This is a genomic window from Streptomyces orinoci, assembly GCF_003121295.1.
Taxonomy (GTDB): domain Bacteria; phylum Actinomycetota; class Actinomycetes; order Streptomycetales; family Streptomycetaceae; genus Streptomyces; species Streptomyces orinoci.
In genome coordinates this window covers 1-115,343 of record NZ_PHNC01000035.1, presented here as the reverse complement: position 1 = coordinate 115,343, position 115,343 = coordinate 1, and the positions used below count along the sequence as shown (strand labels likewise).

At 70.8% G+C, this 115,343-nt stretch carries 95 protein-coding genes (1 of these 95 running past the window's edge); 66 read left to right on the top strand and 29 right to left on the bottom strand.

Going from position 1 to position 115,343, the window contains the following annotated elements:
- The 6 genes from CV755_RS31800 to CV755_RS31775 form a co-directional block, all read left to right on the top strand.
- Window positions 1-240, top strand: partial view of a bifunctional acetate--CoA ligase family protein/GNAT family N-acetyltransferase gene (locus CV755_RS31800; protein WP_109284128.1) — the end only. The gene continues 2,472 nt to the left of window position 1, outside the view; only the last 240 of its 2,712 coding nucleotides appear in the window; the start codon falls outside the window, past its left edge; it ends in the stop codon at window positions 238-240.
- A 167-nt stretch (window positions 241-407) separates the two neighbouring features.
- Window positions 408-986 carry a DUF5998 family protein gene (locus CV755_RS31795; protein WP_109284126.1) on the top strand — a complete coding sequence of 193 codons (579 nt, stop codon included), beginning with the start codon at window positions 408-410 and terminating at the stop codon, window positions 984-986.
- Window positions 986-2,194, top strand: a complete 1,209-nt coding sequence (locus tag CV755_RS31790) for an alkaline phosphatase family protein (protein WP_109284124.1) — start codon at window positions 986-988, stop codon at window positions 2,192-2,194. The genes CV755_RS31795 and CV755_RS31790 overlap by 1 nt, the downstream gene beginning before the upstream one ends.
- Window positions 2,195-2,450: 256 nt before the next feature.
- A complete protein-coding gene (locus CV755_RS31785; RefSeq protein ID WP_109284321.1) occupies window positions 2,451-3,101 on the top strand; it encodes a thymidine kinase in 651 nt (216 codons plus the stop codon).
- A 259-nt stretch (window positions 3,102-3,360) separates the two neighbouring features.
- Entirely contained in the window at window positions 3,361-4,281 is a 921-nt protein-coding gene (locus CV755_RS31780) for an ABC transporter ATP-binding protein (protein ID WP_241561524.1), read from the top strand.
- Entirely contained in the window at window positions 4,278-5,273 is a 996-nt protein-coding gene (locus CV755_RS31775) for a hypothetical protein (protein WP_153068781.1), read from the top strand. The genes CV755_RS31780 and CV755_RS31775 overlap by 4 nt, the downstream gene beginning before the upstream one ends.
- Before the next feature lie 8 nt (window positions 5,274-5,281).
- Here CV755_RS31775 and CV755_RS31770 read toward each other — a convergent pair whose 3' ends face one another.
- Window positions 5,282-5,704: a GntR family transcriptional regulator gene (locus CV755_RS31770; protein ID WP_109284119.1), complete on the bottom strand. Its 423-nt coding sequence runs from the start codon at window positions 5,702-5,704 to the stop codon at window positions 5,282-5,284.
- 233 nt (window positions 5,705-5,937) lie between these two features.
- Here CV755_RS31770 and CV755_RS31765 point away from each other — a divergent pair, with 233 nt between their 5' ends.
- Window positions 5,938-9,408 carry an NACHT domain-containing protein gene (locus CV755_RS31765; RefSeq protein WP_109284117.1) on the top strand — a complete coding sequence of 1,157 codons (3,471 nt, stop codon included), beginning with the start codon at window positions 5,938-5,940 and terminating at the stop codon, window positions 9,406-9,408.
- On the opposite strand, the gene CV755_RS31760 is transcribed toward CV755_RS31765, so the two are convergent.
- Window positions 9,405-10,202: a VOC family protein gene (locus tag CV755_RS31760; protein ID WP_109284115.1), complete on the bottom strand. Its 798-nt coding sequence runs from the start codon at window positions 10,200-10,202 to the stop codon at window positions 9,405-9,407. The genes CV755_RS31765 and CV755_RS31760 overlap by 4 nt on opposite strands.
- Before the next feature lie 283 nt (window positions 10,203-10,485).
- Between CV755_RS31760 and CV755_RS31755 the strand changes: the two genes are divergently transcribed.
- Window positions 10,486-11,349, top strand: coding sequence for a sulfurtransferase (locus tag CV755_RS31755; RefSeq protein WP_164503334.1), 864 nt, complete (start codon window positions 10,486-10,488; stop codon window positions 11,347-11,349).
- 339 nt (window positions 11,350-11,688) lie between these two features.
- Here the strand turns inward: CV755_RS31755 and sepH are convergent, their stop codons facing one another.
- Window positions 11,689-12,753, bottom strand: a complete 1,065-nt coding sequence (gene sepH / locus CV755_RS31745) for a septation protein SepH (protein WP_109284109.1) — start codon at window positions 12,751-12,753, stop codon at window positions 11,689-11,691.
- 349 nt (window positions 12,754-13,102) lie between these two features.
- Between sepH and CV755_RS31740 the strand changes: the two genes are divergently transcribed.
- Window positions 13,103-14,026: a hypothetical protein gene (locus CV755_RS31740; RefSeq protein WP_109284107.1), complete on the top strand. Its 924-nt coding sequence runs from the start codon at window positions 13,103-13,105 to the stop codon at window positions 14,024-14,026.
- Here the strand turns inward: CV755_RS31740 and CV755_RS31735 are convergent.
- Entirely contained in the window at window positions 14,015-15,328 is a 1,314-nt protein-coding gene (locus CV755_RS31735) for a D-arabinono-1,4-lactone oxidase (RefSeq protein WP_109284105.1), read from the bottom strand. The two genes, CV755_RS31740 and CV755_RS31735, sit on opposite strands and share 12 nt — an antisense overlap.
- Complete coding sequence (locus CV755_RS31730) at window positions 15,294-16,559, bottom strand: MFS transporter (RefSeq protein ID WP_109284104.1); 1,266 nt, start codon at window positions 16,557-16,559, stop codon at window positions 15,294-15,296. The genes CV755_RS31735 and CV755_RS31730 overlap by 35 nt, the downstream gene beginning before the upstream one ends.
- 192 nt (window positions 16,560-16,751) lie before the next feature.
- On the opposite strand from CV755_RS31730, the gene CV755_RS31725 reads away from it, so the two are divergent.
- Both CV755_RS31725 and CV755_RS31720 read left to right on the top strand, forming a co-directional pair.
- Window positions 16,752-17,879 carry a ferrochelatase gene (locus tag CV755_RS31725; RefSeq protein WP_109284102.1) on the top strand — a complete coding sequence of 376 codons (1,128 nt, stop codon included), beginning with the start codon at window positions 16,752-16,754 and terminating at the stop codon, window positions 17,877-17,879.
- Between the two features lie 20 nt (window positions 17,880-17,899).
- Complete coding sequence (locus CV755_RS31720) at window positions 17,900-18,700, top strand: inositol monophosphatase family protein (RefSeq protein WP_109284319.1); 801 nt, start codon at window positions 17,900-17,902, stop codon at window positions 18,698-18,700.
- 343 nt (window positions 18,701-19,043) lie between these two features.
- On the opposite strand, the gene CV755_RS35005 is transcribed toward CV755_RS31720, so the two are convergent.
- Entirely contained in the window at window positions 19,044-19,244 is a 201-nt protein-coding gene (locus tag CV755_RS35005) for a hypothetical protein (RefSeq protein WP_109284100.1), read from the bottom strand.
- A 309-nt stretch (window positions 19,245-19,553) separates the two neighbouring features.
- Between CV755_RS35005 and CV755_RS31710 the strand changes: the two genes are divergently transcribed.
- The 4 genes from CV755_RS31710 (at window position 19,554) to CV755_RS31695 (ending at window position 22,907) form a co-directional block, all read left to right on the top strand.
- The gene (locus tag CV755_RS31710) at window positions 19,554-20,207 is read left to right on the top strand and encodes a response regulator transcription factor (RefSeq protein ID WP_109284098.1); all 654 of its coding nucleotides are present in this window, start codon (window positions 19,554-19,556) and stop codon (window positions 20,205-20,207) included.
- A gap of 6 nt (window positions 20,208-20,213) precedes the next feature.
- Entirely contained in the window at window positions 20,214-21,461 is a 1,248-nt protein-coding gene (locus CV755_RS31705; RefSeq protein ID WP_109284095.1) for a sensor histidine kinase, read from the top strand.
- A gap of 406 nt (window positions 21,462-21,867) precedes the next feature.
- Window positions 21,868-22,164, top strand: coding sequence for a DUF4193 domain-containing protein (locus CV755_RS31700; protein WP_109284094.1), 297 nt, complete (start codon window positions 21,868-21,870; stop codon window positions 22,162-22,164).
- A gap of 14 nt (window positions 22,165-22,178) precedes the next feature.
- The gene (locus CV755_RS31695; RefSeq protein ID WP_241561523.1) at window positions 22,179-22,907 is read left to right on the top strand and encodes a hypothetical protein; all 729 of its coding nucleotides are present in this window, start codon (window positions 22,179-22,181) and stop codon (window positions 22,905-22,907) included.
- Window positions 22,908-23,031: 124 nt separating this feature from the next.
- Here CV755_RS31695 and CV755_RS31690 read toward each other — a convergent pair whose 3' ends face one another.
- Window positions 23,032-23,481, bottom strand: a complete 450-nt coding sequence (locus tag CV755_RS31690; RefSeq protein WP_109284092.1) for a DUF3093 domain-containing protein — start codon at window positions 23,479-23,481, stop codon at window positions 23,032-23,034.
- A gap of 59 nt (window positions 23,482-23,540) precedes the next feature.
- Between CV755_RS31690 and CV755_RS31685 the strand changes: the two genes are divergently transcribed.
- From CV755_RS31685 to CV755_RS31635, 11 genes are all read left to right on the top strand, one after another.
- Window positions 23,541-24,125, top strand: coding sequence for a PaaI family thioesterase (locus CV755_RS31685; RefSeq protein ID WP_109284090.1), 585 nt, complete (start codon window positions 23,541-23,543; stop codon window positions 24,123-24,125).
- A complete protein-coding gene (gene dut, locus CV755_RS31680; protein WP_109284088.1) occupies window positions 24,125-24,616 on the top strand; it encodes a dUTP diphosphatase in 492 nt (163 codons plus the stop codon). Before CV755_RS31685 ends, dut begins: the two co-directional genes overlap by 1 nt.
- Before the next feature lies 1 nt (window position 24,617).
- Window positions 24,618-25,379 (top strand): DUF3710 domain-containing protein, encoded by a 762-nt coding sequence (locus CV755_RS31675; RefSeq protein WP_109284086.1) that lies wholly within the window; start codon window positions 24,618-24,620, stop codon window positions 25,377-25,379.
- A gap of 301 nt (window positions 25,380-25,680) precedes the next feature.
- Window positions 25,681-25,770 carry a K(+)-transporting ATPase subunit F gene (gene kdpF / locus CV755_RS31670; RefSeq protein WP_109284084.1) on the top strand — a complete coding sequence of 30 codons (90 nt, stop codon included), beginning with the start codon at window positions 25,681-25,683 and terminating at the stop codon, window positions 25,768-25,770.
- 8 nt (window positions 25,771-25,778) lie between these two features.
- Window positions 25,779-27,470, top strand: coding sequence for a potassium-transporting ATPase subunit KdpA (kdpA, locus tag CV755_RS31665; protein ID WP_109284082.1), 1,692 nt, complete (start codon window positions 25,779-25,781; stop codon window positions 27,468-27,470).
- Window positions 27,467-29,572 (top strand): potassium-transporting ATPase subunit KdpB, encoded by a 2,106-nt coding sequence (gene kdpB / locus CV755_RS31660; protein ID WP_109284080.1) that lies wholly within the window; start codon window positions 27,467-27,469, stop codon window positions 29,570-29,572. The genes kdpA and kdpB overlap by 4 nt, the downstream gene beginning before the upstream one ends.
- Before the next feature lie 5 nt (window positions 29,573-29,577).
- Entirely contained in the window at window positions 29,578-30,225 is a 648-nt protein-coding gene (kdpC, locus tag CV755_RS31655; RefSeq protein WP_109284078.1) for a potassium-transporting ATPase subunit KdpC, read from the top strand.
- A 238-nt stretch (window positions 30,226-30,463) separates the two neighbouring features.
- Window positions 30,464-33,016, top strand: coding sequence for a sensor histidine kinase (locus CV755_RS31650; RefSeq protein WP_109284076.1), 2,553 nt, complete (start codon window positions 30,464-30,466; stop codon window positions 33,014-33,016).
- A 76-nt stretch (window positions 33,017-33,092) separates the two neighbouring features.
- Window positions 33,093-33,782: a response regulator gene (locus CV755_RS31645; RefSeq protein ID WP_109284074.1), complete on the top strand. Its 690-nt coding sequence runs from the start codon at window positions 33,093-33,095 to the stop codon at window positions 33,780-33,782.
- Window positions 33,783-33,934: 152 nt separating this feature from the next.
- Window positions 33,935-34,333, top strand: coding sequence for an OB-fold nucleic acid binding domain-containing protein (locus CV755_RS31640; protein WP_109284072.1), 399 nt, complete (start codon window positions 33,935-33,937; stop codon window positions 34,331-34,333).
- A 3-nt stretch (window positions 34,334-34,336) separates the two neighbouring features.
- Window positions 34,337-35,050 (top strand): DUF3159 domain-containing protein, encoded by a 714-nt coding sequence (locus CV755_RS31635; RefSeq protein ID WP_109284070.1) that lies wholly within the window; start codon window positions 34,337-34,339, stop codon window positions 35,048-35,050.
- 82 nt (window positions 35,051-35,132) lie between these two features.
- Here CV755_RS31635 and CV755_RS31630 read toward each other — a convergent pair whose 3' ends face one another.
- Window positions 35,133-35,810 carry a potassium channel family protein gene (locus CV755_RS31630; RefSeq protein WP_109284068.1) on the bottom strand — a complete coding sequence of 226 codons (678 nt, stop codon included), beginning with the start codon at window positions 35,808-35,810 and terminating at the stop codon, window positions 35,133-35,135.
- A complete protein-coding gene (locus tag CV755_RS31625; protein WP_109284065.1) occupies window positions 35,807-36,475 on the bottom strand; it encodes a potassium channel family protein in 669 nt (222 codons plus the stop codon). The genes CV755_RS31630 and CV755_RS31625 overlap by 4 nt, the downstream gene beginning before the upstream one ends.
- Window positions 36,476-36,810: 335 nt before the next feature.
- On the opposite strand from CV755_RS31625, the gene CV755_RS31620 reads away from it, so the two are divergent.
- On the top strand, window positions 36,811-37,998 hold the full coding sequence (locus CV755_RS31620; protein WP_109284063.1) for an IS701 family transposase: 1,188 nt from the start codon (window positions 36,811-36,813) through the stop codon (window positions 37,996-37,998).
- On the opposite strand, the gene CV755_RS31615 is transcribed toward CV755_RS31620, so the two are convergent.
- Together CV755_RS31615 and CV755_RS31605 are read right to left on the bottom strand one after the other, a co-directional pair.
- Complete coding sequence (locus CV755_RS31615; RefSeq protein ID WP_109284061.1) at window positions 37,959-39,989, bottom strand: helix-turn-helix domain-containing protein; 2,031 nt, start codon at window positions 39,987-39,989, stop codon at window positions 37,959-37,961. The two genes, CV755_RS31620 and CV755_RS31615, sit on opposite strands and share 40 nt — an antisense overlap.
- Window positions 39,990-40,741: 752 nt before the next feature.
- On the bottom strand, window positions 40,742-41,854 hold the full coding sequence (locus CV755_RS31605; RefSeq protein WP_161968776.1) for a transaldolase family protein: 1,113 nt from the start codon (window positions 41,852-41,854) through the stop codon (window positions 40,742-40,744).
- 952 nt (window positions 41,855-42,806) lie between these two features.
- Here CV755_RS31605 and CV755_RS37285 point away from each other — a divergent pair.
- The 8 genes from CV755_RS37285 (at window position 42,807) to CV755_RS31560 (ending at window position 52,530) form a co-directional block, all read left to right on the top strand.
- Complete coding sequence (locus CV755_RS37285; protein ID WP_422070620.1) at window positions 42,807-44,771, top strand: ATP-binding protein; 1,965 nt, start codon at window positions 42,807-42,809, stop codon at window positions 44,769-44,771.
- Between the two features lie 29 nt (window positions 44,772-44,800).
- Complete coding sequence (locus CV755_RS31590) at window positions 44,801-45,205, top strand: roadblock/LC7 domain-containing protein (RefSeq protein WP_422070622.1); 405 nt, start codon at window positions 44,801-44,803, stop codon at window positions 45,203-45,205.
- Window positions 45,202-45,564, top strand: a complete 363-nt coding sequence (locus CV755_RS31585; protein ID WP_109284315.1) for a DUF742 domain-containing protein — start codon at window positions 45,202-45,204, stop codon at window positions 45,562-45,564. The genes CV755_RS31590 and CV755_RS31585 overlap by 4 nt, the downstream gene beginning before the upstream one ends.
- Window positions 45,542-46,210: a GTP-binding protein gene (locus CV755_RS31580; RefSeq protein WP_109284055.1), complete on the top strand. Its 669-nt coding sequence runs from the start codon at window positions 45,542-45,544 to the stop codon at window positions 46,208-46,210. Before CV755_RS31585 ends, CV755_RS31580 begins: the two co-directional genes overlap by 23 nt.
- Window positions 46,207-47,877, top strand: coding sequence for a cytochrome P450 (locus CV755_RS36450; RefSeq protein ID WP_241561522.1), 1,671 nt, complete (start codon window positions 46,207-46,209; stop codon window positions 47,875-47,877). The genes CV755_RS31580 and CV755_RS36450 overlap by 4 nt, the downstream gene beginning before the upstream one ends.
- A complete protein-coding gene (locus CV755_RS31570) occupies window positions 47,859-48,980 on the top strand; it encodes a cytochrome P450 family protein (protein WP_241561521.1) in 1,122 nt (373 codons plus the stop codon). Before CV755_RS36450 ends, CV755_RS31570 begins: the two co-directional genes overlap by 19 nt.
- Window positions 48,981-49,061: 81 nt before the next feature.
- Window positions 49,062-51,116: an APC family permease gene (locus CV755_RS31565; RefSeq protein WP_109284051.1), complete on the top strand. Its 2,055-nt coding sequence runs from the start codon at window positions 49,062-49,064 to the stop codon at window positions 51,114-51,116.
- Window positions 51,117-51,201: 85 nt separating this feature from the next.
- Entirely contained in the window at window positions 51,202-52,530 is a 1,329-nt protein-coding gene (locus CV755_RS31560) for a class I SAM-dependent RNA methyltransferase (RefSeq protein WP_109284049.1), read from the top strand.
- A gap of 28 nt (window positions 52,531-52,558) precedes the next feature.
- On the opposite strand, the gene CV755_RS31555 is transcribed toward CV755_RS31560, so the two are convergent.
- On the bottom strand, window positions 52,559-54,697 hold the full coding sequence (locus tag CV755_RS31555; protein ID WP_109284047.1) for a DEAD/DEAH box helicase: 2,139 nt from the start codon (window positions 54,695-54,697) through the stop codon (window positions 52,559-52,561).
- Entirely contained in the window at window positions 54,697-56,028 is a 1,332-nt protein-coding gene (gene brxD, locus CV755_RS31550; protein WP_109284046.1) for a BREX system ATP-binding protein BrxD, read from the bottom strand. Before brxD ends, CV755_RS31555 begins: the two co-directional genes overlap by 1 nt.
- Before the next feature lie 148 nt (window positions 56,029-56,176).
- Here brxD and CV755_RS31545 point away from each other — a divergent pair, with 148 nt between their 5' ends.
- A complete protein-coding gene (locus CV755_RS31545) occupies window positions 56,177-58,000 on the top strand; it encodes a DUF262 domain-containing protein (RefSeq protein ID WP_109284044.1) in 1,824 nt (607 codons plus the stop codon).
- Complete coding sequence (locus CV755_RS31540; RefSeq protein WP_109284042.1) at window positions 57,997-59,040, top strand: CBS domain-containing protein; 1,044 nt, start codon at window positions 57,997-57,999, stop codon at window positions 59,038-59,040. The genes CV755_RS31545 and CV755_RS31540 overlap by 4 nt, the downstream gene beginning before the upstream one ends.
- Before the next feature lie 9 nt (window positions 59,041-59,049).
- Here CV755_RS31540 and pglZ read toward each other — a convergent pair whose 3' ends face one another.
- From pglZ to CV755_RS31520, 4 genes are all read right to left on the bottom strand, one after another.
- Window positions 59,050-61,923, bottom strand: coding sequence for a BREX-2 system phosphatase PglZ (gene pglZ / locus CV755_RS31535; protein WP_109284037.1), 2,874 nt, complete (start codon window positions 61,921-61,923; stop codon window positions 59,050-59,052).
- Window positions 61,920-65,834, bottom strand: a complete 3,915-nt coding sequence (gene pglY, locus CV755_RS31530) for a BREX-2 system ATPase PglY (protein ID WP_109284035.1) — start codon at window positions 65,832-65,834, stop codon at window positions 61,920-61,922. The genes pglZ and pglY overlap by 4 nt, the downstream gene beginning before the upstream one ends.
- 313 nt (window positions 65,835-66,147) lie before the next feature.
- A complete protein-coding gene (locus tag CV755_RS31525; protein WP_109284033.1) occupies window positions 66,148-66,384 on the bottom strand; it encodes a DUF7848 domain-containing protein in 237 nt (78 codons plus the stop codon).
- Window positions 66,381-66,617, bottom strand: coding sequence for a hypothetical protein (locus CV755_RS31520; protein WP_422070619.1), 237 nt, complete (start codon window positions 66,615-66,617; stop codon window positions 66,381-66,383). The genes CV755_RS31525 and CV755_RS31520 overlap by 4 nt, the downstream gene beginning before the upstream one ends.
- A 474-nt stretch (window positions 66,618-67,091) precedes the next feature.
- Here CV755_RS31520 and CV755_RS31515 point away from each other — a divergent pair, with 474 nt between their 5' ends.
- Window positions 67,092-67,913, top strand: a complete 822-nt coding sequence (locus tag CV755_RS31515; RefSeq protein ID WP_109284030.1) for a helix-turn-helix domain-containing protein — start codon at window positions 67,092-67,094, stop codon at window positions 67,911-67,913.
- Window positions 67,865-68,125, top strand: a complete 261-nt coding sequence (locus CV755_RS36830; protein ID WP_338323726.1) for a DUF397 domain-containing protein — start codon at window positions 67,865-67,867, stop codon at window positions 68,123-68,125. Before CV755_RS31515 ends, CV755_RS36830 begins: the two co-directional genes overlap by 49 nt.
- A 99-nt stretch (window positions 68,126-68,224) precedes the next feature.
- Here the strand turns inward: CV755_RS36830 and pglX are convergent, their stop codons facing one another.
- On the bottom strand, window positions 68,225-71,854 hold the full coding sequence (gene pglX / locus CV755_RS31505; protein ID WP_109284023.1) for a BREX-2 system adenine-specific DNA-methyltransferase PglX: 3,630 nt from the start codon (window positions 71,852-71,854) through the stop codon (window positions 68,225-68,227).
- The gene (pglW, locus tag CV755_RS31500) at window positions 71,826-76,550 is read right to left on the bottom strand and encodes a BREX system serine/threonine kinase PglW (RefSeq protein WP_109284020.1); all 4,725 of its coding nucleotides are present in this window, start codon (window positions 76,548-76,550) and stop codon (window positions 71,826-71,828) included. Before pglW ends, pglX begins: the two co-directional genes overlap by 29 nt.
- 301 nt (window positions 76,551-76,851) lie before the next feature.
- Here pglW and CV755_RS31495 point away from each other — a divergent pair, with 301 nt between their 5' ends.
- The gene (locus CV755_RS31495; RefSeq protein ID WP_109284018.1) at window positions 76,852-77,898 is read left to right on the top strand and encodes a beta family protein; all 1,047 of its coding nucleotides are present in this window, start codon (window positions 76,852-76,854) and stop codon (window positions 77,896-77,898) included.
- A 61-nt stretch (window positions 77,899-77,959) separates the two neighbouring features.
- On the opposite strand, the gene CV755_RS31490 is transcribed toward CV755_RS31495, so the two are convergent.
- The gene (locus CV755_RS31490) at window positions 77,960-78,619 is read right to left on the bottom strand and encodes a hypothetical protein (protein WP_241561520.1); all 660 of its coding nucleotides are present in this window, start codon (window positions 78,617-78,619) and stop codon (window positions 77,960-77,962) included.
- Between the two features lie 251 nt (window positions 78,620-78,870).
- Here CV755_RS31490 and CV755_RS31485 point away from each other — a divergent pair, with 251 nt between their 5' ends.
- Window positions 78,871-80,760 (top strand): DUF2075 domain-containing protein, encoded by a 1,890-nt coding sequence (locus CV755_RS31485; RefSeq protein ID WP_109284012.1) that lies wholly within the window; start codon window positions 78,871-78,873, stop codon window positions 80,758-80,760.
- Between the two features lie 461 nt (window positions 80,761-81,221).
- Here CV755_RS31485 and CV755_RS31475 read toward each other — a convergent pair whose 3' ends face one another.
- Together CV755_RS31475 and CV755_RS31470 are read right to left on the bottom strand one after the other, a co-directional pair.
- On the bottom strand, window positions 81,222-82,052 hold the full coding sequence (locus CV755_RS31475) for a pentapeptide repeat-containing protein (protein WP_109284009.1): 831 nt from the start codon (window positions 82,050-82,052) through the stop codon (window positions 81,222-81,224).
- Between the two features lie 492 nt (window positions 82,053-82,544).
- Window positions 82,545-83,126: a helix-turn-helix domain-containing protein gene (locus tag CV755_RS31470; protein WP_241561519.1), complete on the bottom strand. Its 582-nt coding sequence runs from the start codon at window positions 83,124-83,126 to the stop codon at window positions 82,545-82,547.
- A gap of 45 nt (window positions 83,127-83,171) precedes the next feature.
- On the opposite strand from CV755_RS31470, the gene CV755_RS31465 reads away from it, so the two are divergent.
- The 6 genes from CV755_RS31465 to CV755_RS31440 all read left to right on the top strand — a co-directional run bounded on the left by CV755_RS31465 (window position 83,172) and on the right by CV755_RS31440 (window position 86,995).
- The gene (locus CV755_RS31465) at window positions 83,172-83,951 is read left to right on the top strand and encodes an AzlC family ABC transporter permease (protein ID WP_109284007.1); all 780 of its coding nucleotides are present in this window, start codon (window positions 83,172-83,174) and stop codon (window positions 83,949-83,951) included.
- Window positions 83,948-84,256, top strand: a complete 309-nt coding sequence (locus CV755_RS31460) for an AzlD domain-containing protein (RefSeq protein ID WP_109284005.1) — start codon at window positions 83,948-83,950, stop codon at window positions 84,254-84,256. Before CV755_RS31465 ends, CV755_RS31460 begins: the two co-directional genes overlap by 4 nt.
- A gap of 158 nt (window positions 84,257-84,414) precedes the next feature.
- Window positions 84,415-84,828, top strand: a complete 414-nt coding sequence (locus CV755_RS31455) for a cell division protein SepF (RefSeq protein WP_241561518.1) — start codon at window positions 84,415-84,417, stop codon at window positions 84,826-84,828.
- A 24-nt stretch (window positions 84,829-84,852) separates the two neighbouring features.
- On the top strand, window positions 84,853-86,016 hold the full coding sequence (locus CV755_RS31450; protein WP_241561517.1) for an AAA family ATPase: 1,164 nt from the start codon (window positions 84,853-84,855) through the stop codon (window positions 86,014-86,016).
- Between the two features lie 2 nt (window positions 86,017-86,018).
- Window positions 86,019-86,417 carry a nucleotide pyrophosphohydrolase gene (locus CV755_RS31445; RefSeq protein WP_109283998.1) on the top strand — a complete coding sequence of 133 codons (399 nt, stop codon included), beginning with the start codon at window positions 86,019-86,021 and terminating at the stop codon, window positions 86,415-86,417.
- Window positions 86,418-86,536: 119 nt separating this feature from the next.
- Complete coding sequence (locus CV755_RS31440) at window positions 86,537-86,995, top strand: DUF6099 family protein (protein WP_109284309.1); 459 nt, start codon at window positions 86,537-86,539, stop codon at window positions 86,993-86,995.
- An 11-nt stretch (window positions 86,996-87,006) separates the two neighbouring features.
- Here CV755_RS31440 and CV755_RS35000 read toward each other — a convergent pair whose 3' ends face one another.
- Window positions 87,007-87,348: a hypothetical protein gene (locus CV755_RS35000; protein WP_153068780.1), complete on the bottom strand. Its 342-nt coding sequence runs from the start codon at window positions 87,346-87,348 to the stop codon at window positions 87,007-87,009.
- 368 nt (window positions 87,349-87,716) lie between these two features.
- On the opposite strand from CV755_RS35000, the gene mmuM reads away from it, so the two are divergent.
- The 3 genes from mmuM to CV755_RS31420 are packed head-to-tail and all read left to right on the top strand — an operon-like array spanning window position 87,717 to window position 92,765.
- Complete coding sequence (gene mmuM / locus CV755_RS31430; RefSeq protein WP_109283993.1) at window positions 87,717-88,625, top strand: homocysteine S-methyltransferase; 909 nt, start codon at window positions 87,717-87,719, stop codon at window positions 88,623-88,625.
- Window positions 88,626-88,659: 34 nt separating this feature from the next.
- Window positions 88,660-90,129, top strand: coding sequence for a 3' terminal RNA ribose 2'-O-methyltransferase Hen1 (locus tag CV755_RS31425; RefSeq protein ID WP_109283990.1), 1,470 nt, complete (start codon window positions 88,660-88,662; stop codon window positions 90,127-90,129).
- The gene (locus CV755_RS31420) at window positions 90,126-92,765 is read left to right on the top strand and encodes a polynucleotide kinase-phosphatase (protein ID WP_109283988.1); all 2,640 of its coding nucleotides are present in this window, start codon (window positions 90,126-90,128) and stop codon (window positions 92,763-92,765) included. The genes CV755_RS31425 and CV755_RS31420 overlap by 4 nt, the downstream gene beginning before the upstream one ends.
- A gap of 85 nt (window positions 92,766-92,850) precedes the next feature.
- Here the strand turns inward: CV755_RS31420 and CV755_RS31415 are convergent, their stop codons facing one another.
- Window positions 92,851-93,813, bottom strand: coding sequence for a helix-turn-helix domain-containing protein (locus CV755_RS31415; RefSeq protein WP_109283986.1), 963 nt, complete (start codon window positions 93,811-93,813; stop codon window positions 92,851-92,853).
- 71 nt (window positions 93,814-93,884) lie between these two features.
- On the opposite strand from CV755_RS31415, the gene CV755_RS31410 reads away from it, so the two are divergent.
- From CV755_RS31410 to CV755_RS31390, 5 genes are all read left to right on the top strand, one after another.
- Window positions 93,885-95,327 carry an MFS transporter gene (locus CV755_RS31410; protein WP_109283983.1) on the top strand — a complete coding sequence of 481 codons (1,443 nt, stop codon included), beginning with the start codon at window positions 93,885-93,887 and terminating at the stop codon, window positions 95,325-95,327.
- A 19-nt stretch (window positions 95,328-95,346) separates the two neighbouring features.
- Window positions 95,347-96,582, top strand: a complete 1,236-nt coding sequence (locus tag CV755_RS31405; RefSeq protein WP_109283980.1) for an arginine deiminase — start codon at window positions 95,347-95,349, stop codon at window positions 96,580-96,582.
- Between the two features lie 45 nt (window positions 96,583-96,627).
- Window positions 96,628-97,632: an ornithine carbamoyltransferase gene (gene argF, locus CV755_RS31400; RefSeq protein ID WP_109283977.1), complete on the top strand. Its 1,005-nt coding sequence runs from the start codon at window positions 96,628-96,630 to the stop codon at window positions 97,630-97,632.
- Between the two features lie 139 nt (window positions 97,633-97,771).
- Window positions 97,772-98,599: an enoyl-CoA hydratase family protein gene (locus CV755_RS31395; protein ID WP_109284307.1), complete on the top strand. Its 828-nt coding sequence runs from the start codon at window positions 97,772-97,774 to the stop codon at window positions 98,597-98,599.
- Window positions 98,600-98,601: 2 nt separating this feature from the next.
- Complete coding sequence (locus CV755_RS31390; RefSeq protein WP_109283974.1) at window positions 98,602-100,854, top strand: bifunctional salicylyl-CoA 5-hydroxylase/oxidoreductase; 2,253 nt, start codon at window positions 98,602-98,604, stop codon at window positions 100,852-100,854.
- A gap of 226 nt (window positions 100,855-101,080) precedes the next feature.
- On the opposite strand, the gene CV755_RS31385 is transcribed toward CV755_RS31390, so the two are convergent.
- Both CV755_RS31385 and CV755_RS31380 read right to left on the bottom strand, forming a co-directional pair.
- On the bottom strand, window positions 101,081-101,914 hold the full coding sequence (locus tag CV755_RS31385; RefSeq protein ID WP_241561516.1) for a PaaX family transcriptional regulator: 834 nt from the start codon (window positions 101,912-101,914) through the stop codon (window positions 101,081-101,083).
- Window positions 101,907-103,517, bottom strand: coding sequence for an AMP-binding protein (locus CV755_RS31380; RefSeq protein ID WP_109283969.1), 1,611 nt, complete (start codon window positions 103,515-103,517; stop codon window positions 101,907-101,909). The genes CV755_RS31385 and CV755_RS31380 overlap by 8 nt, the downstream gene beginning before the upstream one ends.
- A 138-nt stretch (window positions 103,518-103,655) precedes the next feature.
- Between CV755_RS31380 and CV755_RS31375 the strand changes: the two genes are divergently transcribed.
- Both CV755_RS31375 and CV755_RS31370 read left to right on the top strand, forming a co-directional pair.
- On the top strand, window positions 103,656-104,795 hold the full coding sequence (locus CV755_RS31375; RefSeq protein WP_109283966.1) for an acyl-CoA dehydrogenase family protein: 1,140 nt from the start codon (window positions 103,656-103,658) through the stop codon (window positions 104,793-104,795).
- A complete protein-coding gene (locus CV755_RS31370; protein WP_109283963.1) occupies window positions 104,792-105,193 on the top strand; it encodes a RidA family protein in 402 nt (133 codons plus the stop codon). The genes CV755_RS31375 and CV755_RS31370 overlap by 4 nt, the downstream gene beginning before the upstream one ends.
- Before the next feature lie 74 nt (window positions 105,194-105,267).
- On the opposite strand, the gene CV755_RS31365 is transcribed toward CV755_RS31370, so the two are convergent.
- A complete protein-coding gene (locus tag CV755_RS31365; protein ID WP_241561515.1) occupies window positions 105,268-106,629 on the bottom strand; it encodes an aminotransferase-like domain-containing protein in 1,362 nt (453 codons plus the stop codon).
- 68 nt (window positions 106,630-106,697) lie between these two features.
- Here CV755_RS31365 and CV755_RS31360 point away from each other — a divergent pair, with 68 nt between their 5' ends.
- The 4 genes from CV755_RS31360 (at window position 106,698) to CV755_RS36435 (ending at window position 109,392) form a co-directional block, all read left to right on the top strand.
- Window positions 106,698-108,080 (top strand): pyridoxal phosphate-dependent decarboxylase family protein, encoded by a 1,383-nt coding sequence (locus tag CV755_RS31360; RefSeq protein WP_109283958.1) that lies wholly within the window; start codon window positions 106,698-106,700, stop codon window positions 108,078-108,080.
- Window positions 108,081-108,327: 247 nt separating this feature from the next.
- Window positions 108,328-108,906, top strand: coding sequence for a hemerythrin domain-containing protein (locus CV755_RS31355; RefSeq protein WP_109283955.1), 579 nt, complete (start codon window positions 108,328-108,330; stop codon window positions 108,904-108,906).
- 31 nt (window positions 108,907-108,937) lie between these two features.
- The gene (locus tag CV755_RS36440; RefSeq protein WP_338323724.1) at window positions 108,938-109,267 is read left to right on the top strand and encodes a DUF2071 domain-containing protein; all 330 of its coding nucleotides are present in this window, start codon (window positions 108,938-108,940) and stop codon (window positions 109,265-109,267) included.
- Window positions 109,207-109,392: a DUF2071 domain-containing protein gene (locus CV755_RS36435; protein ID WP_241561514.1), complete on the top strand. Its 186-nt coding sequence runs from the start codon at window positions 109,207-109,209 to the stop codon at window positions 109,390-109,392. The genes CV755_RS36440 and CV755_RS36435 overlap by 61 nt, the downstream gene beginning before the upstream one ends.
- 22 nt (window positions 109,393-109,414) lie before the next feature.
- On the opposite strand, the gene CV755_RS31345 is transcribed toward CV755_RS36435, so the two are convergent.
- On the bottom strand, window positions 109,415-109,825 hold the full coding sequence (locus CV755_RS31345) for a hypothetical protein (RefSeq protein WP_241561513.1): 411 nt from the start codon (window positions 109,823-109,825) through the stop codon (window positions 109,415-109,417).
- A 95-nt stretch (window positions 109,826-109,920) separates the two neighbouring features.
- Window positions 109,921-110,304, bottom strand: coding sequence for an STAS domain-containing protein (locus tag CV755_RS31340; RefSeq protein WP_109283952.1), 384 nt, complete (start codon window positions 110,302-110,304; stop codon window positions 109,921-109,923).
- Between the two features lie 165 nt (window positions 110,305-110,469).
- Between CV755_RS31340 and CV755_RS31335 the strand changes: the two genes are divergently transcribed.
- From CV755_RS31335 to CV755_RS31315, 5 genes are all read left to right on the top strand, one after another.
- On the top strand, window positions 110,470-110,931 hold the full coding sequence (locus CV755_RS31335; RefSeq protein ID WP_241561512.1) for a J domain-containing protein: 462 nt from the start codon (window positions 110,470-110,472) through the stop codon (window positions 110,929-110,931).
- Between the two features lie 48 nt (window positions 110,932-110,979).
- A complete protein-coding gene (dnaK, locus tag CV755_RS31330; RefSeq protein WP_109283947.1) occupies window positions 110,980-112,845 on the top strand; it encodes a molecular chaperone DnaK in 1,866 nt (621 codons plus the stop codon).
- A 20-nt stretch (window positions 112,846-112,865) separates the two neighbouring features.
- Entirely contained in the window at window positions 112,866-113,261 is a 396-nt protein-coding gene (locus tag CV755_RS31325; RefSeq protein ID WP_109283944.1) for a DUF2267 domain-containing protein, read from the top strand.
- 108 nt (window positions 113,262-113,369) lie between these two features.
- Window positions 113,370-114,029, top strand: a complete 660-nt coding sequence (locus CV755_RS31320; RefSeq protein WP_109283942.1) for a winged helix-turn-helix domain-containing protein — start codon at window positions 113,370-113,372, stop codon at window positions 114,027-114,029.
- On the top strand, window positions 114,029-115,343 hold a 1,315-nt coding region (locus CV755_RS31315), incomplete at its 3' end, for a sensor histidine kinase (RefSeq protein WP_109283939.1). The genes CV755_RS31320 and CV755_RS31315, both read left to right, overlap by 1 nt.

Genomic DNA, 115,343 nt, shown 5'->3' with positions numbered 1-115,343 from the left:
GTGCGCACCGCACCACTGCTGTTCGGCTGGCGGGGCTCCGCCCCGGTGGACACCCCCGCCCTGGAGGAACTGCTGCTGCGGCTGTCCCGGCTGGTGGACGACCACCCCGAGGTGGTGGGCGCCGACCTGGAGCCGGTGATCGTCGCCCAGCACGGCGTCCATGTACTGGGCGCCACCATCCGGCTGGCACCACCCCCACCACGCAGCGATCTTGGTCCGCGGAGTCTGCCGTCGTACTGAAGCGGTGAGCGGCCCTGTAACGAGGTCACTTGTTGTGTGCGGGCCGTCTGTGGCTGGTCGCGCCCCCGCGGCGGAGCCGCATATGAACCCGCCCCCCGCCCCTACGGGGGCGCCCCCGCCATGGCACGGGCGGCGGCCGGACTCCGTACGCCCCGTAGGATGGGCGTATGGCGAAGACCGGTACGACGACCCAGGGGCTGCGCGCGGCGATCGAGCGCAGCGGCTACTACCCGGCCCTTGTAGCCGAGGCCGTGGAGGCGGCCGTGGGCGGCGAGCCGGTCGTGTCGTACCTGGTCCACCAGGAGACCACCTTCGACTCCAACGAGGTCCGCCGCCATGTGACGGTCCTGGTGCTCACCGGCACCCGGTTTATCGTCAGCCACACCGATGAGCAGGCGGCCGACAACACCTCTCCCTCCCCGTACGCCACCACCTCCACCGAGTCGGTGAAGCTGGACCAGATCTCCTCGGTGGTGCTCAGCCGGGTGGTGGCCAACCCCGAGTCGTACACCCCGGGCACCCTGCCCCGTGAGGTGGTGCTCACCATCGGCTGGGGCGCGGTCTCCCGGATTGACCTGGAGCCGGCCGCCTGCGGCGACCCCAACTGCGACGCCGACCACGGCTACACCGGCTCCTCCACCGCCGACGACCTCAGCCTGCGGGTGAGCGAGGCGGGCGACGGGCCGGACAGCGTCCGGCAGACCCTGGCCTTCGCCCAGGCGCTCTCCGAGGCGACCGCCCGCTGATGTCCCATCCCCTCACCGCGGGTTCGGCCTGGCCGGAGCCCGCGCCGCTGGACCCGCGCTCCGCGCCGCTGCCGCGCTATGGCACCGGCTCGCTGGCCGATCTGCTGCCCTCGGTGGCGGCCGGCCTGGGCGTACCGGGCCTGGCCTCCGGCCTGGAGCTGGCGCCCGCCGACCGGGTCTGTGTCTTCCTGATCGACGGCCTGGGCTGGGAGCTGTTGCGCGCCCACCCGGCCGAGGCACCCTTTCTGCACTCCCTGCTGGGCAGCTCGCTGAACGGCACCGGCACACCGCTGACCGCCGGTTTCCCTTCCACCACCGCGACCTCACTGGCCTCGGTGGGCACCGGGCTGCCGCCCGGGGTGCACGGTCTGCCGGGCTATACGGTCGCCGACCCGGCCACCGGGGCGCTGATGAACCAGCTGCGCTGGCGGCCATGGACCGACCCGCATGCCTGGCAGCCCTATCCGACCGTCTTCCAGCTCGCGGACGCCGCCGGGGTGAGCACCTGCCAGGTCTCGGCGCCCGACTTCCAGCACACCCCGCTGACGAAGATCGCGCTCAGCGGCGGCACCTTCCTCGGCCGGCTCTCCGGCGAGGAGCGGATGGACCTGGCCGCCGAGCGGCTGGGTGCCGCCGACCGCACGCTGGTCTACACCTACTACAGCGAGGTGGACGGCAAGGGCCACCGCTTCGGCGTGAACTCCGAGGAATGGCGCGGGCAGTTGATGTATGTCGATCTGCTCGCCCAGCGCCTGGCCGAGCAACTGCCGCCCCGTTCGGCGCTGTACATCACCGCCGACCACGGCATGATCGACATTCCCTTCACCCCCGAGGCCCGGATCGACTTCGACGAGGACTGGGAGTTGCGCGCCGGGGTCGCCCTGCTGGGCGGGGAGGCGCGGGCCCGCCATGTGTACGCCGTGCCGGGCGCCGCCGAGGATGTACTGACCGTGTGGCGTGAGGTACTCGGCGAGCAGATGTGGGTCGCGGGGCGCGACGAGGCCATCGAGGCGGGCTGGTTCGGGCCGCCCGGCCAGGGGGTGGACGACCGGGTCCATGCCAGGATCGGCGATGTGGTCGCCGCGGCGCGGGATGACATCGCCATCGTGGCCACCGAGACCGAACCCAATGAGTCGGCCATGGTGGGCCTGCACGGTTCGATGACCCCCGTCGAGCAACTGGTGCCCCTGCTGGAAGTACGCTCCTGAAAGCGGCCCCTTCGGGTGACCGCCGCTCCTGCCGCTTCCGCCGCTTGCGAACTCCTCTACGAACGAAAGGCGTTGGCCTTCCCATGCCCGAGCCGGTGTTCTTCTCCGGAACCATGGACTGGGGAAAGAGCACCCATTTTCTTGGGTATCTACCCTCTGCCGGCCGTGCCGGGGCCGGAGTTGCGCAGGGACCTTCCGTCGTTGCGTGTGCCGGGTGCCCCTGCCGTTGTTCTTCGCGAAAGGCGATGTCGTCCTGATGTCCGAATTGGTGTTTTTCTCTGGGACGATGGACTGTGGGAAGTCAACTCTCGCGCTCCAGATTGTCCATAACCGCTCGGCTCGTGGTCTGCAGAGTCTGATCTTCACCCGGGACGACCGGGCGGGCGAGGGCAAGCTGTCGTCGCGGCTGGGCCTGGTCACCGAGGCGGTGGAGGCGACGCCGGAGCTGGATCTCTACGTCTTTGTGGTGGAGAGCATGTCGCGGGGTGGCAAGGTCGACTATGTCGTGGTGGATGAGGCCCAGTTCCTGCTGCCGGGGCAGATAGACCAGTTGGCCCGGATCGTGGACGATCTGGACCTTGATGTGTTCGCCTTCGGTATCACCACTGACTTCCGTACCAAGCTTTTCCCCGGATCCCAGCGGCTGATCGAACTGGCCGACCGTGTGGAGACATTGCAGGTCGAGGCGATGTGCTGGTGCGGTGCCCGGGCCACCCACAACGCCCGCACGGTGGGCGGCGAGATGGTGGTCGAGGGCGAGCAGGTTGTGGTGGGGGACGTGGGCGTGGCCGCGGAGGTCGTCGGGTACGAGGTCCTGTGCCGCCGGCACCATCGCAAGCGGATGACGAGCGCGACAGCGCGAGCGGCAGCACTGTCGCCTGATGTGCTGCCGATTACATCGGGCTGACCTGTGTAGCCGCCACCCCGGCACCGGTGTGGCTCAGAACCGCAAGACTCGGAGCGCCTGGGTCCCTGTTCGGTGCAGGGGGCCGGGCGCTCCGCTGATTTCCGGAGCGATGGGTTCCGCCGTCGAGAGTCAGCGATACGTCAAGTCCAGCCAGGCGAGCGGTACTTGGCGTCGGCAAACCTTGTGTACGGCAAGGCGCCGCCTTACAGTCCATATCTATGGAATTAGATAAATGGGCAAGTCCTGCGGGGGCGGTCGCGTGAACGTCATCGAGACTTTGAAGCTCGCCAAGCGTTACGGGCGCCGCTGGGCCTTGGAGGACTGCACGCTCGCCCTGCCCGCAGGCCGGGTTGTCGCTCTGGTCGGACCGAACGGTTCCGGCAAGACCACTCTGCTGCACCTTGCCGTGGGTCTGATGTCGCAGACCAGTGGCACGGTGACGGTGCTGGGCGGCAGTCGCCCCGGGTCGCAGGATGCGCTGGACCGGGTTGGCTTTATGGCCCAGAGCACCGCGCTCTACCGGAACCTGTCCGTCGAGGACGCCTTGAGGGTGGGGAGGAACCTCAACCGCCGCTGGGACAACGCCCTTGCGCTTGAGCGCCTGCGGGAACGCGACATCCCGCTCGACCGCAAGGTCGGCAAGCTGTCGGGCGGACAGCAGTCGCAGGTGGCCCTGGCGCTGGTGCTGGCCAAGCGCCCGGATCTGCTGATCCTGGATGAGCCACTGGCTGCCCTGGATCCGCTGGCCCGCCATGAGTTCATGTCGGCACTGATGGCGGCGGTGGCCGCCGACGGCCTGTCGGTCGTCTTCTCCTCGCATGTCGTCGCGGAACTGGAAAACGTCTGCGATCACTTGATCGTGCTGTCCGGTGGCCGCGTCCAAGTCGCAGGTGATGTGGATGACTTGACCGCAAGCCACCAGGTGCTGGCCGGTCCCGCCGAGGAGGCGGGCGCGCTGGCCGCGTCCCTGCCGGTCGTACGCCAGCAGTGGGCCGCGGCCCAGACGCAGCTCCTGGTCCGGGCCGGCAGCGGCGAACCGCTGCCGCCCGGCTGGCAGTCGCACGGCGTCGGCCTGGAAGAACTCGTTCTGGCATATCTGCGTGAACCGTCGGCGAGCGTCCTGCCGGGTCCGCGGCCGGCCGCCACCGCCGCCGCTGAGTCCAAAGGGGCGTGGGCGTGAGCACGATGGCTGTGGCCTTCGACGAGAAACAGTTCCGGCTGCCCAGGGGCGCCATGACCTGGGTCACCTGGCGTCAGCACCGGGCCGCTCTGCTGGCGGTCACCGGTGCGCTCGCGGCGTTCGCGATCGCCTTGCTGATCAGCGGTCTTCGGCTGCACTCCGATTTCGACCGGATGCATCTGGCGGCCTGCACGCAGTACGACGACGGGATATGCAGCCGCAACGCCGACGAGCTCATCGCTTCGGTGAGCACATGGACGTACCCCATCTTCTTGCTGACGTTCATGCCGGGAGTGATCGGCGCCTTCGTCGGAGCCCCCTTGCTGGCCCGCGAGTTCGAGACCGGGTCCTACCGCTATACCTGGACCCAGGGCATGGGCAAAACCAGGTGGCTCGCCTCCAAGATGCTTCTGCTGGCCCTGGCCATCGTGGTGATGACGGGAGCGTTCAGCGCCCTGATCCACTGGTGGGACGCCCCCCTCGCCACGCTGGAATCACGTATGCGGCCCAGGAGTTACTACGAGGTCGACGGCCTGGTATTCGCCGCCCGCTCGCTGGCCGCCTTCGCGGCCGGAGCGTTCTTCGGTGCCGTGCTCCGTCGTACGGTGCCGGCCATGGCGGCCACGCTCGCCACCTACATCGGGCTCTGGTACACCTCAGCGGACTGGATCCGGGGACACCTGATGACGCCGGTGGGACGCCCGTACCAGGACCTCGGCCCCAGGACCGGCTGGCTGATGGACAAATGGCTGGTGGACTCGCACGGGCACAGCATGACCATCGAGCACTGGAGGGATCAGTACGACGCCGCGCTCCGCAGTGGGGCCAATATGGCGGAGTACGTGAAGACCCACACCTATACGCTCTGGGGCCATTACCAGCCTGCGAACCGCTTCTGGGCGTTCCAGGCCATGGAAGCGGGCGGCACCCTGGTGGTGGCGATGGCCTTCGCTGCCGCCACGCTGTGGTGGGTGCGCCGCCGGGTGGCCTGACGGTGTGATCAGGCGGCGTTCCGGGAGCGGTGCTGCTGAAGCGTGCTGTTGACCAGGGCGGCGATGGCCTCGTCGTCCAGCCCGGCCTCGGTCGCGTCACGCAGCCACCGCTCCAGCCTCCTGCGCAATGCAGTCTGTTCTCGCAGGCCGATGCTGCCGAGAGTTCCCTCGACGAAGGTGCCCTGGCCCGGCCGGCCGGCGGCCAGCCCCTTGTGCTCGAGCTCGCGATAGGCCTTCAGCACGGTATTGGGGTTGATCGCGAGCGCGGCCACCACTTCCTTGACCTTAGGCAGCCGGTCGCCGATCCGCAGGTGCCCCAGCCGTAGCGCCTGCTCCACCTGCTGCACCAGTTGCAGGTACGGCGGGACACCGGACCTGGCATCCAGCCGGAAGACTATGGGAGATTCGTCGGCGCTCTTATCCAGCTGCATAGCTAAATAGTCTGGCCGTCCCTTGAGGTTTGAAGCAAGTCACCGACAAGCCAGGCAGGTTGGGCCCAACGAAGCGAGCCGGTGGGCGGCGGCGCTGTCGCCGGATGTGCTGCCGGTGGACGCCGGGGAGTAGCCGGCCCTCGCCGGGTTGCGATCATTCATCGCCGTGCTTCCATGGAATTGCGCGGCAGCGCTCCCACCCGTACCAGGCGCAAGCATGAGGGAGCGGAGCGATGATCAAGGTCGTCCGGCATCCGGAAGGCAAGAAACGACCGCATAACGCGCCCTGGTACACGCTCTATCCCCGGCGGGTCCTTTCCCTCCTCACCCAGGACGCCCGCTATCGCTGGCGCACGGCCAGGACCAGGTGGGAAGCGCGGCGCAGCATCGTTCCCAACCGCAGCTGGCGGCGGTTCCGGCCGTCCTTCACCTGGCTGGTGCATGCCTATGCCATCGTGGGTACGCTCGCGCTGCTGCTGTGGATCGAGGAGGCCATCCGCGATACTCCCGGGTTCACCAAGCTTCAGAAGGAGCAGTGGTTCCAGACGGTCAGCCGTTTTGTCGGGCCGTTTCTGGTGACCGCCTTTGTGCTGGGGCTTTTCCTGATCTTCTGGTATCGCAAGACCAAGAAACCGGTGGTGGAGAAGGCCAGGAAGGATCCGCACGATCTGGTTCCCACCTCGGGGACGATCGTGGACCAGGTGGTGGGACGCGAGGAACTTGCGCAGGTCATCGCCGAGACGCTGCGCGACCGCAGAACCCGTAAGCCGTATCTGCTGATCGGCGGGGTGGGAGCCGGAAAGACCGCCGTCCTGGTGGAGTTGACGCAATTGCTGGCGGAGCAGTCGGCGGTACCCGTGCCCATTCAGCTGCGCGATTCCGCCATGGATGGCGAGCTGAACTTCGAGCAGCTGGCCAAGCGCCGTTTTATGGAGCTGGCGGACCAGAGCGTTCTCTCCAGCGCCCAGGCGGAACGGACCTGGCGCCAACTGCGGCTTGACGACAAGGTGGTTGTCATAGCCGACGGTCTGGAAGAGGCCGTTCAGGACGAGCAGCACCGGGACGACCGTGACAACATCATCCGCCGGGCCATCGACCGCGCCTGCCGGCAGGAACTGCCGCTGGTCATCGCCTCCCGCCCGCACGCGCCTCTGGAGAGCGCCCCGGCGGCCATCATGGAGCTTGAGCCGCTGAGCGAGGAGGCGGCACTGGAATTCCTGCTGAAGAACACGGCGGAGGTCGATGAACGCCGCCTGGACTGGATCGTGGAGACCGCCAATGTGGCGCAGTCGCCGATCTATATGCAGATCGCCAGGATGCTGCAACAGCACGGCTGTCTCCAGCATTTGGCGCTGCGCCGCCATCCGGACCGGCTGGACACCCGCAGCCATGACTGCTCGGGCCTGCGGCTGCTGCTGCTGGAGACCTGGCGGCAGGCGCTGGTGGAGGGGCGGCTGAAGGAAGAGGTGGTGATGGCCCCCGAGGAAAGGCAGCGGACGGTCGAGGTGATAGCGGGGCTGGCCTGTGTGGGGCTGCTCCAGGACAGTCTGGAGGTCACTTTTGACGAGTTCACCAGGCATGGTGAGCCACCGGCGGCCGGGGGCGGGCAGCGGGAGTCCTGTCCGGCCGTTTCGCCGCGACAGCTGGAGACCATCCGGAAACAGGTGTGCGCCAGGATCGGTGCCAATGGCGAGGAAATGCGCAAGGAGGCGTACCGCTGCCATAAGGAGCTGGCCCGGTACGCGGCCTTCGGACAGCAGCTCGGCCTGACGATGAGCTATGAGAACAAGGTGCGCTTTCCGCACAGCATCATCCAGGCATATCTGGGTTTCCATCTGCTGCGCGGCATGCCCGACCGTCAGGCCCGCGGGCTGATCGGTCCGGCGCTGCAAAGCCCGGGCCCCGGACGGGAGTTGCTGATAGCGCTGGTTCTTTTGTCGCGGAACCGGGCGGGCTGCCGGCTGGCCGGTGAGGAGCAGCAGTGCGCATACTGGAGCGGAGCCCGGGAGATGGCCAATCTGCTGCGTGATGTGGCGGATGACCGGCATGACGCCAAGTCGCTGGATCTCTATACCGCAGCGCTGGAAATCAGTGCGATGGCGGCGGATCCCTCCGAGACGGCCCGGATTGCGGGGCGTTCAAGGAGAAACGGCGCCGACGGCCTGGTGCGGAAGTGGCCGGAGATCCATGATGACCGGCGCACTCTGGACGAGGCGAAGCTCCAGCTGGTGCGCCGGTACGGCGAGTTGCTGCGGGAATCCGAGAAGCGGGGCCGGGCTCCGGACTATCACGCGCTCTTCGAGATCGGCCGTCGCGAGGGCTCGCATGCCATCCGGCTGGCCATAGCGCAGGAGTTGGGCGCCGGCGGCGATGACGCCTACCGTGCGCTCATCGAGAGATACCACCCGGGCCAGGACCCGGTCGAGCAATTCCTGCTGGAGCGGCAGCGCCTGGAGGACCGGCGGGACAAGCTGTACGCGGATCTGCTGAAAACCTCCAGGGACTCCCGGGTCAGGGAACTGCACGGGAGAATCGCCCGGACCAACGAGGAAAAAGAGGATCTCTGGCGCGAGTTCATCATGCGGGCCTGGATGGTTCCCATGCTGGTGGGCTCGGTCAGTGAGCGGTACCGGGACGAGGCCAAGGAGCGGCTCGACTACTGGCTGCGGCATCTGGACCCCGCCCATGGCACACCCGACCTGCCGCTCTCCCTGGAGAGCGCCCTGGCCCAGGGGTTCAAGAGCGCGGCGAACCGGAGGCGGCGGCACGCCAATGTCTCCGAGAAGACCCGCACTTACCTGGTGAAGCAGGCCGAGAAGATGCTCAGCCGCAGCCGATACTGGTTCGCCCAGCTCAATCTGCTCCAGGCGCTCTGCCTCTGGGCGCTGCCGGACACCATCGGACAAGGTGGCGGGGACGGGGCGGGGGAACGGCACCGTGGGCACCGGGCGGCGGCGGACGGCCAGGACCACGCGGTACGGGGCGTCACCGACCCCGGGCAGTCCGTGGCGCACTGGCTCTCCCTGATCGGCTCCGAACACCCGGCGGCGGCCGGCCAGGGCGGTCAGGAGCAGGTCATCCATCCCTTTGTGGCCGAGGCCGGTGATCTGGTGACCCTGGCCCTGGAGACCGGGCACCCCGAACACTTCGTCTGGATCGACGAGAAGGGCGCCATCGGCAATGTGGGATCCCGGCCGGCCGACCCGGAGCGCTACCGCAAGCACAATCTGTGGATCGCCCCCTCGGTGGGCTGGAGCATCCTCCACCCGCGGGCCCAGCGGCTGATCGCCGATGTCCTGATCATGCTCAACCTCACCCAGCGCGACGGGAAGTTCGACGAGGTGGAGGAGCGGCTGAAGCTGGCCGGCCAGGAGGCGCTCCCGCCCTGTCTCACCAGGGACCGCAGCCCGCTGCACCCGGAGTTCACCGTCGGCCGGGCGGAGGCCGATGAACCGGGCAGCATGTGTCTGGCCAACTGCCGGTTCCGGCTGTGCCCTTACCCGCCCAGGGGCCGCCAGCCGCGGTCCGAGATCGAGGAACCGTTCTGCCGGCAGCAGCAGGCGCTGCTCCATCCCCAGTCACATTTGCGGCTGTTCGCGGTGAACCGCCACACCCCGCCCTGGGTCGGCACACCCGTCCGCAAGCTGCACGGCTTCTGGGAGACCATGGCCGACCGCACCCGGGCCACGGCCGGCCGCCGCTAACTCTCCGTCCGCAGCAGGGTGAACACGGCCCCCTCCGGATCCTCCGCGCACAGCAGCCGCCCGGCCGGCACCTCCTGGGGCGGGCCCAGCACCCGGCCGCCCAGCTCCACCACCCGCTCACCGGACGCGTCCGGATCGGTCACCTCGAAATAGGTCATCCAGTGCGGGCGCAGCAGCGCCGCACCGATGCCGCGTACGGCGGCCACCGGGCGGCCGTCCAGCAGCAGGACCACGGCCTCGGCGTCCAGCGAACCGGCCGGCTTGGTCTCATAACCGAACAGCGCCCGGTAGAACTTGACCGCGGCGGGGGCGTCATGGGTGACCAGTTCGTGCCAGACCGGGGTGCCGGGGACTCCGGTCAGCTGGGGGCCCATCAGATCCTGGCCCTGCCAGATGCCGAACGGCGCCCCTGCCGGGTCGGTGGCCAGCACCAGCCGCCCGGTCTGCGCGGCGGCCAGCGGGCCCACCCCTACGGTGCCGCCGGAGCAGCGGATCCACTCCGCGGTGGCATCGGCGTCTTCGCTCGCCAGATAGGTGGTCCAGGCGGCCGGAAGTTGACGGTCGGGCGTCAGTTCGGAGATTCCGGCCACATCACGCCCCTCCAGGGTCGCCCGGGCGTAGGGGCCCAGCTGGCGCGGGCCGGGGCTGTAGTAGCTCCAGCCGAACAGCCCCCGGTAGAAGTCCTTGATCGCCTCCAGGTCGTGAACCAGGAGGCTGGTCCAGCACGGGGTGCCCGGTGCCGGCCGGGCCCGGCCGTCGTTCCGCCGCGGGGCGGGCCCAGTTACCTCGGTCATCGTCGCTATCTCCTCGGACCATCGTGGTGGCCGCGCGTCCCCTGCGGAGCGCGGCGCTCGGGGTGGTGCGGGACGGTGCCTGAGCAGATGTTTGCACCACGCGCCGGGACTCGCCCCCCGGCCGCGCCGGATGTCACTGGTTCCCGCGGGTTGCCGCGAAAAGAGACCGGAATTCGCGTTTCGCTTCCGTTTCGAAGCCATTGCCGCCCAGTATCGGTGAGCCATGGGCCGGCCCGCCAGGGTGCCTCCGCACGGTCCGGCGCACTGCGCGAGGATGGCGGACATGGATGCCCTCATCAGCACACCGGAACTGGCAGCCGAGTTGACCGGGGAACGGCCCCCGGTCCTCCTGGATATCCGCTGGCAGCCGACCTTTCTGAGCGTCGGCCGGCAACCGGCCGCCCCCTCCGGCCGGGAGCAGTACGCGGCCGGGCACATCCCCGGCGCGGTCTTCATCGATCTGGACGCGGAACTGGCGGGCGCGCCGGGGCCGCGGGGACGTCATCCGCTGCCGGACACCGCGGAGTTCGGCGCGGCGATGCGCCGGGCCGGGGTCGGCGCGGACCGCCCGGTGGTCGTGTACGACAGCGGACAGGGCTGGGCGGCGGCCCGCGCCTGGTGGCTGTTGCGCTATATGGGGCACCCCTCGGTACGCGTCCTGGACGGCGGCTTCGCGGCCTGGCGGGCGGACGGCGGGGAGCTGAGCACCGAGGTTCCGTCCGTCCCGGAGGGCGACTTCCGGCCCGCGCCGGGGGCGCTGCCGCTGCTGGACGCGGACGGGGCGGCGGCGCTGGCCCGGCGGGGGCTGCTGCTGGATGCCCGGGCGGGGGACCGCTACCGGGGCGAGACCGAGCCGATCGACCCGGTGGCCGGGCACATCCCCGGCGCGGTCTCCGCCCCCACCGGCGAGAACGTGACCGGAGACGGCCGCTTCCGCCCGGCTCGGGAACTGGCCGGGCGCTTCACCGCGCTGGGCGCGTCGGAGGACACCGAGCTGGGTGTCTACTGCGGCTCCGGCGTCTCGGCGGCGCATCAGGTGCTGGCGCTGGCGGTGGCGGGGTTCGAGGCGGCGCTGTATGTGGGCTCCTGGAGCGAGTGGTCGGCGGACGCGGGGCGTCCTGTCGCTACCGGTGCGCTGCCTGGCTAGCGCCCCGCCTGGGCGCATCGTGGTTGCTGGGGGTGCCCCCTGTCAGGGGCGCGGGGAACTGCGCGACCAGCCACGGGCGGCCTGCATGTCATATGCAACCGGCAGGTGTGGGGCCGCCACTACGGGGCACCGCTGCCCAGCTGTGGCCGGGCGGCCCGCCAGCAGCGCTCCATAGCCGGAGGGGGCGCGTTCGGGTGCGGGCTGTTTCTGGCTGATCGCGCAGTTCCCCGCGCCCCCGACGGGGCAGGTGGTTGGTCGGGTGCGGGCCGGTGGGGGCTGGGCGCGCAGTTCCCCGCGCCCCTAAGGGGGCGCCCCCCACGTGACGGAACCGCCCCCGGATTACTCCTGCTTTTTGCGGCGGGTGCCGAAGACGATCTCGTCCCAGCTGGGGACCGCTGCCCGACGGCCGGGGCGGACGCCGTCCGCCTCGGCCTGCCGGTCCGTGGTGCCGACCAGCCGCTCACGGTGCCCGGAGACCGAGCGGGGCATCAGTACGTCCGCGTAGGCGGAGCCGGCGCTGGCCGCCGGGGCGGGCGGCTCCACGGTCTCGGCGGCCTCCGCCGGGGTCTCGGCGGTGGCCGCGGCCGTGTCCGGCACCACCATGTCGCCACGGAAGCTGGGCACCGCCTCCAGCAGGCTGGTCAGCGAGTCGCGCTCGCCGCCGCCCTCCTCCGGGGAGGCAGCGTCGGAGGCCGGCTCCGGCTCGGGGACCGGGGCCACCGGGGACGGCCGGTCCAGGGGCCGGTCCCGGGGGAGCCGGGCGATGCGCGGGACGAAGGGGAAGCTGGGCTCCGGCGCGTCCTCGCTCTCGCCGATCAGCGCCCGGGCCTCGTCGTCCAGCGCAGAGACGATCCGCCGGGGCGGGTCGTAGCTCCAGCTGGCGGCCCGCGGCTCGCCCGCCGCGCGATAGACCAGCAGCACCTCCCAGGTGCCGTCGTCGCGGCGCCAGGAGTCCCACTGGGCGGTGTCCTTCTCGGCGCCGCGCAGCAGCAGCCGCTCGGCCACCGCCTCGCCGAGCTGCGGGCCGGTGGTCTCGCCGGGACGGCGCACCGGTGTCTTGCGGGCCCGCTCGGCCATAAAGGCGCGCTCGGCCAGCACCGGGCCCTCGAAGCGGCGCACCCGCTCCACGGGGATGCCGGCGAGCTGGGCGACCTCCTCCGCGGACGCCCCGGCCCGGATGCGGGCCTGGATGTCGCGGGGGCGGAGGTGGCTCTCCACCTCGATCTCGATCTGGCCCAGGCGTGCGCGGTCATTGCGCACCGCGGCTCGCAGCCGCTCGTCAATGGGGAGGGTGTACTCCGTGCTGTCCGCTGCCTTGAGCACCAGCCGTGTGCCGTCGTTGGAGACGGCCACGACACGCAGTTCGGGCATGGGGACCTCCCGGGTGGTGCCTGCCGACGTCACGTGCGTCGCTGCTTCCGCTGGTCGAGTGTGGCCTGCCCGGGTTGCAGCCTGCCACAACATTGCCGAGTTGACGGGGCGAGAGCCGCCCGGGCCCCTCCCGTCGGGTCCGGGCAGCCGGACGGGGTTACCGGGGCCAGGGCTCGCCACAGTACTCCATTCGGGCCACTGGGGGTGGATCGGCGCGCCATGGATGCTCACGTCCACCAAGGGAGTTGGGTGCGCGGTAGTGCGTCCAGGACCTTCCCATGGGTGGCGAGGTTCACACAATCGCCGGATTCGGAACTGTTCGTTAGGCTCGAATGTCTCTTCTGGCTACAAGAGTGAATGAAAGGTCCGACAGAGGCATCAGATGGACGACAAAGCCGAAAGCGGTGCAAAAGCCAAGGGCAGGCGCCTGGACTTGAGCGTCGCCCAGGTGGCGGGCAGTGCCCTGGCCGCGGTGGTCGCCGCCCTGCTGGCGGGCAAGCTCGGCGTGTACGGAACGGTGATCGGCGCCGGCGTCGTCAGCGTGGTGGCCACCACCGGCAGCACGGTCTTTCACCACTTGTTCACACGTACGGGCGAACAGGTACGCGAAGCGACCGCCCAGGCGGCGCGGCCACGGATGCGCCGGGTGCCGGTGGGCGACGCCGGCCGGGCGGTGGCCCGCAGCCGCTCGGCGCAGGCTCAGGCCACGGTGCCGCCCGGGGCCGGCCCGGACCGTACCCGGCCGATGCCCCAGGCGTCCGAGCGGCGGGAGCACTCCGGCGCGTACCCCGGCGTATTCCGGGAGGAGTACTCCGAGGGCACGCTGCACGGCACCCGGGTGCGTGGCTGGAAGCGTTCGCTGCTGGCCGCCGGCGCGGTGTTCGTCCTGGCCATGGGCACCCTGACGGTGGTCGAACTGACCTCGGGCTCCAGCGCGGACGGTAATGGCGGCACCACCATCGGCCAGATCATCCGGCCGGAGAAGCCGGCCGGGAAGCAGCGGGAGCACCGGCCGGACTCGGGGGAGGAGACACCGGGGCCCGAGCGCTCCGCCGGCGGGAACGGGCAGACGGACGAGCCGGCGACCCCGTCCCCCGACGCCTCCCGGCCCGGCCAGGACACCGGCAAGCAGACCCCCAAGCCCTCGCCCACGCCGTCCAGCGGCGACACCAAGCCCAGCCCGCCGCCCACCCCGGGCCCCACCGGCACCCCGGACCATGGAAAGAACGGCGGTACCGAGGGGCAGGCCGGGGGCGCGGCGCAGACCCCGCCGGCCGGGACGGCGGGCCAGGGCTCAGTCTCCTAGCACCCGGCGCAGATAGTCATTGCCGAAGACGCGGTGCGGGTCCAGCCGGTCCCGTACCGCGGTGAACTCGGCGAAGCGCGGATAGACCCCGGCCAGATACGCCGCGTCGCGGGTGTGCAGCTTTCCCCAGTGCGGCCGCCCGCCATGGGCGGTCATGATCTGCTCGGCCGCGCTGAAGTACGCCCGGTGGGGGGTGCCCCTGTACATGTGTACGGCCAGATAGGCGGTGTCCCGGCCCTGGGCGGTGGACAGCGGGATGTCATCGGCCGGGGCGGTACGCACCTCCACCGGGAAGCCGATCCGCAGGCCCCGCCGCTCTATCACGGTCCGCAGCTCGCGCAGTGCCGTCATGGCCGCCTCCCGGGGCAGCGCGTACTCCATCTCCACAAAGCGCACCCGGCGGGGGCTGGTGAAGACCTTGTAGGGGACATCGGTGTAGTCGCGGGCCGACAGCGCCCGGCCGGTGATCCGGGCCAGGCGGGGAACGGTGGCGGGTGCCGCCCGTCCCAGCGCGCAGACCGCGGCGAACAGCCCGTTGGACAGCAGCTCGTCCTCCACCCAGGCGCCCAGCCGGCCGAGCGGGGCGGCCGGGCCCGGGCTGCGGTTGTTGCGCTTGGTGATGCAGTGGTCGGTGTGGGGGAACCAGTAGAACTCGAAGTGCTCGTTCTCGGCGGCCAGTTGGTCGAACTCCCGGGTAACCCGCTCGAAGAACATGGGCTCTTCACGGGCCCGCAGCAGGAACTCCGGTTCCACGGCGAAGGTGATGGCGGTGATGACGCCCAGCGCCCCCAGCCCGACCCGGGCCGCCGCGAACACCTCGGGGTGCTCCCGGGGTGAGCAGCGCAGCACCGAGCCGTCCGCCGTCACCAGCTCAAGTCCCGTGATCTGGGCGGAGATCGAGGCCGAGTCCCGGCCGGTGCCATGGGTGCCGGTGCTGACCGCGCCGGAGACGGTCTGCTCCATGATGTCGCCCATATTGGTCAGCGACAGACCGCGTCCGGACAGCGCCTGGTTCAGTGCTCTGAGTGTGCTGCCCGCGGCCACCGTCACCGTGCCCGCCGCCGGGTCGGCGGCGCGTATCCCCGTCAGCCGGTCCGGGCGTATCAGCAGGCCGTCGGTGACGGCCGCGGCGGTGAAGGAGTGCCCGGTGCCCACCGCCTTGACCCGCAGTCCCTCCGCGGCGGCCCGGGCCACCGCCCCGGCCACCTCCTCGGTGGTGGCCGGGGCCACCGACCGCACCGGGCGGGCGGTGACATTGCCCGCCCAGTTATGCCACGCGCTCGTCCTCGCTGTCTCCGTCATGTGCGCCAGCCCCTCCCCTTGCCCGTGGGATGGAGGACCCCACCCCCTGCGGCGCCGGCCGCAGCCGGCGGTAGCCGAGGAACGCCGCCAGGGCCGCCAGCGCCCCCGCCGCGCCGGGCACCGCGTACCCCGCCGCGGCCCCCGAGGCGTCCACCACCAGGCCGGCGGCGGACGAGCCGAGCGCCACTCCCACCGCCAGCCCGGTGCTGGTCCAGGTGATGCCCTCGGTCAGGTTCGCGCGTGGTACGTGCTGCTCGACCAGGGCCACGGTGGTCACCATGGTGGGCGCCACGGCCAGGCCCGCGAAGAAGAGCGCCACGGCCAAGAACGGCAGATTCCAGGCCAGTTGGAGCGGGATCATACTCACCGCCATGGCACAGACGCCCAGCAGCCAGCGACGTGCCGGGTCGCCGTGGAAGTCCAGCAGACCGTAGACGGTGCCCGCCAGACAGGAGCCCAGCGCGTACACCGCCAGCACCAGGCTGGCCGCGGCCTTGTGCCCGCGCTCCTCGGCGAAGGCCACCGTCACCACCTCCATGGAGCCGAACAGCGCCCCGGTGGCCACGAACGTCAGCACCAGCACCCGCAGTCCCGCCGAGCGCAGGGCCGAACCCGTGGCCCCCGCGCCACGCGGGTGCGGCACCGGCTCCGTGGCGCGCTGCGCGGTGAGCCAGAAGACGCCGATGGCCAGGAAGCAGGCCGCCAGCAGCGGACCGGCCTCCGGGAACCAGCCGGTGGACAGGCCGATGGAGAGAATGGGCCCGACGATGAAGACGATCTCGTCGATCACCGACTCCGCGGAGTAGGCGATATGCAGTTCGCGCGGAGAGCCGTCGAAGATGGCCGCCCAGCGGGCCCGCACCATCGAGCCCACACTGGGCACACAGCCCAGCCCGGCCGCGAAGACGAACAACGTCCAGTCCGGCCAGCGCTGTTGGGCGCTCAGCAGCAGTCCGGCCGCCGCGGTCAGCGCCAGCGCGGTGGCCGGGCGCAGCACCCGCCGCTGGCCGTGCCGGTCCACCAGGCGGGAGACCTGTGGCCCCAGCACGGCGGCGGACAGTGCGAAGGCCGCCGAGAGGGCACCGGCCAGCCCATAGCGTCCGGAGAGTTCGGAGATCATGGTGACGATGCCGATGCCCATCATGGACAGCGGCAGCCGGCCGACGAAGCCTGCCGCCGCGAAGCCCCGGCTGCCGGGGGCCGCGAAGATCGCGCTGTAGGGACTGGACAAGACGGCTCCGCGCTGAGGAATTCGTATGACGAGACGAGGTTGCCGTAAGGGATGTGAGTGGCCCATACAGCTTACGAGTGAACATTCGTTCGTCGCATACCCATTTACGATCGAGGGGCGCGGCCTGGCCGGCCGCGGGGCGCGAAGCCGCCCGCTGCCGCGGGTGTCAGTGCCGGGTGGCAGGATCGAACCATGTCGGATCAGCCACCCTCCGCCCCCTATGACGCCCTGCTGCTGCTCTCCTTCGGCGGCCCCGAGGGCCCGGACGATGTCGTCCCGTTCCTGGAGAATGTGACCCGCGGCCGGGGCATCCCCCGGGAGCGGCTGAAGGAGGTCGGGCAGCACTACTTCCTCTTCGGCGGCGTCAGCCCCATCAACGAGCAGAACCGCGCCCTGCTGGCCGCCCTGCGCGCCGACTTCGCGGCCAACGGCCTGGAGCTGCCCGTCTACTGGGGCAACCGCAACTGGGCGCCCTATCTGACCGACACTCTGCGGGAGATGGCGGCCGCCGGGCACCGCCGGGTGCTCACCCTGGCCACCAGCGCCTACGCCTCCTACTCCGGCTGCCGGCAGTACCGGGAGAACCTGGCCGACGCCCTGGCCGCGCTGGCCGGGGAGGGCCTGCCGGTGCCCCGGGTGGACAAGCTCCGCCACTACTTCAACCACCCCGGCTTTATCGAGCCGATGGTGGACGCCACGGTGACGGCGCTGTCCGAACTGCCCGAGGAGGTACGGCCCAAGGCCCGGCTGGCCTTCACCACCCACTCCATCCCCACCGCCGCCGCCGACACCTCCGGCCCCGCCGAGGGCCATGGGGACGGCGGGGCGTATGTCGCCCAGCACCTGGATGTGGTCCGCACGATCGCGGCGGCGGTCCGCGAGCGCACCGGGGTGGATCACCCCTGGGACCTCGTCTACCAGTCCCGCAGCGGCGCCCCGCACATTCCCTGGCTGGAGCCCGACATCTGCGACCACCTGGAAGAGGTGCACCGCGCCGGGGCGGCGGGGGTGGTGATGGTGCCGATCGGCTTTGTCTCCGACCACATGGAGGTCAGGTACGACCTGGACACCGAGGCCACCGCCAAGGCCGCGGAGCTGGGCCTGCCGGTGGCCCGGGCGGGCACCGTGGGCGCCGATCCCCGGTTTGCCGCCGCGGTGCGCGAGCTGGTGCTGGAGCGCGCCGCCACCGAGCGCGGCGAGCGGCCGGTGCGCTGTGCGCTGGGCGCGCTGGGGCCGTCCCATGACCTGTGCCCGGTCGGCTGCTGCCCCGCCCGTACCCCGCGTCCGGCCGCTGCCGGCGCCGACAGCCCGTACGCCTGAGGAGCGTTGTGAACGACCCGCTGAAGGACCCGCTGAAGACCGAACTCCTGGCGGTGGCGCTGGAGGCCGCCACGCTGGCCGGTGATCTGCTCCGGGACGGCCGGCCCGCCGACCTCTCGGTGGCCGCCACCAAGACCAGCCCCATCGATGTGGTCACCGAGATGGATCTGGCCGCCGAGAAGCTGATCACCACCTTCCTCGCCGAGCGGCGGCCGCAGGACGGCCTGCTCGGCGAGGAGGGCGCCAGCACGGTGGGCAGCAGCGGAGTGCGCTGGGTCATCGACCCCATCGACGGCACCGTCAACTACCTCTATGACCTGCCGTCCTGGGCCGTCTCCATCGCCGCCGAGGCGGACGGGGAGACCCTGGTGGGGGTGGTGGCCGCGCCGATGCGCGGGGAGACCTATCACGCCGTGCTGGGCGCGGGGGCCTACTGCGGGGAGCGCGCCCTGCGGGTCCGTCCCGCCCCCTCCCTGGGGCAGGCGCTGATCGGCACCGGCTTCGGCTATCTGACCGAGCGGCGGGCCGCCCAGGCGGAGGTGCTGCGCAGTCTGCTGCCGGAGGTGCGGGACATCCGGCGCGGCGGATCGGCCGCCATCGATCTGTGCGATGTGGCGTGCGGCCGGCTGGACGGCTACTACGAGCGCGGGCTCAACCCCTGGGACTTCGCGGCCGGCGCACTGATCGCCCGCGAGGCCGGGGCGCTGACCGGGGGCCGCCCCGGAGCGGCTGCCTCCGGTGAGCTGACGGTGGCCGCCCCGGCGGGGCTGTTCGAGCCGCTGCAGCAGCGGCTGGAGGCGCTGGGCGCCTGGCACGACTGAGTCGCGTTTCCGCTGCGGCCCGCCTCCGGCCGGCCGCACCGACGCGGCGGAGCGGCTGACGTAGCCGTCCGGTGCCCTGGACATAGCCGCCCGGTGCCCTGGGTGTAGCTGCCCGGTGCCCCGGACGTGGCCGCCCCGTGTCCCGGATGCAGCCGCCGGGCGCCCTGGACGTAGTTGCCCGGTGCCCTGGTCGGAGCCGCCCGGCGCCCCGGATACACCCGCCTCGCGCCCCTGGCGCAGCTGCCCCGCCCCCTGCCGGGGGCTTCACAGCCCGGCGCACAACACCGCGCCCCGGCACCGGTGAGGGTGCCGGGGCGCGGTGTTCGCCGAGGCGGGTCAAGGGTCAGGCGGCGCTGACCTCGACGCCGTGCTCGGCGGCGAGCCGGTGCAGGTCGTCCAGCTCGGCCTGTTCCACCTCGGCGAGAAAGTCGTCGCCGCTGCGGCGGGCCCGGTCGAGATCGGTCCTGGTGGTCTCTATGCGCTGCAGAATGCCAGCGGTGAACGCGTCCATGTGCTGCGCCCCCTCGTCGTGGGTCGTTGGCACGGGGGTGTGCCACGGCGAAACGATCACCTTTGTGCCCCCGGCATACCGCCGCGGCATGGCGTGCGGCTGCGTACGGCTCCAACAGGGAGGTGATCGCGGGTGTGCAGACGTCTTCCCCACCCTCGGCCGGGCGGAAACCTGGGCTCCGCGAAGAATCCGCGATCCCTCCCCTCCCGGCCATCTACAACCCCTTACAGCCGGTTTACCGGTCATGGAGGCAGGATGGAGGGGGCCCGCCGGGCCCGTTCGGCCTGCCCACAGCGGGCGAAACCCCCTGCCCACCAGGCACATCAAGGAAGGACCCACGCCGTGCGCGTACTCGTCGTCGAGGACGAGCAGCTGCTCGCCGATGCCGTAGCGACCGGGCTGCGCCGGGAAGCCATGGCCGTCGACGTGGTCTACGACGGCGCCGCGGCCCTGGAGCGCATCGCCGTCAATGACTACGACGTCATCATTCTCGACCGGGACCTGCCGGTGGTGCACGGTGACGACGTCTGCCGCAAGGTGGTCGAGCTGGGCATGCCCACCCGGGTGCTGATGCTCACCGCCTCCGGCGATGTCAGCGACCGGGTGGAGGGCCTGGAGCTGGGGGCCGACGACTATCTGCCCAAGCCCTTCGCCTTCACCGAGCTGACCGCCCGGGTGCGGGCGCTGGGCCGGCGGACCACGGTGGCCCTGCCGCCGGTGCTGGAGCGGGCCGGCATCCGGCTCGATCCCAACCGTCGCGAGGTGTTCCGGGACGGCCGTGAGGTGCAGCTGGCGCCCAAGGAGTTCGCGGTGCTGGAGGTGCTGATGCGCAGCGAGGGCGCGGTGGTCTCCGCGGAGCAGCTGCTGGAGAAGGCCTGGGACGAGAACACCGACCCCTTCACCAATGTGGTCCGGGTCACCGTGATGACCCTGCGCCGCAAGCTCGGCGAGCCCGCGGTGATCATCACCGTGCCGGGCTCCGGATACCGGATCTGATCCCCGATGCCCGGTACACCCCCCATGCCGTCCGCGCCACCCGCCCCGCCGAAACCCGCCTGGGACCCCCGGCAGCCGGTGGTGCGGCCCTTTCCCTGGCTGCGGCCCACCATCCGGATACGGCTCACCCTGCTCTACGGCGGGATGTTCCTGATGGCCGGCGTCCTGCTGCTGACGATCATCTATCTGCTGGCGGCGGACGCGCTGCGGCAGGGCAGCCTGCTGCCGATCAGCTCCATCAGCGGCGACAACACTGTGGTGCGGCTCAATCCCAGTTGCAATTCCCTGAACGGCAGCTTCGACAAGGCCCACCTCATCAAGTCCTGCATGGACCAGCAGCGCGCCGCCGCCCTCGGCAGCCTGCTGCGCCGCTCGCTGTTCGCCCTGGTCGGGCTGGCCGTGATCGCCTTCGCCTTCGGCTACGCCATGGCCGGGCGGGTGCTGTCCCCGCTGGGCAAGATCACCCGCACCGCCCGCCGGGTGGCCGCCACCGATCTGACCCGGCGCATCGAGCTGGGCGGCCCGGACGACGAGTTCAAGGAGCTCTCGGACACCTTCGACGAGATGCTGGACCGGCTGGAGCGTGCCTTCACCGCCCAGCAGCGCTTTGTGGCCAACGCCTCGCATGAGCTGCGCACCCCGCTGGCGATCAACCGCACGCTGCTGGAGGTGCACCTCTCCGATCCCGGGGCCTCGCCCGAGCTGCAGCAGCTGGGCAAGACGCTGCTGGCCACCAATGAGCGCAGCGAACAGCTGGTGGAGGGCCTGCTGCTGCTCGCCCGCAGTGACAACGAGATCGTGGACCGCAAGCCGGTGGACCTGGCCGAGGTGGCCTCCCAGGCGCTGGACCAGACCCGGGCCGAGGCCCAGGACAAGGGTGTGGAGCTGCGCGGCATCCGCCAGCCCGCGGTGGTGCAGGGCAATGGTGTGCTGCTGGAGCGGATCGCCCTCAACCTGGTGCAGAACGCGGTGCGCTACAACGTGCCGGACGGCTGGGTGGAGGTGACCACCCAGGCGCTGCCGGGCCAGGCGGTGCTGGTGGTGGAGAACACCGGGCCGGTGGTCCCCGCCTATGAGGTGGACAACATTTTCGAGCCCTTCAGACGGCTGCGCACCGAGCGCACCGGCAGCGACAAGGGCGTGGGCCTGGGCCTGTCCATTGTGCGCTCGGTGGCCCGGGCGCACGGCGGGCGGATCACCGCCGAGCCCAGGGAGGGTGGCGGCCTGGTGATGCGGGTGGTACTGCCGACCTGACACGCCGCGGGAAGTCTGCGACAATACGGCGGCACCGCTTCGCTTTGGGAGGAATTTTCCCGGTCCGGGCGGTGCTGTCGTCGTGTGTGATCGATCACATGCGATGGCTCTGGGCCATCCACTCTCCGTAATCGAACGGAATGCCGGTACCCCTGGAAAATGGGGGTTTCCAGGGGTCCTGATCACGGGAAGTACAGGAATTGGCGCTGCCGCACGCGGCAATGGACCAGCGACGGTCCGGTTCGCCACCCTTCAGCGATCACCTCTTCAGGTGCGCGGTTGGGTGTCGATTGAGTAACAGACCTTGATGTGAGGCAAAATCTCCGCCTCGGGTCGGGCACAAGTCCGGCCTCTCACGCGTTACGTGCGCTGGAGATACCGCAGACACCCAGAGGGGGAGAGCGACATGGCAACGGATTACGACACCCCACGCAAGACCGACGACGACGTCGATTCCGACAGCCTTGAAGAACTGAAGGCCCGGAGGAACGACAAGTCCGCTTCGTCCGTGGACGTGGATGACTTCGAGGCCGCCGAGGGCATGGAGCTGCCCGGCGCGGACCTCTCCAATGAGGAGCTGGCCGTCCGGGTCCTGCCCAAGCAGGCGGACGAGTTCACCTGCATGAGCTGCTTCCTGGTGCATCACCGCAGCCAGCTGGCCCGTGAGAAGAACGGTCAGCCGATCTGCCGCGACTGCGATTGAGGCAAGGGTCTGCAATGGCAGGCTCGAACCCGTTCCGGAAACGGCCGGCCGGGCCGGTGCCCGGTGCCGCGGCCGACACACACGCCGAGCGGGGCCGCAGGGCCTCGCTCGCCGCGGGGGTCGGCCGCGGCCTGGTACGGGCGGGAAAACGGGGGATGGGCGCGGGGCTGACCGCGGTGGCCGACCGGATCATCGCCATCGCCCCACGGGTGCGGGTGCGCGATCTGGCCACCCTGCGCCGCCAGTTCCCGGGCCTGGGCCCGGAAGAGCTGGCCGACAAGCTGGTCGCCGGAGCCATGTACGGCACCTCCACGGTGGGGGCCGGGGTGGGTGCGGCGGCCATGCTGCCCGTGCCGCCGGCCATGCCCGCCGAGCTGGCGGCCGAGATCACCGGTGTCGCCGCGGTGGAGCTCAAGCTGATCGCCGAGCTGCACGAGGTCTACGGCCTGCGGCCGCCCGGCAATGCCCGGCAGCGGGCCATGGCCTATGTACGGGCCTGGGCGGACGAACGAGGCATCGATGTCACCGTGCCCAGCACCGTCAATGTGGCGCTGGGCGTGCAGATGCGCCGCGAGCTGCGCCAGCGGGTGCTCAAGCGCACCTTCCGCAGGCTGCCCAGCCTCACCCCGTTCATGATCGGCGCCAGTGTGGGCGCGGTGATGAACCGGCGGGACACCAAGCGGCTGGCCGACAAGATCCGGGCTGATCTGCGCGGGCGCCAGGTGGCCTGGGAAGAGCTTTAGTATCGCCGGGTGCGGCGCCTTTGGTGAGAGGTCCCATACCTCGGTCACGGGGTTGCGCGCGGGCCGTCTGGGGCTGGTCGCGCCCACGCGGCGGAGCCGCATATCGAATAGCTGCCCCGCGCCCCTAAAGGGCGCGCTTCGCGCCGCTGAGCGCGGCGGCCAGCCGTTCCGGCCGGCGGGTGGAGAGGTAGAGATAGGGCGTCGGGTCCTCGGGGTCGGTGACCTCGATCCGTACCGCGCTGGGGATATAGCCGCGCAGCAGCATAAAGGCGCGGGTGTCCGCCTTGTAGGTGCGCCAGGCGCGGGCCTCCTCGCCGTGCAGCACCTCCACCTCGCCCAGCGCCTCCAGCGGGATCTTGGCGTCCCCCGCCACCAGGGCGCCCGGGATCACCCGGATCCGTACCGAGCCGTACGAACTGACCGCCACCGCGGCCAGCGCGCCGCCGCCGGCCAGGCCGCCGAGCATGGGCAGGGTGCCCAGCGGCAGCATGACCAGCGCCAGGGCGACCCCCAGCGCGGCCGCGATCACCCACCAGGAACGGGGTGCGGTCAGGCGTTCTTCGTAAGGCTGCATGTGCCCAAGCTTGGCACGGAGGGGACCGGGTGCCGCCGTCGCGGGTAAGGTCAGCCCCTGTGAGTGGACGAACGACAGCGCTGACACCGCCGGGTGACGCCCGGCCACCGGTGCGGCATCCCGAGGCCCCCGCGCCGGGGGAGACCCTCGGTTCGCACTATGAGCACTGCTTCGGCTGTGGTGGCGCGGTGCCGCACGGCCTGCACCTTGAGGTGCGGGCCGGCGAGGGGGTCAGCGTCACCGCCGAGTTCCGTGTCAAGGAGGCCCACCAGGGTGCCCCCGGGCTGGCGCACGGCGGAGTGCTGGCCACGGCGCTGGACGAGACGCTGGGCTCGCTGAACTGGCTGACCCGGGTGATCGCGGTGACCGGGCGGCTGGAGACGGACTTCATCCGGCCGGTGCCGGTGGACACCGTGCTCCACCTCGAGGCGGAGGCGCTGGCGGTGCACGGCCGCAAGCTCTACTGCACGGCCACCGGCCGCATCGGCGGCCCCGACGGCCCGGTGGCGGTGCGCGCCGACGCGGTGTTCGTCGAGGTCAAGGTGGAGCACTTCCTGAACAACGGCCGCCCGGCCGAGATCCAGGCGGCGCTGGCCGATCCGGACCAGGTCAAGGTGGTCCGGGCTTTCGAGGTGAACCCCTGATGCCTGTTGACGTGCTGATCCGCCGGGTGGACCCGGAGGTGCCGCTGCCCTCGTACGGGCACCCCGGGGACGCCGGCTGTGACCTGGTGACCACCGAGGCGGCCGAGCTGGCGCCGGGGGAGCGGCTGGTGCTGCCCACCGGAGTGTCGATTGCGCTGCCCGATGGGTATGCGGCCTTTGTGCATCCGCGTTCGGGGCTTGCCGCCCGGTGCGGGGTCTCCATGGTGAATGCCCCGGGGACCATCGATGCCGGGTACCGTGGAGAGATCAAGGTGATTGTGGTCAATCTGGACCCACGGGAGACCGTGCGGTTCGAGAGGTTCGACCGCATCGCCCAGTTGGTTGTCCAGCAGGTCGAGAAGGTCCGCTTCCATGAGGTGGCGGAGCTTCCCGGCTCGGCGCGGGGTGATGGGGGCTTCGGGTCCACCGGTGGCCACGCTGCCGTGGGGCATGGATTCGCTTCGGTCGTAGCCGACCGGGAAGGACAGTGACGTGTTCGGTCGTCGCCGCAAGCGCGAGGACGCCGTCGATCGGATCGACGACGTGATCTCCGAAGAGCCCGTTGAGGGCGAGGGGTCCGCAGCGGACGCCGAGGCCGAGCGGGTCCGGCTGGAGCCGGAGCCGCGTCCCGACGGGCCGTGGGACGTCTCCGAGGTCCGGGAGCCCGCCGAGGGCCGGGTGGACCTGGGCGGCCTGTTCGTGCCCGGGGTCGAGGGCATGGAGCTGCGGGTCGAGGTCGCCGGTGACGCCATCGTCGCCGCGACCGTGGTGCTGCGTGACAGTGCCGTGCAGCTGCAGGCATTCGCCGCGCCCAAGCGCGAGGGCATCTGGTCCGAGGTGCGGGAGGAGATTGCCACCGGCATCACCCAGCAGGGCGGTGTGGTGGACGAGGTCGAGGGCCCGCTGGGCTGGGAGCTGCGGGCGCAGGTCCCGGTGGCGCTGCCGGACGGCACCAATGGGGTGCAGCTGGTGCGCTTCGTCGGCTGTGACGGCCCGCGCTGGTTCCTGCGCGGAGTGATCTCCGGGCAGGGCGCGGTGCAGCCGCAGACCGCCGGGCTGCTGGAGCAGATCTTCCGGGACACCGTGGTGGTCCGGGGCGAGGGCCCGATGGCTCCCCGCGACCCGATCGTGCTCAAGCTGCCGGAGGACGCGCAGATGGTCGCCGAGGGCATCCAGGAGGATGGCCAGACCTCGCGGTTCGCCGGTGGTGTGGAGCGCCTGCAGCGCGGCCCGGAGATCTCCGAGGTGCGCTGATTCCGGCCGCTCAGGCGGCTGGATTCCATCGTTCCGTTGGGCCGGAACCCCTTCCCGGGGTTCCGGCCCAACGGCGTTTTCGCAGGTCCAGGGCGCCTGCGTAAGAGTCTCGTCAAGGAGGCGCTAATGGCCGTAAGGGAGGCGTCAACGGACTACGAATGCGCGGGAGCGGGCGGTTTCCTCTAGGGGTCCGTTCATATCCGAACCTCTAGGAGCATGCGATGGCCGACGTGGCCTTCGTCGCCACCACTGTCGCGGTCTTCGCGCTGGTGGTCCTCGTCGCCAAGGGGGTGGCGAAGCTGTGAGCACCGAGAACGTGGTCGGCCTGGTCGTGGCCGTCGCCCTGCTGGGCTACTTGATCCTCGCCCTCGTTTTCCCGGAGAGGTTCTGAGCACAGATATGAGCCCCGTCCTTTCCGGAGTCCTCCAGTTCGTCGCGCTCTTCGCGGCCCTGGCGCTGGTCTACCGCCCGCTGGGCGACTACATGGCCCGTGTCTACGACTCCAAGAAACACCTGCGCGCCGAGAAGTGGATCTACCGCCTGATAGGCGCCGACCCGGACGCCGAGATGCGCTGGCCCGCGTATCTGCGCGGAGTGCTGGCCTTCTCCGCGGTCGGCCTGCTGCTGCTCTACCTGCTCCAGCGGGTCCAGGGCGCGCTGCCCGGCCGCCTCTCGCTCGGCTTCCACTCCATCAGCCCGGACCAGGCCTTCAACACCGCCGCGTCCTTTGTGGGCAACACCAACTGGCAGTCCTACTCGGGTGAGCAGTCCATGGGCCACGCGGTCCAGACGCTCGGCCTGGCGGTGCAGAACTTTGTCTCCGCCGCGGTGGGCATCGCGGTGGCCATCGCCCTGGTCCGGGGCTTCGCCCGGTCCCGTACCAGCAACCTGGGCAACTTCTGGGCCGACCTGGTGCGCGGCACCGTCCGGATCCTGCTGCCCCTCTCGGTGGTCGCGGCCGTGGTGCTGGTGGCCTGTGGTGCCATCCAGAACTTCGCCGGAATCCATGAGATCGGGCAGCTGACCGGCGGCACCCAGCAGGTCAACGGCGGCGCGGTGGCCTCCCAGGAGGCCATCAAGGAGCTGGGCACCAACGGCGGCGGCTACTTCAACGCCAACTCCGCCCACCCCTTTGAGAACCCCAACGCCTTCACCAACCTCTTCGAGGTCTTCCTGATCCTGGTCATCCCCTTCGCGCTGACCCGGACCTTCGGCAAGATGGTCGGCAACGTCAAGCAGGGCTACGCGATCCTCGGCACGATGGTGCTGATCTGGGTCGGCTTCACCGCCCTGATGATGTGGACCGAGTTCGCCCACCACGGCGCCGCGCTGCAGGCGGCCGGCGGCGCCATGGAGGGCAAGGAGCAGCGGTTCGGCATCGGCGGCTCGTCGATCTTCGCCACCGCCACCACCCTCACCTCCACCGGCGCGGTGGACGCGGGCCACTCCTCGCTCACCGGCCTGGGCGGCGGGATCGCCATGCTGGGCATGATGCTGGGCGAGATCGCCCCCGGCGGCGTGGGCTCCGGTCTCTACGGAATGCTGGTGATGGCCATCATCGCGGTGTTCATCGCGGGCCTGATGGTCGGCCGTACGCCGGAGTACCTGGGCAAGAAGATCGGCACCCGGGAGATCAAGCTCGCCGCCTGCTACATCCTGATCACCCCGACCCTGGTGCTGGGCTTCACCGCGGTGTCCATGGCGATGTCCGGCCCGCCCGGACAGATCCTCAACAAGGCCGACGGCTCGGTGCTGCACAGCGGCGCCCATGGCTTCTCCGAGGTCCTCTACGCCTTCACCTCGGCGGCCAACAACAATGGCTCGGCCTTCGCCGGCCTGAACGCCAACACCCCCTGGTACAACACCACGCTCGGCCTGGCCATCCTGCTCGGCCGCTTCCTGCCCATGGTCTTTGTCCTGGCGCTGGCCGGCTCGCTCGCCGAGCAGCAGCCGGTGCCGGAGACCGCGGGCACCCTGCGCACCGAGAAGCCGCTCTTCGCCGGCCTGCTGGTGGGCACCATCCTGATCATCACCGGCCTGACCTACTTCCCGGCCCTGGCCCTTGGCCCAATGGCGGAGGGACTCTCATGAGCACCACCACCCCTGTCCGTACCGCTCCCGAAGGGGACGAGAAGCAGCCCGCACACGAGTCGAGCGGGCGCGTCTCCGGCGGTCTCTTCGACCCGGCACAGCTGGTGAAGTCCCTGCCGGACGCCTTCCGCAAGCTCGACCCCCGGGTGATGGTCAAGTCCCCGGTGATGTTTGTGGTCGAGATCGGCTCGGTGCTGACCACCATCCTGGCCTTCAAGAAGCCGGGCGACTGGTTCGGCTGGACCATCACCGCCTGGCTGTGGCTGACCGTGGTCTTCGCCAACCTGGCCGAGGCGGTGGCCGAGGGCCGGGGCAAGGCTCAGGCCGACACCCTGCGCAAGGCCAAGACCGACACCGTGGCCCGCCGGCTGACCAAGGACGGCGCCGAGGAGTCGGTGCCCGGCGCCGAGCTGCGCGTGGGCGACCTGGTGGTCTGTGAGGCGGGCGACATCATCCCCGGCGACGGTGATGTGGTCGAGGGCGTGGCGAGCGTGGACGAGTCCGCGATCACCGGCGAGTCGGCCCCGGTCATCCGGGAGTCCGGCGGTGACCGCTGTGCGGTGACCGGTGGCACCAAGGTGCTCTCCGACCGCATCGTCATCAAGATCACCACCAAGCCCGGTGAGACCTTTATCGACCGGATGATCAACCTGGTGGAGGGCGCCGCCCGGCAGAAGACGCCCAACGAGATCGCGCTCAATATCCTGCTGGCGTCGCTGACCATCGTCTTCCTGCTGGCCGTGGTCACCCTCCAGCCCTTCGCGATCTACTCCGGCGCCGAGCAGACGATGATCGTCCTCACCGCGCTGCTGGTCTGCCTGATCCCCACCACCATCGGCGCCCTGCTCTCCGCCATCGGCATCGCGGGCATGGACCGTCTGGTGCAGCGCAATGTGCTGGCCATGTCCGGCCGGGCCGTGGAGGCCGCCGGTGACGTCTCCACGCTGCTGCTGGACAAGACCGGCACCATCACCTACGGCAACCGCCGTGCCTCGGAGTTCGTCCCGGTCAAGGGCGCCAGGCAGGAGGAGCTGGCGGAGGCCGCGCAGCTGTCCTCGCTGGCCGACGAGACCCCCGAGGGCCGCTCGGTCGTCGCCCTGGCCACCGAGAAGTACGGCCTGGCCGAGCGCAGCGACACCGACCTCACCGGTGCCGAGTGGGTGCCCTTCACCGCCCAGACCCGGATGTCGGGTGTGGATGTGGACGGCCGCAAGGTCCGCAAGGGCGCCACCGGTTCGGTCATCGCCTGGGTCGAGGAGCGCGGTGGCACGGTGGCCCCGGACGCCCGCAGCCTCAATGACGGGATATCCCAGGCCGGCGGCACCCCCCTGCTGGTCGCCGTGGAGGACGAGAAGGGACCCCGGGTCCTGGGGGTGATCCACCTCAAGGACGTGGTCAAGGAGGGCATGCGCGAGCGGTTCGACGAACTGCGCGCCATGGGCATCAAGACCGTCATGATCACGGGTGACAACCCGCTGACGGCCAAGGCCATCGCCGAGGAGGCGGGGGTGGACGACTTCCTCGCGGAGGCCACCCCCGAGGACAAGATGGCGCTGATCAAGCGGGAGCAGGCGGGCGGCAAGCTGGTCGCCATGACCGGTGACGGCACCAATGACGCCCCCGCGCTGGCCCAGGCCGATGTGGGCGTGGCCATGAACACCGGCACCTCGGCCGCCAAGGAGGCCGGGAACATGGTGGACCTGGACTCCAACCCCACCAAGCTGATCGAGATCGTCGAGATCGGCAAGCAACTCCTCATCACCAGAGGAGCGTTGACCACCTTCTCCATCGCCAATGACGTCGCCAAGTACTTCGCCATCATCCCGGCGATGTTCGCGGTGGCCTACCCGGGGCTGGACAAGCTCAACATCATGAGCCTGCACTCGCCCCAGTCCGCGATCCTGTCGGCCGTCATCTTCAACGCGCTGATCATCATCGCGCTGGTGCCGCTGGCCCTGAAGGGCGTGCGCTACCGGCCGATGAGCGCGGACAGCATGCTCCGGCGCAACCTCCTGGTCTACGGCCTGGGCGGTCTGGTCTCCCCGTTCATCGGCATCAAGATCATTGACATGCTTCTCTCCCTCATCCCTGGCATCAGGTGACGACCATGAACAACTCCGTACGCAGCACGGCCCGGATGGTCTGGGCGGGGCTCCGAGCCATGCTCGTCCTCACCCTGGTCTGCGGGGTGATCTACCCGCTGGCCGTCACCGGCATCGCCCAGGCGGCCTTCCATGGCAAGGCCAATGGCTCGGAGGTCAAGGCGGACGGCAAGTCCGTGGGCTCCGAACTGCTGGGCCAGAGCTATGACTTGGACAAGAAGGACAAGGACGGCAATCCGCTGCCGGACCCCAAGTTCTTCCAGCCCCGCCCCTCGGCGGCCGGGCCCAACACCGAGAACACCCAGTACAAGCTGACCGTCTCCGGCGCCTCCAACCTGGCCGCGGACAGCAAGCAGTTGCTGGACTCCGTCAAGCAACGGCGGTCGCAGGTCGCCGAGTTCAACCATGTGGCCCCCTCCTCGGTGCCGGTGGACGCGCTGACCTCCTCCGGCTCCGGCGTGGACCCGGACATCTCCCCGGCCTACGCCAGGCTCCAGGCCAAGCGGGTGGCCGAGGTCAACCACCTGCCCGCGGACAAGGTGGAGCAACTGGTCGAGGACCACATCGACGGCCGGCTGCTGGGCTTTATGGGCGAGCCGCATGTCAATGTGCTCAAGCTCAACATCGCCCTGCGGAAGCTGGCCCAGGGCTGAGCCCGGGGCCGCGGCGAAATTGACAGGCCGAAGGGCCGGGGCGGCTGCCCCGGCCCTTCGGCCTGTCCGCCCCGCGGCAGGCGTCAGAGCTGCGTCAATACCTGTCCAGAGACCGTAGGGCGACCGAATTGTCCAGACCGGCCGCCGTAAGCTCGATCTGCGCGGCAGTGCTGCACCTCAGGACGGAGAACCGCCCCGACCGACCACCGCCGCGGGAACCGTGAAAGACAATGGGGCCATGGGACGCGGCAATCTCCGAATCTATCTGGGCGCTGCACCGGGCGTCGGCAAGACCTACGCGATGCTCTCCGAGGCACACCGGCGCATGGAACGCGGCACCGATGTGGTGGTGGGCTTTATCGAGGCCCACGGCCGGCCGCGGACCGAGGTGATGCTGCACGGCCTGGAGATCGTGCCCCGCAAGGAGCTCGTCTACCGCGACAGCGTCTTCACCGAGATGGATGTGGACGCCGTGCTCCAGCGCCGCCCCAGCGTGGTCCTGGTGGACGAGCTGGCGCACACCAATGTCCCCGGCTCCCGCAACACCAAGCGCTGGCAGGACGTCGAGGAACTGCTCCAGGCGGGCATCGATGTCATCTCCGCCGTCAATATCCAGCACCTGGAGTCGCTGGGCGATGTGGTCGAGTCGATAACCGGCGTCCGGCAGCGGGAGACCGTGCCCGACGAGGTGGTGCGGCGGGCCGACCAGATAGAGCTGGTGGACATGTCCCCTCAGGCGCTGCGCCGCCGGATGGCGCACGGCAACATCTACAAGCCGGACAAGGTCGATGCCGCGCTCTCCAACTACTTCCGGCCCGGCAATCTCACCGCCCTGCGTGAGCTGGCCCTGCTGTGGACCGCCGACCGGGTCGATGAATATCTGCGCCAGTACCGCACCGACCACGATGTCTCCACCATCTGGCACGCCCGGGAACGCATTGTGGTCGGCCTCACCGGCGGCCCCGAGGGCCGCACCCTGATCCGGCGCGCGGCGCGGATGGCCGCCAAGGGCTCCGGCAGCGAGATCCTGGCCGTCTATATCGCCCGCAGCGACGGGCTGACCTCCGCCTCCCCCAAGGAACTGGCCATCCAGCGGACCCTGGTGGAGGACCTGGGCGGCACCTTCCACCACGTCATAGGGGACGACGTACCCGCCTCCCTGCTGGAGTTCGCCCGGGGCGTCAACGCCACCCAGATCGTGCTGGGCTCCAGCCGCCGCAAGACCTGGCAGTACATCTTCGGCCCCGGCGTCGGCCAGACCGTCGCCCGGGACTCCGGCCCCGACCTGGACGTCCATATCGTCACCCATGACGAGGTGGCCAAGGGCCGCGGTCTGCCGGTGGCCCGCGGCGCCCGGCTGGGCCGCAGCCGCATCGTGGCCGGCTGGCTGGTGGGCGCGGTGGTCCCGGCCCTGCTCAGCGTGGTGCTCACCCAGCTGGACATCAGCCTGGGCCTGGCCAACGAGATGCTGCTGTTCCTCTGCGCCACGGTGGGCGCCGCCCTGCTGGGCGGGCTGCTGCCCGCGCTGTTCTCCGCGGCCTTCGGCTCCCTGCTGCTCAACTACTACTTTGTGGAGCCGCTGCACCGGCTCACCATCACCGACCCCAAGAACATCGTCGCCATATCGATCTTTGTCTTTGTGGCGGTCTCGGTGGCCTCGGTGGTGGACCTGGCCGCCCGCCGCACCCACCAGGCCGCCCGGCTGCGCGCCGAGTCGGAGATCCTCTCCTTCCTGGCCGGCAGCGTGCTGCGCGGCGAGACCACCCTGGAGGCCCTGCTGGAACGGGTCCGCGAGACCTTCGCCATGGAGTCGGTGGCCCTGCTGGAGCGCCCCAGCGAGGTGGACCCCTGGAACTGTGTGGCCTCGGTGGTGACCAACTCCGGCAAGCCGCTGCTGCGCCCCGAGGACGCGGATGTGGACATGCCGGTCGGCGACAATATGGCGCTGGCCCTCTCCGGCCGGGTGCTGCCCGCCGAGGACCGCCGGGTGCTGGCCGCCTTCGCCGCCCAGGCCGCCGTGGTGCTGGACCGCCAGCGGCTGGTCGGCGAGGCCGAGCGGGCCCGGGAACTGGACGAGGGCAACCGCATCCGCACCGCCCTGCTCGCCGCCGTCAGCCATGATCTGCGCACCCCGCTGGCCGGCATCAAGGCCGCGGTCACCTCGCTGCGCTCGGACGATGTGGCCTGGTCCGAGGAGGACGAGGCCGAGCTGCTGGCCGGCATCGAGGAGGGCGCGGACCGGCTGGACCACCTGGTGGGCAATCTGCTGGACATGTCCCGCCTGCAGACCGGCACCGTCACCCCGCTGATCCGCGAGATCGATCTGGACGAGGTCGTTCCGATGGCGCTGGTGGGCGTCCCGGAGGGCAGCGTCACCCTGGACATCCCCGAGTCGCTGCCGATGGTCGCCGTCGATCCCGGCCTGCTGGAACGCACCATGGCCAACATCGTGGAGAACGCGGTCAAGTACAGTCCCGACGGCGGCCCGGTGCTGGTCGCCGCCAGCGCGCTGGGCGACCGGGTGGAGGTCCGGGTGGCCGACCGCGGCCCCGGCGTCCCGGACAGCGCCAAGGACCGGATCTTCGAACCCTTCCAGCGCTACGGTGACGCCCCGCGCGGTGCGGGTGTCGGCCTGGGCCTGGCCGTGGCCCGCGGCTTCGCCGAGGCCATGGGCGGCACCCTGACCGCCGAGGACACCCCCGGCGGCGGCATGACCATGGTGCTCACCCTGCGGGCCGCCGCCGGCCGGCCGCCGGTCCGCCCCGACCTGTCGGCCGAGCTCACCTCATGAGCCCCGGCCCAGACCTTCCCAGCCGATTTCCCGGGTCCCGTGGCGGGGCCCCGAAGAACAACAGAGGTGGTTCCGCATGAACCGGGTGCTCGTGGTGGACGACGAGCCGCAGATCGTCCGTGCCCTGGTGATCAACCTCAAGGCGCGGAAGTACGAGGTGGACGCCGCCCCCGACGGGGCCACCGCCCTCCAGCTCGCCGCCGCCCGCCACCCCGATGTGGTCATCCTCGACCTGGGCCTGCCGGACATGGACGGCGTCGAGGTGATCAAGGGACTGCGCGGCTGGACCCGGGTGCCCATCCTGGTGCTCTCCGCCCGCCACACCTCCGACGAGAAGGTGGAGGCGCTGGACGCGGGCGCCGACGACTATGTCACCAAGCCCTTCGGCATGGACGAGCTGCTGGCCCGGCTGCGGGCCGCGGTGCGCCGGGCGGAGCCCAATGGCGCGGCGGCCGCCGGGGACGACGCCACGGTGGAGACCGAGGCGTTCACCGTGGACCTGGCCGCCAAGAAGGTCAACCGTCAAGGCCGGGACGTCCGGCTCACCCCCACCGAGTGGCATCTGCTGGAGGTGCTGGTCCGCAACACCGGCCGCCTGGTCAGCCAGAAGCAGCTGCTCCAGGAGGTCTGGGGCCCCTCCTACGGCACCGAGACCAACTATCTGCGGGTCTATATGGCCCAGCTGCGGCGCAAGCTGGAGCAGGACCCTTCGCATCCCCGGCACTTCATCACCGAGCCGGGGATGGGGTACCGGTTCGAGGTATGAGCGCCGGGACGCCGCCCCGGCCGGGGGTCCGGCCCGTGGCGCAGCCACAATGCGGTGCAGCGTCCCCCGGGAAGACACAGCATCACCGAGCCCGGGATGGGGTACCGGTTCGAGGCGTGAAGCGGCGGTGAGCGCCCCGGTAGGCTGGGTTCATGAGTGCCGTACCCCGTTCCGAGAAGCCGACCGGCCGGTTCCGCCGGATGCTCGACCGGCTGTCCAGCTCCCAGGAGGAGCTGGACGACGCGGAGCTGCAGCAGCAGGCGGAGGCGGTGGGCTGCACCAAGATCTGCGACGTCGATGACCGGCAGATAGTGAAGGTCACCGGCACCCTGCGTACGGTCACCCTCCGGCCCAGGGCCGGAGTGCCCGCCCTGGAGGCGGAACTGTTCGACGGCTCCGCCGCCTTGGACGTGGTCTGGCTGGGGCGCCGTTCCATCGCGGGCATAGAGCCCGGCCGTAAGCTGATCGCCTCCGGCCGGGTCGCCATGAGCCGCGGCCGGAGAGTCCTGTTCAACCCCCGATACGAACTCCGACCGCTCGGACAGGAGTAGCCGTTGACGTCCCCCGACAAGACCGCCGGCGCCCAGGGTGACTCCCGGGCGGCCACCGAAGCCGCCCTGCTGGAAGCCTTCGGCGGAGTCCGCGGCATGGTGGAGACCACCGTGCCGGGCCTGGTGTTCGTGGCCGTCTACACGGCCGACCGTGATCTGCATATCGCCGGGATCGCGGCGCTGGCCCTCTCCCTGGTGCTGGGCATCGCCCGGCTGCTGCGCAGGGACACCCTCAAGCACGCCTTCGGCGGCGTGTTCGGGGTGGCCTTCGGTGCGGTGTTCGCGATGATGTCCGGCGACGCCAAGAACTTCTATCTGCCCGGCATGCTCTACACCCTGGGCCTGGCGGTGGCCTATATCGTCACCGCGCTGTGCGGGGTGCCGCTGCTGGGACTGATCCTGGGGCCGATCTTCAAGGAGAACCTCTCCTGGCGCACCCGCAACCCCGGCCGCAAGAAGGCGTACACCAAGGCCAGTTGGGCCTGGGGCCTGATCCTGCTGGCCAAGTCGGCGGTGCTCTTCCCGCTCTACTGGTGGGGCGACGCCACCCAGTTGGGCTGGGTGAAGGTGGCCCTGGGCATTCCGCCGATGCTGCTCTCGGTCTATCTGACCTGGATTTTCCTGGCCAAGGCCCCGCCGCCGATCGATGTCTTCGCGGAGCTGGAGGCGGCCGAGGCGGAGGCCAAGGCCAAGGCCGCGGCGGCACAGGGCAGTTGAACAAGCACACATTGACCAACGGCGGTTGACCAATGGTGAAGGGCCCCGGGAGCGCGCGCTCCCGGGGCCCTTCACCGTGTCCTCAGCCCGCGTTCTCCTCGCGGCGCACCGACAGCAGGTCCTCCAGCTGCTCCTCGCGCGCCGGGGCGGCCACGAACAGCAGCTCGTCACCGGCCTCCAGGGCGTCCTCCTTGTTGGGGGTCAGCACCCGGTTGCCGCGGATGATGGTGACCAGCGCGGTGTCCTCGGGCCACTCCACATCGCCGACCCGGGTACCGGCCAGCGCCGACTCCGGCGGCAGCGTCAGCTCCACCAGGTTGGCGTCGCCCTGGCTGAAGCGCAGCAGGCGCACCAGGTCGCCCACGCTCACCGCCTCCTCCACCAGCGCCGACATCAGGCGCGGGGTGGAGACGGCCACATCCACGCCCCAGGACTCGTTGAACAGCCACTCGTTCTTGGGGTTGTTCACCCGGGCCACCACCCGGGGCACCCCGTACTCGGTCTTGGCCAGCAGCGAGACCACCAGATTGACCTTGTCGTCACCGGTGGCGGCGATCACCACATTGCAGCGCTGGAGCGCGGCCTCGTCCAGCGAGGTGATCTCACAGGCGTCGGCCAGCAGCCACTCGGCCAGCGGCACCCGTTCCACCGAGATGGCCGAGGGGGCCTTGTCGATGAGCAGGACCTCATGCCCGTTCTCCAGCAGTTCCCCGGCGATGGAGCGGCCGACCGCCCCGGCTCCCGCGATAGCGACCCTCATCGGTGACCCTCCTCAGGCCCCTGCGCAAAGGCGGCCTCGACCTTCTCCACCTCGTCGGTGCGCATCATCACGTGGACCAGGTCGCCCTCCTGAAGCACCGTGGCCGAGCTCGGCAGCATTGCCTCGCCCAGCCGGGTGAGGAAGGCCACCCGTACCCCGGTCTCCTCCTGGAGCCGGCTGATCTTGTGGCCGACCCAGGCCGGGGAGACCGGGACCTCGGCGAGCTGGACGCCGCCGCTGGGGTCCCGCCACAGCGGCTCGGCGCCGGACGGCAGCAGCCGCCGCAGCATCTGGTCGGCCGTCCAGCGGACGGTGGCCACGGTGGGGATGCCCAGCCGCTGGTAGACCTCGGCGCGGCGCGGGTCGTAGATACGGGCCGCCACGTTCTCCACGCCGAACATCTCGCGGGCCACCCGGGCCGCGATGATGTTGGAGTTGTCGCCACTGCTGACCGCGGCGAAGGCGCCCGCCTCCTCGATACCGGCCTCGCGCAGGGTGTCCTGGTCGAAGCCGACGCCGGTCACCCGCCGTCCGCCGAATCCGGAGCCCAGGCGGCGGAAGGCCGTCGGGTCCTGGTCGATCACCGCCACCGTGTGGCCTTGCTGCTCAAGGGTCTGCGCGAGGGCCGAGCCCACGCGTCCGCACCCCATGATCACAATGTGCACGACGTCTGCCCCGTACTCCGGAATTCCGTGTTGACCTGAAAAAGCACGGCACCACCGTAGCCGGGCCCGGCGCCGGGCGGGTGCCCAGGCCGCCGACTGGCCGCCGGAGGCATCTGATACGGAACCACACGTTCCAGCCGCCCTGGTGGTCCCGCCACACCTCCCGCCGCACCTTCCGCCCCGCTCCCCGCCCCCGCCGGAACGGCCCTCACCAGGCGATTGGTGGCCGGACCACCGGCCCTGGGGCGGACGGGGTGGACGGCACACCTGGGCCGCGAGGGGCGTCCGGGAGCACCGTTGAGGGGACGGACCGGACGACCGACGCGGGGGAAGCGATGAATGGAACGGCACTGCGGGAGCGCACCGGGCGGCAGTGGGGGACCGGCCCCCAGGAGGCGGTGCTGGGCGAGCTGACCACCGCCCTGTTCGCCTCGCTGCCGCGCAGCGACCAGCGCCGCCGGGGCGAGACCTATCTGCGCGGACTGCTGGGCGCCCGCGGGCGCAAGTCCATCCGCAATATCGCCGCGCTGGCCGAGGGCCCGGCCGCCGAGCAGAGCCTGCACCACTTTGTCTCCAGTTCCACCTGGGACTGGGGCCCGGTGCGCCGCGCCCTGGCGCACCAGCTGGCCCGGACCCGCCCGCCGCAGGCCTGGGTGGTCCGGCCGATGCTGATACCCAAGGCCGGGGAGAACTCGGTCGGCGTGGAGCGCCGCTTCTGCCCGGAGGCGGGGCAGGTGGTCAACGCCCAGCAGGCGGTGGGGGTTTGGGCGGCCACCGCGGAGCACGCGGTTCCGGTGAGCTGGCGGCTGCACCTGGGCGAGAGCTGGCTGGACGATCCGGTGCGCCGCCGCCAGGCGATGATCCCGGACACGGTGCCGGCCGAGACGCTGGGGGAGTGCGTGGTGGAGTCCCATCTGGCGACGGTGCGCCGCTGGGGGCTGCCGCTGCGGCCGGTGGTGCTGGACGCCCGCCAGGCGGACACCCTGGCCGCGCTGCACCGGCTGCGTGCCGCGGGTGTCCCGGTGCTGGCCCGGGTCGGCGGCTCGCTGCGGCTGGCGGCGAGCGACACCCCGGCCGGGCGGACCGGTGAGATCTCGGCGCACCAGGTGCTGGCCGCGGCCCGGGACCTGCGCCGGCCGGTGCTCTGGCGCGGCCCCGGCGGCACGGTGCGCGCCCTGCTCACCGCCGCCGTGCGGGTGGCGCTGCCGCTGCCCGGACCGGCCGTACGCGGCCGGGACATGCTGCTGCTGGCGGTGGGGGAGCACGGCGGCCGCTGGCCCGCCGAGCTCTGGCTGACCGATCTGCTGAACGTCCCGCCCGCCGCGCTGGTCCGGCTCAGCCGGCTGGTGGCGACGGTGGACCGGGACTTCGCGGAGCTCTCCGACCGGGTGGGGATGCGGGACTTCACCGGCCGTTCCTTCGGCGGCTGGCACCGGCATGTCACCCTGGCCTCCGCCGCCCATGCGGTTCTCGCGCTGGGCCGTCAGGAGGAGTGCCCGGCGGAGCTGGTCCCGGCCTGCTGAGGAGCGCCGGGGCCGTCCTGGTGGAGCCGGGGTGGGCCGGCCGGAGCCGAGCCGGGCGGAGGCGACTCGGGCCGAGGCGAGCCGAGGCCGTCGCGGACGCGCAACACCCGCAGCGCCAGCTGGACTTCCAGCGCCCGCTCCGGCTCCTGCCAGGCGGGGCCCAGCAGTTCGCCGATGCGCTCCAGCCGGCGGGCCACCGTATTGGCGTGCACATGGAGCCGCTTGGCGGCATTGGTGGGGCTGCCGCCCGCCTCGAAGTAGATCTCCAGGGTGTGCAGCAGATCGGTGAACCGCTGCCGGTCGTAGTCCAGGACCGGGCCGATGGTGGCGTCGATAAAGCCGTCCACATCGTGGTTGTCCGCCAACAGCACGCCGACAAAGCCCAGTTCGCGCAGCGAGGCGGCGCGCCCGGTGGCGCCCAGCGCGGTCATGGCGTCCAGACAGCGCAGCGCCTCCTGCAAGGCGTGCCGGACGGCGGAGGGATCGCTCACCGGGCCCGCCGCGCCGACCGTCACCGGATGGCCCAGCAGCGGGGCGAGTTCGTCCAGCACCGCGCGGGCCGCCCGGCCGGCGTCACCGCCCGGCAGCAGCAGGACGGCCGAGCCCTGGTGGGCGCTGTTGAGGCCGCCCATCCGGTGGGCGTAGGAGGAGGCCCAGGCCGCCAGCCTGCCCCGGGCGTCGCCCTCCGGGCGGGCCACCACCAGGATGTGCTCGCCGCCCAGGTCGATGCCCAGCCGGCGGGCCTCCTGCCGCAGTTCCCGGGGCGGCCGCCGGATGCCCAGCAGCATCTCGCCCAGCAGGCTCTCGCGGATCCGGCCCTCGGCGGCGGCGCCCCGGCTGTTCTCCAGCAGCAGTTGCAGGGACATCATCTCGGTGACCAGCCGGAGCACCCGCCGGTCCTGCTCGCTCCAGGACCGCTCGGGCCGCCGCAGCACCAGGGTGCCCAGCTGGGTGCCGCCGCCGGCCAGCGGCACCGCCCAGCAGCCGTCGTCCAGCGCGGTCAGCCGCTGCCCGGCCCGGGTGGCCGGGCCCGCCGGGACCACGGTGTCCCGGCCGGGCTTCTCCGGCATCTCACCGGCCGAGGCCAGTACGGCGCCGCTCGCCCCCAGGATCCGTACCGCGGCGGCCAGTTCCCGCCCGGCCTCCCGGGCCAGGGCGTCCAGGTCGCCCTCGTCCAGCACCAGCTGGACCAGCCGCTGGTGGATCTCGCTGATGTCCCGGGCACCGCGCATCCCGGCCTCATAGCCCTCGGTACGGCCGCGCAGCTCCTCGATCAGCGCGGCATTGTGCTCCAGCACCCGCACCTGCTCCAGGGCCACGCTCACCAGATCGGCGAAGGTGCAGGTGAGTGCCACCTCCTCGGTGGTGAAGTGGCGCACGGTGCGGTCGCCGAGGTAGAGGGTGCCCACCGGGCGGGCGCCCCGGTACAGCGGTACGGCCAGGATGGCCCGCAGCCGCTCCGCCTTGACTACCCCGTCCACGTCCGGGCTGTGGTGGATGCGTTCATCGGGAAGGTAGTCCGGCGTCCAGAACGGGGACGGGTTCTCGCTGCGGGTGGTGGCGGAGCCCAGGCCGGTGCCCTGGGGGAGCCGCAGGCCGATGTTGCGGTCGGTGGTGTGGCCGTCAGAGGCGCGGATGACCGGGCAGCCCTCCTCGTCCAGCAGGCCGATCCAGGCCATGTCCGTGGAGAGCAGCACCCGGCCCCGGCGCAGGATGACCTTCAGCAGGGTGCCCATGTCCTGGGGTACGGCCAGGTCGAAGCCGGCGTCGAACAGGGCGGACAGATGGGCCTCGCGCTGCTGCTGGGCCTCGGTCTGCGCCCTGATGGACAGCCCCAGCCGGGTGGCGCGCTCCAGCGCGGCCAGTTCCTCCGGCGGCGCCCCGGCCAGCCGCCGCTCCTCCAGCAGGGCCGGGAACCGGTGGGAGGGCGCCCCGCTGTCCAGCATCTCCAGCACGGTGAACGCGGCGGCTTCGGCTCCACTGAGCGGCACGGTCTCTCCCCCTGGTCCTCGCCGGCCCCGGGTAAGTCCCGTTGGCGGGATCCGGCCCCTACCGGAGCGGCAATCGCACAAGGTAGGCGAGTGGCCGGAGTGCCGCAAGTGGCTTGATCGCGGCTGGATCACGGCTTGCTCGCGGCCCACGATGGGAAACGGCCGGGCGGGCTCAGCCTACTTGTCCTCCGGCGGCTCCCGGACTGTCCCATCGCCGGGCACGCTTGCTCTGGTGAGCGGCCCGTTTTGGGCGGTGGCGTGCCAGGCGCGGGCTGCAGAGGGCGTCGGCCGTGCGCCGTGCGCCGTGTGCGGTGGATGCGGGTGCGGCGGGTGCCGCGTATTGCAGGAGCGGTCCGCTTGCCGGTGGCGTGCCGGGCGCAGGCCCGTCGGTGGTCGGCTGCGCCCCGGGTGCGGCGGATGTTGCCGGTGCGGCCGATGCCGCGTATGGCGCGAGCGGCCCCCTCACCGGTTGGCATGTCCGGCGCGGGCCCGCCAGCGGCCGGCCGCGCCCCAGGTGCGGCGGGTGCGGCGGATGTTGTGGATGCGGCGTATCGCCGGAGCGGCCGGCTCACCGGTGGCGTGCCGGGCGCGGGCCCGTCGGTGGCCGGCTGCGCCCCGGGTGCGGTGGCTGCGGCAGATGCGGCGGTTGCGGCCAGTGCGGCGGATGCGGCGGATGTCGCGGGGCCGGCGGATGCCGCGTATCGCACCGTCCCGCGCGCTTCACCGGGCGTCCGGTGAACCGCCAAGGGCCGTCAGGCAGGCGCCAGTTGACCGGCCGCCGTGGCCAGTAAGCCACGCCAGTCGGCCGCCAGCCGCGCCAGGCTGCGGCGTTGCAGCCGGCCGGCGGCGGCCTCGGTGCAGCAGCCCAGGTGCTGTAGCCGGTCCAGCGCCTGGCGTGCCTGCCGGTGGGTACCGGTCAGAGTGTCGCCGTGCAGCCGGTAGCGGGCCGGGCCGGCCACCAGCTCCTCGGCCGGAATGGCGGCCGCGGTGCCCCAGGCGACCAGTCCGGCCAGCTGCCGGGCGGCGGCCGGGGGGTGGATGTGCCACATGGGCCGGGGCGGCCGCGCCCCGGCGGCGCTCAGCCGCCGCCAGCGGTCGCCGCCCAGCCGCTGCTCGTACAGCCGGTAGGCGAGCCGGGCCAGGGCCGGGGCGGCGGTGCCGCGCAGGGCCAGCGCCCGCTCCGTGCCCAGGGCGGTCAGCCGGGCGTCGGCCTCCGCCTCCACCAGGCCGACGGGCAGCGAGGTCACCGCGGCGACCGAGGACAGCGCCAGGCCCGCGGCCAGGGCGCGCTCCAGCCCGTCGAAGCAGGCGTCCAGCACCTGGCCGTAGCGGTGCACCGAGTAGACCTCGGTGATGTGCACCCCGATGCCCCGGCCCAGGCACTCGGCGACGGCCGTCAGCCCCTCCTCGGTGGCCGGGATCTTCACCAGCGCGTTGTCCCGGCAGGCCGCCCGGTGCAGCTGCTCGGCGGCGGCCACGGTGGCCCGGGCGTCCCGCGCCAGGGCCGGGTTCAGGTCCATCGAGACCAGGCCGTCCAGGCCCCGGCCGGCGGCGAACACCTCCGTCAGCTCGTCGCAGGCGGAGCGCAGGTCGTAGGCGCACACCGCGGTCACCGCCCGCTCCGGCGGGACCGAGCGGCGCGCCATATGGGAGAGCTGCTGCCGGCAGTCCGGGTCCGCCGCCATATCGGCGGCCAGGGCGCGCGGATGGGAGGTGGCGCCGCGCAGCCCGGCCTGGGTCACCAGGCGGGTGAGCAGCCCGGAGGAGAGCCGCGAGCGCGACAGGCCCTCCAGCCAGGGCGAGACCCCCTCGGCGAGCAGGGCGCCCAGCGGTCCGCCCGGCGGCTGGGGGAGTTGCTCGGCCATGGCGGGCGGCCCTCTCTCGTTCTCTCGTTCTGCCGTTCTGCCGGGCGGGGTTCGGCTCGTCGGCGGGGGCGATATATCGGCTGGGGGGCTGTTCGCCGCCCGGAGGCGGGTTGGTTCCGGCGACCGTAGAGAGCCCTTCGTCCGCCCGTCCAGCCCACGGGCCATACAGCGTCAATTCACCGATCGGTTGCGGCATTTGTCACGATTTATCACGCTCGCTCGCCGAAGTGATGTACCCGGAAGGCGATGTTGGCCGGTTCCCATCGGCCGCCCACAGGATGGCGGCGGACCGCCGAAGTCCGCACAGCCGAAGGAGTGTTACGGCATGACCGACGCCGCGACCAGGGGTGCTGCCACCGGGAAGGCGGGGGCCGAGGTGCGGCTGCGCCGGATTGCGGAGCCGGTGCCACGGGGCGGCGGTCCAGCGTAACGAGGCATGGGCGGCGCCCGGCCGCCACCCACGATGACCTGGAGTGGGCGGACGCGCTGCCGGCCACCACCGGCGGGCCGTGGTTCCAGGGCAAGCCGGTGAACAAGGCGGTCATCGTCCCGCCCGGCTTCGCGGACCCGGTGACGTGGGCGAAGGCCGATCAGAACCTCTGAAGCGCAAGCAGTGTTTCGGACAACCGGCCGGGCCCGGGTGCACCCGGACAACCCGGCCGCGTTGGCCTCCCGGGCCCGCCGGACGGTGGAGATCGCCACCGCCCGCCCGCAGGGGCCGGTCGTGGCCTGAAAACGCTCCTCACAAGGCCCTCGCAACGCCCTCGCAACGCCCTCCGCACCCGCGCCAAGCGGGCCCGGTGGGCGTTGTGCTGTTCGCCAATCGAGACGGAGGCGGAACGCTCGGTCACCGGCGTGGTTAGATGATCCGCGTATTCCGCTTTTGGACGGGACATCAGGACGCCGTAACCTGTCCCGCCGCCCGTATGCCCCCACGGTCCAAGAGGAATTGATGTCACATCACATACCGGAGGCGGTGACGTGGTGCCTGCTCGTCGCGCTGATCGCGGTGGCGGTACTGCTGATCCGCCAGCGCCGCATCACCACGGCGGTGCGTGCCCGGGTCGCGGCCCTGGAGGAGAACGTACAGGCCCGTGACGAGGAGGTGGCCCGCCTGGTGGCGGTCCGGCTGCCGTCCGTGGCGGACTCCATGCACAAGTCCGCGCCGCTGCCGGGACTGCAGGACGAACGGCTCGCCGGTACCGCCTTCGCCCAGAGCCTGCAGTCGGTGATGGAGCTCTTCGCCCAGGCCGTGGACAGGGCCCAGGAACGGGTGGACCAGTCCGCCAAGGCCGCGCTCAAGGCGTCCATGCGGGCCCTGCAGGGGCTGGCGCATGAACAGCAGCTGGCCATCTCGCGGATGCAGGAACGTCACGACAACCCCGATGTGCTGCAAGACCTGTTGGAGATCGACCACGCCAACTCCCAGTTCGGGCGCCGGGCGCAGGCCATCGCGGTGCTGTGCGGCTCCTGGCCGGGGCGGCAGCGCGTCTCCTCCCAGCTGACCGATGTGGTACGCGGCGCGACCTCGCGGATCCGCGACTACCGCCGGGTCCGGGTGCACGGGCACGGCGAAGTGGCCGTCGTCAGCCGGGCCGTGGAGCCGGTGGTGCTCGCCGTCGCCGAACTCCTCGACAACGCGGCCCGCCACTCGCAGCCCAACACCACGGTCGAGGTCAGCCTGCAGCCGGTGCACAACGGGGCGTGTGTGGTCATCGACGACGCGGGCGTCGGCATGGACGGCCAGGAGCTCCAGCGGGCCGCCGCCCTGCTCTCCGGCCGCCGCCCGGTGGACGTCTCCCGCCTGGGCGACCCCCCGCAGTTCGGCTTCCCCGTCATCGGCGTGCTCGCCGCGCGCTATGGCTTCAGCGTCTCGGTGGACACCAGCTCGCCGTACGGCGGCGTACGGGCCGTGCTGTTCCTGCCCAGCGCCCTGCTGATCAACCCGGACCTGGACGGCCCCAACACCACGCCTCTGGCACCCCCGTCCTCGCGCTCGGGCGCCGCTACCGCGCACGCCGACCGCGCCCCGGGTGCCGCCTCCACCCCGCCGGTCCCGGGACGCACGGGCGCCACCGGGGATCCCGGCCGCGCCGCCGCCCAGGGCGCGGCGGACGCCGGATACGGCCACGGTGCCGGCGAATCCGCCCATGCCGCCGCCTCGGGTGCGATGGACGCCGGGTACGGCCCTGGCGCGGCGCACCCGAGCTCCGACCCGGCATCGGCTGGCTCCGGGTACGGCCCCGGCGCCGGGGACCCCCGCCGTGCCCCGGGTGCGGACGCCGGGCACGCCCGTGGCGCCGGGCATCCGGACCTCAGCCCCGGTGACGCCGCCCAGGCTGCGGCCGCCGACGCCGGGTACGTCCCCGGCTCCGCGCAGCGTGACCGTGCCCCTGTCGCCGGACACCCTGCTCACGCCCCCGGCGCCACGCACCCTGCTCATGCCCCCGGCGCCGCGCACCCTGCTCACGCCCCCGGCGCCACGCATCCCGACTCCGCCCCCGCGGCCGGATCAGGGCCGTCGCAGGGCCCTGCCGGGACCACCGCCGGTGGCCTGCCCAAGCGCCGCCGCCGACAGCCCGCCCGCCAGGCTCCCCGCCCCCAGCCCGCCCAGCCGCTGCCCCCGGAGGCCACGCCCCAGCGCACTGCGGAGGAAACCGCCCGCCGCATGGGCGCCTTCGCCCGAGGCACCCGCGCGGGCCGAACCCCGGCCTACGGCACGCCCACCAGCGACGCGCCCAACCCCGCCGCCCCCAACGCAATCGGCCGCGCCGCCCGTCCCGGCGACCCCGCCCCCGGCATGGGCAGCGAGCCGGAGCTGCCCGGCGGCGGCCCGTACCCGTCCCGCGCCGGGGACACGGAATTCCACCCCCCTCGCCACGCCCCCCGAGAAGACGAAGGGAACACCCGCTCGTGAACGACCACATCAACCAAGAGCTCGCCTGGATGCTCGACGAGGTCGTGAAGATACCCGAGGCCCGGCACGCCATCCTGCTCTCCGCGGACGGGATGCTGCGCGCGCACTCGGAGGGGATCGACCGGGACGAGGCCGAGCGGCAGGCGGCCGCCCTGTCCGGTCTGCAGTCCATCAGCCGGTCCACCGCCGACTTCTGCACCCACCCCGCCCGGCAGGAGACGCCCTGGCGGCAGACCCTGATCGAGTTCGCGCACGGCTATGTCTTCCTGATCGCGGCCGGACCGGGCGCCTATCTGGCCGTCTCGGCGACCGAGAACGTGGACATGGAGGCCGTCACCTACCGGATGCAGAAGACCGTGGACCGGCTGGGCAAGGAACTGGTCAGCCCGCCGCGGCAGGGCACGGGGTGGCAGGGACCGGGCAGCCCGGCATGACCCCGGCGACGCCGAGGCGCGAACAGGGTCTCGTCCGGCCGTATGTCGTCACCGACGGCCGTGCCCATCCGACACGCAACACCTTCGATCTGGTCACCCTGGTCATGGCGTACGGCGACCTGCCGCTGGACGGGCTCAGCCCGGAGAAGCGGCGGCTGATGGAACTCTGCCTCGGCGGCGCCCTCTCGGTGGCCGAGATCGCCGGCCACCTGGCGCTGCCCGTCAGCGTCACCAAGGTGCTGCTCGGCGATCTCGTGGACAGCGGCCACCTCACCACCAGGGCTCCCATCCCCTCGGCAGTGCTGCCCGAGGCCCAGATCTTGCAGGAGGTGCTCGATGGACTCCGCGCTCGTCTGTGACGGCGGCAACGGCGTCGGCATCGGCAACAGCGTCGGCATCGGCAGCGGCGACAACGCCGGCAACGGCGACGCCGCCAACGGCGTTTATCTGCGGCGGACCGTGCGGACCGCCGCCAAGGTGCTGATCGTCGGCCACTTCGCGGTCGGCAAGACCACCTTCGTCGGCGCGCTGTCGGAGATCCGTCCGCTGCGTACCGAAGAGACCATGACCCAGGCGGGCGCGCATATCGACGACCTGTCCGGCATCGAGGGCAAGACCACCACCACGGTCGCCATGGACTTCGGCCGGATCACGCTCAGCGACAGCCTGGTGCTCTACCTCTTCGGCGCGCCCGGCCAGCAGCGCTTCACCCGGCTGTGGCGGGACATGACCCAGGGCGCGCTGGGTGCCCTGGTCCTGGCCGACACCCGGCGGCTGGAGCAGTCCTTCGATGTGATGGGCCTGCTGGAAGAGCACGGCCTGCCCTACGCGGTGGCCGTCAACCACTTCGACGGCGCCCCGGTCTACCCCGAGGAGGAGATCCGCGAGGCGCTGGACCTGCTCCCGGAGACCCCGCTGGTCACCTGTGACGCCAGGGACCGGATCTCGGCCACCAAGGCCCTGATCACACTGGTGGAGTATCTGATGACCCGGGAGACCGCGTGAACGGCCGCACCGCACCCCGGCAGGCGGTGACCGAACGCACCGGCTGCCCCGCCCACCGGGGCGCCACCCCGCTGCACGGACCGGAGTTCGCCGCCGACCCGCACGCCGTCTACCGGCGGCTGCGCGCCCAAGGGCCGGTTGCTCCCGTGGAGTTGGCGCCGGGGGCGTACGCCACCCTGGTCACCGACTACCGGGCCGCCCTGGAAGTCCTCCGCAGCCCGGACAAGTTCGGCAAGGACGCCCGCCGCTGGCGGGCGCTGACCGAGGGCCGGATCGCCCCGGACAACCCGGTGGTGCCGATGATGGCCTACCGCCCCAACTGCCTCTTCAGCGAAGGCGAGGCACACCGCCGGCTGCGCCAGGCGGTCACCGACAGCCTGGACCGCATCGACCCCAACTCCCTGCGCGGCTATGTGGAACGCAGCGCCGACACCCTGATCGACCGGTTCGCCGGGCAGGGCGAGGCCGATCTGCTGGGCGGCTATGCCAAGCAGTTGCCGCTGCTGGTGTTCAACCAGCTCTTCGGCTGCCCGGCCGCGCTGGGCGACCGCCTGGTGGAGGGCTTCTCCGCCATCTTCGACGGCATCGACGCCGAGCGTGCCAACGCTCTGATCACCGCCAGCCTCAGCGAACTCATCGGCCTCAAAAGGGCCCAGCCGGGCGCGGACATGGTCTCCTGGCTGATGGCCCATCCGGCCCAGCTCACCGACGAGGAGATGATCCACCAGCTGGTGGTGGTGATGGGCGCGGGCACCGAGCCACAGCAGAACCTGATCGCCAACGCACTGCGCCTGCTGCTCTCCGACGACCGCTTCGCGGGCGATCTGGCCGGTGGCAGCATGCCGGTGGAGGACGCGCTGGACGAAGTCCTCTGGCTGGACCCGCCGATGGCCAACTACGCCGTCCATTACCCGCTGGAGGACGTGGAGTTGGCGGGCGTGCGGCTGCCCGCCGGCGAACCGGTGGTGATCAGCTTCGCGGCCGCCAACACCGACCCCGCCCTGCACTCCGACCGCCGTACCGGCAACCGCGCCCACCTCGCCTGGAGCGCCGGGCCGCACCACTGCCCGGCCAAGGACCCGGCCCGGCTGATCGCCGCCACGGCGGTGGAACGGCTGCTGGACCGGCTGCCGGACATGGAACTGGCGGTACCCGCCGGCCGCCTGGTCTGGCGGCCCGGCCCCTTCCACCGCGCCCTGACCGCTCTGCCCGTCCGCTTCCCCCCGGCGCTCACGCCGCCCGTCGCCCACCATGTCCCCGGCTCCCCGTACGCCCCTGGCTCCCAGCACCATCCGGCGGCACCGCACCGTCCCGTCCCGGCGCACGGCCCAGCGGCAGCACACGGCTCCATGGCGGCGCACGGCCCCGTGACCGCGCACGGTCCCGCCAACGCACCCGGCCCCGTACCCCCACCCGGCCCCGTAACCCCGCCCGGCAGCGCGATCCCGCACCGCCCCGCGACCCCACACCACCGCCCGGTACCGCCGCACGTCCCCGAGACCTCTGGAGAGAATCGATGGAACGCCGACCCGATGCCGTATGGACCGACGAGCCGGTACGGATCGATCCCGCCGGCCGTGACATCCACGGCGAAGCCGCCCGTCTCCGCGAGCGCGGCGCCGCGACGCCCGTGGAGCTCCCTGGCGGCGTGGTGGCGTGGGCGATAACCACCCAGCCGCTGCTCCGGAAGCTGCTCACCGACCCCAGAGTCTCCAAGGACCCCCGGCAGCACTGGCCGCGCTGGATCAACGGTGAGGTCTCCCCCGAGTGGCCGCTGTACACCTGGGTCGCGGTGCGCAATATGTTCACCGCTTATGGCGGCGAGCACCGGCGGCTGCGCTCCCTGGTGGTCAAGGCGTTCACCGCCCGCCGCACCGCCGCCCTGCGCCCGCGCATCGAGCAGCTGGCCACCGGCCTGCTGGACTCGCTGGCCGCCGAGCCCGCCGGGGCCGTGGTGGACCTGCGCGAGCGCTACGCCTATCCGATCCCCATCCAGGTGATCTGCGAACTCTTCGGCCTGCGGGACGAGGAGCTGCGCGAGCGGCTGCGCCGCTGTGTGGACTCGGTCTTCCACACCTCCGCGGACGCCGAGGAGGTCACCGCCACCTATGCCGAGCTCTATGAACTGCTGGGCGCCCTGATCGCCGACAAGCGTCGGCACCCGGCCGACGACATGACCACCGCCCTGATCGCCGCCCGGGACGACGAGGGCGACACCGCGCTGAGCGAGCAGGAGCTGGCCGACACCCTGCTGCTGGTGATCAGCGCCGGTCATGAGACCACCGTCAACCTGCTGGACAACGCCATCCACGCCCTCCTCACCCACCCCGCCCAGCTCGCCCTGGTACGGGCCGGAAAGGCGAGCTGGGACGACGTCATCGAGGAGGCCCTGCGCGTCCAGGCCCCGGTGGCCAGCCTGCCGCTGCGCTACGCGGTCGAGGACATCGAACTCGACGGCGGCATCACCCTGCGCAAGGGCGACGCCATCCTGGCCGCCTACGCCGCCGCCGGACGCGACCCGGAACTGCACGGGCCGCACCCCGAACGCTTCGATGTGACCCGCGCCACCAAGGACCATCTGGCCTTCGGCCATGGGGTGCACTACTGCCTGGGCGCCCCGCTGGCCCGGCTGGAGGCCGCCATTGCACTGCCCGCCCTCTTCGAACGCTTCCCGGAGCTGACCCTGGCGGTGCCCCAGGAGGAACTGCTGCCGGTGGACTCCTTCATCTCCAACGGCCACCGCTCGCTGCCCGTGCGGCTGCGCGGCTGAGCCGCCGGCGCGTACCCGTTGCACCCCATCCGGTGGTGGCGGGTACGCGTGTTCCATACGGAACCCTTACGATCCTCTGTTGTGTCCAAACTGACCGACGTCCCGAAACGGATCCTCATCGGGCGGGCGCTGCGCAGCGACCGGCTGGGGGAGACCCTCCTCCCCAAGCGCATCGCGCTCCCCGTCTTCGCCTCCGACCCGCTCTCCTCCGTGGCGTACGCGCCGGGTGAGGTACTGCTCGTGCTGTCCGTCGCGGGGGTGTCGGCCTACCACTACAGCCTGTGGATCACGCTGGCCATCGTGGCCCTGATGGTCACGGTGGTCGCCTCCTACCGGCAGACCGTGCACGCCTATCCCAACGGCGGTGGCGCCTATGAGGTGGCCACCGTCAACCTGGGCCGCCGGGCCGGGCTCTCGGTGGCCAGCGCGCTGCTGGTCGACTATGTGCTGACGGTCGCGGTGTCGGTGGCCTCCGGAGTGGAGAACCTGGGCTCGGCGATGCCCTGGGCCGTCCAGCACAAGGTGCTGGTGGCCTTGGTGATCATCGCCTTGCTGATGCTGATGAACCTGCGCGGTGTCAAGGAGTCCGGCACCCTCTTCGCCATCCCCACCTATGCCTTTGTGGGCGGCGTGCTGCTGATGGTGGCCTGGGGCGGCGTCCGCGGCCTGGTGCTGGGCCACACCATGCGGGCGCCCACCGCCGACTACAAGATCACTGCGGAGCATGCCGGACTGGCCGGGCTGGCCCTGGTCTTCCTGCTGCTGCGCGCCTTCTCCTCCGGCTGTGCCGCGCTCACCGGTGTGGAGGCGATCAGCAACGGTGTGCCCGCCTTCCGCAAGCCCAAGAGCAAGAACGCCGCCGCCACCCTCTCCCTGATGGGCGTGCTGGCGGTCGCCATGTTCGTCGGCATCATGATCCTGGCCATGACCACCAAGGTGAAGATGGCCGAGAACCCGGCCACCGACCTGCTGATCAACGGCAAGCCGGCCGGCGCGGACTACAACCAGGACCCGGTGATCGCCCAGGTCGCCGACGCGGTCTTCGGCCATGGCTCGTTCCTCTTTGTCTTCCTGGCCGCCGCCACCGCCCTGGTGCTCTTCCTGGCCGCCAACACCGCCTACAACGGCTTCCCGGTGCTGGGCTCGATCCTCGCGCAGGACCGTTTCCTCCCGCGCCAGCTGCACACCCGCGGTGACCGGCTGGCCTTCTCCAACGGCATTGTGCTGCTGGCCCTGCTGGCCGGCGCCCTGGTCTATGCCTTCGGAGCCGACTCCACCAAGCTGATCCAGCTCTACATCGTGGGCGTCTTTGTCTCGTTCACCTTCAGCCAGGGCGGCATGGTCAAGCACTGGAACCGCCACCTGGCCACCGAGACCGACAAGACCGCCCGCCGCAAGATGCACCGGGCCCGGTTCATCAACGCCTTCGGCATGGTCTTCTCGATCCTGGTCCTGATCATCGTGCTGCTGACCAAGTTCACCCATGGCGCCTGGCTGGCGGTGCTGGGCATGGTCGGCTGGTACACCGTGATGACCTTCATCCGGCGCCACTACGACCGGGTGTCCGAGGAGATCGCCGCCGAGGAGGGCGAGGCGGACGAGGCCGTACGCCCCTCCCGGGTGCACAACCTGGTCCTGGTCTCCAAGGTCCACAAGCCCACCCTGCGCGCCCTGTCCTACGCCAAGCTGATGCGCTCCTCCGGCCCGGTGGAGGCGCTGAGCGTCAATGTCGATCCGGTGGAGACCAAGGCGCTCCAGCAGGAGTGGGAGCGGCATGGCATCGACGTACCGCTGAAGGTGCTGGACTCGCCCTACCGCGAGATCACCCGGCCGATCATCGACTATGTCCGGAGCCTGCGGAAGGAGAGCCCGCGGGACGCGGTCAGCGTCTATATCCCGGAGTATGTGGTCGGCCACTGGTACGAGCACCTGCTGCACAACCAGAGCGCCCTGCGCCTGAAGGGCCGGCTGCTCTTCACGCCCGGCGTGATGGTGACCTCCGTGCCCTGGCAGCTGGACTCCTCCGAGGTGGCCCGCCGCCGCGCCCGCAAGCGCGCCGAGTGGAACGCGCCCGGTTCGGTCCGCCGCGGCCCGGTGGCCCAGCCCAAGAAGGAGAAGGCGGGCGGCAGGAAGTAGCCCGGCGGGGCGGGGGCGCGGCGGGACGTAGACTGAACGGTCGTTGCCCCGCCGCCCCCCTCACCTCACCAGGAGCTCTTCCACCATGCAGACGGAACCCGCCAAGTCGCTGGTCGGCCAGGAGTACCAGGTCGAGGTCGGCCCGGTGGCACACGGCGGCCACTGCGTGGCCCGCACCGAATCCGGCCGGGTCCTCTTCGTCCGGCACGCCCTCCCGGGCGAGCGTGTGGTGGCCCGGGTCACCGAGGGCGACGAGACCTCCCGCTTTCTGCGCGCCGACGCCATCGACATCATCGAGCCGTCCAAGGACCGCGTCGAGGCCCCCTGCCCGTTCTCCGGCCCCGGCAAGTGCGGCGGCTGTGACTGGCAGCATGTCGCCCCCGGCGCCCAGCGCCGCCTCAAGGCCGCGGTGATCACCGAGCAGCTGGCCCGGCTGGCGGGTCTCACCCCCGAGGAGGCCGGCTGGGACGGCACGGTCGTCCCGGCCCCCGGCGACAAGGTCGCCAAGGGCGAGGTCCCCGCCTGGCGCACCCGCGTCCAGTACGCCGTGGACGCCGAGGGGCACGCGGGCCTGCGCAAGCACCGCTCCCATGAGGTCCAGCGCATCGACCACTGCCTGATCGCCGCCCCCGGCGTCAGCGAACTGGGCGTGGAGAAGCGCGACTGGCCGCAGATCGCCTCGGTGGAGGCCATCGCCGCCACCGGCTCCGGCGACCGCCAGGTCGTCCTCACCCCCCGCCCCGGCGGCCGCCTGCCGATCGTCGAGCTCGACAAGCCCGTCTCCGTCCTCCGGGTAGGGGAGAAGGACCAGCGCATCCACCGCGTCCACGGCCGCCCCTTCGTCCGCGAACGCGCCGCCGGCCGCACCTGGCGGGTGGCCGAGGGCGGCTTCTGGCAGGTCCACCCGCAGGCCGCGGACATGCTGGTGGAGGCCGTGATGCAGGGCCTGATGCCCCGTAAGGGCGATATGGCCCTCGACCTCTACTGCGGCGTCGGCCTGTTCGCCGGCGCCCTGGGCGAGCGGGTCGGCGACCAGGGCGCCGTCCTGGGCATCGAGTCCTCCAAGCGCGCCGTCGAGGACGCCCGCCACAACCTCGCCGATCTGGACCGGGTTCGCATCGAACACGGCAAGGTGGAACAGGTCCTGCCGCGCACCGGCATCACCGAGGCCGACATCCTCGTCCTCGACCCGCCCCGCTCCGGCGCCGGCCGCGACACCGTCCGCCGCCTCGCCGCCCTGGGCGCCCGCCGCATCGCCTACGTCGCCTGCGACCCGGCCGCCCTGGCCCGCGACCTCAAGTACTTCGCGGCCGAGGGCTACCGACCGGTCACGCTGCGGGCGTTCGATCTGTTTCCGGTTACGCATCATGTGGAGTGCGTGGCGGTGCTGAAGCGGGTCCCCCAGGCCGACTGACCGGTGGGGCGTCGCCGGGTGCTGATCGTCAGGGAGCCGGTGCGAGATGGAATCGCACCGGCTCCGCCAGCACCGCGCGCGCTCCTTCGAAATCGGCAAGTCTGGCGGCGACCGTAGCCACCGCCAGGCGTTGTGGCAGCGCGGCGGAGAACTTCAGTCCGCGCACCGCCCGCCTGTCAACATCCGGGAGCACCAAAGCCGTTCCTCCGCCGGAGCTCTCATGGGCAGTACGCCATGCCTCGGGTGTCAGATTCTCCCGCAGCCGCACAAAGCAGTCGGTTGGGCGCTGCACGGGATCGCTGATGGATGGCAGCGTCGCGGCGAGCGTCGCATTGGCGCGGTAGCCGGCCCAGGTCCACCAGCGCACGTCAATCCCGCGTCGGCTTACCAGCGTTCCGCCAGGATGAACGAGGTGAGGAGCGGCATCTCGCCGCCACTCGGTCAGGCAAGCGCTTGCCCGCCGGGTCAGGGTGACCGGGGGATCGGAGCCCAGCAACACCTCCCGCATCGCGCGGGTAAGGGAATACGACAGCCCGGCGATCGAGCCGCCGGTCCATTTGGCGATGCCGCCGCTGTCGACGGGTTCGACGAAGACACGCTTGCGGCCCCAGTCGATGTAGGTCACCTGCCAGCTGCGGCCGCCGAGCAGCAGCCGCCGGGGCCCGGGCCGCTCCTCGGTCAGTACGGAGGGATCCGTCTGCCCTATTTCGGTGCGCCCGGACAGCACTGTGAACTGCGGGGGTGCGGTAAAGGAGGCGGTCAGTTCCATGAAGTGGCGATGGCCGAAGCGGCGTTCGGCCTCGGAGCCGATGAACAGCAGCCCGTCGTCCGCTTCAAGAAAACCCTCCCTCACCAGATGGCGCACGATGGGCGAGGCCGACCGGTCGAATGGCGGGAGGCCGTTCCACTGCTCGGGCCACAACTGGTCGCCGATCTTGTGCTCCTGAAGGGCCAGGGCGAGCAGCTGTTGTGCCACCAAGTGGCGTGGTTCGGGTGGCGCCGCCACCGCTTCCACCCAGCCGCGCCCCCAGAGCAGGAGTAATGCGCCTGCCTGAAGCAGGGCATCCTTGCCGGTCGTCAGGAACAGACAATTCCGCGTGGCGCCCGGCCGGCGTCCCGTGCGTCCGATGCGCTGCAGGAACGAGGCCACGCTGGCCGGTGAGTCGATCTGGATGACACGGTCCAAGTCGCCTACGTCGATGCCGAGTTCCAGTGTCGACGTGGCGACAATGACACAGTCACGTCCTTCGGCGAATGCCTGCTCGGATCTGGCTCGCTCCTCCGCCGACAGCGAGGCGTGTGACAGGAACACCGTCACCTCCCGGGCTCGCAGCGCGGCGCCCAGCTGCTCGACCTGCCGCCTGGAGTCGCAGAACACCAGTCTTTTCTCGCCCCGGTGCAGGGCGGCGATGAGCTTGGCGGCGTTGTCGAGGGAGCCGACGTAGTCCAGTTCCACGTCGCCCGGTGGCCGGGTGCGTTCGGAGGCTGCGGGGACACGGTTCGGGGCGATTACCTGTCCTGGCCGCTTCCCGGCACCGGATCCCTGGAGCCAGGTGAGGAGTTGCTGCGGGTTTCCGACCGTCGCGGAAAGCCCGATGCGCTGGATGGGATGGCCCGTGACCCGGCGAAGGCGCTCCAGCACCGCTAGCAGGTGCCACCCACGGTCGTCATCGGCGAAGGCATGGACCTCGTCGACGATGACCGTCCGTATGCTTCCCAGGAGATGGGTGTGGTCCGTCTTCCCCCCGATGAGCATGGCCTCCAACGACTCCGGCGTGGTGAGCAGGATGTCCGGTGACTCCACACGGATGCGCTGCCGTTGCGACTCCTGGGTGTCGCCGTGCCAGAGGGCGGCACGCCGGCCCAGCCAGCCGGCGTACGAACCGATGCGCCCTATCAGATTGTTGAGAAGAGCCTTGAGGGGGCACAGATAGAGCACCGAGGTGCCGGACCAGCCCCGCTCGGTCATGGCCGAGAGGATGGGCAGACACGCCGCCTCGGTCTTTCCACCGGCGGTGGGAGCGAGCAGGAGGGCGTCTTCGCCGTCCATGAGAGGGTTGATCGCCGCACGCTGCAACGGGCGGAGGTCGGGCCAGCCGAGGGTGTTCACCACATGGTGGATTACCACCGGATCGAGTCGGTCCACAGGGTCACCGGTAGCGGCCATTACACCTCCAGCTCGATGCCATCGGCGGAGGCCGCTGCCAGGTTCCGTTCCACGTCGGTGAGTTCGCCGGCCGCCACGGTAAGCCGGTAGTGCTTCCTGGGATCGAATTCCTGGAACTGGTCAATACGGTCGAGGACGTCGCCGACCAGCTTTTTGAGAAATAGCCGCGGTGCGACTCCGGCCTTCCCGGCCAGGGCTCCGCCCACGGCCCGGGCGAGCTCGGCGATGTAAGCGTCATCGGCGAGCGCCGTGACGCGGCCGGGCGCGTCGGCGCTTGCCGTGTACAGGTCCCGGACGGCCGTCCCGAGAGCAGCCAGGGATTCCTGGGTGAAACCGGGCAAGCGCAGCTGCACGGCACGAGGATTGTCGAAGCGCGGATCGGTGGTGAAGTCGGTGGCCAGGCGCTGGGCGAGTGGTGCCAGCCGCTGCACGCCCTGCCGGCCGTCGTAGAACGCCGGAGTTCCGGTGATCACCAGGTAGAGGCCGGGGAAGCGCCCCGAGTGAACCTCGTCGATGAGCTGTCGCAGTGCGTTGAGGGCTTTGTCGCGGGCGTCGGACCGAACCCGTTGCAGCGTCTCCACCTCGTCGAGGACGACGAACAGACCCCGGTGTCCCGAGTCGCGCAGCACGGTCAGCAGGCCCTGCAGAAAGCCGAGGGCTCCGAAGTGATCGAGGTTGCCGCGCACCCCCGCCGACCGCCGGGCAGCGGCTGCCACATGCGGCTGTCCGCCCAGCCAGGCCAGGATGGCCGCCGCCGTTGCCTCGTCGCCCTTGGCGAGGGCGGCCCGGTAGCCGAGCAGGGCGGTCGCGAAGGACGGGGCGTGCCGGGATACCTCGGCAAGGCGCGTACTCAGCAGCTTCTCCACCTCCTCGGCCAGCGCGTCCTCGGTCGCACCGGCCGCCAGGGCGTCTTCCTCCAGGGCGTAGAACCAGGCGTCCACGATGGGCCGGAGGGCACTGGACGGGAAGCTCGCCGTGGTCAGCCGCTCCGTGAGCCGCCGGTAGACGGTCTCCAGTCTGTGCAGCGGCGTCTCGGTCTCCGAGACCTGTATCTCCGCCACGGCGAAGCCGAGCCGCTTGGCCCGCTCTCCCAGCCATCGGGTGAAGAAGGTCTTGCCGGATCCGTACTCTCCCCGCACGGCCTTGAACACCGAGGCACCGGAAGCGACCGAGTTCAACTCGCCGTCCAGCGCGGCCTCGAACCGGTCCAGGCCGGTGGCCAGCAGGTCAAGCCCGCTCTCCGGTACGGCGCCGCGCCGGAGGGCGTCGATGACGGCACGGCGCCGTACCGCGCTGGCCTGGACGGGACGGGACGATGCAGCGGTAGTCACGCCCACCAGTGTCCCACTGATGCGATGGCCCGAACCGTGGCTGAAAACGATAGGTCTTCAACACACCAGGTTTGACGCGCAGTTGTGACATTGCTGCAATCATTGCCCGCGCGGACGCGCGTGAGTGGTGAGGGTGGGGTGCGAGCGCGTGGCTGGACTCGACAATGTGAAGCTCAAAACGCTCCTGGCGGATGTCGCCACGGGAGCGCTTCAACTCCCCGATTTCCAACGGGAGTGGAAGTGGGACGACGATCGCATTCGCGCCATTGTCGCGACGGTGACGCTCGACTACCCGCTGGGCGTCGTCATGACGCTGGAAACGGGCGGTGAATCACCCTTCCGGGCACGGGCCCTCACCGGGGCGCGGATCGAAGAGATGCCGGATCCCGCCCTGCTTCTCCTCGATGGGCAGCAGCGCCTCACCTCGCTCTTCCAGGCACTCTTCCAGGACCGCCCGGTGGAGACCATCGACGCTCGGGGCAACCCCGCCCGGCGCTGGTACTACGTGGACATCAAGAAGGCCGTCGGCTCTGCTGCGGACCGTGACGAGGCGATCGTCTCGGTCCCCGAAGGCAAGGTTCTGCGGGCGAATTTCGCCCGGGACGTCGTCCACGACCTGACCAGCACCGAAAGCGAGTGCGCTGCAGGGCTGTTCCCGTTGCGTATCGTCTTCGACACCGCCAAGGTGAACGCCTGGCGGCGGGTGTACGAGAAGGGGGACGACGGGCATTTCGACCTGTGGAGCCGCTTCGAGGAGCAGGTTCTCGAGCATGTGAGGTCCTTCCAGGTGCCCATGATCAAGCTGGCCGCCTCGACCTCCATGGACGCCGTCTGCGCCGTGTTCGAGCGGGTCAACACTGGTGGCGTCCCGCTCAATGTCTTCGAACTCCTGACGGCCACCTACGCCGGTGACCGGGGCTACCGCGAGCGGACGGGAGGCTACTACGAGCTTCCGAAGGTCTGGCACACGGTCAAGGAGGAACTTGCCCTCCGGTACCCGGTGTTCGGCCGTCTGGCGATGGGCATCGACGACGGTCTGAGCAGCACCGACTTCCTGCAGGCCGTGGCGCTCGTCCGTACCTGGCACCGTAAGCAGACCGGGCACGGAAGCGGTGTCTCCTGCAAGCGACGGGACCTTCTCGAACTGCCGCTCGCGGACTTCGAATCCCTTGCCCCACGGCTGGCGGACGCATTCGCCTGGGTCGGCGCGTTTCTCGAGAAGCAGTGCATTGTGAGGGTCACTGACCTGCCCTACCGGACGCAACTGATTCCGCTCGCCGCAGTCCGCACCATCCTCGGTGAGGACACCGACACGCTCGGCGCCGAAGACATGATCACGCAGTGGTACTGGTGCGGTGTGCTGGGGGAGATGTACGGCGGTTCCACCGAGAGCCGCTTCACCAGGGATGTCGAACAGCTCGTGGCATGGATCCGGCGCGACGGAGTCGCCCCCGAGACGGTGACCGACGCCTACTTCTTCCCCGAGCGCCTGGACTCCCTCACCACCCGCAACAGCGCTGCATACAAGGGGATTTACGCCCTGCTCATCAAGCAGGGCGCGGTGGACTGGCATTACACGGACGCCCCGCTGAAGCCGAGTGTCATGGATGAATACGGGGTGGACATCCGTCAGATCTTCCCCCGCAGCTGGGTGCGCCGGCGCCGGACAGGGGCCGACAGCCTTCCTGCCAACTCCATCGTCAACAAGACACCCTTGTCGCTGCGTGCCGCGCAGACCCTGGCCGGACCGCCCGCCGCCTACCTGGATTCCCTGGCCGCTGCATCCGACATGCGCCGCGAATGGTTCGACGACGTGATCGCCACCCATCTGATCGACCCCTACCACCTGCGCGCCAACGACTATGAGGCGTTCTATACCGCGCGCGCCAAGCAGTTGGAGGACCTGGTCTATGCGGCCATGGGCAAGCGGACGATTCTGCGTGACATGAAGGACAGCGAGGCGGCCCGGTGAAGAGGCGGCCCACGGAGAAGGAGCTTCTCGCCCTCAAGGGCACCGAGGTGCCCGTCGACCATTTCCTCGATCTCTTCGGCGTGCGGGTGCGGCGGCCCTGGAACGTCCATGACATCGCGCAGGTCCTGGCTGATGCGGGCCTTGCCACTTTTCCTGACTTCGCCACCTGTGGTGCTCGGGATCGCGTACAGATCACCGCACTTGCCACGGTGGGATCGTCCTCGTCCGGGCAGGAAGAGGACGGTGCCGTCGAGGAGGAACCGCTGCCGCCGGGCGCACTGCCGCAGCGGCTGCGGATCGGTGATCTGCCGTCGGCGCGCGGGGGAGTGGACTGCGTCCCTGCCGGAGCACCGCTGTCCCAAGCGACATATCTCATGCGGCACCGTGGCCATGCGCAAGTTCCCGTGGTTACCGCGACCTTGGTGCATGGCGTGGTTACCTGGCGCTCGCTGGCACTCATGTACGAGAGAGGAAAGGACCCGACTCTCGACAACGCCATGCAACAGGACTCCTTGCCGGTGGTCGATGTCCGGCAGGAGTTCTTCGCCTGCCTGCCGATGCTGATGGAGCAGGGTTATCTGCTTGTGCGGGGAGAGGACGGCAGCCTTTCCGGGATCGTGACGAACAGCCATGTCGTCGACCGCTTCGAGAGTGCGGCGCGTCCCTTCTTTCTCCTTGGGGAGATCGAATCGCTCCTCCGCCGGTGGTTGGGGTCCAGACTGACGGTCGATGCCATCAAGGCCGTTCAGACCAACAAGAGAGCGGAGGAACGAACCGGCAGGGTGGAGGAGTTGATGTTCGGCGACTATCTACGCCTTCTCGACGGAGAACAGAAGAAGGTGGCGATGGCACAGCAGGCCGACCTCAACTGGTCGGCCCTTCGATGTGAATCCCTGGACCGTGGCCAGTTCGTGCGACACCTGGAGCGGGTGAAGACGATCCGAAACCGGATCGCCCACTTCGATGCCAAACCGCTGCCAGCTGACGACATGCAGGAACTGACTGCCTTCACCACCCTCCTGCGCGACTACGTCAATTGAATCGCGGCTTCACAGTCCGAACTGCAGCCGTAGCAGGCTGCCGTGCAGACGGAGAGTCCGCCCGTCCGGCAGCGTCTCCAGGACCTGGACCCCGTCGTAGTTGAGGAGTTGACGCAGGACGGCGGCGAATCCGTCGGCCCGGCTGGGCGGGTAGCCGACACGTTGCGCCAAGGCCGTCACCGGCAGCGTGCCCCCCACCGCCAGGAGAGCGCGCACGGCCTTCTCCACCTTGTCCATGGGAGGCTTGCGGGCGAGCAGGCCGACCTGATCCTGGAATGCCTCCGAGGCGAAGAGCCCGGCCACCAAGGATTGGTCCGGGGAGACGGACACCGCTTCGGGTGCGCCCACCGGCACCTCGGTGTCGTCGAACAACGGGGTGCTGGTCTTGGCCAGTTCGGCCTGTGCCCTCGTCGGCTTATGCCGATTCGGCTTCCGTGCCGGGATAGCCGGCTCGGCGCGCAGCGTCGCGGGACGGGGGGTGTGCCCGTCCAGGAACCACCAGGTTGGCCGCTGGTCGCCCAGCTCGCGCCACTCCTTGGGCGGTGTTGCGCCGAAGGGGAGGAAGGCGAGGACCGGGATGGCGAACTCGGCCAGGGCTGCACCACCGTGGTAGCCGGCCTTGCGCGCGGTGTAGTGGGAGTCGGCATCCCACAGCGCGACGATCGCGCCGCCGGGCTCGGGGGAGACCACGCGCGGACCGGAGAGCACGACCTCGGCATCGCCAAGGGTCCCGCCCGGTGCGCGATGGCGGGCCGACTCGGCAGTGGCGGACTCGACCCTGGCCCCATGCCGGTCCACCACATGACCGTGGTCGCTGGTGATCAGGACGGCCATGCCCTCAGCGGCGGCGATGCGCAGCAGCTCGAGGAGAGCCGGGATGTGGTTGGCCTGCCAGGCCCCGTCGCCGAGTTTCTGCTCGTGGCCGAGCCGGTCGTCAACGCCATTGAGGACGACCGCCACATGGGTGCGCCCGTCGGCGAGCGCCTCGGTGAGGGAGGGGCCGAAGGTGTCCCCGGTGCCCTCGCCCCGGAGGTCGTCTTTGTGAAAGACGGCAGCGGGTGACCCACCCCAGAACCCATGGGCAGGGAAGAGACGCTTTTCGTCCGCCTGCGACCCGGCCATGAGCCTGCCCGCGAAAAGGGAGGTACGGGAGACCGCCGTCACTGTCGGCAGGGCGGCCGCCATGGCCCGGCGGCGCGGCGCATCCTCCGGCAAGGGGTCGAACTCGGCCCAGGAGGCGCGGAGTTCTTCGGCCAGCTCGCTGGCGATGGCCCCGCTCATGCCGTCGATGATGAGCAGCAGCACGCGCTGCTCGGCGTCGCCCCGCACCACCGGCTTGATGATTCGCTCGAGGAAGGTCTCCACGGTCAGCATCGACTTGGGCGGCGTACCGGCGGCGGTCCAGACCGCCAAAGCGCGGGCGAACTCCCCGTCGATCGCGCGTCGGCGGGATCGGATCCGGGCGCCGAGCGCGTCGTAAGCGGACTTGAGCATGGGGTCAGGGTCGCCCCCGGCCTCGACGTGCTCGAGGGCCCAGTCGACCCATGCGGTCTCGTGGATATGGCGGTCGATGGCCTCCGCCACATGCCCGCACTCGGCGGATGGTTCGCCGGTCAGCCACTGCGCGAGGCGCAGCGCCATGCGCGCCCGGTCGATGCGTGCCCGCGCGTGGGGCTCGTCGGCACGCTTGTGCGTGGTCAGGGCGTGGACGGCAGCGGCACTGGCATCGAGCCGGCCCGCCACAAGGGCCCGGCCCACGGCCGTGAAACCGGCTTCCAGGCCGGCTGGGAGCACCGGGCTGGCCTCGGCGGCCGACTCCGCGCCGAACTGGCGCACCAGCGCCGCCGCCCGTTCCAGCACCGTCTCGCCGATCCGGCGTGCCTCGCGGGCCTCGTCCGCCTCGCCGCGAGTGTCGCGCGCCGCGACGATGAGCAGCGTGGAGACGTACTCCTCCGCCGCTTGCCCGAAGGCCGAGGCCAGCGCGTCGAGTTGGTCACCCGTCTCCGGCGGCTGCTCCCCGAACCAGCGCTCGGCACGCCCCCTGGCCCGGTAGGTGGCGGCATCCGGCTCGGCATGGAGCCAGAGCGCCCCGCAGACCAGGCCGAATGCGACCGCTTCCGTGCCGTGCTCGGCGTTGACCAGGGCGAGCAGCGCCCGTCCGGCGAGCTCTGCCTGGTCCTGTTCACCGAGGAAGGAGGAGAGGCCGAGGCGCTCCGGAGCGCGTAGCGCGAGGAACCGCTCGGGGCCACCGGGGCTCAGGGACCAGCCGAGCAGGGTCTGGATGTCGAGGCTGTCCCCGACGGCGCTGCGAGCCAGCCGATCCAACTCGGTGCCGTAACGGCCGAGCCGCAACCGGCGCAGCGCCAGTGCGGAGAGGGCGGCGCGCCGCGAGAGCATCCCGCCCGCCAGCCGTGGCCAGCCACCCGGCGGGGTGGCGTCCAGGAGTGCTTCCGCAGCCCAGTTCACGTCCTTGAGCCGGGGGTCGACCTGCTGTGCACCGAACGCCTCGCGGACGACGTCCCAGCCGTCCACCGCCTGGATGCGCTTCTTGTGGGCGCGGGCCAGGATCGCCGGGTCGAGCTCGTGCTCCTCCCGGTCGGTCAGGACGACGAGGACAGCCGGCCCGGTCGCCCTCTCCGCCAGGTGGTCCAGGAGCAACTCGTGGACGGCGAGCGGGGAGAGCGCGGCCGCGATGCGGGCGGTCCGCCCTTCCCCCCACTCGGGTTCGGCCGGCCCGTCCCACTGCGGCGCGGATCGCAGCAGTACGGCTCTGCGCTTCCCGTCGCCGCTCAGGGATTCGGCGAGCGAGCTCTGCGAGGACAGGTACTGGGTGACGGTCGCGAGGTTCAGCCGCACCGCGACGGTCGTTGCTGTGGTGGTCATGCGTCGATCACCCGCCAGGTGATCTCTATGGTGGCTGCGGGGTCCCGGGAAGCCAACTCGGCTATGTCGGCCTGCAGTTCTGCAGCGGCACGGGCCGCGGTAGTACGTCCACCACCGGACCGGCGGAGCTGGCGAGGAATCGGGACCTTCGCCGGGGATGGTTCTTCGGGAACGGGCGGATGACTGGTCGCGGTGCTGAGCGATACGTCCCCGGCACTCGGGGGAGCGGGAGCCGGTGCGGGCGGCGGCGTGGTGGCGGCCCGGTTGCGCTTCATCAGCGCCAGCACCTCGCGCTGTGTCCGCGCCAGGGCGTCTCGCAGATCGTTGGTCCGCTGGTCGCTCCGGGCCACGTTGCGCAGCGACTCCAGCAGCGCCTCGCCCTCCGGGCCCTCCGCCGGAGCCAGCTCCAGGGTGCTCCAGGATGCCGCATCCAGCGCCTGGGCCACGGGCCGCGCCTGCGTGATGGAGGTGCCGAAGCGGTCGGCGCTGACCATGCCCAGATCGAAGGAGGCGAGTGCCTCCACGGTCTTCTTCGCCCCGGCGGCACCCTGGCCGGAAGCCTGGGTGAGCGCCTTCAACAGCTCAACGGCCCGCCGGGCAAGGGCAAGCCGCCCCTCCTCGTCGGTCTCGTCGAGCAGCAGGAACCCAGCACGCTCCTCCAACTGCCGCACGAGGTCGGCGGCGGGCTCCTGGAAAGCGCGTGCCTGCTCGGTGATCTGCCGGGCGAACTGGTGGACCATGCGTCCGCGGCGCAGCGCCGGCGCCTTCTGCCCGAAGATGGTCTCGAAGCGCTGCCGGGCCGTCTCCCAGTCGGACTCGGTGGGCAGCGGCTGACTGCGCAGTGCGTCATGGTCCTTGATCTGGGACAGCTCCGGGGGCGGGTCGAGCGGCACGCCGCCCCGCACCCACACCCGGTCGTCCATCTCTGCGAAGGACGCCACGACGAGTTTGTCGAGGAAGTCGGGCAGGCCGCGCGGTTCGGGTCGGTCGATCCAGTCGGTGAGGGTGATCAGGGTGAGATCACCGGTGCTGCCCTTCTCCCGGGCGAGCTGCCGGAAGTGGTCGGCCCAGTAGAGGGAGAGCTCGAAGTACGCTTCCTTCTGCTGCCCGAGCCGCAGCGGCCCGGCCAGCCGTTGCATCAACGCACGGTCGCCGGCCGGGACTTCGGTACGCCTGTCCCGCGCCTCCGCAGCGGCCCGGATGTGTGGAAACACCTTGCGGGCATCGGCCGCGGTGACGGGCTTCTTCTCCTTGTGCTCCGGGTCGAAGTCCGGGTGTCCCGGGTACTGGGCGGCAAGCAGCTTGCCCGCGATGTGCTGGACGGCCTCCCGCAGGGGCTGGCCGAAGGAGAGGGTGAGCCCGTCGACCTCGTGCAGCGACTCCAGGTGGTCGCTGAAGTCGAGTTGTACATCGGTCGCCTTCTTGTCGGCGAGTCCATAGGCCTGCTTGAACGCGGCCTTGATGTTCTTGAGCAGGGCCTCGCGTTGGGTCTCCAGCAGCCCCTTGGCACGGGCCCGGTTGTCCGCGCTGAGGTGGCCTGCGTACTGGCTGTTGAAGCGGTGCTCGTCGGCGAGAGCCTTGTCGATGACGACCAGCCGCCGGAAGTCGGCGTACCGCTGAGCGGAGAGGTGGGTCGGCAGCCAGGCGACCGTACGCGACCGCTCGCCCTGCTGCTTCTCCTGCAGCCGCCGGAACCGCCCCGCGTGCTCGGCGGGGCCGTATTCGCGCTCGTCGTACGGCAGGTCGACCACGATCCGCCAGCGGCCCTCCTGCGCGGGCGTCAGGTCGTAGTCGGGCAGCTCGTCCTCGTCGGCGATGTTGGCGAAGACCACCTCCACGCTGCGCTGCGTGCCACGCCAGACAAAGGTGAGTTCGCTCATCAACTGACCCTGGTCGATGCCCAGTTCCTCGGCCAGTATGCGCTTGGCGAGCGCGAGCCGGTTGCCAGGGTTGTCGTTGACGTTGGCATTGGCGATGACGGAATCGACGTCCACACCGGTCAGTTCGAGGCGGACGCCCGGATTGGCGTCGGTGCCGGTCTCCTTGATCTCGGGGAAGCGGCCCGCCCACTCGGCGATCTTGTTCTTGAGGATGCCGTACTCGCGCCCGGGGATGGGGGCGACCACCGAACCGTAGTTGAGAGCGGAGAGCCGCCGGATGGTGAGGTTGGCGAGAGCGGGCACGCTCGGCGCCAGCGCGGAGAGGAGCAGGGTGCCGACGATGCGGTTGTCGCCGACGAATCCCTTCACGCGGGTCCGCAGATCCTGGTCGGTGATGCTCTCCGGGCGGAGCGTGTACTGCTCGACGTCCTCCTCCGAGAGGTTGTACTCACCGAGCAGGTACGGGCGGAGCTTGGTCCGGTAGAGCTTGTCGGCCGCCTCGAAGACCACCTTCAGACTGTCGGTGAACGGTTTGTCGCCCCCGGACGCGATCAACGGATAGAGGTCGCCGACCGGGATCAGGTCGCCCAGGCGCAGTTCATGGCGGTGGACGGAGAGCAGCTGCCCCATCAGCTTCATACCGGTCCGGTTGCGCTGAAGGGCCGAGGAGACATGGACCAGGGTGTCCATGAAGGCGGGGGAGAAGGGATAGGTGAGCCGGAAGCTCTCCTCGTCCGCACCGATGCCGTCGGCGCCCCGGTCGGAGCCGAGCAGGGTGTCCCACACCTCCTGCCGGACCTTGCGGGTCTCCTCGAACTTGGCCCTGATGAGCGCGGCCGCTTCGGGGCTCTTGGGCTGGAGAAGACGGGCATGGGCGACCTGAGGGAGGTTGCGGTCCTCCAGCGTGATCTTGTCGAAGCGGCCCGATGCCTGGTTGAGGGTGTCCTGGATGGCCGACTCGGCCGCGCCGGAGAGTTCCTCGCCGACGAGCTCCCGCAGATCGCGCTGGCGGGCGATGAACGAGACGATGGGGATGGCCCGGCGTGCGTCGGCTCCCTCAACAAAGTTGGTGATCTTCCCGGCCTCGCGGCCCACGAACTTCTGGTCGTGGATGAGGGTGGCCAGCCACAGAATCAGCTCGTCGAGGAAGAGGATCAGCCCGTCGTAGCCGAGGGACTTGGCGTGCGCGGCGATGACCGAGAGGCCGGCGTCGAGGGAGATGAACCCGTGCTCGTTCTCGCCGGCGCGCTGCGCGAAGCCGGGGAGGAGATTGGTGCTGGCATCGCTCACCAGCCGCGCGCGCAACTCCTCGGGGGTGGAGGGGCTGCGCACGTTGAGCGCCCGCCCTTCCTCGTGCATCTCGGGTGCGGCGAGCGCGGTCTCGAGCAGCGCCGGCGTCCAGGCGAAGGGCTCACCCCACTCGTCGTCCTCGTCCTCGGCGTCGGAGCCGGTGCCGGTGGCTGCGGTGAGCCCGTTGATGACGGCGTCATCTCCCATGCGGTCCCGCATGGCCTGAATGTCGGCGAAGAGCGCATCCGTCCGGTACACCTGCGGAGTTGACGCTTCCGGGTGCAGCTTCTTGACGTGCGTGACGTAGCTGCCGAGGACGCGCTGCTCCAACGCCTTGGCACCGAGCATGTGGTAGGGCACGAGCAGGAACTTCTTGCCGTCGGTGCCGAGCCACTCGTGCTTGGTGAGGAGCGGGTCGAAGTCGCGCCGGCCGCGCGCGGCCGGGCTGCCGCTGAGCAACGCGTGCAGGACGGCCATGAAGTGGGACTTACCGGAACCGAACGAGCCATGGAGATAGGCCGCCTTGGAGGTGTGCCCGTCGAGCGCCGCCTTGATCAGCCCAAGCGCCTCGTCGAAGTTCTCCAGCAGCCGCTCGGTGACGACGTAGTCCTTGAGAGCATGCTCGGCCCCTTCAGGGGTCGTTGCCTCGGAGAGCTGGAGGACGTAGTCGGAGGTGGAGATCGACTCCTTGATGGTGATGACATCGCGGAGCAGTGGCGGCTGCTGGGCCTGGGGCGGCATTAGGGCTCTCGTCTCTCCTGTACCGGGCGGGGCAGTTGGTGCGCGGCTTGGGGTGCGCGTTGGCTCGCCGTCGCACTGATCCATTGTGCCGGTCAGGGAGTCAATCGGCCCTGGTTAAGCGCTTTTTGGCCACGGTGGCCGGTACGAGTTGCCCGGTCCGGGAAGAGGCGGTCGATCTCGCTGCTGGGCGGCAGGCTGGGCGCGAACGCACCTTTGGTGCAGAGTGAGTCGGAAGCTCCCCCAGCAAGGCAGGGGCCTGCTGCGGCCGCACCTGTCATGGAGGCGGCCGGAGCAGGAGGATGCGGGGACGCGGTCAGTTCAGGGGGGCGGCTCGCCAGAAGCGGGTGACGGTCTCGCGGTGGCCAGTGTGGGAGGGGTTACGTCCGGAGTGCTGGAACGCCCAGTCGCGGGCACCCTCGAACTCTTCGGTCGCCTCGGAGGCGGCGCTGCAGGTGGTGCATGCCAGCACGTGAAGGATCTCCGGGGCCTCGGGTGCGGCCTCGGGCCCGATGACCCAGGTGGCGTACCTGAGGATGGTGTGAGCGCTCAACCTCCCCACCGCCTTGCGCAGTTTGCCGCCTGCACCTTGGCGTTGAGCCGTTCCCGGTCGGTTGCGGGCCGTACGTCGCCGGGGCGTGCGTCCCACTCCAGCCCGCCTCGGGGCGGGCGGAGCTGGAGGGTCTTCGTGGTGGGGTCGTAGTCCATCACCTGGCCGATCACGTCCCGGACGGTGTCCACGACGAACGAGCCCGTCTTGGGCAGCGCGTTGCGGTTGGCGCTCAACGGTGCGCCTCCCCGCTGTGCGGCTGGCGGTGCCGGATGTCGATCCCGTGGGCGGTGACCCAGAGCATGTATTCGGGGTTCCGGCCGTTGTCCATCGGCCAGTCAGGGAGGCGCGGAGCCCGCAGCGTCAGAGGCGGGTACGGGCACGGGGCGGTTACCTGCGTTGTACCAGCCGTGGTGCGGGTGTTGGGGCCGGTGCCGGAGCCGTCCGGCCGGGGGACTGCTCTCGCCCAAGCAAGTAGCCGAGAGATAAGGTCATGCATTGCTGGCGCTCCTATTCAGCGTTGGCCGCGCCCCCGGACCGGCTGCACGGTTGCGGGGGTTTGCGCGCGGCATGTTGGTCGCCTGTCGAAGGCGGGTTGCTGATGCCGCCTGCGCTCTGTGATCAGACGGTTACCACTATTGAGCTGAGGGGCATACCCTCGCCAGAGGGGGCCTGTACACAACTGGCAGATGGCGACGGGCGGTTGTTCGATGACCGAGCGGGAGCAAGACGAGCGGCCGACGGCACGATGTGTGCTCGGGGCGATGATCCAGCACCTTCGGAAGCGTGAGGGCTTGTCGCTGCGAGACCTCGCTGAGGAAACGCGCTACGGACACAGCTACATCCATAGGGTGGAGATCGGCAGCCAACTACCGTCCGATGCTTTGATCACGGCCCTGGATCAGCGATTCGACATGGGCGGAACGCTGATCGAGTTTCTCGAGATGGCCCATGAAGAATCAGTCCAGGATTACGGCCGCAAGGCCGCCGCAAGGGAAGGGCAAGCCGAGCGCATTCAGGTCTTCACGAGCAGCACCATTCCAGCGCTGTTGCAGACCGAGGAATATGCATGCGCACTACTACGCACAGCCTGCCCCAAGGCGCCAAGGGATCACTTTGCGGCAGCCGTGGCCAACCGGATGGCCCGTAAGCAGGTCTTCAACCGCGAAGAGCGTCCACCGTACTGGGCGATCACGGATGAGGCGGCACTGAAGCGACCAGTCGGTGGAAAAGTGACGATGTCCGAGCAATTGGCTCACATCTTGAAAGTTGCCGAGGACCCTGACGTCACTGTTCAGGTGCTGCCATTTGAGCGCGGAGAGTACTGGATGCTCGGGGGAAGCTTGACGCTCCTCACGGCGCCCAACGGCTCGACGCTTGCTTACGTCGAATCGTTCGGATCTGGTGAGTTGGTAGAGTCGCCGAAACGGGTTGTGGAGCTCTCGCAGCGATTCGACATGGTGCGTGGGTTGGCGCTACCAGAGTGCGACTCGCTGAAGCTCATTCGCAAGTACCTGGAGGAATACCAGTGATCGAGATACCCGGTCTGGGCGCGGTTCGGTGGCGGAAGTCAAGTTACAGTGGCTTGGAAAATGACTGTCTTGAAGTTGCCGATGGAGTGCCCGGTATCGTGCCCGTCCGTGACAGCAAGTATCCCAAGGTGTCTGTTGTTGCCCTTGATGCTGATGTTTGGGCAGAGTTCGTGGCTGGAGTCAAGACCGGGAGCCTCCGGGCTTCCGCTTGATATCAGCAACACGGTGAAGTACCCCGGTCCGGATGCACGGACCGGGGTCTCGCATACCTGATCAACTGCTCACGAGAGCCGCCAACGGGCCAGGACCGACTAATTTTTCGTAGCTCGCCGACCACGGGTGGCGGTGACTGGTCGCCAGGTGCGAAGGTCGTCGTCGGTGAGACCGTGCTCGCCCTGCACCATTTGTCGGTCGCCCCGGAAGAACGCGGCCGGGGAGGCGCCGAAGGTCGCGTCGAACTCGTTGTGCCACTGGTCCAGCCAGGGCTGGAGTTCCAGCAAGCCGGCGAGGAACGGCGTCAACTCCTCGGTGTTCAACGCCTCGTGGGAAGCGATGTACGCATCGATGGCGTACGCCTGCTCCCGGTGGTCCCAGCCGGCCCAGCCGTATAGGTCGGGCGTGGCCGCGTTGCTCTGGCCGTAGGAGATGAACCGCTCCTTGGGCACGTCCAGCTTGCCGCGCGCTCGCCAGTAGGAGGGGCGCAGGAAGTCGGCGGAGGTGTACTTCGGCGGTACGGGGATCTTGTCGCGAATCTTCCGCTTGGCTTCCTCGTCCGGCGCTGCGTCTTCCTGCCGTTGGAGGTCCCAGACGTGCTCCCAGTCCGCGCGCTTCTTGAGGCCGGATGGCTTGTAGCGGAGAGCAGCGAGGAACGGCACGTGTTCGTCCGTCATCAACTCGGCTACAACGGCTGGCAGTTCCTTGCGGGGCGCGTAGATTTTGGCGACGGAAACGAAGTCCTCGTCACGGGAGAGTGTGTCGGTGAGCCGCGAGAACGTGACGATGGTGGGCATCCCGTTCTCGTCAAACCAGTGCTCGCGCTTCTCGATCCGGTCGAGCAGCCAGGAGCGGAGTGCCTTTTCTTGGAGGGCATCCCAGCCTTCGGTAGCCCAACGACGCTTGTACTCAGGTCGCTCGATCATGCCGATGGCTCGGCTCGACTCAATGGCGTCGATTCGTCGTTGGACGACTGCACGGTAGGCAGTTGGCCACCGGGATGGGACCTCGGTGATCGGTGTGTGGCAGTGATGTGAGAACCACTTAGTGGCTACTTCACCGCGTTCAATTTTGCGAGCTAGAACGATCTCGAAGGCCCGTTCGCCAGGGGAAATCTCCGGAATGTCAACAGAATTGGCATCCTCGTCGATCCTTAGATCTTCGGGGTAAAGGTCGTAGATTGAATAGACCAGCCAGTCCAGCTCCTCTTGAAGTGCGATCATGCGTGCGCGGGTAGAACCCCAGAGTGCTCGCGCCTCGCGGAGAGAGGTGCCTGTAGGAGTGCCTTCGGCCACTAGAGCGGAAGGACTGGTAGCAGTGAGCTGCTGGGCGAGGACCTCCAAGGCGGTGGCGAGGGCTGTCGGATACGTGGCTGGAAGTGGGAATTCTTGAAGCTTTGTACCTGTGAATTCGTAGTTCCACGACCATGGCTGGTCGGGCATACCGCTGGATGCTGTGGCATTGCCCTTGCTGTGGCTGACTTGCTTGAGCCAGAAGCAGGCAGTGGAGCTGTTGAGTACTCCAAGCAGCCGGAGGTGCTCCTTTTCAGTCGCTCCTCCCCTCAGCTTGATCACCGGTGCTGATCGGTTGAACACATGACCGCCCCGATCCAACGCGAAGTGGTTATGCGTGGCCACGAAAGCGAACGTGATCGACAGCGGGGTCCGGTACGCGGACGAGGTGAACTGCATGTAGTCCCACCAACGAAGACCTGCGTTGGCCATGTTCCCTTGAAAAGTGCGCCGCACCTCAAGCAAGCGTCGTAGAGGCCAAAGTTCGACTTCCAGATCGCCTGGCTGGAGTTCCTCGGCGTAAGGGAGCCAGATCGCTTCCTCTGGCCGGGCATCCCAGTCGCGAACTACGTCCCCGACCATGACAGGGCGAAGTCCTGCGCGATCTGCACGCGTTTGGTATGTGCTGCGCAGTGGGCGGATATACGCCTCGTCAGCTCCTGCACGGATAGCGCGTCCGATGGGCTTCTCAATTGCCGATTTCATGGACTGTGCGCTGGCTTTAGCGATCTGTTCAACCATTTCAAGACCGCCGTCGGCGAGAATCCATGGCTGTCGTTTGAAGAAACGCTCACGTTCGAGATCGTCGACCGATACCCATTGGCTGAGTGTGCCCGGCTTGTCGATTTGTTCCTCGATCGCCTTCCAGACCAGGCCAGCCGCACCATTTTCTGGGGAAGAAGGCTCGCCTTGAACGCTCCTCACGGTGCGGACTGTCGCTGAGCGGGCCTTCCCCTCTCGTGGTCTGCCGATCAGGATCGCCGTCGGTGTCCCATGCCCAGGGATGTACGCGCCAGATGTGTCGATAACCTCGGTAAGTTCTGCTCGGTGACGGAAGAAGCTCTCGATCAGGCTGGTCCCGAACTCCCGCTTCATGAAAGAGTTGGCGGTGATCTGTCCAACCATCCCGTAGCCGCGGCCATCGCCACCTCCGACCCGAGCAAGTTCGAAGAACCGTTGAGTGAAAGGAACCGACAGTGCGTACGTTCCCTCGCATGCATCGTAAAGGCGTCGATAGAGCTCGTTGAGCTTCTTGTCCTTCACAGTGATATAAGGGGGGTTCCCCACCACTACGTGGTACCCCCTCGGTTTCAAAATCTCATGGTGCTCGTGCAGATCCTCCGTCGCGTACGAGAACTCCGCCTGAACATCCGCCTCGTCCGTGGTGAGTTCCAGCTCCACCTGCCCTGTTGTGCCTCGAATACCGATCTCCGTCTGGCGCTCCTTGAGCAGTAGTGAGTCCCCCACGGCCAAGTGCATCGGCCACTCGTACTTGTTGGCCTCCGCCAATGTCCGCACGTTCGCTGCCGCCATCGCGGCCATCAGCAGCCGGAACCGTGCGATAGCCACCGCGAACGGGTTGAGGTCCACTCCATGCACCGAATCCAGCGCAGCCGCCACCCGCTCGTGCACATCCTTCCCCGGCTGGCCCTCCGCCCACAGCCTTACCAGCCGCCTGAACGCACCCAGCACGAAGTGCCCCGACCCGCACGTGGGGTCGATCATCTTCAAGCCCTCGTAGCCGAACTCCCGCACCGCCGGGTCCATCGTCCTGTCGAGGATGAACTCCTCAACAAACTCCGGCGTTTGGAGCAGCGCGTACGTCTTCCGGGCCGCCTCGCTCAGGTCCTGGTAGAGGTCACCCAGGAACCGCGTGTCCCAGCCCTCCGTGCCGTCCTCGTTCAGCGGATCTCTGAAGTCGTGAACGAGCACCCCCGCCTCGTCCCGCTCGCGCCAGAACGACACCAACTCCCGTGCACCATCATGCGAAAGCGGAATCTGGTACAGCGGGTTGTGCCTGCGGTCGAACAGCAACCTCCCCGCCTGGCCGGCACCGAGCTCGGCAAAGGCCCGCTCCAGCCAACCCCGGTACGTGGGATCGAGGTCCTCCTCGACATACGCCTCGTACCGCGCCAGCGCCAGGTCCCGGCGGTCGTCCTCCGGGGCCGTCAAGTACGGCTCGGGAATGATGGAGTTGTCCTCGCAGAACCGGACGAACACCGTTCCCAGCACCCAGGCCACGGCGACCTGCGTGACGCGCTCCTCCAGCCAGGAGTTCCAGGTCGCCGCCGTGCGGCCGAGTTCACGTGCTCGCTCGTACTCGGCGCGGAGGCGGTCGCCGACCTCCTTGACCGCCTTCACCTGCCTCGCAAGATCCGCCTCGGCCGCTTTGACCTGCTGCTTCAGATCATTCAACAGAGCCTTGCGGTCGATCACTTGCGGTCTCCCTCAACTCACTCGTGTCTTCGGTTAACTGAGCAGCGCCAACGCCAGCGCTACGCGCACGCGCGCCCGCCCGGTGCTCGTTGTTCACCCATGTGTCAGGTAGCTGGATCCACTCACCCAGCCCCGCCTGGAACGCCACTGCGACCTGGCCCAGCTTCGGCTCGCGCGCCGGGTCGCCCTGGGGGACGAGCAGCCACAGTCCGCGCCCACCGCGCCGGGCGACCTCCGCCAGCCGGTCCAGGACGCCCATCGCGTCGTACCGCGCGAACGCCGCCGCCTCCGTCAGGAGTACCGGGCCCGCCGCCGCGTCGCCGCCCTCCAACAGGGCGCGCACGCACGACTCAACGGCTCCCCAAGCCGTCCGTGTGTACTCCGCGAACTTCAAGGCGCCCCGCGAACCCGGTTCCGCCACATCCGCCTTGAGGAGCGTCTCCCAGGTCGGCTTGGTTCCCGGCGGGACCAGCGCGTGCAGGGCCTCCAGAAACAGCTGCGTCACCGAGACGACCTCGGCGCCCATCCGCCCCAGCCCCGACTCCCGCACCGCATTCCACGCATGCCCCTGCCGTACGGTCAGGACGCGGTAGCCGTCCCGCCGGGCCGAGGCCGCCAGCTGCTCCTCCGCGCGCACCGCGCCGGCGAGCATCGGATCGTCCGAGTAGCGCGTCACGGCGCCCACGTCGGTGGCCTGGCGCCAGACGGCTGTCGTCAGGTAGCTGGTCGCGTCGTCGAGACGCTTGGGCAGATAGCGCGGTTCGGTCGTGCCCTCGCGGGTGGACAGGACGAGGTCGAAGCCTGCCTCCCGTAGCGCCTTGGTGAGCGGAGGGCCCGTCGGCAGATCATGCGTCGGGTTGCCCTTGCCGTCCGTCACGATCAGCTCGGGGAAGCGGGCTCGTACCCGTTCGTGGACGTCTGCCGCCGTAAGCCCAGGCTGCCGGCCCTCCGGGACGCCCGGTATGAGGCGTACGAGGCCGGCCTGGGTGAGCCGGAGCGACCGCACCAACGGAAGATTCCGCGGATAGACCTCCAGACGTGGCGTCGCCGCCGCGTTGAGCGAGGCCGCCGCCGCGAGCTCGACCATGCGGCGCTCGTCCCACTCCAGCGCGCCCGGCGGCGGGGTGAGGGCGCTCAGCTCGGCGAGGACGGTCGTCGCCGTGGGCAGGGTGTCCCGCTTGGCGAGCCGGTCGGCGGTGCGCCCCAGGCGGGCCGCGTAGTCGAGCAGGCCCGGCGCCGTCGGGGTGTCCGGGGCGTCGTTCTCCCGGACATCCAGGGCCAGCAGGCCCGCGCCCAGCGCTTCTTCCGTGGCCTTGCGGTTGGGCTGGTGCTGGAACTCCGCCTCTTCGGGGTCGAGTTGCTCCACCTCCACCACGGCCCGTACTGCTGCGAGCGCCAGCGCGCGCCGCTGTTCGCGCTCGAGGAGCTCCGTGCCGCGCCGGACGATCAGCGCATCGGCGATCTCGGCGGCGGAAGCGACCCTGCCCAGGCCCGCGAGAAGATCGAGGATTTCCTCGCGCAGGGCACGCACAACCGGATGCTTCTTCCAGCGCTTGCGCTCCTCCTTCAGCATCTGCGGGATGCGTCCGGCCGATAGACCGAGCGCCTCCGCAACATCCTTCTGCTTGGGCCAGACGGCGATGTCGGGAAGGACTCCGCGCTCGTCGGGCAGGCGCAGCAACAGCCGGACCATCTCAACCTTGTTGCGGTTGGAACCGTTGTTGTTCAACTCCGGCACGAAGACGGTGGCGAGGGTGTCCAGGCTGACGGAGCGGAGAGGCCGACCGGTGAGGCCGCCGGCGCCCTCCGTGGAGGCGAGCGTGTCGAGCACCGCCGACTCGACGGCGGTCAGCTCCGCGAGTTCCTCCTTGGCCTCGGCGCGGCCACGTGGGGTGAGGGGCGAGACGGGCGCATCGCGGAGGCGTTCGCCCCACTCGCGCTGACGGCGCTGGATCTCGGTGCGGGTCTTGGTGCCCAGGCCCGGCGCGTTGAGGAGCTTGCGGCGGCTGTAGTCGAGGAGGTCGCCGACGGTGGTGATGCCGAGGCCGTAGAGGAACGACTCGGCAGCCGGAGTGAGGCCGGCAGCGGAGAGGTGGGTCTCCCGCGTGGCGGCCAGGGCAAGTTGGTTGCGTTGCTGCTCGGCGGTGAGCGGTTCGGTGTCCGCGATGGCGGCCCGTGCGTCGGCCTGTGCGGAAGCCGGGGCCTGTGCCGTGGTTTCGGGATGGCGGGAGCGATGGCCGGACGACACGGTCTGCGTCGCGTCGAGGAAGATTCTCTTCCATGCGTCGCGCATCGGCTTCAGCTCGGGATAGCGCTGTGCGATATCCCGGTGGAGGGCCTTCCGGAAGAAGGCGACCAGACCATCACGCACCGCGGGTTCGAAGGCGTCGGCGGCGATGGTCGGGTAAGGGAAGTCCTTCTGCTCTGTCATGTGGGGCGGGACCGATCCGTCGCCCCACTTGGGCAGTTCGCGCGAAGCCATCTCGTGCAGGGTGACCGCGACTGCGTAGCGCTCGGCGTGCGAGTCGTAGGCGGTACGGGTCAGACCGCCGATGAACGGGTCGAGGTAGCCTTCCGTGCCCGCCTCGTAGTTGGTGGCTGGGTACCCGGCCAAGGAGAAGTCGATGAGGACGAGTTCACGGGTGCGGTTGGGGCGGATGCGGATCGCGATGTTATCCGGCTTGATATCGCGGTGCCAGACGCTTTCGCCCTCCAGGAAGTCGACCGCGCCGAAGAGGTAATCACCGTACGCCTCCAACTGGTCGATTTTCAGACGGCCGTGCTCTCGCAGCTGGCGGGCGACCGTCTCCTCGCGGCGGTGGTGGTGGGTGCCCGACTCGGTGCTTTCGGTTGTGTCCTCACGCTCGTCGCCCACGTACTCCAAAGCGAGGACCGTGCGACCACCGATGCGAAGCGGCTTGTCCTCCACGAGACGGATGACGCGGGAGTCCGGGCGCAGGCGGCCCAGCACCTCGGCCTCGTGGACCAGTACGTCGCCCCGGCTGTCGGAGAGCGCCACCTTGAGTACGGCCAAGGGACGTGTCTTGCGTGCCTCGGCCTCGCGGTCGCGCACCAGGAAGGCACGGCTGGTCGAGCCCGTGCCCAGTCGGCGCCGGACCTCCCAGCGACCGGCCAGCACATCGCCGGCGACAGCCTCCAGCGGATCCTTCTCCTGGGCCTCGGTCACCTCGGGGGCAGGTGTGGCAGGCGGGGCGGTGAGCGAGTCCTCGACCAGCTCCAGCATCTCGAGGAACTCGTCAACGGAGGAGAGGCGTTGCTCGGGACGGTAGGCGGTGGCCGCCTGCACCAGCTCGTCGATGTCCTCCGAGAGCCCGTCCACCAGAGAGCTGGGTCGCAGCCCCTCATCGGCCTCCAGGCGGGCCGAAAGCTCGGCCTGACTCGCGGCCGGTGGTTTGCCGGTCACCAACAGGTAGGTGAGGACGCCGAGTCCATAGACGTCCAGATACACCGGATCGGCCTTGAGAGCCGTCAGCTCGGGGGCCAGATAAGGGTCGGAGTCGTCGGCCAGATGCATCGCGGACAGCGCTGTCGGCGCAAACCGGCTCATGCCCTGCCCTGATCCATTGCCACTGCTGCGTTGGGTTGCGATCTGCCAGTCGGATATCTGGAGATGCGGGGTGAACCAGGCAGCTTCCTCACCTACGGGCTGTCCCTGCGCTCCCCGGCTGCGCGGCAGCACATGAATGGAGCGAGCCGCCAGAGCCCGGTGGTGGATGCGGTGGGAGTGGGCTGAGCGCACCGTCTCGGCCAACTGCCGTACGAGAGCGATGCGGCTGAGGATGTCAAGCTTGTGGCCGTGCTGCACCAGGTACTCGTCCAGGCGAAGCGTCTGTGGGTGGTACTCGAAGATCAAGGCCGGGCCTGCGGAGTGCCCGGAGGGGTCGTACTGCTTCAGCCGTACCGCGCCGCGGTGTTGGAAGCGTCGTAGCACCGCTGCCTCGCGGCGGGCGGCGTTTTCCACCGACTTCCTGAGTGAGGCGTCCGAACCGCGTTCGCGTAAATAGACGCGGATGCGGGCGGACTCGGGGAGCTCACTGTGCCGGGCGCGGTAGTCCGACCATGTCCGCCCGGAATCAAAGGCCTTGCGTTCCAGCAGATATGGGCCGACTTTGTACTCCGCATCGCTGCGGCGGATGCCGACGCGCTTCAGAGCCGCCTGGATCTCGCCGGAGTCGGGAGTGGTGATGCGCCGGCGCTCGTCACGCGGCGGCTGCTTCAGCATCTCGACCAGCTGGTCGACGGTGTAGACGCCGTTCTGGTCGTGGGCCGGGAGCCGGACGCGTAACCCGGCTTCGGTGAAGCAGACCGCCTCGCCGACCCACACACGCTTGCCGTTCTGGCCGAGCAACCCGGCCAGTTCTTTCGCCTTCTTGTTGACCAGGTGCAACGGGTTGCCGTGCGGGATGCGATGTCCCTGCGAGGTCGTCTGCACCCATGTGCCATTCTCGCTGGCCAGTGATCCGTGCCAACCCTTGAGCTCGATCATGCACACACCGCCTGGGGCGATGACCAGAAGGTCGACCTCCCGAACGTGCCCGCTGTGCGCGGTGAAGGAGAAGTTCGACCAGGCCCGCCAGGGGTCGGCGTCCGGCAGCTTCTCCCGGATGGCTTCCAAGCCACGGCGCTCGTGATCGAACCCGGACTCGGTGACCGTGACCCACCGGCCTTCGCGCATGCGCTTCCCCCACCCCTTCGATCTTTCGTGCTGCTCGCGCGCGTGTGCCGCCGTGGCAGCTCCGACGATCGTGATCCCCGAAGAAACCTTAGCGGCAGAGTAGGGAATTCGGGCTGTCACCTGCGAACTGAGCTGTCTGCCCTGGTCGTTCCGACCATTCGGTAGGTTCGACAGCGCAACTACGCCCCAGTAAGGCCATGTTCGTCACAGTGGCCGGATACACGGTCTTGTCGCTGGCCGGACCGCTGTTCACCCTTCCCACCAAAGGAGACGCGCGGACTGTGCCAAGGGGGGATCCGCCATGCCCGGACCGCTGTACATTCCGGTGCTTCCAGCCCGGCCGTATGCCGCGGAGGCATACCGACGGCTTTGCCCGGACGTGCAGAACGCGGTGTCGCCGGTCTGGAATCTTCCGGTCCGCGCGGGGCTGTCGCCCTGCGAGCTCGCCACCGCGTTCCGCCAGGACGTGGCCACGGTGGCCAAGGTCCAGCGTCACCGTTCCGCCTGGCTCGACGCGCCGGCTGTGGACGAGGAACAAGTGCCGTTGCTCGCACAGGTGTTGCTCAGGAGCGACGTCGGAATGCCGATGCGCCCTGTGACGGGACCAGGGCGGCTCAGCACTCAGCAGGCCATGGCGCTGGAGCTGGCGGTGCGTTCGGGTGACGGCATGGGGATCCGGGTCCGGGTGCCGGGGGAGTGGCAGGGACGGGAGGCCGGTGAGGTGCGGGAGCTGGTCGCACGAACAGGGCCCGCGGTCGCCGTGGACCTTCTGCTGGACCTGGTGGCCGTGCTCACCGACCGGCCGGAGGCCGCCAAGCAGGCGCTGCGTGCTCTGGAGTCACTTGCCCCGCTCGCATGCTGGCGGACGGTCGCCATACTCGGCGGCGGTGTCCCCCGGGTGACCCAGGACGCACTGGAGCAAGGCATGTGCGAAGTGACGCGCATGGAGTGGAGGACGTGGTGCGAGATAGCCGAGGGCCGTGGCCCCCGGAGCCCTGAGCTGAGCTATGGGGACTACGGTGTGCAGCCGGCCAACGACCTCACACGTGCGGTGCCGGCCGGCAGGGGCGGGCCGTCGTGGGGTGCGCTGCGCTACACCACCGACGACTCCTACCTTGCGGTCAAAATGGCGATGCGCGGCGAGGGACGCGTCGCCCACAACCGGGCGGCCGCAAGGAGGTTACTGCAATGTCCTGGATTCCGCGGGCCTGCCGCCGGAGCGGCTGAGACATGGCTGCGCGACTGTGGATGCGGCCAGGGCCCCCGCGGCACGGGCAACTTCCACACTTGGCTCTGGGTCGGTAATGCCCAGCATATGACGTACGTCGCCCGCAGTCTGGCTGCCTGAATCAGACGGCCGACCCCCGGTGAGGCGGCACCGGGCCACCAGTCGGACCTGGTGGACAGCCTCACTCGCAACTCCGTTGCCAGTTCCACCCGATGAACGCGTGGCGCACTTCCACATCGAAGGTGCAGGCCGGCGCCGAGTCCGCAGTGAACCGCACGGTCGAGCGGTGGGTGTTGGCGTACCAGGTACCCGTCAGATCGAAGATGCCCCGGTAGGTGAAGGCGGCGGTGGCGCGGGAGTTGGCCACGGCGCAGTCGGCGGTGCAGTCGTCGGATTTCGATGACGACCGGAGCGACCAGCCGGCGTCCCACGGTTCACGGTGCCACCCCTGGGTCGCCTCGGTGGTCAGCGAGGTGACGCGGCCGTGGTCCGTGGTCCAGGTCGAGGTGGTGTAGAGGCCGGTCAGCCGGACGCCACAGCAGTCGAAGATCTCGTTCCGGGTGTGCAGTTGGCGGACCACCGTGGGCGCGGCAGGGCCCGTACGGGCAGCCGGTGTGTACCGCACGGGGCCCGTCCGGGGAACGCAGCCAGGGCCGATCGTCACCTGCTGCTGTACGACGGCGCCGGGCGCGGGCACCGGCAGCGTGCCGGTGAGCCGGAGGCCGCCGCATGAGCGCCCGGCACCATCCGGGGCATCGGCCGGGCCGGCGATGGCGGTGCCCCCCAGGAGCGAGAGCAGCCCGACCGTCCCCATGAGCATGCCGATGAGGCGGAATCTCAAGTCCTCTGCCCCCTTCTCCCCAGGCCCTGGAACCGCGAGCATAACCGCGCCCTTGGGCGCACCGGTGGCGACCGGGCCGGAGTCGCGTGATCCCTCTCGCCTCTGAGGCCACTGGCATGACTGTCAGTCGCGCCAGATATTCTCGGACGCATCGTCAATGCGGCCCGACGGGCTTCCGCTCCACACCGGTGGAGTCTCGAAGGACACGCCCCCACCCGCACGAGTCACTTCGTGCTGCCTGGGGGAAGCCCGTGCTGTTCCGCGCGTCCGCGAAGACGGTCGCCGTCATGACGCTCGACGGTTCGCTGTTCCTGCACCTTGCCGATCAATTCGTCCATATGCACGGCTACCGGCCCGGCACCTCGGAAGTGCGTTCCTGGGAGCGGAGCATCCCCGTGCTGGCCGCCGCGCTCAACGAGGCCGGTCTGGGTGATGTGGAGGTCATGCTGGAATACGCACTTCCGCTCAACAGCAAGCGCGCCGATGCTGTGCTGGCCGGGGTGCATCCGGTTACGGGGGAGCCGTCGTACGTCGTCGTCGAGCTGAAACAGTGGAGCCAGGCGCTGCCGCACGAGGACGACCCGTCCTTGTGCCATGTCGGCGCTTATACGCACCCCGTTCTCAATCCCATTGAACAGGTGCGCCGTTACTGCGAGTATCTGGTCAACTTCAACGGGGCGGTCGCCGATCACGGCAACCGGGTCAGCGGAGTGGCGTTCCTGCACAATGCCACCGAGTTCGGTGTGTCCGGGCTGCGTGAGATCGAAGGTGACGGCCATGGACTGCTCTTCACCGCGGAACGCCGCGGCGCCTTCCTCGACCATCTCCGCACAAGGCTGAGCGACAAGCATCCAGGGGCCCGCGAGGCGGATCAACTGTGCGCGGGCGCCACCGTGCCGTCGAAGCAGTTGATGTCCGTGGCCGCCGAAGAGGTGCGTGAACGCAAGCAGTTCGTTCTCCTTGACGAACAACAGGTCGCTTACCGCATGGTGCTCAATGCGGTGGAAAAGGCGAAGCACGCGGACCACAAGGAAGTCGTCATCGTCACGGGCGGCCCCGGCACCGGCAAGAGCGTGATCGCACTTCAACTGCTCGGCGACCTGTACCGGCGCGGAGTTCCGGCGCTGCACGCCACCGGTTCACAGTCGTTCACAAAGACCATGAGGAAGGTCGCCGGAGCCCGTAAGCGGGAAGTCCAGGACCTGTTCAAGTACTTCAACAGCTTTATGACGGCCGAGAAGAACAGTCTGGGCGCCCTTATCTGCGATGAGGCGCACCGCATTCGGGAGACCTCGGCCAACCGGTACACCCGTGCCGAGCAACGGACGGGCAGGGCACAGATCGACGAACTCATTGACGTCGCCTATGTGCCGGTCTTCTTCCTCGACGAGCATCAGGTGGTGCGACCGGGCGAGATGGGCACCGTGGCGGAGATCAAGGCGGCAGCGGCGAAGCGGGGTATCCGGTGCCATGTCGTCCCGCTGGACAGCCAGTTCCGCTGCGGTGGCAGTGACGCCTACCTGCGCTGGGTGGTCCGGCTTCTCGGTCTGGAGCAGGGTGGGCCGGTCACATGGGAACCCGACGGCCGGATGCAGCTGCTGGTCGCCGACAGCCCGCAGGAGATGGAGACGCTCCTTGAGTCCCGCCGGGCCCAGGGATACGGCGCCCGCATGTCCGCCGGCTACTGCTGGCGTTGGTCCCCGGAGCCAAAGCCGGGCGCCCCTTTGCCGCCCGATGTGGTCATCGGTGACTGGGCCCGGCCCTGGAACCTGCGTGGCGACCGTTCCATCTCGGGGGCGCCCCCGGCCGCGTTGTGGGCGACCGACCCGGCTGGATTCGGGCAGGTCGGTTGCGTTTACACCGCCCAGGGCTTCGAGTACGACTGGTCGGGCGTCATCATTGGCCCCGACCTGGTCTGGCGTGGCGACCGTTGGGTCACGGACCGCACGAAGTCCAAGGACCCGGTATTCAAGAAATCCACCTCGGACGCCGAGGTGGACCGCCTGATCCGGAACACGTACAAGGTGCTGCTGACGCGGGGCATGGTCGGCACCATCGTGTACTCGACGGATTCCGAGACCCGGCACAAGCTGAGCGAGCTGGTAAGCGGTCGGCTGGAACGGCAACCTGCCACGGTCTGATCCGCCGCCCGGATTCAGCCCTGAGGCTCCGGTTGCTCGTTCACTGCGGGTGCACCTCGTCCGGCCGCCGCTTGCCAGTGGTACCCAGCTTGGCGACCCTCACCTCGGAGGGCGCCGAGGCGGCAGTGCCGACCATCGGCCGAAGGCGCACTGTCGACGCCAGTTGGCCATGGGCGCGGCAGGTCATGGAGGACTGTTTCCCCGTCATCACCGCTGACGGCCATGAGATCTGGTGGGACCGCACGCCCGGAGCGCGGCAGCTGATGCACACGACCGGTGACGGCGTGGATGTGCTCACCTGCCTCGGCCTGCACACCCACGGCCGGATCGCGCCCGCCCTGGGCCCGGGCACGGTTGCGCCGTCCGGTGCCGGGGGTGGACTCAAGGGGCGTAGTGCACTTCACGGCCGGGGAAGCGCACACCGAGACCCCGCCGGACCGTGAGCCCGCTGCCGCCGCGCGTCACCAGTGCGCCGGCCGCTCCAGACCGGCCGGCAGCCGGGTGGTGCCATCGCCGCGGGCCGCGTTGAGCTGGGCCTGGGTGAGGAAGATGGCGCCGGTCAGATCGGCGCCGCTGAGGTCGGCATCGCGGAAGTCGGCGCCGATCACATCCGCCTCGCGCAGATCGGCCTTGCGGAGGTCGGCCGCGATCAGATACGCCCCGCGCAGACTGGCGCCCCGCAGCTTGGCCCCGGTCAGCCGGGCGCCCATCAAGTCGGCGCCGCGGTGGTCCTTCTTGCGGCCGGGGACCTTCTCCCGGACCAGTTCGCTGGTGCGCAGCAGCAGGGTGTTCACCCGGGCCCGCAGGGCCGGTACGTCCAGCCCGGTCAGCGAGTCGGCACTGCCCCGGGTGAGGCCGTCGATCTCGGTACGGGCCCGGCGCAGCTCGGTGTGGACCGGGCGCGCGGCGGGCAGGGTGAGCGCCTCGGATACGTACCACAGCAGCTCGTGCAGCTGCCGCATCACCGGGAAGACCTCGAACATCTGCCGGGCGCCGCCCGGCTCCCGGCGCCAGTCCCGGCCGCCGAAGGTGAGCTGGGAGACCTTCTGGCCGGCTCCGAAGCAGTCGAAGACGGTGCACCCGGAGAAGCCGCTCTGCCGCAGCCGGGCGTGGATGCCGCAGCTGAAGTCGGCCTTCAGATTGGCGCAGGGCGTGCCCGCGTCCTTGTTCACCGCGAAGTCCGCCGAGGCCGCGAAGGGCAGCGCCACACAGCACAGCCCAAAGCAGTTTCCGCAGTCGGCCCGAAGGTCGGGACGGCTGTCGTCGGTGCCGGTGGCTTGGCGCTGGGACAAGGTGGCTGGTCTCCTGCCGGGTGGCGAGCGGGCCGGACTGCCGCGCTCGGGACCTTGCCATTCTCGCCGACCGGCGCGGGGCGAGTACGGCCGCCTGGGGTGGCCCGGCTCACAGTGGCGGGCCACCCAGGGCCCGGGCGTGCGTCATGGGCCATGTGCCGTTGGACGCGATCGGGCGTGCGCCATCGGACGGGCCCCCGTCGGACGGCGTTGGGCCTGCGCCTTCGGACGGGATCGGGCATGCGCCATCCGAAGGGCTCCGTCGGACGGGATCGGGTCTGCGCCTTCGGACGGCCCCCGTCGGACGGGACCGGGCCCGCCTTCGGACGGAATCGGGCGTGCGCCAGGCGTGTGCCGTCGGACTGGCTCCGTCGGACATGCCGCGTCAGACCTGCCTGCCGCATCAGATCCGTCTGCCGCGCCAGATGGGCTCCGGCGGGCGTACCCAGCCAATACGTGCCCCATCAAAACGTGCCCGCCAAACCCACCTCCTCAGACGTGCTCCATGGTCAGGAACACCACCGTCCCCGCCGCCAGTGCCCGGAAGACATGCCGCGCGTCCCCGGGGTAGCAGATGTAGTCGCCCGGACCCAGCTCCACCGGTTCCCCGGCCGGGCCCAGCAGTGCCCGTCCGGCGGCCACCACCGCGTGCTCCAGCGCTCCGGCCATATGCGGCTCGGATTCCCGGACCGCCCCCGGTTCCAGGCGCAGCAGATACAGATCCCGCCGGGCGTGCGGCGGACAGGAGCTCAGCAGGGTCGCGGTGTGCCCCGGACGCTCGGACGGCACCGTCACCCCCTCCCCGGACCGCAGCACCGTCACCCGCGGCCGTGGTGGATCGACCAGCCTGCTGAACGGCACGTCCAGGGCGACCCCCAGCGCCCAGAGCGTCTCCACGCTGGGATTGCCGGTGCCGGATTCCAGCTGGGAGAGCGTGGACTTCGCCAGCCCGGCCCGCTTGGCCAATTCGCTCAACGACAGCCCGGCGCGCAGGCGTTCGGCGCGGATCCGGGCCGCTATCAGGTCCAGCGGGGGACGGGCGGCCGAGGCGTTCCGTTCGCTGTGTCCTTCCACTTGTTCTCCTTGACGAACATCGGTTGTCCGTTCACCATAACGGCCATGCGTTCGCTCTGGAATACGCTCGATCGCCAACTCCGGCGCGACATAGGCGCGGTGGGCCTCGCCATAGGTGTGGTGGGCGCCTCTTTCGGTGCCATCGCCGTCGCCGCCGGACAGTCCCCCTGGATACCGCTGACGATGTCCGCCACCGTCTTCGCGGGCGGCGCCCAGTTCACCGCGCTGGGCATCGCGGCCGGCGGCGGGACCGCCGCCGCGGCCGTGCTCGCCGGGCTCATTCTCAACGCCCGTCTCCTGGTCTTCGGCCTCTCGATCGCCGATGTCCTCCAAACCGGCTGGCGCGCCCGCCTGTTGGGCAGCCACCTGCTGGTGGACCAGGCGGCCGCGTTCACCCAGGCCGAACGCGATCCGCTCCGTCGCCGGGCCGCCTACCTCGGCTGCGGAGTCCTGCTCTACCTCACCTGGAACCTCGGCACCCTGCTGGGCGTACTGGCCGGACGCGCCATCGGCGACCCCCGGGCCCTGGGCCTGGATGCGGCCGAGCCCATGGTCTTCCTGGCCCTGGTCCTGCCCGCGCTGCGCGAGGCCCCCGCCCGCCGCTGCGCCCTGGCCGGCGCCGCCCTCGCCCTGGCCACGGCGCCCTTCCTGCCAGCCGGACTGCCCGTCCTACTGGGCCTGTTGGGCCTGGTGGCCGCCCGTCACACCAGCACGGAGCCGGTTGCCGACGCCGGCACGGAGCCGGTTGCCGACACCAGAGCCGATCCGCCCACCGTCCGCAGCACCGATGCGGCCCCCGCGCCGAGGACGGCGGACGACGCATGACCCTCCCGGCCATCCTGCTGCTCGCCCTGGGCACCTACGGACTGCGCCTGTGCGGCCCGCTGCTGCACAGCCGCCTCACCCTCTCCGCCCGCACCCGCGTGCTGCTCGCCCGTTCCGGAGTCGTCCTGCTGTGCACCATGGCGGCAACCTCCGCGCTCACCACCGGACATGGCTTCGCCGGCTGGTCCCGCCCGGCGGGTGTCCTGGTCGGTGCCGCCCTCGCGCTGCGCCGCGCCTCCTTCCTGGTCGCGGTCCTGGCGGCGGCCGCCACCACGGCGGGGCTGCGGCTGCTGGGGCTGCGATAGGCGCCAGGGGCCCGTGCGACGACGGCCAACGGCCCATGGAGAGGCAGACCGTCCGGACGAATCGGGCACCGCGCGTGTCATTCGGCCGAATGGGGGCACCCGGTTCCCTAAAATCGCGGGATGTACATATCCAGCACGTTCCCCGGAGGGGTGATCCGGTGAACAGGTCCGAGGCCACCGACGAGCAGTGGGAGGGACTGGCCGAGGTGGTTCCCTTGCGCGGTTACCACACCTGGCCGTCCTGGGCCAACCATCGGGCGCTGCCCGAGGGTGAACCGGAGACGGCCGCGCGGCAGCGCAAACTCGTCGTGCTCCGGGTGCAGTTCTTCGCCGACGCCCGTGAAGTGGCGGAGCACCTGATCGCGGGCACGCCGGTGCTGCTCGACCTCACCAGCGCCGACGCCGATGTCGCCAGGCGCGTCCTGGACTTCTCCAGCGGGGTCGTCTTCGGGCTGGGCAGCGGCATGCACCGGGTGGACACCAATGTCTTCCTGCTTGCGCCCGAAGGAACCCAGGTGGCGGCGGCTTACCCCGATCGTAGGAAGAACGAGCCGGTGAAACGGTTTGGCTGACGGACGGCCGCCTACCGTCCGGGCATGGACGCAAGCCGTGCCCCGATGGCCGTCATCGCCCCGCCCCACCGGCCCGCCGTCACCGAACTGCGGCTGTCCGCCTTCAAATCGCACCGTAACGCGGTCTATCCGCTGGCCCCGCTGACGCTGTTCCGCGGGGCCAGCGGCAGCGGCAAGTCCAATGCCCTGCAGGCATACCAGGTCCTCGCCCGGCTGGCCGGCGGCGAGCCGCTGCACACCGCGCTGGCCCCGGTGACGGGCGGCCCCGCCGCCTGTGTGCCCCAGCAGGCCCGGCCGGACGCCCAGGGCCGCCGGGGATTCCGGATCGGCTGCACGGTGACGGGCCCCGCCGGGCCGGTGCGCCTGGATCTGGCCGTCCAGGCGGAGCCCGAACTGCGGGTGGTGGGGGAGCGGCTGACCGGCGCCGGGCGCACTCTGCTCAGCACCGCGCTGCGCGACCCGGGCCTGCCCAGGGTGGAGGCCGCCTGGCACACCGCCGGCGCGGTGCCGGTCACCCGGGCGCCGCTGCCCGACGACCGGCTGGGCACGGCGCTGCTGCCGCTGCGGGTGGCCGGCAAGACGGCCGGACAGCGGCTGGTGCTGGAGGCGGCCGAGCAGATGCTGATCGCGTTGCGGTCGGTCTTCGCCTGCGATCCGGAGCCGGAGCTGATGCGCGCCCCGGCCGAGGCCCGGGACACCCGGCTGCGCGGCGTCTGTGACAACGTTGCCGCGGTCCTCGGCCGCACCCGCCAGGAGTGCGCCACCCGGCACGCGGCCCTGGTCACCGCGGCCGCGGCGGGCTGCCGGGGCCCGGTCCAGGGCCTGACGGTGCAGGCGCTGGACGGTGGCCGGGTACGGGCGGTACTGGCGCGCGGCGCCGGCGCCCCCACGCCCCTGGACCGGCTGGGCGATGGCGAGCTGCGCTATCTGGCGCTGTGCCTGGTCCTGTTGACCGGGCCGGAGGTGCTGGCGGTGGACCAGGCGGCCGAGGTACTGCCTGCCCGGCAGGCGCTGACCGTGCTGGCGGACGGCCTGGACCGGTGCCTGGACGACGGGCAGTCCAGGGAACTGCTGGCCCTGGCGGCGCGGATGTGCGAGCGGGGGCACATCAGACTGGTGGGCACGGTGGGCGGGGAGGCGGCGCGGTCGGTGGCAGGAGTGCCGGGTGCGGCGGTGGTAGACCTGTGAGGGTGAGCGAACATCATCAGCACCCCCAACCCTCCGATGACCTGGGCACCTTGCGGCGCCGGCTGGCCGATTTCGCCGCGGCCCGCTCCTGGCAGCCCTACCACACCCCCAAAAATCTGGCCATGGCGCTGAGCGTCGAAGCCGCCGAACTGCTGGAGATCTTCCAGTGGTTGACGCCCGAGGAGTCGGCCCGGGTGATGGCCGAGGAGGCCACGGCGGCGCGGGTACGGGACGAGGTCGCCGATGTCCTGGCCTATCTGCTGCAGTTCTGCGAGGCGTTGGGGATCGATGCACCGGCGGCGCTGGCCGCCAAGATCGACCGCAATGAGCGGCGGTTTCCGGTACCCGGCGAAGGGGCCGCGGAGGGCCATAACCCCCAACTTCGTCACTCTCCGGAGTGATTGAGTTGTCCACAGCGGATTTGGTATCCACAGATTTCTGAATTCCCCTGGCTTTTCCGGCGGTTAGTCATCACTCTGGGTAGTGGCAGCGGGCGGACGGAAAACATGGGGGCGTGGGCATGGACGCGGTGCGGTTGATCGAAGCCACCCGGCTCGCCCTGGCGCGGGCCGGGGGAGTGCCGGAGATCGTGGCCGAGGCATGGCAGACACAGGCACTGGCGCAGGCGGTCGGCGGACATCTCGCCGTGCACGGCGCCTATGAGGTGCGCTCGGCCGCCCGGGGGCTGAGCGAGGCCGGGGGCAGGGCCTCCGGCGCACTGCGCCAGATCGCGGCGGGCGCCGGAGGCTTACGGGCGGCTCAGCTGTCCACGGTGCGCGAGCCCTGGGAGGCGCTGACCGACCTCGGAGTGTTGCTGGGCGAGGTGGGGATCGCCCTGGTGGGAGTGGCCTGTTCCTGCGAGGAGGACGCGCTGTACTGGCAGTGCATCGAGGCAATCGACGCCGCCGATGAGACCAGCGACCGGGTCAGCGGGCTGCTCAGACGGATCGCCTTACGAGAACGGGGAGGTGCGGCGTGAGGCCGCCGGGCTCAGCCGGTGGCGCCGCCGGCCTCGGAGTCGCCGGCGGTGTCAGTGGCGGCGTCGGAGGCGGCATCGGTTTGGGCATCCCGCTGGTCCGGCAACGGCCGCTGGGCGGGGGTCTGGGCGGATGCCTCGTCGGACGGCTGTGTGGACGGCTGGGCGGACGGGGCGTCGGACGGCTCGGCGAACGGCTGGGCGGACGACTGAAGGTCCGCGTCGAGCTGCGACAGATTGGCGTTCAGCTCTGCCATCAACTCCTCCATCTGCTGCAACAGGCCCTTGGGCGCACCCTGGCGCGGGGCAGCGGCCTGGCTGGGCAACGCCTCGTCGGGCACGGCTTCCTGGGTCATGGTGGCCTCCTCGGCCCTGGCCCTCCCGGTGTGGGAGAGCAGCAAAGCGATCAACGGCTCCGGCAAGGGGCACCGGTGCGCGGGCCGGGCGGTCCGGCTCCGCCGGGGCCAACGATCTCCCGGCGCGCCGGATACTGGCCGATAGCGGGCCGGCCGGAGCGGGCCGGGGAATTCACCCGGCAGAGGCGGAGCCGGGCAGGGCCCAAGTTGCCTGGTTGACGGGTGTTCGAGCGTGCAGGATGGGCGCATGGACCATCCGGCGACGTCCCGCCATGGAACTGGCAGTGACACTCTGAACGGCCCGCATACAAAGTCCCAATCCGGTTGGGAGCCACACCCGGTGGCAGCCGGAAGAAGAGGAAGGACCGATGGCCGGATCCACCACCTCACTCGCCCAGGCACTCGCACAGCGAACGCTGGTGCTTGATGGCGGGCTGTCCAACCAACTGGCCGCTCAGGGCTGCGATCTCTCCGATGAGCTGTGGTCGGCACGGCTGCTCGCGGACGATCCCGGCCAGATCGAACGGGCCCATACCGCCTATCTGCGGGCCGGCGCCCAGGTGTTGATCACCGCCAGTTATCAGGCCACCTTCGAGGGGTTCGCCCGGCGTGGGGTGGATCGTGAGGAGGCCGCGGCGCTGCTGCGCCGCAGTGTGGAGCTGGCGCGCCGGGCGGCCGGACGGACCGCCGGGGAGGCGTGGGTGGCCGCCTCGGTCGGGCCCTATGGCGCCATGCTCGCCGATGGCAGCGAATACCGCGGGCAATACGGGCTGGACGAGGAGGAGTTGGAACGCTTTCACCGGCCCAGGGTGGAGGTGCTGGCCGGGGCCGGGCCGGATGTGCTGGCGCTGGAGACGGTGCCGGATGCCGTGGAGGGCCGGGCGCTGCTGCGCGCGGTCCGGGGCTGCGGGGTGCCGGTGTGGCTGAGCTACAGCTGCGCCGGTGAGTACACCAGGGCGGGGCAGCCGCTGGCCGAGGCCTTCGCCCCGGCCGCCGGGAACGAGCAGGTGATCGCGGTGGGCGTCAACTGCTGTGAGCCACGCGATGTGGACCGGGCCGTGGAGATCGCGGCAAGGGTCACCGGAAAGCCGGTGGTGGTCTACCCCAACAGCGGGGAGGGCTGGGACGCCCGGGCCCGGGACTGGCGCGGCGGGGTCACCTTCGACCCGGCGCGGGTGGGCGCCTGGCGGGAGGCGGGGGCCCGGCTGGTCGGCGGCTGCTGCCGGGTGGGGCCGGAACTGATCAGGGAGTTGGCGGTGCTGCTGGAAAACGATTAGCTGGGTGAGTAAAGAAGCGCCCATAATCGGGCGGGTGTTCTTGACGATTTCCACCACCGGTGATTCCGGCCGCCCCGCGACCGACCTCGGCTTTCTGCTGCATAAACACCCCGAGCGGGCGCAGCGGTTCTCCACCGCGCAGGGCACTGCCCATGTGTTCTACCCCGAGGCCACCGAGGAGCGGTGCACGGCGGCCCTGCTGCTGGAGGTGGATCCGGTGGCGCTGGTACGGCGCGGCAAGGGCAAGGGGCGCGGGGGAGCGCCCGACTCGGCGCTCGCCCAGTATGTCAACGACCGTCCCTATGCGGCCTCGTCGCTGCTGGCCGTGGCGCTGGCCGGGGTGTTCTCCAGTGCCCTCAAGGGCCAGTGCCAGGCCCGCCCCGAACTCCCCGCCCGCCTCCTGCCCTTGCGGATAGTGGTGCCCGCGCTGCCCGCCCGGGGCGGCCCGGCGCTGGTGGAGCGGCTGTTCGCCCCGCTGGGCTGGAAGGTGACCGCCCAGCCGGTGGTGCTGGACGAGAACTTCCCGCAGTGGGGCGACTCCCGCTACGTCTCCCTGACACTGGAGGGCGAGTCCACCCTGGCCGAGGCCCTGCGGCAGCTGTATGTACTGCTGCCGGTGCTGGATGACGCCAAGCACTACTGGGTGGCCGCCGATGAGGTGGACAAGCTGCTGCGCCATGGCGAGGGCTGGCTGGAGAACCACCCCGAACACCGCCTGATCACCAACCGGTTCCTCACCCGCCGCTGGTCACTGACCAGGGACGCCCTGGAGCGGCTGGCGCTGGCCCGGCTGGCCGAGGCCGATGACACCGAGGCCGGGGAGCTCGACAACGCCGTGGACGAGCGGGCCGACACCGAGGACAAGCCGCTGCCGCTGGCCGTACGCCGGCGGGAGGCCATCCTGGCCGCCCTGCGCGCCTCCGGCGCCGCCCGGGTGCTCGATCTGGGCTGCGGACAGGGCCAGTTGGTGGGCGAACTGCTCAAGGACGTCCGCTTCACCGAGATCGTCGGAGTGGATGTCTCGGTGCGCGCCCTCAAGGAGGCCGCCCGCAGGCTGCGTCCGGAGCGGATGGGAGAGCGGCAGGCGGCCCGGGTCCGCCTGCTCCAGGGTTCGCTGGCCTATACCGACCGCCGCCTGGCCGGGTATGACGCGGCCGTGCTCAGTGAGGTCATCGAGCATCTGGACCTGCCCCGGCTGCCCGCCCTGGAGTATGCGGTGTTCGGCGCCGCCCGCCCCCGGACGGTCATCGTCACCACGCCCAATGTGGAGTACAACGTCCGCTGGGAGTCGCTGCCCGCCGGGCATGTCCGCCACAGCGACCACCGCTTCGAGTGGACCCGTCAGGAGTTCCGCGACTGGGCCGGCGAGGTGGCCCAACGCCATGGCTACGCCGTGGAGTTCACCCCGGTCGGCCCCGAGGACCCCGAGGTGGGTCCGCCCACCCAGATGGCCGTCTTCACCCAGCAGCGCACCAGCACCGGCAAGGAGGCCGACGCCGCATGAGCACCACCAGCACGGCCCCCAGCACGGCCCCCGAGCGCCACACCCTGGGCATACCCGACCTCTGTCTGGTGGTTCTGATCGGATCCACCGGATCCGGCAAGTCCACCTTCGCCGCACGGCACTTCAAACCCACCGAGACCGTCTCCAGCGACTTCTGCCGTGGCCTGGTCAGCGATGACCCCAACGACCAGAGCGCCAGCACCGACGCCTTCGACCTTCTGCACTACATCGTCGGCAAGCGGCTGGCCGCCGGCCGGCTCACCGTGGTGGACGCCACCAATGTCCAGTCCGAGGCGCGCAAGCAGCTGATCGCCCTGGCCCGGGAACACCATGTGCTGCCGGTCGCCATTGTGCTGGACATCCCCGAGGAGGTCTGCGCCCAGCGCAACGCCTCCCGCCCCGACCGGGCCGCGCTGCCGCGCCGGGTCATCCAGCGCCACCAGCGCGAACTGCGCCGCTCGCTGCGGCACTTGGCGCGTGAGGGCTTCCGCAAGGTGCACCATCTGCGCGGGGTGGCCCAGGCCGAGGCGGCCGAACTGGTGCGGGAGCGCCGGTTCAACGACCTGCGCCACCTCACCGGCCCCTTCGACATCATCGGTGACATCCATGGCTGCCGCTCGGAGCTGGAGACCCTGCTGGACAGGCTGGGTTACACCCTCACCTGGGACGGCTCCGGCCGCCCCGTGGACGCCGCGCACCCCGAGGGCCGTACCGCCGTCTTCGTCGGCGACCTGGTGGACCGCGGGCCGGACAGCCCCGGGGTGCTGCGCCTGGTGATGGGCATGGTGGCCGCCGGGCACGCGCTGTGCGTCCCCGGCAACCACGAGAACAAGCTGGGCCGTTACCTCGGCGGGCGCAAGGTGCAGCACACCCATGGCCTGGCCGAGACCATCGAGCAGCTGGAGCGTGAGGAGCCCGAGTTCCGGGAGCGGGTCCGCTCGTTCATCGACGGACTGGTCAGCCACTATGTGCTGGACGGCGGCGGCCTGGTGGTCTGCCATGCCGGTCTGCCGGAGAAGTACCACGGCCGCACCTCCGGCCGGGTGCGCTCACACGCGCTCTATGGCGACACCACCGGTGAGACCGATGAGTTCGGCCTGCCGGTGCGCTACCCATGGGCTGAGGAGTACCGGGGCCGCGCCGCGGTGGTCTACGGCCACACTCCCATCCCCCGGGCCGGCTGGCTCAACAACACCATCTGCCTGGACACCGGCGCCGTGTTCGGCGGCCGGCTGACCGCGCTGCGCTGGCCGGAGCGCGAACTGGTGGATGTACCGGCCGAGCAGGTCTGGTACGAGCCGGTGCGGCCGCTGGCCGCCGACGCCCCCGGCGGCGCCGATGGGCGCCCGCTGGACCTGGCCGATGTCTCGGGCCGACGGGTGGTGGAGACCCGGCATATGGGACGGCTGGCGGTGCGCGAGGAGAACGCCGCGGCGGCACTCGAGGTGATGAGCCGCTTCGCCCTGGACCCGCGGCAGGTCCTCTATCTGCCGCCCACCATGGCCCCGGTGGCCACCGCCGGTGAGGAGGGCTATCTGGAACACCCCCGGGAGGCCTTCGCCGCCTACCGGGAGGAGGGCGTGCGGCAGGTCATCTGCCAGGAGAAGCACATGGGTTCCCGGGCGGTGGTCCTGGTCTGCCGCGACCAGGAGGTGGCCCGAGAGCGCTTCCACACCCCCGAGGGTGTGGCCGGCGCGGTCCACACCCGCACCGGACGGCCCTTCCTGGACGACCCGGCCCTCACCGGCCGCCTCCTGGACCGGGTGCGCGGGTGCGTGGACGCGGCCGGGCTGTGGGAGGAGCTGGAGACGGACTGGCTGCTGCTGGACGGCGAGTTGATGCCCTGGTCGCTCAAGGCGACCGGACTGCTGCGCAGCCAGTACGCGGCGGTGGGCGCCGCCGCCCGGACGGTCTTCCCCGCCGCGCTGGACGCGCTGGAGTCGGCGTCGGCACGCGGAGTGGACGTCGCCGAGCTGCTCGGCCGCCAGCGGGAACGGGCCGCGGACGCCCGGGCGTTCACCGAGGCGTACGGTCGGTACTGCTGGCCGGTCGGCGGCGAGGGCGAGGGCGATGGTGCCGGTGCCGGTGACGGGGGCCTGGAGGGCATCCGGCTGGCGCCCTTCCAGATCCTGGCCGCCGAGGGGCGCAGCCTGGCCGCGTTGCCGCATGACCGCCAACTCGCCCTGATCGACCGGATGATCGCGGCCCAGGGGCCGCAGGGGCGGCTGCTCACCCCCACCCGCCGGCTGGTCGTGGACACCGAGGACGAGACCTCGGTGGCCGAGGGCATCCGGTGGTGGCTGGACCTCACCGCCGAAGGCGGGGAGGGCATGGTCGTCAAGCCGCTGGCGGGGCTGGTGCGCAAGGCGGACGGGCGGCTGGTGCAGCCGGGTGTGAAGTGCCGGGGCCGGGAGTACCTGCGGATCATCTACGGTCCCGAGTACACCCGTCCGGAGAATCTGGCCCGGCTGCGGGTACGGCACCTGGGGCACAAGCGGTCACTGGCGCTGCGGGAGTACGCGCTGGGGCTGGAGGCGCTGGACCGGCTGGCGGCGGGGGAGCCGTTGTGGCGCGTCCATGAAGCGGTGTTCGCGGTGCTGGCGCTGGAGTCGGAGCCGGTGGACCCCCGGCTCTAGGCCGGTGCCGGTGCATGCGCCTGCGGCGCGTATTCCGCCCACCCGCCCGCCCGTTGCACTTGTCGCGTAACGGGCGGGCGGGTGCTCAGCTCGCCCTCCGGCGGAAAGCCCGCCGGTACTCGCTGGGGGCGACCCCCACCACGCCCGCGAACCGCCGGCGGAAGTTCGCCGCCGTGCCCAGGCCGCACAACTCCGCCACCCGGTCCACCGATTCATCGCTGTTCTCCAGCAACTCCCTTGCCCGCGCCACCCGCTGGACCTGAAGCCACTGCATCGGGGTGGTGCCGGTCGCCGCCTGGAACCGCCGGGCCAGGGTGCGCGGGCTCATCCGCGCCCGCCGGGCCAGGTCCGCGACCGTCAGCGGTTCGTGGAGCCGGCCCGCGGCCCACTCCAGCAGCCGCGCCAGCGGATCGTCCACCCGCCCCGGCAGCGGTGCCTCGATGAACTGCGCCTGGCCGCCCGGCCGGTGGGCGGGGGCCACCAGCTGCCGGGCCACCGCGTTGGCCGTCTCCATCCCGAAGTCCTCGCGCACCAGGTGCAGACAGACGTCGATGCTCGCGGTGGACCCGGCTCCGGTCACCACATCGCCGTGGTCCACATAGAGCACCGAGGGCTCCACCCGTACCGCCGGATACCGTTCGGCGAGCAGCGGCGCATAGCGCCAGTGGGTGGTGGCGGCACGTCCGTCCAGCAGCCCGGTGGCGGCCAGGGTGAAGGCACCGGAGCACAGCGAGACCAGCCGCGCCCCGCGCCGGTGCGCGGTGCGCAGGGCCTCGGTGAGTTCCCCCGGCGGGTCGCCGTGCACATCCGCGGCGCCCGGCACCAGCACCGTGTCGGCGGTCACCAACTCCTCGGCCCCATAAGGGGTCCGGGCGCTGAACCAGTGCATCGACCCCGCCAGGCCGTCCCGCTCGGTGCCCACCGCGCAGAGCTTCAACTCGTACCAGTCTTCGGGGGTCTCGATCCGGTCGTCCCCGAAGATATGGCAGGGGATGGCCAGTTCGAAGAAGGGCAGTCCATCGGTGACCGCCACGGCTATCGAAGGCATGGCAGCAATGTACCGGGCATTGTCATTACTGCCACTCGTGGCCGCCGGACGCCCACCACGATGCTGTGGACATGACGATCTCCACCGACCTCGCCGCCCCGCCGGGGCGGGACTCGGCGCCTGCCGCCGCCCCCGCCCCGGATCCGCGCCGCTGGCTGGTCCTCGCCGTGGCCTCCGCCGCCCAGTTCCTGGCCGTGCTGGACGCCATCGCGGTCAATATCGCCTTCCCGATGATCGGCCGGGAGTACCGTTCGGCCCCCACCGCCGAGCTGTCCTGGGTGCTCAACGCCTATACCGTGATCCTGGCCGCGCTGCTGATCCCGGCGGGCCGGGTGGCCGATGCGACCGGGCGGCGCCGCTCCTTCCTGCTCGGCCTGGCCCTCTTCGGCCTGGCCTCGGCGGGCTGTGCCGCCGCCCCGGGGCTGGCGGGCCTGATCGCCGCCCGGGTGGTGCAGGGCGTGGGCGCGGCCGTACTGGTGCCCACCTCGCTCTCCCTGGCGCTGCCCGCCTTCCCGGACCGGGAACGGCCCACGGCGGTGGGGGTGTGGACCGCGGTGAGCGCGCTGGCGGCCGGTTCCGGACCGGTGCTCGGCGGTCTGCTGGCCGCCCATGACTGGCGCTGGATCTTCCTGATCAATGTGCCGGTGGTGCTGGCGGCCCTGGTGGCGGGGGTGCGGCTGCTGCCCCGTACCGCCCCCGGAAGGAGCGGAGCCGCGACCCGCCGGTCCCTCGACCCGGCCGGGACGGTCCTGGTCTTCGCCGCCATCGCCTGCCTGGTCACCGCCTTCGCCGAGGCCCAGGACCTCGGCTATGGCTCTCCGGCCACCCTGGGCCTGGCGGCCGCCGGAGTGCTGGCGGCCGGGCTGTGCGCGGCCCATGTCCGGCGGGCCGCCGCCCCCGTGGTGGATCCCGCGCTGTTCGCCACCCGTGGCTTCACCGCCGCCGGTCTGGGGCTGCTGAGCTACTTTCTGGCCTATGGCGCCATGACGCTGGCGGCGACCCAGCTGTTCACCGGCGTCTGGCACTACTCCATCCAGGACGCGGGCCTGGCCCTGGCGCCCTGGCCCGGCACGGTGCTGCTGGTCTCGGTCTGCTCCGGCCGCATCGTCCGGGCCCTGGGGGAGCGCGGCGCCGCCTTGCTGGGCGCGCTGGCCTTCCTGGCCGCCCCGCTGTGGTGGCTGTGCGCCGTGGGCGGCCGGTCGCACTACCCGGCCGCCTTCCTGCCCGGCCTGGTGTGCGCCGGGGTGGGCACCGGGCTGTACCAGTCGGTGATGTTCGCCGCCGCCGGGCGGCTGCCGGAGGACCGGATGTCCAGCGGCTCCGGTGTGCTGATGGTCTCCCGGCAGGGCGGCACCGCTCTCGGCGTGGCGGTTCTGGTCGCCCTGGGCGGCGGTGCCCACCACCCGGCCCTGGGCTCCCTGCGCCATGGCTGGCTGGTCGCGGCCGCCGGCTCCGCCCTGGCCGTGGTGGCCGCGCTGGCCTTCGGCCCGCGTACACGGGGTGATCACGGGTGATCCGGGTGAGGATGGGGGGATGGGATTCCATGTCGATTCCGAGGCCGGGCGGCTGCGCCGAGTCATCCTGCACCGCCCCGACCTGGAGCTGAAGCGGCTCACGCCGTCCAACAAGGACGCTCTTCTCTTCGACGATGTGCTCTGGGTGCGCCGCGCCCGCGCCGAGCACGACGGCTTCGCCGATGTGCTGCGCGAGCGCGGGGTGGAGGTGCATCTGTTCCGGGACCTGCTGGCGCAGACCCTGGAGGTTCCCGAAGCCCGTTCGATGGTGCTTGGGCGGATCTTCTACGAGCGGGAGTACGGGCCGCTGGCCACCGGCCATATCCGGGCGGCCTTCGAGGCCATGCCCGCCGGGGAACTGGCCGACTGGCTGATCGGGGGCATGACCAAGCGGGAGTTCCTGGAACGGCACCCGGAACCGGTCTCGGTCCGCTTCCATGTGATGGACCTGGACGACTTCCTGCTCGATCCGCTGCCCAACCACCTGTTCACCAGGGACACCTCGGCCTGGATATATGACGGGGTGTGCGTCAACGCCATGCGCTGGCCCGCCCGTTGGCATGAGACCGCGCATTATGAGGCGGTCTACCGGCATCATCCGCTGTTCGCCGGCGGTGACTTCCGGGTGTGGTCGGAGGGGCAGGCCGCCTATCCCTCCACCATCGAGGGCGGTGACGTCCTGGTCATCGGGCAGGGCGCGGTGCTGATCGGGATGAGTGAACGGACCACCCCGCAGGCGGTGGAGATGCTGGCCCACCGGCTGTTCGCGGCCGGCTCGGCCCGCACCATCGTGGCCCTGGACATGCCCAAGGGGCGGGCCTTTATGCACCTGGACACGGTGATGACCATGGTGGACGGGGACACCTTCACCCAGTACGCCGGACTGGGCATGCTCCGCTCCTACACCATCGAACCGGGCGTCGGCGAACGGGAGTTGAAGGTCACCGACCATCCGCCGGAGCATATGCACCGCGCCATCGCGGCCGCCCTGGGGCTGGATTCCATCCGGGTGCTCACCGCCCGCCAGGATGTCCACGCCGCCGAACGCGAGCAGTGGGACGACGGCTGCAATGTGCTGGCCATCGAGCCCGGAGTGGTGGTCGCCTATGAGCGCAACGTCACCACCAACACCTTTCTGCGCAAGAACGGCATCGAGGTGATCACCATCCCCGGCAGCGAACTGGGCCGGGGCAGGGGAGGGCCGCGCTGTATGAGCTGTCCGGTGGAGCGGGACCCCGTGCCCGGGAGTGCATAATATTGCCAATTATTGCATAGGAATAAAACCAGGGAGTCCATCGTCATGGTCACAGACCGACTCAAGGGCCGGCATCTGCTGAAGGAAACGGACCTGACCGCCGAGGAGTTCCACGGCCTCATCGAGCTCGCGGCCGAGCTCAAGGCCGCCAAGCAGGCGGGCACCGAGCAGCCCCGGCTCCAGGGCCGCAATATCGCCCTGGTCTTCGAGAAGACCTCCACCCGCACCCGCTGCGCCTTCGAGGTCGCCGCCGCCGACCAGGGCGCGCGCACCACCTATCTGGACCCCGCCGGGTCCCAGGTGGGCCACAAGGAGTCGGTCAAGGACACCGCCCGGGTGCTCGGCCGGATGTTTGACGCCATCCAGTACCGCGGCCATGGCCAGTCGGTGGTGGAGGAACTGGCCGCCCATGCCGGGGTCCCGGTCTTCAACGGCCTCACCGATGAATGGCACCCCACCCAGATGCTGGCCGATGTGCTCACCATGACCGAGCACACCGCCAAGCCCCTGGAGCATGTCGGCCTCGCCTACCTCGGCGACGCCCGCTACAACATGGGCAACTCCTACCTGGTCACCGGGGCGTTGCTGGGCATGGATGTACGCATCGTGGCCCCCGAGGAACTCTGGCCCGCCGCCGAGGTGGTGGCCCAGGCCCAGCGCCTGGCCCGGTGGAGCGGCGCCCGGATCACCCTCACCGCCGATGTCCAGCAGGGCGTAGCGGGCGCCGACTTCGTGGCCACCGATGTCTGGGTGTCCATGGGTGAGCCCAAGGAGGTCTGGGACGCCCGGATCGCCCTGCTGGCCCCATACGCGGTGACCATGGACGTCCTGCGGGCCACCGGCAACCCGGCGGTGAAGTTCCTGCACTGCCTGCCCGCCTTCCATGACCTGGGCACCTCGGTGGCCCGGGAGGTCCATGAACGCCATGGCCTGACCTCCCTGGAGGTCACCGACGAGGTCTTCGAATCGCTGCACTCGGTGGTCTGGGACGAGGCCGAGAACCGGATGCACACCATCAAGGCCCTGCTGGTGGCGACCCTCTCCCGCTGAGCCCACGGACCCGGAGCCGTAACGGGCGTCCCCCTCCGCCGAGTTGGCTTCTATGTCGCCCTCGTGACGGCGGTCACGATGCGGTGATAACTTCGCCGGGCAGGCACCAGCCCTCGCCCGGCTGAAGGAGGCCATGCTCATGAGCCCGTTCACCGGCTCCGCGTCCACCACCGAGGAATGGCGGCACCTGCGCCTGACCCTCGACTCCGGGGTGGCCACCGTCACCCTGGCCCGCCCCGGAAAACTCAACGCTCTTACCTTCGGCGCCTATGCCGACCTGCGCGACCTGCTGCCCGAACTCGCCCGCGACGGCTCGGTACGTGCCCTGGTGCTCGGCGGCGAGGGGCGCGGCTTCTGCTCCGGCGGTGATGTGGACGAGATCATCGGCGCCACCCTGGCCATGGACACCGGCCGGCTGCTGGACTTCAACCGGATGACCGGACAGGTCGTCCGGGCGCTGCGCGAATGCCCCTTCCCGGTGATCGCCGCCGTCCATGGTGTGGCGGCCGGGGCGGGCGCGGTGCTGGCCCTGGCCGCCGACTTCCGGATCGCCGACCCCACCACCCGCTTCGCCTTCCTCTTCACCCGGGTCGGCCTCTCCGGCGGCGATATGGGGGCCGCCTATCTGCTGCCCCGGGTGGTCGGCCTGGGCCATGCCACCCGGCTGCTGATGCTCGGCGAGACCGTAAGGGCCGCCGAGGCCGAACGCATCGGCCTCATCAGCCAGTTGACGGAGGAGGGCGAGGTGCCCGCCGCCGCCCTGGCACTGGCCCGCCGGCTCGCCGAGGGCCCCGCGCTCGCCCACGCCCAGACCAAGGCCCTGCTCACCGCCGAACTCGATATGCCCCTGGGCGCGGCCATCGAACTGGACGCGGCCACCCAGGCCCTGCTGATGAACAGCGCCGACTACGCCGAGTTCCACGCCGCCTTCACCGGCGGGCGGCCGCCCCGCTGGCGGGGACGGTGACCATGACCCCGGCGGCCCCGCGCATCGCGGTCATCGGCGGCGGACCCGGCGGCCTCTACGCCGCCGCCCTGCTCAAACGCCGGGCCCCCCGAAGGGAGATCACCCTCTGGGAGCGCAACGCCCCCGAGGACACCTTCGGCTTCGGAGTGGTGTTCTCCGACGACACCCTGGGCGGCATCGAGACCGCCGATCCCGAGGTCCATGCCGAGCTGCGCAAGGAGTTTGTCCACTGGGACCATATCGATGTGGTCCACCGGGGGCGCCGGCTGCGCTCCGGCGGCCATGGCTTCGCCGCCGTCGGCCGCCGCACCCTGCTGTCCGTCCTCCACCGGCGCTGCCGGGAACTGGGCGTCACCCTGCGCTTTCGCACCGAGGCCCCGCCCGCAGCCCAACTGGCCCGGGAACACGACCTGGTGATAGCCGCCGATGGAGTGCACAGCGCCACCCGCCAGGCCCACCGCTCGCACTTCCGCCCCAGCCTCACCACCCATCGCTGCCGCTATATCTGGCTGGCCGCCGACTTCGCCTTCGATGCCTTCCGCTTCGAGATCGCCGAGACCCCCTATGGCGTGATGCAACTCCACGGCTACCCCTACCAGTCCGGGGCCAGCACGGTCATCGTGGAGATGCGGGAGGAGGTCTGGCGGCGGGCCGGACTGGACCGCTGCGACGAGGCCGGAACACTGCGCCACTGCGCCGCCCACTTCGCCGGGGCGCTTCAGGGCCGTCCGCTGCGGGCCAACCGCTCGGCCTGGACGGCGTTCCGGACCGTGGTCAACGAGCGCTGGTCCTACGGCCGTACGGTGCTGCTGGGCGACGCCGCGCACACCGCGCACTTCTCCATCGGCTCCGGCACCAAGCTGGCGGTCGAGGACGCCCTGGCGCTGGCCGGGCAACTGGACGGCGCCAGGGATGTGCCGGCGGCGCTCGCGGCGTACGAGGCCGAGCGGCGCCCGGTGGTGGAGTCCACCCAGCGGGCCGCCCGGGCCAGCCTGGAGTGGTTCGAGGACCTCGCCGACCGCACCGGCCAGCCACCGCACCGGTTCGCCTTCAACCTGCTCACCCGCAGCCGCCGGGTCACCCATGACAACCTGCGGCTGCGCGACGCCCGGTTTGTGGCCGCGGTGGAGGCCGAGGCCGGGATCCCGCCGGGCACCCCGCCCATGTTCACCCCCTTCCGGCTGCGCGGGCTGACCCTGCGCAACCGGGTGGTGGTCTCCCCGATGGACATGTACTCGGCCGTGGACGGCACCCCGGGCGACTTCCACCTGGTGCACCTGGGGGCGAGGGCGCTGGGCGGGGCCGGGCTGGTGATGACCGAGATGGTCTGCGTCAGCGCCCAGGGGCGGATCACTCCCGGCTGTGCGGGTCTGTACACCGCGGAACACGAGGCCGCCTGGCGGCGGATCACCGACTTCGTCCACGGCCGGGCGCCGGGGACCGCCCTCGGCATCCAGCTGGGCCACAGCGGGCGCAAGGGCTCCACCCGGCTGATGTGGGAGGGCATCGACCAGCCCCTGCCGCAGGGCAACTGGCCGCTGGTCGCCCCCTCGCCGCTGCCCTATCTGCCCGGCGTCAGCCAGGTGCCGCACGCGGCTTCGGCGGCTGAACTACGTGATATCCGCGAGCAGTTCGTGTCCTCGGCGCGGGCGGCGGCGCGGGCCGGATTCGATCTGCTGGAGCTGCACTGCGCCCATGGCTATCTGCTCTCCTCCTTCCTCTCCCCGCTCACCAATCACCGGACTGATGCGTATGGCGGTGATCTCGGGGGACGGCTGGCCTATCCGCTGGAGGTCTTCGACGCGGTACGGGCCGTCTGGCCGGCGGACCGGCCGATGACGGTGCGGATCTCCGCCACGGACTGGGCGGACGGGGGGACCACGGCCGAGGACGCCCTGGCCATCGCCGGTGCGTTCGCGGCGCATGGCGCGGATGCGATCGATGTCTCCACGGGGCAGGTGGTGCCTTTTGAGCGCCCGGCGTTCGGGCGCTCCTTCCAGACGCCGTTCGCGGAGCGGATCCGGCTTGGGGTGGGTGTACCGGTGATCGCGGTCGGTGCGATCTCGTCCTGGGACGACGTCAACTCGCTTGTCCTGGCGGGGCGTACGGATTTGTGCGCGCTGGCTCGGCCGCATCTCTATGATCCGCACTGGACCTTGCACGCGGCTGCGGAGCAGGGGTATGAGGGGGTGGGGGCGCCTTGGCCTCCGCCCTACCGAGCGGGGAGCCGGAGGCCGCCTACGGGGCGGGGGTAGCGGTGTCGTTTGGCCGCGGGCCGGGTGTGGCTGGTCGCGCAGTTCCTCGCGCTCCTGAGGGGGCGCTGCGTTGTGGGCAGTCGTTCCGCAGGGCGGAACGGGTGGGCACAACGCCCACCGGGCCGCACCCGGCCACGAAACGGCGTCTGCCCGATGCCCCTGGTCGTTAGGCCGCAGGCTGTGCGTGGCTGGTCGCACAGTTCCTCGCGCTCCTGAGGGGGCGCCCTTAGGCGAGTTGGGCGGTGACATGGCGTTCGCTCGCGTTGCGCAGGCGCGCGTGGAGCGCGGCGAAGACGCGGGCGGAGCGGGCGCCCGGCCAGTGGTCCGGGAGCAGAGCCGGGGGCAGGCCGGGATCGGCGTAAGGGACGCGGCGCCAGGCGTCCAGGGCCAGCAGATAGTCGCGGTAGGCCACTTCCGCCGGTTCCGGCCGGCGCCGCGCCCAGCCGCGCAGCACCGGCTCATGAGCCGACAGAAACGCCTGGTGCAGGGCGGCCAGCGCGGGCAGGTCCCACCAGCGGGCCACCGATTCCGCGGTGGGCTCGAACCCCAGATGGCGGCCGCGGAAGAGATCGACATAGCCGCCCAGCCGCAGCCGGTCCAGCGTGTGCCGGGTCTCGTCATAGAGGTGCGCGGGTGCGATCCACACCCCCGGTGCCGCCGTTCCAAAGCCCAGCCGGGACAGCCGGGAGCGCAGCAAGTGCCGCTTGTGCCGCTCGTGTTCGGGCACCGAGAACACGGCCAGCAGCCAGCCGTGCCCCGGCCGTGGCGTGGGGCGGTGGTAGATGCGCCGGTCCCCGTCGGCCACCAACTGCCGGGCCGCGTCGGACAGTCCGTACCCGGCGGCGCCATTGGCGGCGCGCCCGGCGACCAGCAGCCCCCGGCGCTTGAGCCGGGAGACGGCCGAGCGCACCGAGGGGGAGTCCACACCCACCGCGCCCAGCAGCCGGATCAGGGCGGCGATGGGCACCGGGCCGGGGAGCGCGCGGCCATAGGCGCCGTAGAAGGTGAAGATCAGGGAACGGGGGGTGTGCGGCGGGGACGGGGGGTGGTGGTCAGTCACGGGGCCACTGTAAAGGGCCCGGACGCAGCCGGAATCGCTGCAACTTGCCGGTGGCGGTACGCGGCAGGGAGTCATGGAACTCGATCTTGCGAGGCACCTTGTAAGGGGCGATCTCCTTTGTGGTGAACTCGCGTATCTCCTCGGCGGTACGCCGGTTACGGGGCACCGAGTCCCGTAGCACCAGATGGGCCACCACCACCATGCCACGGCGCTCGTCCGGCTCCCCGGTCACCGCCGCCTCCAGCACATCCGGGTGGCGCAGCAGGGCCTCCTCCACCTCGGGCCCGGCGATATTGTGCCCGGCCGAGACGATCATGTCGTCCGCACGGGCCACATAGCGGAAGTAGCCCTCGGCGTCCCGGACATAGGTGTCCCCGGTGATGTTCCAGCCGTCCCGGACGTACTCGCGCTGCCGCTCGTCGGCGAGGTAGCGGCAGCCCACGGGGCCGCGTACCGCCAGCAGTCCCGGCTGTCCGTCCGCAACCGGCCGTCCGTCCGGGCCGATCACCCTCGCCTGGAACCCCGGGACCGGCAGGCCGGTGGTGCCGGGGCGGATGGCCTCGTCCGCGGCGGAGACAAAGATGTGCAACAGCTCGGTGGCGCCTATGCCGTTGATCAGGCGCAGTCCGGTCGCCCGCCGCCATGCCTCCCAGAGCGGGGCGGGCAGATGCTCGCCCGCCGAGACACAGCGGCGCAGCGAGGACAGATCGTATGCGGCCGCCTGTTCCAGCATGGCTCGGTAGGCGGTGGGCGCGGTGAACAGCACGGAGATCCGGTGCCGTTGGATGTCGGCGAGCAGCCGGTCCGGTCCGCCCCAGTCGGCCAGCAGGGCCGAGGCACCGGCCCGCAGCGGGAAGACCAGCAGGCCGCCGAGGCCGAAGGTGAAGCCCAGCGGGGGACTGCCCGCGAAGATGTCCTCGGGGCGCGGCCGCAGGACATGGGCCGAGAAGGTGTCGGCGATGGCCAGCACATCCCGGTGGAAGTGCATACATCCCTTGGGGCGTCCGGTGGTTCCCGAGGTGAAGGCGATCAGGGCGATGTCATCGGCGGAGGTGGCGACCGGGGTGTGGGCGGCGGGTCCGGCCGAGGCTCGGCGCAGCAGGTCGTGTTCGGTGTCCGCGCCGAAGACCGTCAACTCCAGGGCGGGCACCGCAGCCTTGGCCAGGTCCTCGGTGGACCGGACGTCACAGAGGGCGTGCCGGATCCGGGCCAGCCGGCAGATGGCGGCGAGTTCATGGGCCCGCTGCCCGGCCGGTACGGTGACGGCCACCGCGCCCGCCAGCATTACCGCCAGCCAGCAGGCGGCCAGTTCGGGGGAGTTGGGGCCGCGCAGCAGCACCCGGTTGCCGGGTACGACTCCCAGGTCCTCGGTGAGGGTACGGGCGATCTGCCCGGCGCGCAGCCGCAGTTCGCCGTACGGCCAGTGGCGGCCCTGCCGGTCCAGGAGGGCGGTCCGCCCGTCGGGAGCGGAACGCAGCAGTTCCGCACCGCAGTTGAGGCGCCGGGGGTAGCCGGGGAGCGGGCACAGCTCGGGCCACTGTTCGGCGGGCGGGAGATGGTCACGCGCAAAGGTGTCGACATGCGCCGACGGCATAAGCTCCATGGCGGGCCTCGCGCCGGGATGAGATGGGAGGAGCGGGGGTCTTGCCAGCCGTACGGATGCGCTGCCAGCGTAGCGAGTCGGTGACGGCAGTCAACACGCCGCGATAGCGACGGTGATAGCGCAGAGGAGGACTTGCCGGTGGCTCCCGCGTTCGCCCTGGATCCGCGGCAGCGCCGCTGGACGAGGGAACTGCGCCAACTGGCCGTGGAGCGGCTGCGTCCGCTGACCGGGTCGGCCCCGCCGGGCCGGGTCAACCGGCCGCTGGTGGGCGCACTCGGTGAACTCGGCCTGCTCGCCCGGGTGTTCCCGGCCGGTGGCCGGGCAGCGGCCATGGACCTCTGTCTGCTGCGGGAGTCCCTGGCCCAGGAGTGCACCGAGGCCGAGACGGCCCTGGCGCTCCAGGGGCTGGGTGCCCATCCACTGGTACTGGCGGGCACCCCGGCCCAGCGGGCGCACTGGCTGGCCCGGGTGACGGAGGGACGCGCGGTGATCGCCTTCGCGCTGAGCGAGGCGGGGGCGGGCTCGGACGCGGCCGCGCTGGCGCTGCGGGCCGAACCGGCTGGGGAGGGCTGGGTGTTGCGGGGCGGCAAGACCTGGATCTCCAACGCTCCGGACGCGGATGTCTACACCGTCTTCGCGCGCACCGGCCCCGCGGCCGGGGCGCGCGGGATCACCGCCTTTCTGGTCCCGGCGGACCGCCCCGGGCTGTCCGGCCGCCCGCTGGCCATGCTGGCCCCGCATCCGATCGGCGCGCTGAGCTTCGACGGGGTGCCGGTGGGGCCGGAGGATGTCATCGGCGAGGTGGGCGGCGGCTTCGCCCTGGCCATGCGGACCCTGGAGCTGTTCCGGCCCAGCGTGGGCGCGTTCGCGGTGGGCATGGCCCGGGCGGCGCTGCGGGCGGCGGTGGCCCATGCGGGGCAACGCCGGGCCTTCGGTGGCACTTTGGCGGATCTGCAGGCGGTCTCCCACCAGCTGGCCGAGATGGCCACCCGTACCGAGGCCGCGGCGCTGCTGGTGTACGCGGCGGCGGAGGCGTATGACGCGGGGGAGCGCGGAGGGGCCGGCTCCCCGGCCGGCGCCCGGTCGGCGATGGCCAAGCTGTTCGCCACCGAGACGGCGCAGTTTGTGGTGGATGCGGCCGTGCAGATCCATGGGGCGTGTGCTTTGGAGCGGGGGCATCCGCTGGAGCATCTCTATCGCGAGGTGCGGGCCACCCGGATCTATGAGGGGGCGACGGAAGTGCAGCGCACCGTTATCGCACGGGAGTTGTACCGATGAGCGTGGAACGGCTCAATCCGCCGGAGCTGGCGCCGCCGCGCGGGTTCAGTCACGCGGTGACCGCCGTCGGCGGCCGGCTGGTCTTTCTGGCCGGCCAGACCGCGCTCGACGGGGCGGGCGCGCTGGTCGAGGGCGGGCTGGTGGAGCAGTTCCGCCAGGCCCTGTCCAATCTGCTGACCGCTTTGCGGGGGGCGGGCGGGGAGGCGGGGGTGCTGGTGCGGGTGACCGTCTATACGACCGATGTCGCGGAGTACCGGGCCCGTACGGGGGAGTTGGGCGCGGTGTGGCGCGAGTTGGCGGGGCGTGAGTATCCGGCGATGGCGCTGATCGGCGTGAGCAGGTTGTGGGATGAGGGGGCTTTGGTGGAGCTGGATGGGATTGCGGTGGTGGGTGGGTAGGTTGGTGTTCGGGTGCGGGGATGGCCGGTCGCGCAGTTCCCCGCGCCCCTAGATGGGGCGTACCCGGCGATGCCTCAAGGGGTGCCGGTGCAGGACTGGCTGAGGATTTCCGCGGTGCGGTCGAGCGCTTCGGGGGGCGGGGTGAACGGCACCCTCAGGTACCGGGTCAGGGTGGCGTCGGCCGCGAAGTGTGGGCCGGGGGAGAGGTGGAGGCCCGCCGCGCGGGCGCGTTCGGTGACGGATTCCGCGTGGGCCGTGGTGAGTCCGAGCCATAGGGCCGGCCCGCCCGGCGGCACGGCGAACTGCCAGCGGTCGTCGCCCCGCAACAGCTTGACCAGATGGTCGCGCTGCCGGCGCAGCCCCGTACGGCGCCGCTGAACCACCGGGCCGGGATCGGTCAGCAGCTCCACGGCCGTCAACTGCTGGAGGGGCGCCGCCGACAGCGGGGCGCACAGGGGGTTGCCGCTGAGTTCCGCGACCAGCGCCGCGGAGGCGCGGATCCAGCCGACCCGCAGACCGCTCCAAATCGCCTTGCCCGCCGAACCGATGAGCACCGAGCGGGGAATCCGGGGCGGCGGCAGCGGATCGTCGCGCAGGTCGAGATCGCGCATGGTCTCGTCCACGATCAGGGTGATGCCATGCCGGGCGGCGAGCCCGGCGACGGTGCGGCGGTCGGCGGGGGTCATCAGCGCGCCGGTGGGGTTCTGGAAGTCGGGGACCAGGTAGGCGAGTTGGCCCGGGGAGGCGGCGAAGGCGGCGGCCAGCTGGTCCAGATCCCAGCCCCGGGTGGTGACCCGGCAGCCGGTGAGCCGGGCCCCGGCTCCGCGCAGCAGGGACAGGGCGTCGAAATAGGTGGGGATCTCCACCACGGCGGTCCGGGGCCGCAGTTGGGCGCAGAGCAGGGCCAGCGCGGGCCGGGCCCCGGAGGTGACCAGGATCTGTTCGGGGCGGGTGGGCAGCCCCTCCCCGGTGTACCGGCCGGCGATCAGGGACCGCAGCTCGGGCAGGCCGGGCCCGGTGTCCCCGGCCTCGGCCAGCAGTGGCCCGGCCCGTTCCACCGCCCGCGCGGTGGCCGCCAGATAGGCCGCCCGCGGCGCGGCCGGTACCGCACGGCGCAGATCGAGCGTGCCGGCCTCCCCGCCGGCCGACAGGGGCGCGATCCGCTCGGCCGCCGAGGGCGGCAGCCGCAGAACGCTGGCGCTGCCATGCCGGGTGAGCACCCAGCCGTCCTCGCGCAGCAGGCTCAGCGCCGCCGTCACCGTGCCCCGGCTCACCCCCAGGGCGCCGGCCATCCGCCGCTCGGCGGGCAGCGCGCTCCCGCCGCGTACCCGGCCGTCCAGCACCGCGCCCCGTAGCGCCGCGGCCAGCGCCGTGGCCAGCGGAACATCCGGGCGGCGCCAGTCGCCGAGCGCTCTGGCCAGCTGTTCGTCCCCCACTCGCACTGGTCCACTTTCTCATGACTGGACCAGGCGGCCCGGCCGCCCCCCGGCCTAGCCTTCCCGCCATGCACCCTCAACTCGCCTCCGACCTGGCCCGCTTGTCGCCCCTGCTGGAACTCACCCGGCAGCGGGCCGCGGCCTTCCTGGACACCCTCCCCGACCGGCCCGTGGTCCCCCCGGCACCGGCCCCCGGGCCCGTACCGCTGCCCGAGCACGGGGCGGGGCTCCAGGCGGCGCTGGAGGAGTTCGGCGCACGCTGGGAGCCCGCCCTCTCGGCCGGTGCCGGGCCGCGCTACCTGGGGTTTGTCACCGGCGGCGCCACCCCCGCCGCCCTGGCGGGAGACTGGCTGACCGCGGCCGCCGACCAGAACTCCAACTCCTCGCTGGACGGCGCGGGCCAGCACCTGGAGCGGGAGACGGTGGACTGGCTGCGCGAGCTCTTCGGCCTCTCCGGCCGGCACCGGGGCACCTTTGTCAGCGGCGCCACCATGTCCAACACGGTGGGTCTGGCCATCGCCCGGGAATGGCTGGGGGAGCGGCTGGGCGTCTCGGTCGCCGAGGACGGGGCGGCCGCCCTGGGCCGGGTACGGGTGCTGTCCGGCAGCGCGCACTCCAGTGTGGCCAAGGCGCTCTCCGTCCTGGGCCTGGGCCGGTCGGCCCTGGTCGCGGTGCCAACTCTCCCTGGACGCGAGGCGGTTGACCCCGCCGCCCTGGCGGAGGCGCTGCGCGCGGCGGACGGCCCCTGTGTGGTGGTGGCCAACGCGGGCACCGTCAACACCGCCGACTTCGACGATCTGCGGGCCATCGCCGCGCTGCGCGAGCGCCATGACTTCTGGCTGCATGTGGACGGCGCCTTCGGCGCCTTCGCCGCGCTCTCCCCGGACCACGCCCACCTGGTGGACGGCCTGGATCTGGCCGACTCGGTCTGTATCGACCTGCACAAGTGGCTCAATGTGCCCTATGACAGTGCCGTGCAGTTCACCCGGCGCCAGGACCTGCAGTCCACGGTGTTCCGCAATGCCGCCGCCTATCTGGGCCCGCTGGGCGACGATCCCGACCTGGTCCATCTGACCCCGGAGAACTCCCACCGGCTGCGGGCGCTGGCCGCCTGGTTCACCCTGCGCGCCTATGGCCGCGACGGCCACCGGGAGATCGTGGAGCGCTGTGTGGCCGGGGCGCAGGCCCTGGGCCGGGCCATCGAGGACACCGAGGGCCTGCGGCTGCTCGCCCCGGTCCGGCTGAATGTGGTCTGTTTCGGCATGGACGGGGACCCCTCGGCCGACCGACTGGCCCGGCTGGCCCAGGAGTTGGCCGGGGAGGTCTTCTTCACCCCCACCGTCCACGCCGGAGTGCCCGCGCTGCGGGCCGCGTTCAGCAACTGGCGCACCACCGCCGAGGACGTCCAGCGGATCGTCAGCGCGCTGCGCGGGGCGGCGCGCCGGTACTGACGCCAACAGCGCCGGTCCGACCGCCCGCGTACCCGGCCGGACCCGGCTGACTCCCGCTCCTCGGCATCCCCTCCGGGCCGCCGCCCGGCATCCGGAAGGTCGGCGTTCACAACTGGTCTCGTTCATGGCCGGTCTTGTTCACGGCTGGTCTCTTCGAGTCGCCGCCGCGGCGGCGCGGTGGCAGGGTCGGTTCCGGTTGGTTGTGGGTGACGGACACAGCCGGGACAGCCGAAGCGGAGGAGTGGCCATGACCGAGCAGGCCCAGCAGGGACCGGGCGATGACGTGGTGCTGCTGTTGAAGGAGCAGCATGTGCGGATCCGGCAGCTGTTCCATGACGTACGGGCGGCGAGCGGGGACCAGCGGCGGGAGGCGTTCCGGGAGCTGGTGCGGATGCTGGCCGTTCATGAGACGGCGGAGGAGGAGGTGGTGCATCCCTCGGCCCGGCAGGCGCTCGGAGAGACCGGCGATCAGGTGGTGGACGCCCGGCTGGAGGAGGAGCGGCAGGCCAAGGAGGTCCTCAGCCGGCTGGACGGTATGGACATCGACGATCCGGAGTTCACCGCCTTGTTCACCACGCTTGAGCAGTCGGTTCTCCAGCATGCCGAGGCCGAGGAGCGTATGGAGTTCGAGCAGTTGCGGGCGAATGTCCCGCCCGGGCGGCTGGCGGCGATGGCCAAGGCCGTGAAGGCCGCCGAGGCGATGGCCCCCACCCATCCGCACCCGGGGGTGGAGTCCAGGGCGAAGAATGTGATGCTCGGGCCCATCGCCTCGGTGATGGACCGCACCCGGGACGTCGTCCGCAAGGCCATGGGCAAGGAAGGCTGACGCGGCGACGCCGCCGGCGCAGGAGCCCACGGTGGTGTCCCGCACCGCGGAGCAGCGGGTCCGCCTGCCGCTGCTCAAGGCGCGGTGGCTGACCCAGAGCTTTGTTCACTGGCCGTATGAGCCGGCGGCCGTGCAACGGCTGCTGCCCCGCGGTGTGACGGCCGGCACCCATGACGGTGCGGCCTGGGTCGGACTGACCCCGTTCGCCATGACGGCCGTGCGCCCGGCCGGCCTGCCGCCGACGCCATACGCCTTCCCCGAGACAGCCATGGGCCCGCGGGCACCCTGTGGGAGACTCCCGTGGCGCACGAGCCCTGGCCGCTGCGGCACGCCACCATCGCGGAGCTGCGCGAGACGCTGACGGCGGCCGCGGGGCTGCCGCCCCCGTCCGGCCCGCCGCTCGCCCACTTCTCACCGGGGGTCCGGCAGGTCCGGCTGGCCGTACCGCGCCCCGTGGGGCGGATCCCGTCAGGCCGTCGCGTATGACGTCCTGTCGCGGCCGTGCGCCTCAGCCGGCCGCTTGGCCATGCGAACCCGTGGGCTTGCGTGTGGCGCGCCACCAGGCGGTGAGCCAGCCGATCTCCATCGCCGCGTCCAGCAGATAGGTGGGGCGGATGCGCCGCCGGGGCACATAGCAGAGGTCAACCGCCAGATAGGTCAGGGCCGCTCCCACCCCGATGCGCCGGGCCTGGGCCAGGCCCTCGGCCGTGGCCGGGGCGCGCAGCAGACTCCAGCCGCTGGAGGCGAACAGGCCGGCGCTCGCCTTCTGCAGCCACTCGTCGTGCTTGGGCCCGAAGACCCAGGCGAAGCTCCGCAGGTGCAGCAGCGGCCATCCCCCGCCCACCAGGTTGAAGACGCCCTGGGCACGGGCGACCCACAGGGCGGCCGGCGTCCCGGCGGGCATCTCAGCCGGCGGCATGGGGGCTCCGTTCAGGCCTCGGGAGCGGGCGGACCCGAGACGGGTACCCCAACCCGGACATGGCTATCACCGGGTTCCCACGGCGGGTTCGGTGATCACCCCACCGCATCGCTCATCCGGTCGTCGTGTGCGGCCCGGGGCGCTGCCAGGGCGGCGCCCAGCGCGGGATAGACGGGCAGGGCCCGGGCCAGTCCGCTGCTGTGCAGCAGCCGCTCGACCCGCCCTTCGGGGCACACCAGGCGCAGTTCCCCCTGGTCCTCGTCCAGCAGGGTGTGGACGGACTTCAGGGCGGCGAGGCCACCGGGTTCGGCCTGGGTCAGCTCGGACAGATCCACGATCAGGTTGAGCAGATGCCGGTGCCTGGCGGTGACGGTGGCCACGAAGTCACGCAGTTCCCGGCCGGTGCCGGAGTCCAGAGTCCCCCTGAGCTCCATCACGGCCCAGCCGCTCTCCCAGTGCGAGGCGAGGAACAGAGCCATGGCTCCTCACTCCTGCCGCTCGGCGCCTGCCGTGGGCCGCCCCGCCCGCGCGGTCCTTCCGGGGGTGCGGCGGCCCACGGCCCTCTGGCAACCCCTATACCTCTTCTGGCCAAACCTTGACAAGACAAGGCTCAGGTTTTATTTCAGGTCTGTAGGCAAGCACGGGTGAATCCGCAGCTCACAGCAGGCGAGGAGGTGGCCGGGATGCGGGCGCCCAACCAGGGAGCGGACCTGTACGCGGTGCTGGGGGCGGAGCCCTCGGCGACGGCCGAGGCGATCACCTCCGCCTTCCGTGCCCGGGTGTGGGAACTGCGCCCCGACACCCGAGTGGACGCGGCGACCGCCGAGCGGTTCGGCGAGGTGCGGGCGGCGTACCGGACGCTCCATGACCCCGTCCTGCGCGCCGCCTACGACCGGACGTACGACCGGATGTACGACCGGACGTACCAGCGGGCGGCCGAGCCGGCACCCGGCCGGGGGCCCGTCCTGGCGCGGACGGCCGGGCCCGCGTGCCGGTACGTCCTGGTGACCTGGGTCGTCGTGCCGGGGGCCGCCGTGACCTGGGCCGCCGGCCCCGAGCCGCCGCTGCGCGCCGGTCCCGTCCGGTGGGAGCGGACAGCCCGGTGAGGCCACGGCCAAGGACGTAAGGCGGAGCATCCATGAGGAGGGAATCCGATGGCGCGCTCGGTCGGTATCGACCTCGGTACGACGAACTCGGTGGTCTCGGTCCTGGAGGGAGGCGAGCCCACCGTCATCACCAATACGGAAGGCGCACGGACCACCCCGTCGGTCGTGGCCTTCGCCAAGAACGGCGAGGTACTGGTCGGCGAGGTCGCCAAGCGGCAGGCCGTGACCAACGTGGAACGCACCGCGCGTTCGGTCAAACGGCAGATGGGCGACCACAGCTGGCGGTTCCCGGAGCACGGCGGCATCGACGGCAAGCGCTATACCGCGCAGGAGATCTCCGCCCGCGTGGTGCAGAAGCTGAAGCGGGACGCGGAGTCCTATCTGGGCGAGGACGTCACCGACGCGGTGATCACCGTGCCCGCCTACTTCGACGACGCCCAGCGGCAGGCGACCAAGGAGGCCGGTGAGATCGCCGGCCTGAATGTGCTGCGGATCATCAACGAGCCGACGGCCGCCGCGCTGGCCTACGGCCTGGACAAGGAGAACGACCAGACCGTTCTCGTCTTCGACCTGGGCGGCGGTACCTACGATGTGTCGCTGCTGGAGATGGGCGAGGGCGTCATCGAGGTGAAGGCCACCAACGGTGACACACATCTGGGCGGTGACGACTGGGACCAGCGGATCGTCGATCACCTGGTCAAGCAGTTCAAGAACCACTACGGCGTGGACCTCGCCAAGGACAAGATGGCCGTGCAGCGGCTGCGCGAGGCGGCGGAGAAGGCCAAGATCGAGCTGTCCTCCTCGTCCGAGACCACCATCAATCTGCCGTACATCACCGCCTCCGCCGAGGGCCCGCTGCACCTGGACGAGAAGCTCACCCGCGCCCAGTTCCAGCAGCTGACCGCCGATCTGCTGGAGCGGTGCAAGGCGCCGTTCCACAACGCGATCAAGGATGCCGGGAGCAAGGTGTCCGACATCGACCATGTCGTCCTGGTCGGCGGCTCCACCCGGATGCCCGCGGTGACCGAGCTGGTGAAGGAGCTGACCGGCAAGGAGCCGCACAGGGGCGTCAACCCGGACGAGGTGGTGGCCGTGGGCGCCGGCCTGCAGGCCGGCGTGCTCAAGGGCGAGGTCAAGGATGTGCTGCTGCTCGATGTCACCCCGCTGTCGCTGGGCATCGAGACCAAGGGCGGCATCATGACCAGGCTGATCGAGCGCAACACCACGATCCCGACCCGCCGTTCGGAGATCTTCACCACCGCCGAGGACAACCAGCCGTCGGTGACCATCCAGGTCTACCAGGGCGAGCGCGACACCGCGGCCTACAACAAGAAGCTCGGTATGTTCGAACTGACCGGCATCGCTCCGGCGCCGCGCGGGGTGCCGCAGATCGAGGTCGCCTTCGACATCGACGCCAACGGCATCATGCATGTCTCGGCCAAGGACCTGGGCACCGGCAAGGAACAGAAGATGACGGTGACCGGTGGCTCCGCGCTGCCCAAGGACGACATCGACCGTATGGTCCGCGAGGCCGAGCAGCACGCCGAGGACGACCGCCGGCGGCGGGAGGCGGCGGAGACCCGCAACCAGGGCGAGCAGCTCGTCTATCGGACCGAGAAGCTCCTGAAGGACAACGCGGACAGCATCCCGGCGGACGCCAGGTCCGAGACGGAGGCCGCGCTGGCCGACCTGAAGGAGCGGCTCAAGGACGACAGCGCGGACACGGCGGCGGTCCGGCAGGCCATCGACCGCACCGCGCAGGCCGCGCAGAGGACCGGCACGGCGCTGTACGAGAAGGCACGGGCCGGGCAGCCCACCGGTGCGTCCACGGGCGGTGGTCCGGCCGCCGGCCCGTCCGAGGACGAGGTGGTGGACGCCGAGATCGTCGATGACGACAAGCCGCCGGCCGGCTGACCGCGATTACGGAGGACGTCATGCGGATGCACTGGGACGCGTTCCTCGCCGCCGTCGGGGAACGCGGCGAATACCCGTCGAAGCAGGAGGCGGAACGAGCCGCCCGGGTCGTGCTGGCCCTGCTGGGGGCACATCTGGTGGGCGAGGTGCGCGCCGAGCTGGCCGCCCGGCTGCCCGAGACACTGGCGCTCGTCCTGCTCAACCCGCTCCAGGCGCATGAACCCCTGCCGCCCGAGCGGTTCATCCGGGCGACCGCCGCCTGGATCGAAGGCGCCACCGACAAGACCGCCACCTGGGACGTCAGCGCGGTGCTCAGCGTGGTGGCCGATATCGCGGGCGAGGAGCTGATGCAGCGCATCCTGTTCCAGCTTCCGCCGGGTTACGACCTGCTGTTCGGGCGCCCCCAGCCAGGCTGACCGGCCCCCTGCCGGTGACCCCGCGTCATACCGCCGTCGGGCGAGCCGGATGACCGGCGGGGCCGGTGCCGGGCCGGCCCCGCCGGACCATCCGTACGCTTGACCGATATGCGCGTACTGATCCTGGAGGACGATCCCGAGCTCGGCCCCGTGCTGGCCGGCGGACTGCGGGAGGCCGGCTTCGCCGCCGACCTCGCCACCACCCTGGCCGACGCCGACCTCAAGCTGGCCGTCAACGGCTATGACTGCGTGGTGGCCGACCGGGCCGTGCCCGACGGCGACGCCCTGGAACTGGTCACCGCGCTGCGCGCGAGCGGATCCACCCTGCCGGTCCTGCTGCTCACCGCACTGGACTCGATCGGCGACCGGGTGGCCGGATTCGACCATGGCGCCGACGACTACCTGGTCAAACCCTTCGCCTTCGCCGAGCTCGCCGCCCGGGTGCGCACCCTGTGCCGGCGCGGCCAGAGCACCCGCCCGGCCCTGCTGCACGCCCGGGACCTCCAGATGGATCTGCCCCGGCGCCGGGTGCGCCGGTCCGGCACCCTGCTCTCCCTCACCGCGAAGGAGTTCGCGGTGCTGGAGGTACTGATGCTGCGGGCCGGCGAGGTGGTCACCCGCAGCGAGCTGATCGAACGGTGCTGGGACGAGGCCGGGGAACCCATGTCCAATGTGGTCGATGTGCTCATCGGCCAGCTGCGCCGCCGGCTGGGCGAGCCACAGCCGATAGAGACCGTACGCGGCGCCGGCTACCGCCTGCTCGACTGATGCCCGCGCCCGCCCCGACCGCCCCCCGCACCCCCGCCCGGCTGCGCCGCGCCCGCCGGGTGACCACCGCGCTGTTCGCCGCCGTGACCACCGGCTGCCTGGTCGCCCTCGCGGCCTTCGCCGCCCAGCTGGACGCCGGCTCCCGCGCCGCCGCCCTGGACCATGAGGCCGACATCCGGGCGGTCGGGCTCTCCCGCGCCGTCTGGTCCACCGCCGGCCAGGTGCACCTGGAACCCCTGCGGGAGGACGAACTCACCCAGGGCACCGCCGCGTTCGCCGTCCTCAAGGCACCGGCCGCACCCGGCGGCACCGTACGCGTGGTCACCCGCTCCGGCGCCGCCCTCCCGGCACCGGAGCGGCTGGACGCGCTGTGGAAGCGGCTGGTCACCGACGAGGAAACCGTGGTCAGGTTCAGCGCACCCGCCGGCGACGGCCGCACCCTGCGCTGGGCCGCCTCCCCGGTCTGGGACCGCCGTATCGACGCCGCCGTCCTGGTGGGGGTGGACCCGGCCCGGCAGCAGCGCGCCCACCGGACCCTGGTTCACCGGCTCGCCCTGGGCTGCACCGCCCTGATCGTCCTGGCCGCCGCCGTCGGTCACCTGGTCTCCCGCCGGGCCATGCGCCCCGCGCTGCGCGGCCTGGAGCAGCAGGAGCAGTTCCTCGCCGAGGCCGCCCATGAGCTGCGCACCCCGCTGGCCACCCTGCGCCTGGTGCTGGAACAGGGCACCGGCCCCCAGCGGGCCCCCGCCGCCGTGGACACCGCACTCGGCCTGACCGACCGGCTGGGCCGCCTGGTCACCGGACTGCTGGCCAGGGCCCGGGTGGAGGCCGGACTGCGCGAGGTGGAGCTCACCCCGCTCCGCCTGGACCAGGTGGTGGAGCTCACCATCGATGAGCTCCCGGACCGCGCCGCCGTCACCGTCAGCACCCGGCCCGCCGTGGTGCGCGGCGACCCCGAACTGCTCTCCCAGGCGGTACGCAACCTGGTGGAGAACGCCCTGCGGCATGGCGGCGGATCCCCCGGGCAACCGGTGGCGGTCACGGTCGCACCCGGGCTGGTCACCGTCCGCGACCATGGCCCCGGAGTGCCGCGAGCGGACCGGGAGAAGGTCTTCCGCCGGGGCGTCGGCGCGGGCCCGCACACCGGCACCGGCACCGGCCTGGCCATCGTCCGCTGGGTCGCGCAGCTGCACGGCGGCACCGCCCGCCTGCTGGACGCGCCCGGCGGCGGACTGCTCGCCGAACTCCGGCTGCCCCGGGAATCCCCGCCCGCCGCCACCGCCTCATCGTCATCTCATCAAGGGGCCAGCACAG

What these genes read in the sequence shown, in the direction of transcription:
- CV755_RS31795 (WP_109284126.1), top strand. Translation starts at nt 408, where the DNA reads ATGGCGAAGACCGGTACGACGACCCAGGGGCTGCGCGCGGCGATCGAG.
- CV755_RS31790 (WP_109284124.1), top strand. Translation starts at nt 986, where the DNA reads ATGTCCCATCCCCTCACCGCGGGTTCGGCCTGGCCGGAGCCCGCGCCG.
- CV755_RS31785 (WP_109284321.1), top strand. Translation starts at nt 2,451, where the DNA reads ATGTCCGAATTGGTGTTTTTCTCTGGGACGATGGACTGTGGGAAGTCA.
- CV755_RS31770 (WP_109284119.1), bottom strand. Translation starts at nt 5,704, where the DNA reads ATGCAGCTGGATAAGAGCGCCGACGAATCTCCCATAGTCTTCCGGCTG.
- CV755_RS31765 (WP_109284117.1), top strand. Translation starts at nt 5,938, where the DNA reads ATGATCAAGGTCGTCCGGCATCCGGAAGGCAAGAAACGACCGCATAAC.
- CV755_RS31760 (WP_109284115.1), bottom strand. Translation starts at nt 10,202, where the DNA reads ATGACCGAGGTAACTGGGCCCGCCCCGCGGCGGAACGACGGCCGGGCC.
- CV755_RS31755 (WP_164503334.1), top strand. Translation starts at nt 10,486, where the DNA reads ATGGATGCCCTCATCAGCACACCGGAACTGGCAGCCGAGTTGACCGGG.
- CV755_RS31740 (WP_109284107.1), top strand. Translation starts at nt 13,103, where the DNA reads ATGGACGACAAAGCCGAAAGCGGTGCAAAAGCCAAGGGCAGGCGCCTG.
- CV755_RS31735 (WP_109284105.1), bottom strand. Translation starts at nt 15,328, where the DNA reads ATGACGGAGACAGCGAGGACGAGCGCGTGGCATAACTGGGCGGGCAAT.
- CV755_RS31725 (WP_109284102.1), top strand. Translation starts at nt 16,752, where the DNA reads ATGTCGGATCAGCCACCCTCCGCCCCCTATGACGCCCTGCTGCTGCTC.
- CV755_RS31705 (WP_109284095.1), top strand. Translation starts at nt 20,214, where the DNA reads ATGCCCGGTACACCCCCCATGCCGTCCGCGCCACCCGCCCCGCCGAAA.
- CV755_RS31700 (WP_109284094.1), top strand. Translation starts at nt 21,868, where the DNA reads ATGGCAACGGATTACGACACCCCACGCAAGACCGACGACGACGTCGAT.
- CV755_RS31695 (WP_241561523.1), top strand. Translation starts at nt 22,179, where the DNA reads ATGGCAGGCTCGAACCCGTTCCGGAAACGGCCGGCCGGGCCGGTGCCC.
- CV755_RS31690 (WP_109284092.1), bottom strand. Translation starts at nt 23,481, where the DNA reads ATGCAGCCTTACGAAGAACGCCTGACCGCACCCCGTTCCTGGTGGGTG.
- dut (WP_109284088.1), top strand. Translation starts at nt 24,125, where the DNA reads ATGCCTGTTGACGTGCTGATCCGCCGGGTGGACCCGGAGGTGCCGCTG.
- kdpA (WP_109284082.1), top strand. Translation starts at nt 25,779, where the DNA reads ATGAGCCCCGTCCTTTCCGGAGTCCTCCAGTTCGTCGCGCTCTTCGCG.
- kdpB (WP_109284080.1), top strand. Translation starts at nt 27,467, where the DNA reads ATGAGCACCACCACCCCTGTCCGTACCGCTCCCGAAGGGGACGAGAAG.
- kdpC (WP_109284078.1), top strand. Translation starts at nt 29,578, where the DNA reads ATGAACAACTCCGTACGCAGCACGGCCCGGATGGTCTGGGCGGGGCTC.
- CV755_RS31650 (WP_109284076.1), top strand. Translation starts at nt 30,464, where the DNA reads ATGGGACGCGGCAATCTCCGAATCTATCTGGGCGCTGCACCGGGCGTC.
- CV755_RS31645 (WP_109284074.1), top strand. Translation starts at nt 33,093, where the DNA reads ATGAACCGGGTGCTCGTGGTGGACGACGAGCCGCAGATCGTCCGTGCC.
- CV755_RS31640 (WP_109284072.1), top strand. Translation starts at nt 33,935, where the DNA reads ATGAGTGCCGTACCCCGTTCCGAGAAGCCGACCGGCCGGTTCCGCCGG.
- CV755_RS31630 (WP_109284068.1), bottom strand. Translation starts at nt 35,810, where the DNA reads ATGAGGGTCGCTATCGCGGGAGCCGGGGCGGTCGGCCGCTCCATCGCC.
- CV755_RS31620 (WP_109284063.1), top strand. Translation starts at nt 36,811, where the DNA reads ATGAATGGAACGGCACTGCGGGAGCGCACCGGGCGGCAGTGGGGGACC.
- CV755_RS31605 (WP_161968776.1), bottom strand. Translation starts at nt 41,854, where the DNA reads ATGGCCGAGCAACTCCCCCAGCCGCCGGGCGGACCGCTGGGCGCCCTG.
- CV755_RS37285 (WP_422070620.1), top strand. Translation starts at nt 42,807, where the DNA reads ATGTCACATCACATACCGGAGGCGGTGACGTGGTGCCTGCTCGTCGCG.
- CV755_RS31590 (WP_422070622.1), top strand. Translation starts at nt 44,801, where the DNA reads ATGCTCGACGAGGTCGTGAAGATACCCGAGGCCCGGCACGCCATCCTG.
- CV755_RS31585 (WP_109284315.1), top strand. Translation starts at nt 45,202, where the DNA reads ATGACCCCGGCGACGCCGAGGCGCGAACAGGGTCTCGTCCGGCCGTAT.
- CV755_RS31580 (WP_109284055.1), top strand. Translation starts at nt 45,542, where the DNA reads ATGGACTCCGCGCTCGTCTGTGACGGCGGCAACGGCGTCGGCATCGGC.
- CV755_RS31560 (WP_109284049.1), top strand. Translation starts at nt 51,202, where the DNA reads ATGCAGACGGAACCCGCCAAGTCGCTGGTCGGCCAGGAGTACCAGGTC.
- CV755_RS31555 (WP_109284047.1), bottom strand. Translation starts at nt 54,697, where the DNA reads ATGGCCGCTACCGGTGACCCTGTGGACCGACTCGATCCGGTGGTAATC.
- pglZ (WP_109284037.1), bottom strand. Translation starts at nt 61,923, where the DNA reads ATGACCACCACAGCAACGACCGTCGCGGTGCGGCTGAACCTCGCGACC.
- pglY (WP_109284035.1), bottom strand. Translation starts at nt 65,834, where the DNA reads ATGCCGCCCCAGGCCCAGCAGCCGCCACTGCTCCGCGATGTCATCACC.
- CV755_RS31515 (WP_109284030.1), top strand. Translation starts at nt 67,092, where the DNA reads ATGACCGAGCGGGAGCAAGACGAGCGGCCGACGGCACGATGTGTGCTC.
- pglW (WP_109284020.1), bottom strand. Translation starts at nt 76,550, where the DNA reads ATGCGCGAAGGCCGGTGGGTCACGGTCACCGAGTCCGGGTTCGATCAC.
- CV755_RS31495 (WP_109284018.1), top strand. Translation starts at nt 76,852, where the DNA reads ATGCCCGGACCGCTGTACATTCCGGTGCTTCCAGCCCGGCCGTATGCC.
- CV755_RS31465 (WP_109284007.1), top strand. Translation starts at nt 83,172, where the DNA reads ATGCGTTCGCTCTGGAATACGCTCGATCGCCAACTCCGGCGCGACATA.
- CV755_RS31460 (WP_109284005.1), top strand. Translation starts at nt 83,948, where the DNA reads ATGACCCTCCCGGCCATCCTGCTGCTCGCCCTGGGCACCTACGGACTG.
- CV755_RS31450 (WP_241561517.1), top strand. Translation starts at nt 84,853, where the DNA reads ATGGACGCAAGCCGTGCCCCGATGGCCGTCATCGCCCCGCCCCACCGG.
- CV755_RS31440 (WP_109284309.1), top strand. Translation starts at nt 86,537, where the DNA reads ATGGACGCGGTGCGGTTGATCGAAGCCACCCGGCTCGCCCTGGCGCGG.
- CV755_RS35000 (WP_153068780.1), bottom strand. Translation starts at nt 87,348, where the DNA reads ATGACCCAGGAAGCCGTGCCCGACGAGGCGTTGCCCAGCCAGGCCGCT.
- mmuM (WP_109283993.1), top strand. Translation starts at nt 87,717, where the DNA reads ATGGCCGGATCCACCACCTCACTCGCCCAGGCACTCGCACAGCGAACG.
- CV755_RS31420 (WP_109283988.1), top strand. Translation starts at nt 90,126, where the DNA reads ATGAGCACCACCAGCACGGCCCCCAGCACGGCCCCCGAGCGCCACACC.
- CV755_RS31415 (WP_109283986.1), bottom strand. Translation starts at nt 93,813, where the DNA reads ATGCCTTCGATAGCCGTGGCGGTCACCGATGGACTGCCCTTCTTCGAA.
- CV755_RS31410 (WP_109283983.1), top strand. Translation starts at nt 93,885, where the DNA reads ATGACGATCTCCACCGACCTCGCCGCCCCGCCGGGGCGGGACTCGGCG.
- CV755_RS31405 (WP_109283980.1), top strand. Translation starts at nt 95,347, where the DNA reads ATGGGATTCCATGTCGATTCCGAGGCCGGGCGGCTGCGCCGAGTCATC.
- argF (WP_109283977.1), top strand. Translation starts at nt 96,628, where the DNA reads ATGGTCACAGACCGACTCAAGGGCCGGCATCTGCTGAAGGAAACGGAC.
- CV755_RS31395 (WP_109284307.1), top strand. Translation starts at nt 97,772, where the DNA reads ATGAGCCCGTTCACCGGCTCCGCGTCCACCACCGAGGAATGGCGGCAC.
- CV755_RS31390 (WP_109283974.1), top strand. Translation starts at nt 98,602, where the DNA reads ATGACCCCGGCGGCCCCGCGCATCGCGGTCATCGGCGGCGGACCCGGC.
- CV755_RS31380 (WP_109283969.1), bottom strand. Translation starts at nt 103,517, where the DNA reads ATGGAGCTTATGCCGTCGGCGCATGTCGACACCTTTGCGCGTGACCAT.
- CV755_RS31370 (WP_109283963.1), top strand. Translation starts at nt 104,792, where the DNA reads ATGAGCGTGGAACGGCTCAATCCGCCGGAGCTGGCGCCGCCGCGCGGG.
- CV755_RS31360 (WP_109283958.1), top strand. Translation starts at nt 106,698, where the DNA reads ATGCACCCTCAACTCGCCTCCGACCTGGCCCGCTTGTCGCCCCTGCTG.
- CV755_RS31355 (WP_109283955.1), top strand. Translation starts at nt 108,328, where the DNA reads ATGACCGAGCAGGCCCAGCAGGGACCGGGCGATGACGTGGTGCTGCTG.
- CV755_RS31345 (WP_241561513.1), bottom strand. Translation starts at nt 109,825, where the DNA reads ATGCCGCCGGCTGAGATGCCCGCCGGGACGCCGGCCGCCCTGTGGGTC.
- CV755_RS31340 (WP_109283952.1), bottom strand. Translation starts at nt 110,304, where the DNA reads ATGGCTCTGTTCCTCGCCTCGCACTGGGAGAGCGGCTGGGCCGTGATG.
- dnaK (WP_109283947.1), top strand. Translation starts at nt 110,980, where the DNA reads ATGGCGCGCTCGGTCGGTATCGACCTCGGTACGACGAACTCGGTGGTC.
- CV755_RS31325 (WP_109283944.1), top strand. Translation starts at nt 112,866, where the DNA reads ATGCGGATGCACTGGGACGCGTTCCTCGCCGCCGTCGGGGAACGCGGC.
- CV755_RS31320 (WP_109283942.1), top strand. Translation starts at nt 113,370, where the DNA reads ATGCGCGTACTGATCCTGGAGGACGATCCCGAGCTCGGCCCCGTGCTG.